Origin of the sequence: Streptomyces albireticuli, assembly GCF_021228125.1 — a bacterium.
GTDB classification, from domain to species: Bacteria; Actinomycetota; Actinomycetes; order Streptomycetales; family Streptomycetaceae; genus Streptomyces; species Streptomyces albireticuli.
The window spans coordinates 115344-227689 of record NZ_JAJQQS010000012.1 but is presented as its reverse complement, the minus strand read 5'-3'; the positions used below and the strand labels follow the sequence as shown (position 1 = coordinate 227689).

At 71.7% G+C, this 112346-nt stretch carries 107 protein-coding genes and 1 tRNA gene (1 of these 108 only partly in view); 67 read left to right on the top strand and 41 right to left on the bottom strand.

Annotated features, from left to right (window positions below; translation table 11 throughout):
* Window positions 1–28 precede the first annotated feature (28 nt).
* The 9 genes from LUZ64_RS22540 (at window position 29) to LUZ64_RS22500 (ending at window position 6378) form a co-directional block, all read left to right on the top strand.
* Window positions 29–391, top strand: coding sequence for a hypothetical protein (locus tag LUZ64_RS22540; RefSeq protein WP_095582035.1), 363 nt, complete (start codon window positions 29–31; stop codon window positions 389–391).
* An 87-nt stretch (window positions 392–478) separates the two neighbouring features.
* Window positions 479–2611: a cell division protein FtsK gene (locus LUZ64_RS22535; protein WP_232389939.1), complete on the top strand. Its 2133-nt coding sequence runs from the start codon at window positions 479–481 to the stop codon at window positions 2609–2611.
* A gap of 161 nt (window positions 2612–2772) precedes the next feature.
* Window positions 2773–3003 carry a hypothetical protein gene (locus LUZ64_RS22530; RefSeq protein WP_232389940.1) on the top strand — a complete coding sequence of 77 codons (231 nt, stop codon included), beginning with the start codon at window positions 2773–2775 and terminating at the stop codon, window positions 3001–3003.
* A 20-nt stretch (window positions 3004–3023) separates the two neighbouring features.
* Window positions 3024–3215 (top strand): hypothetical protein, encoded by a 192-nt coding sequence (locus LUZ64_RS22525; RefSeq protein WP_095582037.1) that lies wholly within the window; start codon window positions 3024–3026, stop codon window positions 3213–3215.
* 23 nt (window positions 3216–3238) lie between these two features.
* Entirely contained in the window at window positions 3239–3490 is a 252-nt protein-coding gene (locus LUZ64_RS22520) for a hypothetical protein (RefSeq protein WP_095582038.1), read from the top strand.
* A gap of 91 nt (window positions 3491–3581) precedes the next feature.
* On the top strand, window positions 3582–4196 hold the full coding sequence (locus LUZ64_RS22515; RefSeq protein WP_095582039.1) for a hypothetical protein: 615 nt from the start codon (window positions 3582–3584) through the stop codon (window positions 4194–4196).
* On the top strand, window positions 4193–4555 hold the full coding sequence (locus tag LUZ64_RS22510) for a hypothetical protein (RefSeq protein WP_107426633.1): 363 nt from the start codon (window positions 4193–4195) through the stop codon (window positions 4553–4555). The genes LUZ64_RS22515 and LUZ64_RS22510 overlap by 4 nt, the downstream gene beginning before the upstream one ends.
* Before the next feature lie 177 nt (window positions 4556–4732).
* The gene (locus tag LUZ64_RS22505; protein ID WP_095582045.1) at window positions 4733–4894 is read left to right on the top strand and encodes a helix-turn-helix transcriptional regulator; all 162 of its coding nucleotides are present in this window, start codon (window positions 4733–4735) and stop codon (window positions 4892–4894) included.
* The gene (locus LUZ64_RS22500; protein ID WP_232389941.1) at window positions 4891–6378 is read left to right on the top strand and encodes a tyrosine-type recombinase/integrase; all 1488 of its coding nucleotides are present in this window, start codon (window positions 4891–4893) and stop codon (window positions 6376–6378) included. Before LUZ64_RS22505 ends, LUZ64_RS22500 begins: the two co-directional genes overlap by 4 nt.
* Before the next feature lie 133 nt (window positions 6379–6511).
* On the opposite strand, the gene LUZ64_RS22495 is transcribed toward LUZ64_RS22500, so the two are convergent.
* Window positions 6512–6583, bottom strand: a tRNA-Arg gene (locus LUZ64_RS22495).
* 174 nt (window positions 6584–6757) lie between these two features.
* Here LUZ64_RS22495 and LUZ64_RS22490 point away from each other — a divergent pair.
* The 25 genes from LUZ64_RS22490 to LUZ64_RS22370 all read left to right on the top strand — a co-directional run bounded on the left by LUZ64_RS22490 (window position 6758) and on the right by LUZ64_RS22370 (window position 33058).
* Complete coding sequence (locus LUZ64_RS22490) at window positions 6758–7312, top strand: response regulator (protein ID WP_095582647.1); 555 nt, start codon at window positions 6758–6760, stop codon at window positions 7310–7312.
* A 30-nt stretch (window positions 7313–7342) separates the two neighbouring features.
* Window positions 7343–8176, top strand: coding sequence for an ArgS-related anticodon-binding protein NrtL (nrtL, locus tag LUZ64_RS22485; protein WP_095582648.1), 834 nt, complete (start codon window positions 7343–7345; stop codon window positions 8174–8176).
* Between the two features lie 21 nt (window positions 8177–8197).
* Complete coding sequence (lysA, locus tag LUZ64_RS22480) at window positions 8198–9589, top strand: diaminopimelate decarboxylase (protein ID WP_095582649.1); 1392 nt, start codon at window positions 8198–8200, stop codon at window positions 9587–9589.
* 96 nt (window positions 9590–9685) lie between these two features.
* Window positions 9686–10978 (top strand): homoserine dehydrogenase, encoded by a 1293-nt coding sequence (locus LUZ64_RS22475; RefSeq protein WP_095582650.1) that lies wholly within the window; start codon window positions 9686–9688, stop codon window positions 10976–10978.
* A gap of 17 nt (window positions 10979–10995) precedes the next feature.
* Entirely contained in the window at window positions 10996–12099 is a 1104-nt protein-coding gene (gene thrC / locus LUZ64_RS22470) for a threonine synthase (RefSeq protein WP_095582651.1), read from the top strand.
* A 386-nt stretch (window positions 12100–12485) separates the two neighbouring features.
* Window positions 12486–13400, top strand: coding sequence for a homoserine kinase (thrB, locus tag LUZ64_RS22465; protein WP_095582652.1), 915 nt, complete (start codon window positions 12486–12488; stop codon window positions 13398–13400).
* A 419-nt stretch (window positions 13401–13819) separates the two neighbouring features.
* Window positions 13820–15886, top strand: coding sequence for a transcription termination factor Rho (gene rho / locus LUZ64_RS22460; RefSeq protein WP_095582653.1), 2067 nt, complete (start codon window positions 13820–13822; stop codon window positions 15884–15886).
* Between the two features lie 366 nt (window positions 15887–16252).
* Entirely contained in the window at window positions 16253–17368 is a 1116-nt protein-coding gene (locus LUZ64_RS22455) for an LCP family protein (protein WP_095582654.1), read from the top strand.
* A gap of 189 nt (window positions 17369–17557) precedes the next feature.
* On the top strand, window positions 17558–17779 hold the full coding sequence (rpmE, locus tag LUZ64_RS22450; RefSeq protein WP_087926259.1) for a 50S ribosomal protein L31: 222 nt from the start codon (window positions 17558–17560) through the stop codon (window positions 17777–17779).
* 103 nt (window positions 17780–17882) lie between these two features.
* The gene (prfA, locus tag LUZ64_RS22445) at window positions 17883–18962 is read left to right on the top strand and encodes a peptide chain release factor 1 (protein WP_087926258.1); all 1080 of its coding nucleotides are present in this window, start codon (window positions 17883–17885) and stop codon (window positions 18960–18962) included.
* A gap of 122 nt (window positions 18963–19084) precedes the next feature.
* Window positions 19085–19930, top strand: a complete 846-nt coding sequence (prmC, locus tag LUZ64_RS22440; protein WP_087926257.1) for a peptide chain release factor N(5)-glutamine methyltransferase — start codon at window positions 19085–19087, stop codon at window positions 19928–19930.
* Window positions 19931–19983: 53 nt separating this feature from the next.
* On the top strand, window positions 19984–20631 hold the full coding sequence (locus LUZ64_RS22435; protein ID WP_095582655.1) for an L-threonylcarbamoyladenylate synthase: 648 nt from the start codon (window positions 19984–19986) through the stop codon (window positions 20629–20631).
* On the top strand, window positions 20628–21287 hold the full coding sequence (locus LUZ64_RS22430) for an arsenate reductase/protein-tyrosine-phosphatase family protein (RefSeq protein WP_095582656.1): 660 nt from the start codon (window positions 20628–20630) through the stop codon (window positions 21285–21287). The genes LUZ64_RS22435 and LUZ64_RS22430 overlap by 4 nt, the downstream gene beginning before the upstream one ends.
* 178 nt (window positions 21288–21465) lie before the next feature.
* The gene (gene glyA, locus LUZ64_RS22425) at window positions 21466–22839 is read left to right on the top strand and encodes a serine hydroxymethyltransferase (protein WP_095582657.1); all 1374 of its coding nucleotides are present in this window, start codon (window positions 21466–21468) and stop codon (window positions 22837–22839) included.
* 112 nt (window positions 22840–22951) lie between these two features.
* Window positions 22952–24334, top strand: coding sequence for an MraY family glycosyltransferase (locus LUZ64_RS22420; protein ID WP_095582658.1), 1383 nt, complete (start codon window positions 22952–22954; stop codon window positions 24332–24334).
* A gap of 294 nt (window positions 24335–24628) precedes the next feature.
* On the top strand, window positions 24629–25066 hold the full coding sequence (locus LUZ64_RS22415) for a Cg1360 family ATP-synthase-associated protein (protein ID WP_087926252.1): 438 nt from the start codon (window positions 24629–24631) through the stop codon (window positions 25064–25066).
* A gap of 261 nt (window positions 25067–25327) precedes the next feature.
* The gene (atpB, locus tag LUZ64_RS22410) at window positions 25328–26137 is read left to right on the top strand and encodes a F0F1 ATP synthase subunit A (RefSeq protein WP_087926251.1); all 810 of its coding nucleotides are present in this window, start codon (window positions 25328–25330) and stop codon (window positions 26135–26137) included.
* 78 nt (window positions 26138–26215) lie between these two features.
* Complete coding sequence (gene atpE, locus LUZ64_RS22405) at window positions 26216–26467, top strand: ATP synthase F0 subunit C (RefSeq protein ID WP_087926250.1); 252 nt, start codon at window positions 26216–26218, stop codon at window positions 26465–26467.
* Between the two features lie 53 nt (window positions 26468–26520).
* Complete coding sequence (locus tag LUZ64_RS22400; protein ID WP_269755678.1) at window positions 26521–27072, top strand: F0F1 ATP synthase subunit B; 552 nt, start codon at window positions 26521–26523, stop codon at window positions 27070–27072.
* On the top strand, window positions 27069–27884 hold the full coding sequence (locus tag LUZ64_RS22395) for a F0F1 ATP synthase subunit delta (RefSeq protein WP_095582660.1): 816 nt from the start codon (window positions 27069–27071) through the stop codon (window positions 27882–27884). The genes LUZ64_RS22400 and LUZ64_RS22395 overlap by 4 nt, the downstream gene beginning before the upstream one ends.
* Before the next feature lie 140 nt (window positions 27885–28024).
* Window positions 28025–29617, top strand: coding sequence for a F0F1 ATP synthase subunit alpha (gene atpA, locus LUZ64_RS22390; protein ID WP_095582661.1), 1593 nt, complete (start codon window positions 28025–28027; stop codon window positions 29615–29617).
* A 23-nt stretch (window positions 29618–29640) separates the two neighbouring features.
* Entirely contained in the window at window positions 29641–30555 is a 915-nt protein-coding gene (locus LUZ64_RS22385) for a F0F1 ATP synthase subunit gamma (protein ID WP_095582662.1), read from the top strand.
* A 5-nt stretch (window positions 30556–30560) separates the two neighbouring features.
* Window positions 30561–32003: a F0F1 ATP synthase subunit beta gene (gene atpD, locus LUZ64_RS22380; RefSeq protein WP_095582663.1), complete on the top strand. Its 1443-nt coding sequence runs from the start codon at window positions 30561–30563 to the stop codon at window positions 32001–32003.
* 112 nt (window positions 32004–32115) lie between these two features.
* A complete protein-coding gene (locus LUZ64_RS22375) occupies window positions 32116–32490 on the top strand; it encodes a F0F1 ATP synthase subunit epsilon (RefSeq protein ID WP_087926244.1) in 375 nt (124 codons plus the stop codon).
* Window positions 32491–32608: 118 nt separating this feature from the next.
* Entirely contained in the window at window positions 32609–33058 is a 450-nt protein-coding gene (locus LUZ64_RS22370) for a DUF2550 domain-containing protein (protein WP_095582664.1), read from the top strand.
* A 63-nt stretch (window positions 33059–33121) separates the two neighbouring features.
* Here the strand turns inward: LUZ64_RS22370 and LUZ64_RS22365 are convergent, their stop codons facing one another.
* The 3 genes from LUZ64_RS22365 to LUZ64_RS22355 form a co-directional block, all read right to left on the bottom strand.
* Entirely contained in the window at window positions 33122–35464 is a 2343-nt protein-coding gene (locus LUZ64_RS22365; protein ID WP_095582665.1) for a glycoside hydrolase family 18 chitinase, read from the bottom strand.
* A 131-nt stretch (window positions 35465–35595) separates the two neighbouring features.
* Entirely contained in the window at window positions 35596–36333 is a 738-nt protein-coding gene (locus tag LUZ64_RS22360) for a response regulator (RefSeq protein ID WP_095582666.1), read from the bottom strand.
* Between the two features lie 38 nt (window positions 36334–36371).
* Window positions 36372–37592, bottom strand: a complete 1221-nt coding sequence (locus LUZ64_RS22355; RefSeq protein WP_095582667.1) for a sensor histidine kinase — start codon at window positions 37590–37592, stop codon at window positions 36372–36374.
* 158 nt (window positions 37593–37750) lie between these two features.
* Between LUZ64_RS22355 and LUZ64_RS22350 the strand changes: the two genes are divergently transcribed.
* Window positions 37751–38356, top strand: a complete 606-nt coding sequence (locus LUZ64_RS22350; protein WP_095582668.1) for a hypothetical protein — start codon at window positions 37751–37753, stop codon at window positions 38354–38356.
* A gap of 184 nt (window positions 38357–38540) precedes the next feature.
* Here the strand turns inward: LUZ64_RS22350 and LUZ64_RS22345 are convergent, their stop codons facing one another.
* Complete coding sequence (locus LUZ64_RS22345; RefSeq protein WP_095582669.1) at window positions 38541–39113, bottom strand: cob(I)yrinic acid a,c-diamide adenosyltransferase; 573 nt, start codon at window positions 39111–39113, stop codon at window positions 38541–38543.
* Between the two features lie 258 nt (window positions 39114–39371).
* On the opposite strand from LUZ64_RS22345, the gene LUZ64_RS22340 reads away from it, so the two are divergent.
* From LUZ64_RS22340 to LUZ64_RS22330, 3 genes are all read left to right on the top strand, one after another.
* Window positions 39372–40220: a 3-hydroxyacyl-CoA dehydrogenase family protein gene (locus tag LUZ64_RS22340; protein WP_095582670.1), complete on the top strand. Its 849-nt coding sequence runs from the start codon at window positions 39372–39374 to the stop codon at window positions 40218–40220.
* 136 nt (window positions 40221–40356) lie between these two features.
* Window positions 40357–40680: an STAS domain-containing protein gene (locus tag LUZ64_RS22335; protein ID WP_087926237.1), complete on the top strand. Its 324-nt coding sequence runs from the start codon at window positions 40357–40359 to the stop codon at window positions 40678–40680.
* Window positions 40681–41133: 453 nt separating this feature from the next.
* Window positions 41134–43833, top strand: a complete 2700-nt coding sequence (locus tag LUZ64_RS22330; protein WP_095582676.1) for an ATP-binding protein — start codon at window positions 41134–41136, stop codon at window positions 43831–43833.
* Window positions 43834–44123: 290 nt separating this feature from the next.
* On the opposite strand, the gene nucS is transcribed toward LUZ64_RS22330, so the two are convergent.
* Complete coding sequence (gene nucS / locus LUZ64_RS22325; RefSeq protein WP_095582671.1) at window positions 44124–44786, bottom strand: endonuclease NucS; 663 nt, start codon at window positions 44784–44786, stop codon at window positions 44124–44126.
* A 207-nt stretch (window positions 44787–44993) separates the two neighbouring features.
* Here nucS and LUZ64_RS22320 point away from each other — a divergent pair, with 207 nt between their 5' ends.
* Entirely contained in the window at window positions 44994–45386 is a 393-nt protein-coding gene (locus LUZ64_RS22320; protein ID WP_095582672.1) for an SCO5389 family protein, read from the top strand.
* A 134-nt stretch (window positions 45387–45520) separates the two neighbouring features.
* On the opposite strand, the gene LUZ64_RS22315 is transcribed toward LUZ64_RS22320, so the two are convergent.
* Entirely contained in the window at window positions 45521–46546 is a 1026-nt protein-coding gene (locus tag LUZ64_RS22315; protein ID WP_095582673.1) for an LLM class flavin-dependent oxidoreductase, read from the bottom strand.
* A 205-nt stretch (window positions 46547–46751) separates the two neighbouring features.
* Here LUZ64_RS22315 and LUZ64_RS22310 point away from each other — a divergent pair, with 205 nt between their 5' ends.
* The gene (locus tag LUZ64_RS22310; protein WP_095582674.1) at window positions 46752–47087 is read left to right on the top strand and encodes an Rv1322 family protein; all 336 of its coding nucleotides are present in this window, start codon (window positions 46752–46754) and stop codon (window positions 47085–47087) included.
* A 36-nt stretch (window positions 47088–47123) separates the two neighbouring features.
* On the opposite strand, the gene LUZ64_RS22305 is transcribed toward LUZ64_RS22310, so the two are convergent.
* The 8 genes from LUZ64_RS22305 to mce all read right to left on the bottom strand — a co-directional run bounded on the left by LUZ64_RS22305 (window position 47124) and on the right by mce (window position 58849).
* Complete coding sequence (locus LUZ64_RS22305) at window positions 47124–48038, bottom strand: ABC transporter permease (protein WP_095582675.1); 915 nt, start codon at window positions 48036–48038, stop codon at window positions 47124–47126.
* Window positions 48035–49273 (bottom strand): ABC transporter ATP-binding protein, encoded by a 1239-nt coding sequence (locus tag LUZ64_RS22300; protein ID WP_232389942.1) that lies wholly within the window; start codon window positions 49271–49273, stop codon window positions 48035–48037. The genes LUZ64_RS22305 and LUZ64_RS22300 overlap by 4 nt, the downstream gene beginning before the upstream one ends.
* A 90-nt stretch (window positions 49274–49363) precedes the next feature.
* Window positions 49364–50284, bottom strand: a complete 921-nt coding sequence (locus LUZ64_RS22295; protein ID WP_095584728.1) for a hypothetical protein — start codon at window positions 50282–50284, stop codon at window positions 49364–49366.
* A gap of 59 nt (window positions 50285–50343) precedes the next feature.
* Complete coding sequence (locus tag LUZ64_RS22290) at window positions 50344–51114, bottom strand: ABC transporter permease (RefSeq protein WP_095584729.1); 771 nt, start codon at window positions 51112–51114, stop codon at window positions 50344–50346.
* A 3-nt stretch (window positions 51115–51117) separates the two neighbouring features.
* The gene (locus LUZ64_RS22285) at window positions 51118–52134 is read right to left on the bottom strand and encodes an ABC transporter ATP-binding protein (RefSeq protein WP_095584730.1); all 1017 of its coding nucleotides are present in this window, start codon (window positions 52132–52134) and stop codon (window positions 51118–51120) included.
* Window positions 52135–52336: 202 nt separating this feature from the next.
* A complete protein-coding gene (locus tag LUZ64_RS22280) occupies window positions 52337–53275 on the bottom strand; it encodes a coiled-coil domain-containing protein (RefSeq protein ID WP_087926230.1) in 939 nt (312 codons plus the stop codon).
* A 114-nt stretch (window positions 53276–53389) separates the two neighbouring features.
* Window positions 53390–58231 (bottom strand): polarized growth protein Scy, encoded by a 4842-nt coding sequence (gene scy / locus LUZ64_RS22275; protein ID WP_095584731.1) that lies wholly within the window; start codon window positions 58229–58231, stop codon window positions 53390–53392.
* Window positions 58232–58408: 177 nt separating this feature from the next.
* Window positions 58409–58849 (bottom strand): methylmalonyl-CoA epimerase, encoded by a 441-nt coding sequence (mce, locus tag LUZ64_RS22270; RefSeq protein ID WP_087926228.1) that lies wholly within the window; start codon window positions 58847–58849, stop codon window positions 58409–58411.
* Between the two features lie 173 nt (window positions 58850–59022).
* On the opposite strand from mce, the gene LUZ64_RS22265 reads away from it, so the two are divergent.
* The 3 genes from LUZ64_RS22265 to LUZ64_RS22255 all read left to right on the top strand — a co-directional run bounded on the left by LUZ64_RS22265 (window position 59023) and on the right by LUZ64_RS22255 (window position 61985).
* On the top strand, window positions 59023–60198 hold the full coding sequence (locus tag LUZ64_RS22265) for an acetyl-CoA C-acetyltransferase (protein ID WP_087930409.1): 1176 nt from the start codon (window positions 59023–59025) through the stop codon (window positions 60196–60198).
* A gap of 66 nt (window positions 60199–60264) precedes the next feature.
* Entirely contained in the window at window positions 60265–61230 is a 966-nt protein-coding gene (gene meaB / locus LUZ64_RS22260; RefSeq protein ID WP_095584732.1) for a methylmalonyl Co-A mutase-associated GTPase MeaB, read from the top strand.
* Window positions 61231–61526: 296 nt separating this feature from the next.
* Window positions 61527–61985 (top strand): hypothetical protein, encoded by a 459-nt coding sequence (locus LUZ64_RS22255; protein WP_232389943.1) that lies wholly within the window; start codon window positions 61527–61529, stop codon window positions 61983–61985.
* Window positions 61986–62146: 161 nt separating this feature from the next.
* Here the strand turns inward: LUZ64_RS22255 and LUZ64_RS22250 are convergent, their stop codons facing one another.
* Entirely contained in the window at window positions 62147–63124 is a 978-nt protein-coding gene (locus tag LUZ64_RS22250; protein WP_232389944.1) for a TNT domain-containing protein, read from the bottom strand.
* A gap of 168 nt (window positions 63125–63292) precedes the next feature.
* Entirely contained in the window at window positions 63293–63952 is a 660-nt protein-coding gene (locus LUZ64_RS22245) for an HNH endonuclease family protein (protein ID WP_095583469.1), read from the bottom strand.
* A 247-nt stretch (window positions 63953–64199) separates the two neighbouring features.
* On the opposite strand from LUZ64_RS22245, the gene LUZ64_RS22240 reads away from it, so the two are divergent.
* On the top strand, window positions 64200–66173 hold the full coding sequence (locus LUZ64_RS22240; protein WP_248288710.1) for a transglycosylase domain-containing protein: 1974 nt from the start codon (window positions 64200–64202) through the stop codon (window positions 66171–66173).
* A 49-nt stretch (window positions 66174–66222) separates the two neighbouring features.
* Here the strand turns inward: LUZ64_RS22240 and LUZ64_RS22235 are convergent, their stop codons facing one another.
* The 4 genes from LUZ64_RS22235 to LUZ64_RS22220 form a co-directional block, all read right to left on the bottom strand.
* Window positions 66223–66699 (bottom strand): MarR family winged helix-turn-helix transcriptional regulator, encoded by a 477-nt coding sequence (locus LUZ64_RS22235; RefSeq protein ID WP_095583467.1) that lies wholly within the window; start codon window positions 66697–66699, stop codon window positions 66223–66225.
* A gap of 98 nt (window positions 66700–66797) precedes the next feature.
* Window positions 66798–67562: an AIM24 family protein gene (locus LUZ64_RS22230; RefSeq protein WP_095583466.1), complete on the bottom strand. Its 765-nt coding sequence runs from the start codon at window positions 67560–67562 to the stop codon at window positions 66798–66800.
* Window positions 67559–68209 carry an AIM24 family protein gene (locus tag LUZ64_RS22225; RefSeq protein WP_095583465.1) on the bottom strand — a complete coding sequence of 217 codons (651 nt, stop codon included), beginning with the start codon at window positions 68207–68209 and terminating at the stop codon, window positions 67559–67561. The genes LUZ64_RS22230 and LUZ64_RS22225 overlap by 4 nt, the downstream gene beginning before the upstream one ends.
* Window positions 68209–68847, bottom strand: a complete 639-nt coding sequence (locus LUZ64_RS22220; RefSeq protein WP_095583464.1) for an AIM24 family protein — start codon at window positions 68845–68847, stop codon at window positions 68209–68211. The genes LUZ64_RS22225 and LUZ64_RS22220 overlap by 1 nt, the downstream gene beginning before the upstream one ends.
* A 212-nt stretch (window positions 68848–69059) precedes the next feature.
* Here LUZ64_RS22220 and LUZ64_RS22215 point away from each other — a divergent pair, with 212 nt between their 5' ends.
* From LUZ64_RS22215 to icmA, 7 genes are all read left to right on the top strand, one after another.
* On the top strand, window positions 69060–69404 hold the full coding sequence (locus tag LUZ64_RS22215) for a DUF3817 domain-containing protein (RefSeq protein ID WP_095583463.1): 345 nt from the start codon (window positions 69060–69062) through the stop codon (window positions 69402–69404).
* Window positions 69401–69697 (top strand): MTH1187 family thiamine-binding protein, encoded by a 297-nt coding sequence (locus tag LUZ64_RS22210; RefSeq protein ID WP_095583462.1) that lies wholly within the window; start codon window positions 69401–69403, stop codon window positions 69695–69697. The genes LUZ64_RS22215 and LUZ64_RS22210 overlap by 4 nt, the downstream gene beginning before the upstream one ends.
* 156 nt (window positions 69698–69853) lie before the next feature.
* A complete protein-coding gene (locus tag LUZ64_RS22205) occupies window positions 69854–71134 on the top strand; it encodes an MFS transporter (protein ID WP_095583461.1) in 1281 nt (426 codons plus the stop codon).
* Window positions 71109–71465, top strand: coding sequence for a hypothetical protein (locus LUZ64_RS22200; RefSeq protein ID WP_232389945.1), 357 nt, complete (start codon window positions 71109–71111; stop codon window positions 71463–71465). The genes LUZ64_RS22205 and LUZ64_RS22200 overlap by 26 nt, the downstream gene beginning before the upstream one ends.
* A gap of 98 nt (window positions 71466–71563) precedes the next feature.
* The gene (locus LUZ64_RS22195) at window positions 71564–72124 is read left to right on the top strand and encodes a MarR family winged helix-turn-helix transcriptional regulator (protein WP_095583460.1); all 561 of its coding nucleotides are present in this window, start codon (window positions 71564–71566) and stop codon (window positions 72122–72124) included.
* Between the two features lie 87 nt (window positions 72125–72211).
* On the top strand, window positions 72212–72544 hold the full coding sequence (locus LUZ64_RS22190) for a DUF3817 domain-containing protein (protein ID WP_087926216.1): 333 nt from the start codon (window positions 72212–72214) through the stop codon (window positions 72542–72544).
* 169 nt (window positions 72545–72713) lie between these two features.
* Entirely contained in the window at window positions 72714–74414 is a 1701-nt protein-coding gene (gene icmA, locus LUZ64_RS22185; protein ID WP_095583459.1) for a coenzyme B12-dependent isobutyryl-CoA mutase large subunit, read from the top strand.
* 215 nt (window positions 74415–74629) lie between these two features.
* On the opposite strand, the gene LUZ64_RS22180 is transcribed toward icmA, so the two are convergent.
* The gene (locus tag LUZ64_RS22180) at window positions 74630–75277 is read right to left on the bottom strand and encodes a TetR/AcrR family transcriptional regulator (RefSeq protein WP_095583458.1); all 648 of its coding nucleotides are present in this window, start codon (window positions 75275–75277) and stop codon (window positions 74630–74632) included.
* Window positions 75278–75499: 222 nt separating this feature from the next.
* Here LUZ64_RS22180 and LUZ64_RS22175 point away from each other — a divergent pair, with 222 nt between their 5' ends.
* The 4 genes from LUZ64_RS22175 (at window position 75500) to LUZ64_RS22160 (ending at window position 79797) form a co-directional block, all read left to right on the top strand.
* Entirely contained in the window at window positions 75500–76477 is a 978-nt protein-coding gene (locus LUZ64_RS22175; RefSeq protein ID WP_095583457.1) for a tetratricopeptide repeat protein, read from the top strand.
* Window positions 76478–77086: 609 nt separating this feature from the next.
* Window positions 77087–77740, top strand: a complete 654-nt coding sequence (locus LUZ64_RS22170) for a DUF6230 family protein (RefSeq protein ID WP_095583456.1) — start codon at window positions 77087–77089, stop codon at window positions 77738–77740.
* A gap of 112 nt (window positions 77741–77852) precedes the next feature.
* Window positions 77853–78359: a DUF6114 domain-containing protein gene (locus LUZ64_RS22165; protein WP_232389946.1), complete on the top strand. Its 507-nt coding sequence runs from the start codon at window positions 77853–77855 to the stop codon at window positions 78357–78359.
* Window positions 78349–79797 (top strand): hypothetical protein, encoded by a 1449-nt coding sequence (locus tag LUZ64_RS22160; RefSeq protein ID WP_232389947.1) that lies wholly within the window; start codon window positions 78349–78351, stop codon window positions 79795–79797. Before LUZ64_RS22165 ends, LUZ64_RS22160 begins: the two co-directional genes overlap by 11 nt.
* 89 nt (window positions 79798–79886) lie before the next feature.
* On the opposite strand, the gene pyk is transcribed toward LUZ64_RS22160, so the two are convergent.
* The 3 genes from pyk to pta form a co-directional block, all read right to left on the bottom strand.
* Window positions 79887–81311 carry a pyruvate kinase gene (pyk, locus tag LUZ64_RS22155; RefSeq protein WP_095585171.1) on the bottom strand — a complete coding sequence of 475 codons (1425 nt, stop codon included), beginning with the start codon at window positions 81309–81311 and terminating at the stop codon, window positions 79887–79889.
* A 72-nt stretch (window positions 81312–81383) separates the two neighbouring features.
* Window positions 81384–82595 (bottom strand): acetate kinase, encoded by a 1212-nt coding sequence (locus tag LUZ64_RS22150; RefSeq protein WP_095585170.1) that lies wholly within the window; start codon window positions 82593–82595, stop codon window positions 81384–81386.
* A gap of 132 nt (window positions 82596–82727) precedes the next feature.
* Window positions 82728–84806: a phosphate acetyltransferase gene (gene pta / locus LUZ64_RS22145; RefSeq protein WP_095585169.1), complete on the bottom strand. Its 2079-nt coding sequence runs from the start codon at window positions 84804–84806 to the stop codon at window positions 82728–82730.
* Between the two features lie 389 nt (window positions 84807–85195).
* On the opposite strand from pta, the gene LUZ64_RS22140 reads away from it, so the two are divergent.
* From LUZ64_RS22140 to LUZ64_RS22130, 3 genes are all read left to right on the top strand, one after another.
* On the top strand, window positions 85196–86221 hold the full coding sequence (locus LUZ64_RS22140; protein ID WP_095585168.1) for an ATP-dependent 6-phosphofructokinase: 1026 nt from the start codon (window positions 85196–85198) through the stop codon (window positions 86219–86221).
* A 464-nt stretch (window positions 86222–86685) separates the two neighbouring features.
* Window positions 86686–87063: an apotyrosinase chaperone MelC1 gene (gene melC1, locus LUZ64_RS22135; RefSeq protein ID WP_095585167.1), complete on the top strand. Its 378-nt coding sequence runs from the start codon at window positions 86686–86688 to the stop codon at window positions 87061–87063.
* Window positions 87064–87105: 42 nt separating this feature from the next.
* Complete coding sequence (locus tag LUZ64_RS22130; RefSeq protein ID WP_095585166.1) at window positions 87106–87963, top strand: tyrosinase family protein; 858 nt, start codon at window positions 87106–87108, stop codon at window positions 87961–87963.
* Between the two features lie 150 nt (window positions 87964–88113).
* On the opposite strand, the gene LUZ64_RS22125 is transcribed toward LUZ64_RS22130, so the two are convergent.
* Window positions 88114–88539, bottom strand: a complete 426-nt coding sequence (locus LUZ64_RS22125) for a MarR family winged helix-turn-helix transcriptional regulator (RefSeq protein ID WP_232389948.1) — start codon at window positions 88537–88539, stop codon at window positions 88114–88116.
* 131 nt (window positions 88540–88670) lie between these two features.
* On the opposite strand from LUZ64_RS22125, the gene LUZ64_RS22120 reads away from it, so the two are divergent.
* Together LUZ64_RS22120 and LUZ64_RS22115 are read left to right on the top strand one after the other, a co-directional pair.
* Window positions 88671–89180: an allene oxide cyclase barrel-like domain-containing protein gene (locus LUZ64_RS22120; protein WP_095585164.1), complete on the top strand. Its 510-nt coding sequence runs from the start codon at window positions 88671–88673 to the stop codon at window positions 89178–89180.
* Between the two features lie 59 nt (window positions 89181–89239).
* On the top strand, window positions 89240–89875 hold the full coding sequence (locus LUZ64_RS22115) for an NAD(P)-dependent oxidoreductase (RefSeq protein ID WP_095585163.1): 636 nt from the start codon (window positions 89240–89242) through the stop codon (window positions 89873–89875).
* A gap of 228 nt (window positions 89876–90103) precedes the next feature.
* Here the strand turns inward: LUZ64_RS22115 and LUZ64_RS22110 are convergent, their stop codons facing one another.
* The 10 genes from LUZ64_RS22110 to LUZ64_RS22065 form a co-directional block, all read right to left on the bottom strand.
* Window positions 90104–90979 carry an NAD(P)-dependent oxidoreductase gene (locus LUZ64_RS22110; protein ID WP_095585162.1) on the bottom strand — a complete coding sequence of 292 codons (876 nt, stop codon included), beginning with the start codon at window positions 90977–90979 and terminating at the stop codon, window positions 90104–90106.
* A gap of 306 nt (window positions 90980–91285) precedes the next feature.
* On the bottom strand, window positions 91286–93814 hold the full coding sequence (locus LUZ64_RS22105; protein ID WP_095584811.1) for an ABC transporter permease: 2529 nt from the start codon (window positions 93812–93814) through the stop codon (window positions 91286–91288).
* A gap of 125 nt (window positions 93815–93939) precedes the next feature.
* The gene (locus tag LUZ64_RS22100; protein WP_095584810.1) at window positions 93940–94722 is read right to left on the bottom strand and encodes an ABC transporter ATP-binding protein; all 783 of its coding nucleotides are present in this window, start codon (window positions 94720–94722) and stop codon (window positions 93940–93942) included.
* A 515-nt stretch (window positions 94723–95237) separates the two neighbouring features.
* Window positions 95238–96236: an AraC family transcriptional regulator gene (locus LUZ64_RS22095; protein WP_232389949.1), complete on the bottom strand. Its 999-nt coding sequence runs from the start codon at window positions 96234–96236 to the stop codon at window positions 95238–95240.
* 302 nt (window positions 96237–96538) lie between these two features.
* Entirely contained in the window at window positions 96539–97411 is an 873-nt protein-coding gene (locus LUZ64_RS22090; RefSeq protein WP_095583193.1) for a carbohydrate ABC transporter permease, read from the bottom strand.
* Between the two features lie 136 nt (window positions 97412–97547).
* On the bottom strand, window positions 97548–98069 hold the full coding sequence (locus LUZ64_RS22085; RefSeq protein ID WP_095583192.1) for an RICIN domain-containing protein: 522 nt from the start codon (window positions 98067–98069) through the stop codon (window positions 97548–97550).
* A 254-nt stretch (window positions 98070–98323) separates the two neighbouring features.
* Complete coding sequence (locus LUZ64_RS22080; RefSeq protein WP_095583191.1) at window positions 98324–98950, bottom strand: dihydrofolate reductase family protein; 627 nt, start codon at window positions 98948–98950, stop codon at window positions 98324–98326.
* Between the two features lie 183 nt (window positions 98951–99133).
* Window positions 99134–99316, bottom strand: a complete 183-nt coding sequence (locus tag LUZ64_RS22075; RefSeq protein WP_232389950.1) for a DUF397 domain-containing protein — start codon at window positions 99314–99316, stop codon at window positions 99134–99136.
* Window positions 99317–99393: 77 nt separating this feature from the next.
* Window positions 99394–99609: a DUF397 domain-containing protein gene (locus tag LUZ64_RS22070; RefSeq protein ID WP_095583189.1), complete on the bottom strand. Its 216-nt coding sequence runs from the start codon at window positions 99607–99609 to the stop codon at window positions 99394–99396.
* A gap of 11 nt (window positions 99610–99620) precedes the next feature.
* Window positions 99621–100466 carry a helix-turn-helix domain-containing protein gene (locus tag LUZ64_RS22065; RefSeq protein WP_095583188.1) on the bottom strand — a complete coding sequence of 282 codons (846 nt, stop codon included), beginning with the start codon at window positions 100464–100466 and terminating at the stop codon, window positions 99621–99623.
* Window positions 100467–100715: 249 nt separating this feature from the next.
* On the opposite strand from LUZ64_RS22065, the gene LUZ64_RS22060 reads away from it, so the two are divergent.
* Window positions 100716–101093, top strand: coding sequence for an ATP-binding protein (locus tag LUZ64_RS22060; protein ID WP_232389952.1), 378 nt, complete (start codon window positions 100716–100718; stop codon window positions 101091–101093).
* A gap of 141 nt (window positions 101094–101234) precedes the next feature.
* Here LUZ64_RS22060 and LUZ64_RS22055 read toward each other — a convergent pair whose 3' ends face one another.
* Window positions 101235–102614 (bottom strand): cation:dicarboxylate symporter family transporter, encoded by a 1380-nt coding sequence (locus LUZ64_RS22055; protein WP_372471978.1) that lies wholly within the window; start codon window positions 102612–102614, stop codon window positions 101235–101237.
* Between the two features lie 151 nt (window positions 102615–102765).
* On the opposite strand from LUZ64_RS22055, the gene LUZ64_RS22050 reads away from it, so the two are divergent.
* From LUZ64_RS22050 to LUZ64_RS22035, 4 genes are all read left to right on the top strand, one after another.
* Window positions 102766–104487, top strand: a complete 1722-nt coding sequence (locus LUZ64_RS22050; RefSeq protein WP_095583800.1) for a sensor histidine kinase — start codon at window positions 102766–102768, stop codon at window positions 104485–104487.
* Window positions 104484–105182, top strand: a complete 699-nt coding sequence (locus LUZ64_RS22045) for a response regulator (RefSeq protein ID WP_095583799.1) — start codon at window positions 104484–104486, stop codon at window positions 105180–105182. Before LUZ64_RS22050 ends, LUZ64_RS22045 begins: the two co-directional genes overlap by 4 nt.
* Window positions 105183–105272: 90 nt before the next feature.
* A complete protein-coding gene (locus LUZ64_RS22040; RefSeq protein ID WP_095583798.1) occupies window positions 105273–106640 on the top strand; it encodes an extracellular solute-binding protein in 1368 nt (455 codons plus the stop codon).
* 97 nt (window positions 106641–106737) lie between these two features.
* Window positions 106738–107571 carry a carbohydrate ABC transporter permease gene (locus LUZ64_RS22035; protein ID WP_232389981.1) on the top strand — a complete coding sequence of 278 codons (834 nt, stop codon included), beginning with the start codon at window positions 106738–106740 and terminating at the stop codon, window positions 107569–107571.
* Between the two features lie 40 nt (window positions 107572–107611).
* Here the strand turns inward: LUZ64_RS22035 and LUZ64_RS22030 are convergent, their stop codons facing one another.
* Window positions 107612–108391 carry a hypothetical protein gene (locus tag LUZ64_RS22030; protein WP_095583796.1) on the bottom strand — a complete coding sequence of 260 codons (780 nt, stop codon included), beginning with the start codon at window positions 108389–108391 and terminating at the stop codon, window positions 107612–107614.
* 110 nt (window positions 108392–108501) lie between these two features.
* Here LUZ64_RS22030 and LUZ64_RS22025 point away from each other — a divergent pair, with 110 nt between their 5' ends.
* Entirely contained in the window at window positions 108502–108954 is a 453-nt protein-coding gene (locus LUZ64_RS22025) for an RICIN domain-containing protein (protein ID WP_232389954.1), read from the top strand.
* Here LUZ64_RS22025 and LUZ64_RS22020 read toward each other — a convergent pair.
* On the bottom strand, window positions 108947–109372 hold the full coding sequence (locus tag LUZ64_RS22020) for an MmpS family transport accessory protein (protein ID WP_095583794.1): 426 nt from the start codon (window positions 109370–109372) through the stop codon (window positions 108947–108949). The genes LUZ64_RS22025 and LUZ64_RS22020 overlap by 8 nt on opposite strands.
* Window positions 109373–109472: 100 nt before the next feature.
* The gene (locus LUZ64_RS22015; protein ID WP_095583793.1) at window positions 109473–110081 is read right to left on the bottom strand and encodes a TetR/AcrR family transcriptional regulator; all 609 of its coding nucleotides are present in this window, start codon (window positions 110079–110081) and stop codon (window positions 109473–109475) included.
* A gap of 171 nt (window positions 110082–110252) precedes the next feature.
* Here LUZ64_RS22015 and LUZ64_RS22010 point away from each other — a divergent pair, with 171 nt between their 5' ends.
* A complete protein-coding gene (locus tag LUZ64_RS22010; protein WP_095583792.1) occupies window positions 110253–111956 on the top strand; it encodes an MFS transporter in 1704 nt (567 codons plus the stop codon).
* Between the two features lie 60 nt (window positions 111957–112016).
* Here LUZ64_RS22010 and LUZ64_RS22005 read toward each other — a convergent pair whose 3' ends face one another.
* Window positions 112017–112346, bottom strand: the end of a protein-coding gene (locus tag LUZ64_RS22005; RefSeq protein ID WP_095583791.1) for an AfsR/SARP family transcriptional regulator. Its footprint extends 579 nt past the window's final position; 330 of the gene's 909 nt are visible here — the last part of the coding sequence; its start codon lies beyond the right edge, outside the window; its stop codon occupies window positions 112017–112019.

The following is a 112346-nucleotide window of genomic DNA, read 5'->3' as shown; positions in this document are numbered from 1 at the left end:
CCCTGCATCTGCTCCCGAAGGGGGACCAATGAAGTTAGCCATCGGCGATGTCGTCCAGGGCCATCACGAGGTGGCCCTCGGCACCGTGGCCGGGATCACCGACCACGGCGACGGCAAGCTCGTCGTGGTGCGGGTGCCCGGTGGAGGACTCCGCCTCCTCGAACCGAACGCCTTGACCCTGATCGCCCGCCGCACGATGCCGGTCACGCGCGGCCGCAGCGTCGCGACCCTGATCGCCCTGATCGCTGCCTTCATCGGCTGCCGGTCCGCCGACGACCTCGGCGCCGACTGGTTGCTGACCGTCCTCGCCGGCCTCGGAAGCTTCAAGGCCGTGGTGATCGCGTACCAGTGCTGGCTCCACCTCACCGGCCCCCGCCGGTTCCGCGTCTGACCGCGTTCCGGCCAGGGGCGGCGGCTGACGGACCGAGCCGGCCAGCTGCCTCTGGCTCTCCCATGCCGCTCAGGATCTGGAGAGGCCATGCGTACGTACGTCGTCCACCGGCCTGGTGCCGAGGCTCAACCGACCGATGCGCCTGAGCCGGGCCCCGACCACTCCGCAGATCCGACTACCCCCGGTCGGCAGGAGCCCGTTGTCGTCGACCGCCCCTACGAGCCTTCCGGCCCCGGCCTGGCCGAACGGGCCCAAGGCGCGAAACGCCGCCCGGTCATACCCGCGTGGGTGAAGTCGCGTCGGGAGTTCCACGCCGCCGGTAAGGGCGTCGCCGCCTACGCCTGGCACGTTTCCGCGTACCACGCGGTGCGTACGCCCTGGTACACGGTTCGCTTGGTCCTGCAAGCTCCCCGCGGCGCCGCCCGGTTCGTCGGCGGCTCGCTGCGGTGGGTCGCGGACGCCGAGGGCGAGCCGTTCCGGCAGTCGGCGGCGGCTAACGAAGACATCAACAAGTACCTTCAGCTCTCGCGCCAGAGGGACCGTCGCGTGCGCTGGCGGGCGACGGTCGCCGTCGCGGCCTCGATCGCCGGGCTCAGCCTGGCGCTGGCGCTGTACGTCATGGCCCCGTCGTGGCTGCTGGCCCTCTGCGGCTTCGCCATGACGATGGCGGCGGGCAGGCTGGGCCAGTCGGCTGACGCCCCCGTCATCCACCGCGCCGTGGAGATCCCGAGGGCGACCAGGCTCACCAGCGACATCGTGCTCCGAGCCCTCGGGTCCCTGGGCATTCCGGCGATCAATCAGGCGCAGTCCAAGGGAGGGGACGGGTTCGGCTTCACCGCCCCCATCACCCGTGACGGCCCCGGCTGGCTGGCCGAGGGCGACCTCCCGTACGGCGTCACGGTCACCGACATCATCGAGCGCCGGGAGAAACTGGCCTCCGGCCTCCGCCGACCGTTGGGAACGGTGTGGCCCGAGTCCGTTCCCGACGAGCACACCGGGCGGCTGAGGCTGTGGGTCGGCGATCAGGACATGTCCCGGACCAAGCAGCCGGCCTGGCCCCTCGCCAAGTCCGGCACGGTGGATCTCTTCAAGCCCGTCGCGTGGGGTACCGACCAGCGCGGGCGCGAGGTGGAGATCACCCTCATGTACCTCGCGGGCGTGATCGGCGCGATCCCGCGGATGGGCAAGACCTTCCTTCTCCGTCTCCTGCTGCTCATCGCCGCGCTCGACCCGCGCGCCGAGGTGCACAGCTACGACCTGAAGGGGACCGGCGACCTCGATCCCGTCGGCAGCGCGGTCAGCTACCGGCACCGGGCGGGCGATGACGACGAGGACGTCCTCTACGCCGTGACCGCCATGCGGGAGCTGCAAGCCGAGCTGCGGCGGCGCACGAAGGTGATCCGCACGCTTCCCCGGGACATCTGTCCCGAGTCGAAGGTGACCACGGAACTCGCGTCCAAGCGGTCTCTCCGGCTGCACCCGATCGTGGTCGGCGTGGACGAGTGCCAGAAGTGGTTCGAGCATCCGAAGCACGGCAAGGAACTCGAAGAGATCTGCACGGACCTCGTCAAGCGCGGTCCGGCGACGGGCATCGTGCTGCTCCTCGCCACCCAGCGGCCGGACGACGACAGCTTGCCGAAGGGCATCTCCGCGAACGCGTCGGCCCGTTGGTGCCTGAAGGTCATGAGCCACGTCGAGAACGACATGGTGCTCGGCACCGGCGCGTACAAGCGGGGCGTGCGCGCGACGATGTTCGCCTGGGGTGACAAGGGCATCTGCTACTTCCTCGGCGAGGGTGCGGACGCCCGGATCGTCCGGGCGGTCGAGATCGACGCCCTGGCGGCGGAGGGCATCGCCCAGCGGGGCCGGAAGATGCGCGAACGCCTCGGCACGCTCGCCGGATACGCGCTGGGGGAGCAGCCGGAGGCCGAGCCCGGCCCTTCGTACGACCTGCTCGCGGATCTGCTCACAGCCTTTCCGGACGGCAGGCCGAGGCTCTGGAACGAGTCGATCGTCGCCGGTCTCGCGGAGCTCCGGCCGGCCGTGTACGGGACCTGGACGCCGGAGCAGCTCACCGCGGCCTTGAAGTCGTACGGCATCCGCACCGTCCAGGTGTGGGGCACCACCGACGACGGCAAGGGCGCGAACCGGCGCGGGATCAAGCGCGCCGACGTCCTCGCGGTGATCGCCGAACGTGACGACCACGACGCCGCGGCATAGCCGCCGTCGCCGCTAGGTCTAGCGGGCCACCCCGCTAGACCTAGCACCCCTGCTAGCAGCCAAAGGCGCATCTGACCTGTGCGCTAGCGCCTAGCGGCGCTCATCGGGCGCTTGCCGAATCCCACCTGGAGAGGGTTCTGATGGGTTCCTTCCTCAACGCTATGCCCGGCCTCATATTCATCACTCTCTGCTACGCCGTTCTCTGTGCGGCCAGCCCCTTCGGTACCTGCCGGAAGTGCCAGGGCTGGGGCGCCGTGATCCGGCAGACCCGCAACGGGCGGCTCAAGCGCGGCCGCGATTGCCGGCGCTGCGAGGGCTACGGACGCCGTATGCGCGTCGGCCGCCGCCTCTACAACGCCACCGTCCGGCTCCACCGCGACGGCCTTCGCTGATCCTCCCAAGGAGCCTCTCCATGTCCTTCTCGATCTCCGCGCTCCTGTTGTTCGGCCTGCTCCTGGCCATGCTCATCCGCTCGAAGGCCGTCGGCATCGGCGGCGCCCTGGTGGCCATCCTCTTCGGCTACTACCTGAGCCGCACCGGCCTCTCCGCGCCCATCGACCAGGTCATGGGCGCCATCGGCAACGCCATCCCCGACCTCGACTAGCTGGTCAACGGAGGAATCCACCCATGAAAGACATGAAAGAGCGGAACAGCTCCTCGCCGTACCGGATCTCCCTCATGGCCTCGGGGGAGCTGCGCGACGCGCTGACCGCCCTCGAAGAGGGCAAAGGGCCCGCGGCCGTCGCCGCGCTCATGGCCATCGACGCCGCCTCCTGGCAGGCGATCGAGCACCGCCTCGCGGCGGTCATCGGCACCGACCTGCGCACGCTCTTACTCCGTGCCGCAGAAGCGGACGTGGAGGCTCCGGCCATCGGCTGACGGCTCCCCGTGCGGGTCCGGCTCCACCGGGGCTGGACTCGTGCGGAGGGCCGGACAGCCCGGCCCGTGCTCCACGAGTTGGAGGACGCCCATGTCCCACACCACCATCGCGTGGTTCGACAGCCTGACCGCGAGCGTGTTCGCCTTAGGGGCGGCGGCTCGCGAGACGCGGCTCGCCCGCCAGGCCGCGGAAGTCGCCACCTGGCACATCGACCCGGCACGCCTGCGGGCGACGATCGGCGACGTGAACATCTGCGGGGAGTACCGGATCAGCCCCCAGGACGTCGCCCTCAACCAGATCCGCGGCCTGTGCAGGGCCTACCAGAGCGTGACCACCGACCTGTACGAGAACCTCTCGCTCGCCTACGCGTACGGCACGGCCGGCGCCCTGCTCGCGGTCGTCAAGGGCTACCGCCCCCGGTACGTCGAACTCCGCCGCGACCAGACCGAGCACTACGACCTCCCCGACGAACCGCTCCCGGACTTCCGCGGCGACCTCGGCAACTGGTCCGGCCAGCGGCGCCTGGCCCTGCTGCGTTCCCACGTCGGCGCCCGCCGGACGGCCCGGTACACCGGGCAGGGCGAAGGCGGCCTCGCCGGCCTGGCCGACTGCGCGTACGCCTACGGAGAGCAGGCCGAGACGGCCCTCCACCACCAGCTGCTCACCGCACGCCCGGCGGACGGTACTCCGGAGGTGGAGCAGTGACGACCGGAGCCCACGCCGCCGAACCCACGCACGCGTACGCGAACGCCCCCGGGATCACGTCGGAGATCGTCTGGGTCATCCGGCACAGCATCCCGCGCCTGTCGGACGACGAGCGGGAGTTCTGGCTCCGTAAGGCCGCTGTCTTCGACCGCATGGCGCTCGCCGAGGCGGCCAGGTTCGCCCCGGAGGTCGCCGCGCCGGCCGCCGAAGCCGCGGTTCAGACCGCGCGCCAGCTGATCGAGTACGACATCGCGCACAACGGCCTGAGCCTCAAGGCCGCCGAGATCGTGACCGCCGAAGACTGCCTCGCGTACGTGCGCGACGAGTACGCCCAGTGGATCCAGAACCAGCTCCACTGACTTCGCCCGGGGCAGCGGCCATCCGCCAAAGAAGCCCGCTGCCCCGGCCTCCCGTCCACACAGGAAGCAGGAGGTGCGATCAGCATGCACCACAAGGACACGCGTCCGCAGCCCGGCCCCGTTCTTCGAAGCGAGGGCTGCGGCACCGCGGCCCGGACGAGGGACGAGAAGTTCACCATCCAGGAAGTCATCGTCGACCTCAAGGTCGCCCCGTCGACCTTCTACCGGTGGCGCCGGCTCGGCAAAGCCCCCCGCTCGATCAAGCTGCCCAACGGGGACGTCCGAATCCGACGGTCCGAATACGACCGGTGGCTCGCGGAGCGAGAGGACGTCGCGTGAGCCAGGAAGGTGAAAGCCCGGCCGCCGCTCCCCGAGGGTCGGCCCGGTCGGGCTACACGTTCGACGTCAAGCTCTGGAAGATCACCAAGACCGGACGCAAGTCCCGCCCCTATCGACTGCGTTGGTTGGTCGCCGGTGAAGTGAAGGGTGCCACCTTCGCCACCTTTCCGCTCGCGGAAAGCCGGAGGGCGGAGCTGTGGGACGCGATGAATCGGCGCGGCGAGGCATTCGAGATCGAATCGGGGCTGCCCGAGTCGGAAGTGCGGGCCGCGGAGGAGAAGGCGCGGCTTGACGCGGCCGTCGAAGCCGCCCTCGTCAGTGATCCGTCCTGGTGGGACTTTTCCCGTGAGTTCATGAAGCGTCGTTGGCGCACAGCGGCGGCGAAGACCCGCGAGGGTTTCGCCGACAGTCTCGCCGCGGCGGCTCTCGGCATGATGGGGGAAGGCGGTGACGTCCCCGAACTCACTGTCGTGCGCAGGGCGATCCGGTGGAACATCGTGCCCGCGCATGCCGATGAGGAGCCCCCGGCCGGCCTGGAGGAAGCGTGTGCCTGGCTCGCCGGGCACTCTCTTCCTCTCTCCGCGTTGAAGAGCTCCAACGTGGCCGAGGACGTGCACTATCGGTTCGCTTACAGGCTCGACGGGAAGCTTGCCGGCAAGGAAACGTACAAGCGGCGGCGACGCAACTTCAACGCGGCCATGGCGTACGCGATTCAGAAGGGCTACCTGGAAGCGAACCCGGTTGCCGAATTGGAGCGCCCCGCCACCGCCCAACGTGGGTCGATCGATCCGCGGATTCTGATGAACCCCGTACAGGCGCGGGAATTCCTCGTAGCCGTCTCCTACGTCGGATCGGTCAAACGGAACCGGGGTAGGCGACTGGTCGCGTTCTTCGGCTGCATCCTGTACGCCGCCATGCGGCCGGCGGAAGTCGTGGCCCTGCGAAAGAAAGACTGCCACCTTCCTGAATCGGGTTGGGGCGTCCTGACCCTTCGGGAGACGCGTCCCGTCGCGGGGAAGAAGTGGACCGACACGGGGGAGAGGCACGACAAGCGCGGGCTGAAGATGCGCGATCCCGAGGCGGACCGGCCCGTCCCCATTCCGCCGGAGCTGGTGGCCATGCTGCGGGCCCACCTGAAGGAGTTCGGGTCCGCGCCGGACGGCCGGGTCTTCCACAACGAGCGCGGCGGCCTGGTCGGCTCCACGTCCTACTACCGGGTCTGGATGGAAGCGCGGCTGTTCGCCCTTCCACCCCACAAGGTGGACTCGCCCCTCGCGGAGAAGCCGTACGCGGGGCGGGCGTTCTGCATCACACAGTGGCTGAAGGCGGGCCTGGCCGTCGCTGAGGTCGCCCGTCGCGCCGGCACCTCCCCGGAGGTCATCGACCGGCACTACTCGGGGCTCGTCGACAACAGCGAGGAGGAGGACAACCAGAAGATCGAGAAAGCCATGGGGTGGGTGGCCCAGGAGCCCGACACGGCCTAGCGAGTGTGTCGGAGGTGTGTCGGGAACACTGGGAGACAACAAGAGAGGGCGGGAGTCAGTGAGACTGACTCCCGCCCTCTTCTTTCGGCATCCGCCCTGTTCAGAGTGTTCTCAGAACCTCATGAACGGCGAGTGCCCCCGGCAGGATTCGAACCTGCGCACACGGCTCCGGAGGCCGTTGCTCTATCCCCTGAGCTACGGGGGCTTGCTTGTCGCTCGCTTGTCGCGGTGACGGGTAGAACACTACCAGCTCCGGAAGGGTGCGCCGCAACGTGGTTCGAGGGGCGGTCCGGGAGGAGCTGAGAGGGGTTCGGGAAGGACCCGGGGAGACGGGGAGGCGGAGGGAGAGGGGCCTCAGGGTGGCGTGGCGGGGTAGCTCATGGGGTGGGGGCTCGGGTGGTGCTCGGGGAAAGCTCGCCCGCACGGGGTGGAAGTGGGGAAAACCCGGACGCAGCGTGGCGGGCGCGCTTACTCTCGGGGTGTGCCTGGCTTGTCCGGCCGGGTCCTTGTCGTCGACGACAACAAGGTCATCCGGCAGCTGATCAGGGTCAACCTCGAACTTGAAGGCTTCGAGGTCGTGACCGCGGCCGATGGTGCCGAATGCCTGGAGATCGTGCACCGCGTCCGGCCCGATGTGGTGACTCTGGACGTCGTCATGCCCCGGCTCGACGGGCTGCACACGGCCGCGCGGCTGCGGGCCGACGCGCGGACCCGTGACATACCGATCGCGATCATCAGCGCGTGCACCCAGCTGGAGGTCGACAGCGGCCGCTCGGCCGGGGTCGACGCGTTCCTGGCCAAGCCCTTCGAGCCGACCGAGATGGTCCGGCTCGTCCGGCGGCTGATGCGGCGCCGTAAGGGAGGGGGCGATGACCCGTTGCCGGGGGCCCCGGCCCCCGGAGACCGTCCCACCCACCGAAACCTGCTGGCCTAGCCTCCCCCTCTCTCCCCTAGGCTTGGGGCTGTGACCCCCGCCGATCTCACCCGCACCGTGTTGCACACCGTGCGCAGCGCCGTCGAGGCGGACGAGCTGCCCGCCGTCGTGCCGGACCGGGTCACCGTGCGGGTCCCCTCCCGGCCGGGCTGCGGGGACTACGCCACCAACGTCGCCCTGCGCGTCGCCCAGGGCACCGGACGGCCCGCCACCGAGGTCGCCGAGGTGCTCCGCCGGAGGCTGGCCGCCGAGCCGGGCATCGCCCGCGTCGACATCGCCGGGCCCGGCTTCCTCAATGTCACGCTCGTCGGGGATCCCTCCCTACGGATCGTCCGCGACATCCTTCGCGACCGGCCTGAAGGGGCCGCCGCCCCCCTTTCCCTCCCCGCCGCCGATCCCGCCCTCCTGCGCCGCCTCGGGCCCGACGCCGCCCGCTGGAGCCGGGTCAGCCCGCCCGGACTCGACCGCGCCGGGCTCCTCGTCCAGCGTGAGAGCAACCCCCTCTTCCGCGTCCGCTACGCCCACGCGCGCAGCCGGGCGCTCCTCCGCAACGCCCACGATCTGGGGTTCGCCCCCGAGCCGGGAGAGCTCGGCGAGGCCACGGAGCACGTCCCCGCGCTGCTCGCCCTGCTCACCGACCACCCCCGGGTCACCGCCGCCCGTAGCCCCGAGCGTCTCGCCCGGCACCTGGAGCGGCTCGCCGACGCCTTTCTGAGATGGCAGACGGAGTGCCCCGTCCTGCCCCGCGGTGACGAGAAACCCTTGGCCGTCCACCGTGCCCGCCTGGCCCTCGCCCAGGCCGCGGGCACCGTGCTGGCCGACGGCCTCCACCAGCTCGGCATCACCGCACCCGCCCATCTCTGAAGATCCGAGGAGATCAGAGCCATGAGCCGCTCCGCCCACCCCGCCGGGCCCCGCTACGCCGACGTCCTGCCCGAGGGGCACTACACCGCTCCGCCGGCCGACCTCAACGCCCTCGACCCCCGCGTATGGTCCCGCACGGTCGGCCGCCGCGAGGACGGCGTCGTCACCGTCGGCGGGATCGACGTCACCCGGCTCGCCGAGGAGTTCGGGACCCCCGCCTACTTCCTCGACGAGGACGACTTCCGGGCCCGCTGCCGCGCCTGGCGCGACGCCTTCGGCACCGAGGCCGACGTCTTCTACGCCGGCAAGGCCTTCCTCTCCCGCGCCGTCGTGCGCTGGCTGCACGAGGAGGGCCTCAACCTCGACGTCTGCTCGGCCGGCGAGCTCGCCACCGCGCTCGACGCCGGCATGCCCGCCGAGCGCATCGCCCTGCACGGCAACAACAAGTCCGCCGACGAGATCACCCGCGCCGTCGAGGCGGGCGTCGGGCGGATCGTCCTCGACTCCTTCCAGGAGATCGTCCGCGTCGCGCACATCGCCGAGCGGCTCGGCAAGCGCCAGCGCGTCCAGATCCGGGTCACCGTCGGCGTCGAGGCGCACACCCACGAGTTCATCGCCACCGCGCACGAGGACCAGAAGTTCGGCCTCGCGCTCGCCGGCGGCCAGGCCGCCGAGGCCGTCCGCCGGGCCCTGAAGCTCGACGGCCTGGAGCTCATCGGCATCCACTCCCACATCGGCTCGCAGATCTTCGACACCTCCGGCTTCGAGGTCGCCGCCCACCGCGTCGTCGGCCTGCTCAAGGAGATCCGCGACGAGCACGGCGTCGAGCTCCCCGAGATCGACCTCGGCGGCGGCCTCGGCATCGCCTACACCTCCGACGACGACCCCCGCGAGCCCCACGAGATCGCCCGCGCCCTGAACGACATCGTCACCCGCGAGTGCGCGGCCGCCGGCCTCGCCGTGCCCCGGCTCTCCGTCGAGCCCGGCCGCGCCATCGTCGGCCCGACCGCCTTCACCCTCTACGAGGTGGGCACCATCAAGGAACTGCCGGGCCTGCGGACGTATGTGAGCGTCGACGGCGGCATGTCCGACAACATCCGCACCGCCCTGTACGACGCGGAGTACAGCGTCGCGCTGGTCTCCCGGACCTCCACCGCCGAGCCGATGCTCTCGCGCGTCGTCGGCAAGCACTGCGAATCGGGTGACATCGTCGTACGCGACGCCTTCCTGCCCGCCGACGTGGCCCCCGGCGACCTGCTCGCCGTGCCCGCGACCGGCGCGTACTGCCGCTCCATGGCCAGCAACTACAACCACGCCCTGCGCCCGCCCGTGGTGGCGGTCAAGGACGGCGCGGCACGAGTGATCGTCCGGCGCGAGACCGAAGAAGATCTTTTTCGCCTCGATGTCGGCTGACGGTAATAAAGATCTCGGATACTGGACGGGTTGGGAAACCTCCGTCCGGTGAGTGAGACTGGTGCACTAGCCAAGATGTATGAGAAACGAGGTCGGATGATGCGTACGCGTCCGCTGAAGGTGGCGCTGCTGGGCTGTGGAGTGGTCGGCTCAGAGGTGGCGCGCATCATGACGACGCACGCCGACGACCTCGCGGCGCGCATCGGGGCGCCGGTCGAGCTCGCGGGCATCGCCGTGCGCCGCCCCGGCCGGGTGCGCGCCGGCGTGCCCGAGGAACTGATCACCACCGATGCCACCGCCCTCGTCAAACGGGGCGACATCGACGTGGTCGTCGAGGTCATCGGTGGCATCGAGCCTGCCCGCACCCTGATCACGGCCGCCTTCGAGCAGGGCGCCAGCGTCGTCTCGGCCAACAAGGCGCTGCTCGCCGGTGACGGCGCGGCCCTGCACGCCGCCGCCGAGCAGCACGGCGCCGACCTCTACTACGAGGCCGCCGTCGCCGGTGCCATCCCGCTCGTCCGGCCGCTGCGCGAGTCCCTCGCCGGCGACAAGGTGAACCGGGTGCTCGGCATCGTCAACGGCACCACCAACTTCATCCTCGACAAGATGGACTCCAGCGGCGCGGGCTACTCCGAGGCGCTCGACGAGGCCACCGCCCTGGGGTACGCCGAGGCCGACCCGACCGCCGACGTCGAGGGCTTCGACGCCGCCGCGAAGGCCGCGATCCTCGCCGGCATCGCCTTCCACACCCGCGTGCGCCTCGACGACGTCTATCGCGAGGGCATGACGGAGGTCACCGCCTCGGACTTCGCGTCGGCGAAGCAGATGGGCTGCACCATCAAGCTCCTCGCGATCTGCGAGCGGGCCGCGGACGGGCAGTCGGTCACCGCCCGCGTGCACCCGGCGATGATCCCGCTCAGCCACCCGCTGGCCTCCGTCCGCGAGGCCTACAACGCCGTCTTCGTCGAGGCCGAGGCGGCCGGCCAGCTGATGTTCTACGGGCCGGGCGCCGGCGGCTCGCCGACCGCCTCCGCGGTCCTCGGCGACCTCGTCGCCGTCTGCCGCAACAAGCTCGCCGAGTCCACCGGACCCGGCGAATCGGCCTACACACGCCTGCCGGTGAGTCCGATGGGCGAGGTGGTCACGCGCTACCACATCAGCCTCGACGTCGCCGACAAGCCGGGTGTCCTCGCCCAGGTCGCCACCGTCTTCGCCGCCCACGGCGTGTCCATCGACACGGTCCGCCAGACGGGCAAGGACGGCGAGGCGTCCCTCGTCGTGGTCACCCACCGTGCCGCCGACGCCGCCCTGTCGGCGACCGTCGAGGCGCTGCGCAAGCTCGACACGGTCCGCGGTGTCGCGAGCATCATGCGCGTCGAAGGCGAATAAGGGGAGTTACGAAAGCAATGTCTGCCATCAACAGCCGTCAGGCATCCGGCGCCGGGTCCGGCACCACGCACCAGTGGCGCGGCATCATCGAGGAGTACCGCGACCGGCTGCCGGTCACGGCCGACACGCCCGTGGTCACCCTCCGCGAGGGTGGTACGCCGCTGGTCCCCGCCCAGGTGCTCTCCGAGCGCACCGGCTGCGAGGTCCACCTCAAGGTCGAGGGCGCCAACCCCACCGGGTCCTTCAAGGACCGCGGCATGACCATGGCCATCACGCGGGCCAAGGAGGAGGGCGCCAAGGCCGTCATCTGCGCCTCCACCGGCAACACCTCCGCCTCCGCCGCGGCCTACGCCGTACGCGCCGGAATGGTCTGCGCCGTCCTGGTGCCCCAGGGCAAGATCGCGCTCGGCAAGATGGGCCAGGCGCTGGTCCACGGCGCGCGCATCCTCCAGGTCGACGGCAACTTCGACGACTGCCTGACCCTGGCCCGCGGCCTCTCCGAGAAGTACCCGGTCGCCCTGGTCAACTCCGTCAACCCGGTGCGCATCGAGGGCCAGAAGACCGCCGCCTTCGAGATCGTCGACGCGCTCGGCGACGCGCCCGACATCCATGTGCTCCCGGTCGGCAACGCCGGCAACATCACCGCCTACTGGCGGGGCTACCGCGAGTACGCCGCGGACGCCCTCGCCACCCGCACTCCCCGGATGTGGGGCTTCCAGGCGGCCGGCTCGGCGCCCATCGTGCGCGGCGCGCCGGTCCTCGACCCGCACACCATCGCCACCGCGATCCGCATCGGCAACCCCGCCTCCTGGAAGTTCGCCGAGGAGGCGCGGGACGAGTCCGGCGGCCTCATCGACGAGGTGACCGACCGACAGATCCTGGCCGCCTACCGCCTGTTGGCCTCCCAGGAGGGCGTCTTCGTCGAGCCCGCCTCGGCCGCGAGCGTCGCCGGCCTGCTCAAGGCCGCCGAGGCGGGCCTGGTCGACCCCGGCCAGCGCATCGTCTGTACGGTCACGGGCAACGGCCTGAAGGACCCCGACTGGGCCGTCGCGGGCGCCCCGCAGCCGATCACCGTGCCGGTGGACGCCGCCGTGGCCGCGGAGCGGCTGGGTCTGGCCTGACCTTTCCCCGGTCTTCCCCCGGTCTTCCTCCGGTCTTCCAGGGGTTCCCCGCGATTCCCGCTTTTCCCAGGGGCCCCCGGTCCCTGAACCCCGGTCCTCGTGCGCCGGACGGACCGCAGAAACGGTCCGTCCGGCGTCACGGGGCCCGTCCGGGCCCGTCAGGGCCCGGAAAACCCGTCCACGGCGCCGCCGAAACGGGCGCGCCGCAGGCGACACGCATCGTGCGCCTCCTGTGCGCCCTATGTCGCCGCAGAACCTTCCTTCGATAGGCTGTACTCACTCCGCCCCGTCGCTGACCCCTGCCGCCCCCACGCGGCATCGCCGTCGCGGCCCCTTGCGGACGTTGCACGCCCCACCGAGGCCACACCAAGGAGAGTCATCGAGCGATGGCCGGTCCCGCCTTCCGCGCCGCCGCTGTCCGCGTGCGCACCCCCGCCACCAGCGCGAACCTCGGCCCGGGCTTCGACGCCTTCGGCCTGTCCCTGGGCCTCTACGACGACATCGTGGTCCGGGTGGCCGAATCCGGCCTGCACATCGACATCGCGGGCGAGGGCGCCGAGACCCTCCCGCGCGACGAGAGCCACCTGCTCGTACGGTCCCTGCGCACCGCCTTCGACCTGCTCGGCGGCCAGCCGCGCGGCCTGGAGGTCGTCTGCGCCAACCGCATTCCGCACGGCCGGGGCCTCGGTTCCTCGTCCGCCGCGATCTGCGCGGGGATAGTCGCCGCCCGCGCCGTGACCATAGGCGGGGCCGAGAAGCTCGACGACGCGGCGCTGCTGGAGCTCGCCACGGAGATCGAGGGGCACCCGGACAACGTCGCGGCCTGTCTGCTCGGCGGCTTCACCCTGTCGTGGATGGAGTCCGGAGTGGCGCGGGCCATTCGGATGAACCCCGCGGATTCCATCGTTCCGGTGGTCTTCGTACCTGCCAACGCGGTCCTGACCGAGACCGCCCGGGGGCTGCTGCCGCGCAGCGTCCCCCATGTGGACGCGGCGGCCAACGCCGGCCGCGCGGCACTGCTCGTGGAGGCCATGACCAGGCGCCCCGAGCTGCTGCTGCCGGCCACCGAGGACCGCCTCCACCAGGACTACCGGGCCCCGGCGATGCCGGAGAGCGGTGCCCTGGTCAACCGACTGCGCGCGGACGGCGTCCCCGCGGTCATCTCCGGTGCGGGCCCCACGGTCCTCGCACTGGTCGAGAACGGTGCGGCCGACAAGGTCGCACAGCTGGCGGGAGAGGGGTGGGCGGCCAACCGGCTGGCCCTCGACGCCGGGGGGACGAGCGTGCTGCCGCTCGCCTGAAACACCGCGGAACCCGGGGCGACCCGGGACCCGCGAAAAATAGCGGTTGCCGGTCTTGGAGAGGGGGAATGTTTGTGGGATCCGGTAGTGTTAACCTCAAGTCTGCACTCGAAGCCACATCGGCTCGGTGCTCTGTGTCCCGATCAGGGACCGCTTTTCTTCCGGGAGCCTCCCAAACTGCCTGAGCAGCCTGCCTGAGCAGATTCGAGCACGCTCCGGAATCGGCGTGGGTGACATGAGTGAAGTTCTTGCGTCATGTCTTCACCTCATTTCTTCACGCCGGAACCAATGAACTGATTCTTCCGCCGTACCGGCGGACCACCGCCCCGGCCCGGTCCGCACAGCCAGACCGCAGCCGGACAGCACAACCGGTCGCCGAGCCAGACAGGCCGACGCCCGCTCCAGGGAAGGACCCCTTCGTGAGCGACACCACCGATCTGATGGGCGTGACCGCCTCCGGCACTGCCAGCAGTGCCAAGGGCAATGCCTCCGCGCCCGCCACGGACGCTCCCGCCGCGCCTGCCACCGGTGCTGCCACCGCCCCCAAGCGGCGACGCTCGGGCACGGGCCTCGACGCCATGGTCCTGGCCGAGCTCCAGCAGCTCGCCTCCAGCCTCGGCATCAAGGGCACCGCGCGGATGCGTAAAGGCCAGCTGATCGAGGTCATCAAGGAACGGCAGGCCGGAGGCTCCGCCGCGCCCGCCAAGGCCGACGAGCAGGCCGCCGAGACCAAGCCGAAGCGCCGCGCCACCTCCAAGGCCCGTACGGGTGAGGCGGCCGCCGAGAAGGCCGACAAGCCCGCCGAGAAGGCCGCTGCCCAGCAGCAGATCGAGATCCCGGGCCAGCCGAGCAGCGACGAGCAGCCGGCCGGCGAGCGCCGCCGCCGCCGGGCCACCGCGCCCTCCGGCAGCCCCGAGCCCGCCGCCGAGGCCAAGGCCGAGGCGCGGACCGAGGACCGCGTGGCCGACAAGGCCGAGGCGGCCCTGGACAGCGCCGAGGGCAAGGGCGCCAAGGGCGCCGACCGCCAGGACCGCGCCGAGCGCGGCCAGAAGGGCGACCGCCGCGACCGCCAGGACCGTGGTGAGCGCGGCGAGCGTGGGGAGCGCGGCCAGCGCGGCGACCGTGACCGCGACCGCCGTGGCAACCGCGGCGAGGAGGCGGGCCAGGGCGCCGGCCGCCAGCAGCGTGACAACCGTGGCGCGCCGCAGGGCGGTCAGGGCCAGGCCGGCCCGCAGGACGACGACGACTTCGAGGGCGGCCGTCGCGGCCGTCGCGGCCGCTACCGCGACCGCCGTGGCCGCCGTGGCCGCGACGAGGGCTTCGGCAACGAGCCGCAGGTCTCCGACGACGACGTCCTGATCCCCGTCGCGGGCATCCTGGACATCCTCGACAACTACGCCTTCATCCGGACGTCCGGCTACCTCCCGGGTCCGAACGACGTCTACGTCTCCCTCGCCCAGGTCCGTAAGAACGGCCTGCGCAAGGGCGACCACGTCACCGGCGCGGTCCGGCAGCCGAAGGACGGCGAGCGGCGCGAGAAGTTCAACGCCCTTGTCCGCCTTGACTCGGCCAACGGCATGTCGGCCGAATCCGGCCGTGGCCGCCCGGAGTTCAACAAGCTCACCCCGCTCTACCCGCAGGACCGCCTGCGGTTGGAGACGGACCCCGGTGTGCTGACGACCCGGATCATCGACCTGGTCGCGCCGATCGGCAAGGGCCAGCGCGGTCTGATCGTGGCCCCGCCGAAGACCGGCAAGACCATGATCATGCAGGCGATCGCCAACGCGATCACCACCAACAACCCCGAGTGCCATCTGATGGTCGTCCTGGTCGACGAGCGTCCGGAAGAGGTCACCGACATGCAGCGGTCGGTCAAGGGCGAGGTCATCTCCTCGACCTTCGACCGCCCGGCCGAGGACCACACCACCGTCGCCGAGCTGGCCATCGAGCGCGCCAAGCGCCTCGTGGAGCTGGGTCACGACGTGGTCGTCCTGCTGGACTCGATCACCCGTCTGGGCCGCGCCTACAACCTGGCCGCCCCGGCCTCGGGCCGCATCCTGTCCGGTGGTGTCGACTCGACCGCGCTCTACCCGCCGAAGAAGTTCTTCGGCGCCGCGCGCAACATCGAGGACGGCGGCTCGCTGACCATCCTGGCCACCGCGCTGGTCGAGACCGGCTCGCGCATGGACGAGGTGATCTTCGAGGAGTTCAAGGGCACCGGCAACATGGAGCTCAAGCTCGACCGGAAGCTCGCCGACAAGCGCATCTTCCCGGCGGTCGACGTCGACCCGTCCGGCACCCGCAAGGAGGAGATCCTCCTGGGCGCCGACGAGCTGGCGATCGTCTGGAAGCTGCGGCGAGTGCTGCACGCGCTGGACTCGCAGCAGGCGATCGAGCTGCTTCTCGACAAGATGAAGCAGACGAAGTCGAACGCGGAGTTCTTGATGCAGATCGCGAAGACGACGCCGTCCAACGGCAACGACTGAGCGCGGCTGTAGCGCACTACCGGGGCCTCCCCGCCACACCCGTGGCGGGGAGGCCCCGCGCGTATCCCCGACGGGGAAAACCCCGCCGTGACCTCACCGTGACCTTTTGAGAGATGCACCACAGGCCCGGCCCCCGCGAATGGCCGGAACCGATATCCCCGCATTGGCCGAAAGCGCAGGTCGCAATGGGGGTGAAAGATCCATTCGCCCCCCCGCGGCCACCGGATTTCTAAGAAGGTCCTCAGAAAACGCTGTGCAACCCTGACGCAGGCTTCCCCGTCATGAGAGATGACGGCGGACCCCGGCCGCCCAGCGCGGCCGGATCGGCGGGGGTAGCCGGGAACCAGCGGAGAACAGAGGACGACGATGGCTGACGACAGCAAGAGCACGAGGGCGGGAGCGCACCGCCGCCGTGCCCGCGGGTCCGGTGGCCGGCGTCGCAAGGCGCGTACGCGCCGCAAGGGGCGAATAGCCCTCTGGACGGCCGGCGGGCTCGTCCTCGTGGCCGGCGCGGGCGCCGGCGTCCTGTACTTCAAGTTCAACGGCAATCTGCACAGCGTCGACATCAACGCGGCCCTCGGCAAGAACCGCCCCGAGAACGTCGACAACGGCTCCCAGGACATCCTCGTCCTCGGCTCCGACTCCCGGGCCGGCGCCAACAGCGCCTACGGCAAGGACGAGGGCAGCTCCCGCTCCGACACGGCGATGATCGTCCACGTCTACGCGGGTCACAAGAAGGCCAGCGTCGTCAGCATCCCCCGGGACACCATCGTGCCCCGCCCCGAGTGCCGGACGCCCGACGGCAAGAAGACCCCGGCCGTCAAGCGCGCCCAGTTCAACGAGGCGTACTCGGTGGGCGGCGCGAGCTGCGCGGTCGCCACCGTCGAGGCGATGACCAACATCCGGATGGACCACTACCTGGAGGTCGACTTCGCCGGCTTCCAGAAGCTGATCGACAAGCTCGGCGGCGTCGAGGTCACCACCACCAAGCCGATCAAGGACAGGTGGAGCCACCTCGATCTGGAGGCGGGCACCCACACCCTCAACGGCGAGCAGTCCCTCGGCCTCGTCCGCACCCGGCACGGCGTCGGCGACGGCGGCGACCTCGGCCGGATCAAGCTCCAGCAGGCGTTCATCAAGGCGCTGCTGGACCAGATCAAGCACGTCGGCCTGTTCACCAGCCCCACCAAGCTCTACGGGATCGCCGACACCGCCACCAAGGCGCTCACCACCGACCGCGAGCTCGCCTCCGTCGACAAGCTGTACTCGTTCGCCAACGGCCTCAAGGGCATCGGCTCCGACGACATGCAGATGGTGACCCTGCCGGTCGCGGACGACCCCCTGGACCACAACCGCGTGATCCCGGTGGCCGAGGCCACCGAGCCGCTCTGGACGGCCCTCCGGGCCGACCGGGAGATCCCGGAGTCCGTCCTCAAGGACGCCGCGGGCGCGAAGACCGGCGCCGAGGGCGTCGTCAAATAGCCCGTCGGCCGGCCCCCCGGCCGGCCCACCGTCCCCCGGGGCACCAGGGAAAACGGCCGGTGGAATAACCGGCCGCCACCTCTCGTTTTGGGGGATACGGCCAGTCCTGGCAAACTGGTACGTCGGCCCCGGTTCACGTAAGGCAATCCCGCCCTGCGACCCGGAGCCCTCCCGAACCTAGGAGATCCCTTGAAGCGCGACATCCACCCGGATTACGTCGAGACCCAGGTCAGCTGCACCTGTGGCGCGTCGTTCACCACCCGTAGCACCGTCGCCGACGGCACCATCCGCGCCGACGTCTGCTCCGAGTGCCACCCGTTCTACACGGGCAAGCAGAAGATCCTCGACACCGGTGGCCGCGTGGCCCGCTTCGAGGCCCGCTTCGGCAAGGCCGCCGCTGCCAAGAAGTAGCGACCCGCAGGCGCCGGTTCCCGGTCGCCCTTCGCGCGCGAGGGGTGACCGGACCGGCGCTTTGTCGTCCAGCAGGCCCGTCACTTCCAGCTAGGGAAACTTGATGTTCGAGGCAGTCGAGGAACTGATCGGTGAGCACGCCGACCTCGAGAAGCGGCTCGCCGACCCCGCCGTACACGCGGACCAGGCCAACGCCCGCAAGCTCAACAAGCGCTACGCCGAGCTGACGCCGATCGTCGCGACCTACCGCTCCTGGAAGCAGGCCGGCGACGACATCGAGACCGCGCGCGAGCTGGCCCAGGTCGACCCCGACTTCGCCGCCGAGGTCAAGGAGCTGGACAAGCAGCGCGAGGCCCTCACCGAGAAGCTGCGCCTGCTGCTGGTGCCCCGCGACCCCAGCGACGACAAGGACGTCATCCTCGAGGTCAAGGCCGGCGCCGGCGGCGACGAGTCGGCGCTCTTCGCCGGCGACCTGCTGCGCATGTACCTGCGCTACGCCGAGCGCGTCGGCTGGAAGACCGAGATCATCGACTCCACCGAGTCCGAGCTCGGCGGATACAAGGACGTCCAGGTCGCGGTGAAGACCAAGGGCGGCAACGGCGCCACCGAGCCCGGCCAGGGAGTCTGGGCCCGGCTGAAGTACGAGGGCGGCGTCCACCGCGTCCAGCGCGTGCCGGCCACCGAGTCCCAGGGCCGCATCCACACCTCCGCCGCCGGCGTGCTCGTCACGCCCGAGGCCGAGGAGGTCGACGTCGAGATCAACATGAACGATCTGCGCATCGACGTCTACCGCTCCTCCGGCCCCGGCGGCCAGTCCGTCAACACCACGGACTCCGCGGTCCGCATCACCCACCTGCCGACCGGCGTCGTCGCCTCCTGCCAGAACGAGAAGAGCCAGCTCCAGAACAAGGAGCAGGCCCTGCGCATCCTGCGCTCGCGACTGCTGGCCGCCGCCCAGGAGAAGGCCGAGGCCGAGGCCGCCGACGCGCGCCGCAGCCAGGTCCGCACCGTCGACCGCTCCGAGAAGATCCGGACGTACAACTTCCCGGAAAACCGCATCTCGGACCACCGGGTCGGCTTCAAGGCGTACAACTTGGACCAGGTGCTCGACGGCGACCTGGACGCGGTGATCCAGGCCTGCGTCGACGCCGACTCCGCCGCGAAGCTGGCCGCCGCCGGCTGACCGGCCACGTCAGGCCCGTCCCGCCCGCCGGGCGGGCCCGACGCCCCGGCCCCGCCGGGGACCCCGCCCGGCGCGAGCCGGGGAAGACCGACGACACCGTACGAACGCGCGAGAGGACCACCGTGAACCTGCTGCTCGCCGAGGTGGCGCAAGCCACCCAGCGGCTGGCCGACGCCGGCGTACCTTCGCCGCGCTTCGACGCGGAGGAGCTCGCCGCCTTCGTGCACGGCGTCAAGCGGGGTGAGCTGCACAACGTCGCGGACGCCGACTTCGACGCCCGCTACTGGGAGGCCGTCGCCCGCCGCGAGGCCCGTGAGCCCCTCCAGCACATCACCGGCCGCGCCTTCTTCCGCTATCTGGAGCTCCAGGTCGGCCCCGGCGTCTTCGTGCCCCGCCCCGAGACCGAGTCGGTCGTCGGCTGGGCCATAGACGCCGTGCGCGCCATGGACGTCGTCGAGCCCCTGATCGTCGACCTGTGCACCGGCTCCGGCGCCATCGCGCTCGCCTTGGCACAGGAGGTGCCCCGCTCCCGGGTGCACGCCGTCGAGCTGGACGAGACGGCGCTCGGCTGGGCCCGTAAGAACGTCGAGGGCTCCCGGGTCACCCTCCACCACGGCAACGCCCTCACGGCGCTGCCCGAGCTCGACGGCCAGGTCGACCTGGTCGTCAGCAACCCCCCGTACATCCCGCTCACCGAGTGGGAGTACGTCGCCCCCGAGGCCCGCGACCACGACCCCGAGCTGGCGCTCTTCTCCGGCGAGGACGGCCTCGACACCATCCGCGGCATCGAGCGCACCGCCCACCGGCTGCTGCGCCCCGGCGGCGTCGTCGTGATCGAGCACGCCGACACGCAGGGCGGCCAGGTGCCGTGGATCTTCGCGGAGGAGTCGGGCTGGGCGGACGCCGCCGATCACCCCGACCTCAACAACCGCCCGCGCTTCGCGACCGCGCGGAAGGCGATGCCGTGACCGCGGCTTCCCAGACTCCTGCCCTGTCCGCCCCGTACGAGGAGGTCCGTTAAATGGCACGGCGATACGACTGCAGCGACGCGACCGACCGCAAGACCGGTCTGCGTGAGGCGGTCGCCGCGGTCCGCCGCGGTGAGCTGGTCGTGCTGCCCACCGACACCGTGTACGGGATCGGCGCGGACGCCTTCAGCCGGGACGCCGTGGGCGGCCTCCTGGAGGCCAAGGGGCGCGGCCGGGGCATGCCCTCGCCCGTCCTGGTCGGCTCCCCGAACACCCTGCACGGCCTCGTCACGGACTTCTCCGAGCAGGCGTGGGAGCTCGTCGACGCCTTCTGGCCCGGCGCGCTGACCCTCGTCGCCAACCACCAGCCGTCGCTGACCTGGGACCTCGGGGAGACCCGTGGCACGGTGGCCGTACGGATGCCGCTGCACCCCGTCGCCATCGAGCTGCTGACCGAGTTCGGTCCGATGGCCGTCTCCAGCGCCAACCTCACCGGCCACCCGGCGCCGCAGGACTGCGACGCCGCCCAGGAGATGCTCGGCGACTCCGTCTCCGTCTACCTCGACGGCGGCCCCACCCCCGCCGACGTGCCGTCCTCCATCGTGGACGTCACCGGCAAGGTCCCCGTCCTGCTGCGCGCCGGTGCCATCAGCGCCGAGCAGCTGCGCGAGGTAGTACCCGACCTCGAGGTGGCGAATTGATCGCCCCGCAGGGGCGTGGCATAGCGGGACCGGGCACGGACAGCACCACCGACACCTTCCGCATCCTCCACGTCAGCACCGGCAACGTCTGCCGCTCGCCCATCACCGAGCGGCTGTCCCGGCATGCCCTCGCCGACCGCCTCGGGGATCCCTTCGCCGGCGGTCTGGTGGTGGAGAGCGCGGGCACCTGGGGCCACGAGGGCGCCCCGATGGAGGCGCACGCCGCCACCGTCCTGGCCGACCTCGGCGCCGACCCGCACGGCTTCATCGGCCGTGAGCTGCTCGACGAGCATGTGATCCGCGCGGACCTGGTGCTCACCGCCACCCGCGACCACCGGGCCCAGGTCATCTCCATGGGCCACTCGGCGGGCCTGCGCACCTTCACGCTCAAGGAGTTCACCCGGCTGGTGCGGGCCATAGACCCCGCGACCCTCCCCGACCCGGCCCGGGCCGGCGGGGTGGTCGACCGCGCCCGCGCCCTGGTCCAGGCCGCCGCCGCGCTGCGCGGCTGGCTGCTGGCCCCGAACGCGGAGGCGGACGAGGTCCACGACCCGTACGGCGCTCCCATCACCTTCTTCCGCTCCATCGGCGACGAGATCAACCAGGCTCTCGACCCGGTCCTCACCGCGCTCACCGGGGTCGCCGGCCGGTCCTGAGTACCCGTCCGCCGGGCCGGGACGGCCGGTGACCACCGACGGGCAGGGCCACCGCTCCCGGCCGGGAGCGGACAGAACAGCACATATCCGGTATTCACCGGGCAGCTGCCGGGCATATGCCCCGGCGTGGGCCTACATTGGTGCCAAGACCATCGCGCCGCACAGGCCGGAGGCAGCGATGCCCGCCACCCGAGCTTCCACCCGTGACCCCGGCGCGCCCGCAGCCGCCGAGGCCGCCACCGAGGCCACCGCCGAGGCTGCCGGCCGGCCGCGCCCCGTGTGGGAGGGCGGCTTCGAGGCGCTGCTGCGGCAGGACCCCGAGCTCGCCGGGATCCTGGCCGGCGAGGCCCGCCGCCAGGCGGACGGCCTCCAGCTCAGCGCCGCCGAGAACTTCACCTCGCCCGCCGTCCTCGCCGCCCTCGGCTCCCCGCTGGCCAACAAGTACGCGGAGGGCTATCCGGGCGCCCGCCACCACGGCGGCTGCGAGCTGGTCGACCTCGCCGAGCGGATCGCCGTCGACCGGGCCAAGGCGCTCTTCGGCGCCGAGCACGCCAACGTCCAGCCGCACTCCGGCTCGTCCGCCGTCCTCGCCGCCTACGCCGCGCTGCTGTGCCCCGGGGACACCGTGCTCGCCATGGCTCTGCCGCAGGGCGGCCACCTCACCCACGGCTCCCCGGCGAACTTCTCCGGCCGGTGGTTCGACTTCGTCGGCTACGGCGTCCGCCGCGACACCGGCCTCATCGACTACGACCAGGTGCGCGCCCTCGCCCGCGCGCACCGGCCCAAGGCCGTCGTCTGCGGCTCGGTCTCCTACCCCCGCCACCCCGACTACGCCGCCTTCCGCGACATCGCCGACGAGGTGGGCGCCTACCTCGTCGCGGACGCCGCCCACCCGATCGGGCTGATCGCCGGGGGAGCGGCGCCCAGCCCCGTGCCGTACGCGGACGTGGTCTGCGCCACCACCCACAAGGTGCTGCGCGGCCCGCGCGGCGGGCTGCTGCTGTGCCGGGCCGGCCTCGCGAGCCGGATCGACCGGGCGGTCTTCCCGTTCACCCAGGGCGGCGGCCAGATGCACACCGTCGCGGCCAAGGCCGTCGCCTTCGGCGAGGCCGCCGGGCCCGCCTTCACCGCGTACGCCCATCAGGTCGTGGCCAACGCCCGCACGCTTGCCGCCGCCCTGGCCGCTGAGGGCCTCACGGTGACCACGGGCGGCACCGACACGCACATGATGACCGTCGACGTCTCCGGGCTCGTCCTGGACGCCCTCACGGCCCGCGGCAGGCTCGCGGCCTGCGGCGTCGTCCTGGACACCTGCGGACTGCCGCACGGGGCCGCCCCCGGTCTGCGGCTGGGCGCCGCCGCCGTCACCACCCAGGGCATGCGCGAGCCCGAGATGGCCCGGATCGCGGTGCTCATGGGGGCCGCGCTGCGCGGCGAGGGCCCCGGGGGCGCCGGTGCGGGGGAGACCAGGGGCACCCGGGGGACCCGAGCGGCGGTCGCCGAACTGGTCGCCGCCTTCCCGCCCTACCCTCCTTACCCGGATCACATCTGACAACTGCAACCATCGCGGGACGGCCGTTCGTCTGGAGCTGTATTCACGGATCGGGGGCGGACGCGAATATGGTGTGGGGCTGTGATGTCCAGCGAGATCTCTGGGGCAGCCCGTGCGTGAATACCTGCTGACGTTGTGCGTCACCGCCGCGGTCACCTATCTGCTGACGGGGCCGGTGCGGAAGTTCGCGATCGTGGCCGGGGCCATGCCGGAGATCCGCGCGCGCGACGTGCACCGCGAACCGACGCCACGCCTCGGCGGCATCGCCATGTTCGGCGGGCTGTGCGCGGGGCTGCTGGTCGCCGCCCACCTGTCGAACCTCGGCAAGGTCTTCGAGCTCGGCAGCGAACCCCGGGCGCTGCTCTCCGGCGCCGGTCTGATCTGGATCCTGGGCGTCCTGGACGACAAGTGGGGCGTCGACGCCCTGGTGAAGCTCGGCGGCCAGATGATCGCCGCCGGTGTGATGGTGCTCCAGGGCCTGACCATCCTGTGGATCCCGGTGCCCGGCGTCGGCACGGTCTCCCTCACCTCGATGCAGGGCACGCTGCTCACCGTCGCGCTGGTCGTGATCACCATCAACGCGGTCAATTTCGTCGACGGCCTGGACGGCCTGGCCTCGGGCATGGTCTGCATCGCCGCCGCGGCGTTCTTCCTCTACGCGTACCGGCTGTGGTTCGGCCACAACGTGGAGGCGGCCGCCCCCGCGACGCTGTTCGCCGCCGTCCTGATGGGCATGTGCCTGGGCTTCCTGCCGCACAACATGCACCCCGCGCGCATCTTCATGGGCGACTCCGGCTCGATGCTCATCGGGCTGGTGCTGGCCGCGGGCGCCATCTCCATCACCGGCCAGGTCGACCCCGACCTGCTCTACCAGCAGGTCGGCGGCGAGCGGAACGCCGTGCAGACGATGGTGCCGGTCTACATCCCGCTGCTGCTCCCGCTCACGGTCATCGCGGTGCCGGTCGCGGACCTGCTGCTGGCGATCGTCCGGCGGACCTGGAACGGCCAGTCGCCGTTCGCCGCGGACCGCGGCCACCTGCACCACCGCCTGCTGGAGCTCGGTCACTCGCACAGCCGAGCCGTCCTGATCATGTACTTCTGGTCGGCGCTCATCGGCTTCGGCACGGTGGCCTACTCCGTGCACTCGGCGAGTGTCTGGATCGTGCTGCTGATCGTGGCCCTGAGCGCGGTGGGCCTGGTGTTGCTGCTGCTGCCGCGCTTCAAGCCGCGCGCGCCGCGCTGGGCCGAGTCGTTCGTACCGCCGCGCTACCGCCGCCGGGCCGTGGCCGCTCCCGCCGCCCTGAGCCCGGCCGAGGCCGCCGCCGCCGCGGACGCGGCGGGCCTGCACGGGGCCACCGCCGTGGGCGCCCGGGCCGACGCGGACGCCGTGGCCGCCGGGGAGCGGGAGCCCGTCCCGGCCGGACTGCACGGCGCGACGGCCATCGGCGACCGCTCGCGCTTCGGCCACGCACGGAAGATCAGCAGCCCTCGCTGAGCGGAGCAGGGGGGTCACGGAGAGGTCACGGGAGGCCAAACGGAGGACGGTCCTCTAGCAGAGGAATCAGGGTCTCGTCAGCGCTACGACCAGCCACTTCACCCCTGCGTGTGATGTCGAGCACACGATGTAGGTAAAGACCTCATCAAATAGTTTGTGATACCGTTCACGAAACCCGGTGCTGAAGCCGAAGGACCGTAGTGCGGCGGCCCTTCGTCGCGAGTCCATGTCTCACTCCCGGGGATACGCTCGTTCACGACGAATCGTTGCTTCCGATCGCCGGAGAAACCCTTCATGCAGTCCAACGACGCCCGAACACTCCTTCAGTGCGCCGTCCCGACCGCCGCCGCCGGTGTTGTCGCAGTCGCCGTCAGCGGAGCGCTGGCCGGGGGCAAGGGCGCGATCGGCGGTGCCGTCGGCACGTTGGTCGCGGGCGGCGTCATGGCCATGGGGCTCTACGTTCTCCAGCGCACGGCCAAGTCCTTCCCGCACTTGTTCCAGGCCATGGGCCTGGTTCTCTATGTGACGCAGTTCCTGATCGCGGCCGTCGTGCTCGCGGTCTTCCGGGACACGTCGCTCTTCAACACCCGGGCCTTCGCGTTCTCCCTGCTCGCCGCGGTCCTCGTGTGGACCGCCGCCCAGACGCGGGCGTATCTGAAGGCCAAGATCCTTTATGTGGATCCGGAATCCGCCGAGGCGAAGAACACCACGCCCGCCGGGTCTCCGACGTGACCGGTAGGGCCGGAATAAAGGTGCCGGCGCTCACCTGCTATCGTCCGGTGCCATCTGAGGCACAGTGGGCGCAGGCGGCTGAACTCCCGAGTTTCCCGGGACGGAATCGGCGGTCCATGCAGCTGATGCCGAATACCCCGACCGGCCCCGCGCCGATCACGCCCCCCATCCGCATGACCAGTCCAGTGCCGTTCCGCGGCTGCGCGCCGTGCCGACACAACGAGGTTGCCGTACCTATGCGCCACGCTGAAGGAGCTCGCGGTGAGTGCTGACCAGATGCTCGCCTTCGAGACCGATTGCCACATCTTCGATGGGTGCGGCTTCCCGGCCCCAGGGCTTCACTCGTTCCTGTTCGAACCGATCTTCAGCATTGGCGGCTTCGACTTCAACAAGCCGATGCTGCTGGCCGTCCTGAGCACGGTCGTGATCATCGGTTTCTTCTGGGCGGCGTTCGGCCGGGCCAAGGTGGTCCCCGGCAAGTTGCAGATGGTCGGTGAGGCGGGCTACGACTTCGTGCGCCGCGGCATCGTCTATGAGGCGCTCGGCAAGAAGGAGGGCGAGAAGTACGTCCCCCTGATGGTCTCGCTGTTCTTCTTTGTCTGGATCATGAACCTCTGGTCGATCATTCCGGTCGCCCAGTTCCCCGTGACCTCGATCATCGCCTTCCCGGCGGCGCTCGCCCTGATCGTCTACGTCCTCTGGATGTACCTGACGTTCAAGAAGCACGGCTTCATCGGCGGCCTGAAGAACATCACGGGCTACGACAAGGCGCTGGGTCCGATCCTGCCGCTGGCAGTGGTCCTCGAGTTCTTCTCGAACGTGATCATCCGCCCGTTCACCCACGCGGTCCGACTCTTCGCCAACATGTTCGCCGGCCACCTGCTGATCCTGATGTTCACGGTCGCCAGCTGGTACCTGCTGAACGGCATCGGGATCGCCTACGCCGGTGTGTCCTTCGTGATGACCATCGTGATGACCGCCTTCGAGCTCTTCATCCAGGCCGTCCAGGCGTACGTCTTCGTGCTGCTGGCCACCAACTACGTCCAGGGCGCTCTCGCCGAGCATCACTGAGCCCCACCCGGACCCCCGTCCACGCAATCGTCCGGTGGCCAACCCCCACCGGTCCGTGAAAGAGAAGGAAGAACGAGCATGTCTGCTGCTCTCCAGACCATCGCCGCTGGTGTCGAGATCAAGGGCAACCTGGGCTCGATCGGCTACGGCCTCGCCGCGATCGGCCCCGGCGTCGGCGTCGGCATCGTCTTCGGTAACGGCACCCAGGCGCTGGCCCGTCAGCCCGAGGCCGCCGGCCTGATCCGCGCCAACCAGATCCTCGGCTTCGCCTTCTGTGAGGCGCTCGCCCTGATCGGTCTGGTCATGCCGTTCGTCTACCCGTCTGCCTGATCGCAGCCTGACGACCACTGTTTTCGACGGAAGGCATTGATGTGAACGCCCTGATGTTGGCGTCGGAGGGGGAAATGGAACCCCCCCTCCTCCCGCCGCTCCCAGAGCTCGTCATCGGCCTGATCGCCTTCGCCATCGTCTTCTTCTTCCTCGCCAAGAAGCTCCTCCCGACGATCAACAAGTCTCTGGACGAGCGTCGCGAGGCCATCGAAGGCGGCATGGAGAAGGCCGAGGCCGCCCAGGCCGAGGCTCAGCAGGTGCTCGAGGACTACCGGGCACAGCTCGCGGATGCCCGCCACGAGGCCTCCCGGCTGCGCCAGGAAGCCCAGGAACAGGGTGTCGCGCTGATCGCCGACATGCGGTCCGAGGGCCAGCGCCAGCGCGAGGAGATCATCGCTGCCGGTCACGCCCAGATCGAGGCCGACCGCAAGGCCGCCGCGGCCTCGCTCCGCCAGGACGTGGGCAAGCTCGCCGGCGACCTGGCCGGCCGGATCGTCGGCGAGTCCCTCACGGACGCGACCCGGCAGAGCCGCACCGTCGACCGCTTCCTCGATGACCTCGAGGCCAAGGCGGCCGACCAGAAGAAGGCCGAGGCCACCCGATGAGCGGAGCGAGCCGGGAGGCACTGGCCTCCGCACGCGAGAGCCTCGACGCACTCGCGGACAACACGTCCGTGGACGCGGCGAAGCTCGCCGACGAGCTCGCGGCGGTCACCGGGCTGCTGGACCGCGAGGTCTCGCTGCGCCGGGTCCTGACCGACCCGGCGCAGAGCGGCGAGGCCAAGGCCGAGCTGGCCAAGCGCCTGATCGGCGGACAGGTCGGCGGCGAGACCGCCGACCTGCTGGTCGGCATGGTCCGCTCCCGCTGGTCGCGCTCGCGTGACCTGGTGGACGCGGCCGAGGAGCTCGCCTCCGGCGCCGACCTCGTCGCCGCCGAGCGCGCGGGTGTCCTGGACGACGTCGAGGACGAGCTGTTCCGCTTCGGCCGGATCGTGAGCTCCAGCAGCGAGCTCCGTTCCGCGCTGACGGACAAGGTCGCCGACCGCACGGCCAAGGCCGGTCTGGTCCGTGAGCTCCTGGGCGGCCGGGCCAACCCGGTCACCGAGCGGCTCGTGGTCCGACTGGTGACCGCGCCGCGTGGTCGTAGCCTGGAGTCGGGGCTGAACGCCCTCTCCAAGCAGGCCGCCGACCGCCGGGACCGGATGGTCGCGGAGGTCACCTCCGCGGTGCCGATGAGCGATGCCCAGAAGCAGCGCCTCGGTGACGTCCTGGCCAAGCTGTACGGCCGTCGTGTCCACCTCAACCTGGACGTGGACCCCGAGATCCTCGGCGGTGTCCAGGTGCGGATCGGCGACGAGGTCATCAACGGCAGCATCGCGGACCGTCTCGCCGAGGCGGACCGACGGATGGCCGGCTGACCAGCCACCAATTCAAGAGCATGACTGACGGCCCGGGTTGGGCCGACGGTGTCCTCCGGGGGCCCGCAGCGCGACCGCTGTGGGCACCACACCCCGGAGAAGAAATACTTCGGGCCCAACAAGGAGAGCAGGGAACCCAGATGGCGGAGCTCACGATCCGGCCGGAGGAGATCCGGGACGCGCTGGAGAACTTTGTCCAGGCGTACAAGCCGGACGCGGCCTCGCGCGAGGAGGTCGGTACGGTCAGCGTTGCCGGCGACGGCATCGCGAAGGTCGAGGGTCTTCCCTCGGCCATGGCGAACGAGCTGCTGCGGTTCGAGGACGGAACCCTCGGTCTCGCCCTCAACCTCGAGGAGCGCGAGATCGGTGCGGTCGTCCTCGGCGAGTTCAGCGGCATCGAGGAGGGCCAGCCGGTGCAGCGCACCGGTGAGGTGCTCTCCGTCGCGGTGGGCGAGGGCTACCTCGGCCGCGTCGTCGACCCGCTGGGCAACCCGATCGACGGCCTCGGCGAGATCGCGACCGAAGGACGCCGCGCCCTGGAGCTGCAGGCTCCCGGCGTCATGGTCCGTAAGTCGGTCCACGAGCCGATGCAGACCGGTCTCAAGGCCGTCGACGCCATGGTGCCGATCGGCCGTGGCCAGCGTCAGCTGATCATCGGTGACCGTCAGACCGGCAAGACCGCGCTGGCCGTCGACACGATCATCAACCAGCGCGACAACTGGCGCTCGGGCGACCCGAAGAAGCAGGTCCGCTGCATCTACGTCGCCATCGGCCAGAAGGGCTCCACCATCGCGTCCGTGCGCGGCGCGCTGGAGGAGGCCGGCGCCCTGGAGTACACGACGATCGTCGCCGCTCCCGCGTCCGACCCGGCCGGCTTCAAGTACCTCGCCCCGTACACCGGCTCGGCCATCGGCCAGCACTGGATGTACCAGGGCAAGCACGTCCTGATCGTCTTCGACGACCTCTCGAAGCAGGCCGACGCCTACCGCGCCGTGTCCCTGCTGCTGCGCCGCCCGCCGGGCCGTGAGGCCTACCCGGGTGACGTCTTCTACCTGCACTCGCGTCTGCTGGAGCGCTGCGCCAAGCTCTCCGACGACATGGGCGCCGGTTCGATGACCGGTCTGCCGATCGTCGAGACCAAGGCCAACGACGTCTCGGCGTTCATCCCGACCAACGTCATCTCCATCACCGACGGCCAGTGCTTCCTGGAGTCCGACCTGTTCAACGCGGGCCAGCGCCCGGCGCTGAACGTCGGTATCTCGGTCTCCCGCGTCGGTGGCTCCGCCCAGCACAAGGCCATGAAGCAGGTCTCCGGCCGACTCCGTGTCGACCTCGCCCAGTACCGCGAGCTGGAGGCGTTCGCCGCCTTCGGTTCCGACCTGGACGCGGCCTCGAAGTCGCAGCTGGAGCGCGGCAAGCGCATGGTCGAGCTGCTGAAGCAGGGCCAGTACGCCCCGTACTCCGTCGAGGACCAGGTCGTCTCCGTCTGGGCCGGCACCACCGGCAAGATGGACGACGTGCCGGTCGAGGACATCCAGCGCTTCGAGCGCGAGATGCTCGACTACCTGGGCCGTGAGCACAAGGGCCTGATGACCAGCATCGTCGAGGGCGGCAAGATGTCCGACGACACCCTCCAGGCGCTCGCCGACGCCATCGCCACCTTCAAGAAGCAGTTCGAGACCTCGGACGGCAAGCTTCTCGGTGACGACGCCACGGCCGGCTCCGCGAAGTGACCACGACGGAAGGGACCTGATCCATGGGAGCCCAGCTCCGGGTCTACAAGCGTCGCATCCGCTCCGTCACCGCGACCAAGAAGATCACCAAGGCGATGGAGATGATCGCCGCCTCGCGCATCGTCAAGGCGCAGCGCCAGGTGGCGGCATCGACGCCGTACGCGAGTGAGCTCACTCGCGCGGTGACGGCAGTGGCGACCGGCTCGAACACCAAGCACGCCCTGACCACCGAGGTCGAGAGCCCGGTCCGGGCCGCGGTGCTGCTCGTCACGAGCGACCGCGGTCTGGCCGGCGGCTACTCCTCCAACGCCATCAAGGCCGCGGACCGCCTCACCGAGCGCCTGCGCTCGGAGGGCAAGGACGTCGTCACGTACATCATCGGCCGCAAGGGCGTGGCGTACTACGGCTTCCGGGAGCGCCCGGTCGTGGAGTCGTGGACCGGCTTCACCGACAGCCCGACCTACGCGGACGCCAAGAAGGTCGCGGGCCCGCTGATCGAGGCCGTCCAGCTGGACACGGCCGAGGGCGGCGTGGACGAGCTGCACATCGTCTTCACCGAGTTCGTCTCGATGATGACGCAGTCGCCGGTGGAGAAGCGGCTGCTGCCGCTGACCCTCGACAAGGCGGAGGAGGACGAGGAGGCGAAGGGCAAGATCCTTCCGCTCTTCGACTTCGAGCCCTCGGCCGAGGACGTCCTCGACGCGCTGCTGCCGCGGTACGTCGAGAGCCGGATCTACAACGCCCTGCTGCAGTCGGCCGCCTCCGAGCACGCCGCCCGCCGCCGTGCGATGAAGTCGGCGACCGACAACGCCGGCGAACTCATCAAGTCGCTGTCGCGGCTTGCGAACGCGGCCCGCCAGGCCGAAATCACCCAGGAAATCAGCGAGATCGTCGGTGGCTCCAGTGCCCTGGCCGACGCTAACGCGGGGAGTGACTGACCACTATGACCACGACTGTTGAAACCGCCACGGCCACCGGCCGCGTCGCGCGGGTCATCGGCCCGGTCGTCGACGTGGAGTTCCCCGTCGACGCGATGCCGGAGATCTACAACGCGCTGCACGTCCAGGTCGCCGACCCGGCCGAGGACGGCAAGCTCAAGACGCTGACCCTTGAGGTCGCGCAGCACCTGGGCGAGGGCCTGGTCCGCGCCATCTCGATGCAGCCCACCGACGGCCTGGTCCGCCAGGCCGCCGTCACCGACACGGGCACGGGCATCACCGTCCCCGTCGGCGACGTCACCAAGGGCAAGGTGTTCAACACCCTCGGTGAGATCCTGAACAAGCCGGAGGCCGAGTCCGAGGTCACCGAGCGCTGGGCGATCCACCGCAAGGCCCCCAGCTTCGACCAGCTCGAGTCCAAGACCGAGATGTTCGAGACCGGCGTCAAGGTCATCGACCTTCTCACCCCGTACGTCAAGGGTGGAAAGATCGGTCTGTTCGGTGGTGCCGGTGTCGGCAAGACCGTTCTGATCCAGGAAATGATCTACCGCGTGGCCAACAACCACGACGGTGTGTCGGTGTTCGCCGGTGTCGGTGAGCGCACCCGTGAGGGCAACGACCTCATCGAGGAAATGACCGACTCGGGCGTCATCGACAAGACGGCGCTCGTCTTCGGCCAGATGGACGAGCCCCCGGGCACCCGTCTGCGCGTCGCCCTGGCCGGTCTGACCATGGCGGAGTACTTCCGCGATGTGCAGAAGCAGGACGTGCTCTTCTTCATCGACAACATCTTCCGTTACACCCAGGCCGGCTCCGAGGTGTCCACCCTGCTCGGCCGTATGCCGTCCGCGGTGGGTTACCAGCCGAACCTGGCGGACGAGATGGGTCTGCTGCAGGAGCGCATCACCTCGACGCGTGGTCACTCGATCACCTCGATGCAGGCGATCTACGTCCCCGCGGACGACCTGACCGACCCGGCCCCGGCCACGACCTTCGCGCACCTCGACGCGACGACCGTGCTGTCGCGTCCGATCTCGGAGAAGGGCATCTACCCGGCGGTCGACCCGCTGGACTCGACGTCCCGCATCCTGGACCCGCGCTACATCGCGCAGGACCACTACGAGTGCGCCTCGCGCGTCAAGACGGTCCTGCAGAAGTACAAGGACCTTCAGGACATCATCGCGATCCTCGGTATCGACGAGCTGGGCGAAGAGGACAAGCTGGTCGTCCACCGCGCCCGTCGCGTCGAGCGCTTCCTGTCGCAGAACACCCACGTGGCGAAGCAGTTCACCGGCGTGGACGGTTCGGACGTGCCGCTCGACGAGTCGATCGCCGCGTTCAACGCGATCTGCGACGGTGAGTACGACCACTTCCCCGAGCAGGCGTTCTTCATGTGCGGTGGCATCGAGGACCTCAAGGCCAACGCCAAGGAGCTGGGCGTCTCCTAAGGCCCCGTGCCTTTCGACCGGGGGCGGGGCGCTCCCGCCCCCGGTCGTCACGTCCCCTATTCTTTGACCCAACACCCGCCGCACCCGGCGGGTGGAGACCCGAGGAGCCACGTTGGCTGCTGAGCTGCACGTCGAGCTGGTCGCGGCGGACCGAAGCGTCTGGTCCGGCGAGGCCACTCTGGTCATCGCGCGTACCACATCGGGTGACATCGGCGTCATGCCCGGCCACCAGCCGCTGCTCGGTGTGCTGGAGTCCGGCCCGGTGACCATCAAGACCGCCGACGGCAATGTCGTCGCCGCGGTGCACGGCGGGTTCATCTCGTTCGCGGACGACAAGCTGTCGCTCGTCGCCGAGGTCGCCGAGCTCGCCGACGAGATCGATGTCCAGCGCGCCGAGCGCGCGCTGGAGCGTGCGAAGTCGGAGGCCGACGCGGCCGCCGAGCGTCGCGCGGATGTCCGGCTGCGTGCGGTCACGGGCGTTCACTAGCCCGCGACCCACAGAGATCGTCCCTCAGCCGCGGACCGCACTGGAACATTCCAGGGCGGTTCGCGGCTGAGGCAATACAGGTGCGGTTGCTCTAGATGATGCGAGGAGGTCGGTGGAGATGGTCCTCGCTCTGCTCGTGAGCGGCATCGTCGTCTTGCTGGTGCTGTTGGGGCTGTTCGTCTTCGGGCTGCGCAGACGGCTGATCCAGCGGTCCGGCGGCACCTTCGACTGCAGCCTGCGGTGGAACGTGCCCGAGACGGATCCCACCCCTGACGGCAAGGGGTGGGTGTACGGCGTCGCCCGCTACAACAGTGACCGGATCGAGTGGTTCCGGGTCTTCTCGTACGCGTACCGGCCCCGTCGGCTGCTGGAGCGCGCGTCGATCGAGGTGCTGGAGCGGCGTCCCCCGCTGGGCGACGAGGAGCTGGCCCTGCTGTCCGACGCGGTCGTGCTGATCTGCGCGCACCGGGGCACGCGCCTGGAGCTGGCGATGAGCGAGGACGCCCTGACGGGCTTCCTGGCGTGGCTGGAGGCGGCGCCGCCCGGTCAGCGCGTGAACGTGGCTTAGGTCTCCGCGGTGGTGAATCGCCGGCCGGGTCGGACATGCGTCCGACCCGGCCGGCGATTCCCGTTATCGGAGGCCGTTGTCGACCGCGGTCATCAGCGTGCCGCTGTCACCCGACATCTCCCAGATCATCACGCCGCCCAGCCCCTTCGTCTTCAGCCAGGCCGTCTTCTTGTTGATCGACCAGACGTCGTCGAAGGTCCACCACTGGCCGTTATTGCCGGTGTAGCCGTACGTGGCGACCGACTGTTCGTCGTGGTGGACGGTGAGGCCCGCGACGGACGCGATCAGGTTGTCGTAGCCGCGTGTCCCCGACTCCTCCGGGAACTGGCCGGGGGCCGCCCCGTTCGCCGTCTGCCAGACGCCGCGCTCGCCGCCGTCGGCGACCTGCTGCCAGCCGCGTCCGTAGAAGGCCAGCCCGAGCACGACCTTCTTCGGGTCGACCCCGGCGTCGAGGTAGGCCCGGACGGTCTTCTCGGCGCTGAACTTCGTCGTGTACGGGTCCTTGGCGTCCTCGTAGAGGTTGCCCTGGTGGCCGGTCCGGTTGGGTTCCCAGCTGTTGTCGCTGCCCGAGCCGTGGAAGTCGTAGCCCTGGACGTTGGCGAAGTCCATGTAGTCGAAGACGCTGGGCGTGCCGTCCTTGGTGGTGATGTCCCAGCCCGCCTCGATCTTGCCCGGGTCGGCCGGGGTGAAGGCTGTGAGCAGGTACTTCTTGCCCGTGGTGCCGCTCAGGGCGTCGAGCTGGCGGCGGAACTCCGCGAAGAGCAGGGTGTTGTTGGCCTTGTCGTCCTTGGAGACGTGGTTGCCGGCGTGGCCCTCGGCGCCGGGCCACTCCCAGTCGAGGTCGAAGCCGTCGAAGATCCCGGCCGCTACCCCGGCGCCGCCCCGGCCGCCCGCGGCCGGCAGGTCACCCTTGATGTACATGTCGATGCAGGACTTCACGAACTTCTGCCGGGAGGCGTCGGTCTTGGCGACGTCCGAGAAGTACTTGCTGTAGGTCCAGCCGCCGATGGACATGTTGATCTTGAGGTTGGGGTGCTTGGCCTTGAGCTTCTTCAGCTGGTTGAAGTTGCCGGCCAGCTTCTGGTCCCAGGTGTCGCCCACGCCGTCGACCGACTCCCCGGCGGAGAAGCCCTTCTCGTAGTCGGCCCAGGAGTCGCCCGCGCCGTCGCCCTGGTTGGGGTCCTGGGGGTTGGGTGTGGTGGCCTTGGTGACGCCATTGAGGCAGGTGAGGTTCGTGGGGTGGATATTGGAGAAGGAATAGTTGATGTGGGTCAGCTTGGCCGCGGCGCCGGTGGTCTCCAGGGACTTCACCGTGTAGCCGCGCCCGTAGATGCCCCACTGGACGAAGTAGCCCACCTTGGCGCGGTCGACCGGCGGCTGGGTGCCGCCCCCGGTGGTCCGTACGGTCAGCGGGGCGCTGGCCTTGCCGGTCTGGTCGGCGCTGTCGCGGGCCACGACGGTGTAGGTGTAGTCGGTGCCCGCGGTGAGGCCGGTGTCCTTGTGGGTCAGCTTGCCCACCGTGGCGACCTTCGAGGTGCCCCGGTAGACGTCGTAGTTCTTGACGCCCTTGTCGTCGGTGGCGGCGGGCCACTTCAGGGTGACGGTCGTGTCGGTGACCGCCGTCGCGGCCGGGGTGCCGGGTGCGGAGGGCGGCTTGTCGGTGCCGCCGCCGGAGCCGGTGCGCAGGGTGGCGGAGGGGCTCGCGGGGCCGGTCTGGCCCGCGGTGTCCCGGGCGACGACCTTGTAGGTGTAGTCGGTGTCGGCGGTGAGGCCGGTGTCGGTGAACGCCGTGGTGGAGACCGTGCCGACGACGGTCTCACCGCGGTAGACGTCGTAGTTCTTGACGCCCTTGTCGTCCGTGGCCGCGGCCCAGGTCAGGGCGATGCTGCTGGCGGTGACCCCGGTGGAGGAGGGCTGTCCCGGGGCGCTGGGCGGGGTGTCGGCGGGGGAGCCCTCACAGGGGCCGCCGTCGAGCTTGCAGCCGGTGGGGTCGCCGTTGCCCGCGGCGACGAAGCCGAAGGTGACGCTCGCGCCGGGGGCGATGGTGCCGTTGTACTCCCGGTTCTTGGCGGTGTGGTGGGTGCCCGAACTGGTGATCAGCGCGTCCCAGTAGGCGCCGACGGTGGTCCCTGAGGGGAAGTCCCACTCGACGGTCCAGGAATTGATGGTCGTGGTGCCGGTGTTCCGGACCGTCCACTCGGCCTGATAGCCGGTGCCCCAGTCGGAGGTCTTGGCGAAGGTGGCGGTGGCTCCTGCTGCCTGGGGTGCCGCCCGGGGCGCCTGGGACGCCGCTTGCGAGGCCGTGGAGAGGCCGACGAGAGCGGCGGCCGGAAGCAGGAGCGCGGAGAACAGCGCCACCGCTCTGGATAAGGGACGTCTGCTGCGTCGTGAGATGCCTGTGCTCAAGGGTGCTCCTCGAGAGTGGGCCGGCTGGTGGGGGGCCGTTCTGCTGGCCGGTGCGCCGTCGGGTGAGTGTGCGCTATCCGGTCGTCCTCACCACGACTGTGAAGGGAGGGTAGAAAGGTCCGTACTAACGGTCAAGAGGTCTGGACCATCCCCAACTCCTGTGCCAGCACCGCCGCTTGCACCCGACTGCGCAGCTCCAGCTTGGCCAGCAACCGGCTGACGTGCGTCTTCACCGTCGCCTCCGCCATGCGCAGCCGCGCCGCGACCTCCGCGTTCGACAGCCCCTCGCCCAAACAGGCCAGCACCTCGCGCTCCCGGCGAGTGAGGGCGTCCAGCACCGAGGGGTCCGGCGCCCCCGGCGGGCGTACGGGCGCGGGGCGCGCGAACTCCGCGATCAGCCGGCGGGTCACCGCCGGGGAGATCAGGCCCTCGCCACGCGCCACCGTCCGCACCGCCGCGACCAGATCGGCGGCCTCGCTGTCCTTCAGCAGGAACCCCGAAGCCCCCGCGCGCAGCGCCCCGAACACATACTCGTCCAGGTCGAAGGTGGTGAGCACCAGGACGTCGGCCAGCCCCTCGCCGGTCACCAGCCGGGTGGCCGACACCCCGTCCATGCGCGGCATCTGCACATCCATCAGCACCAGATCGGGCCGCAGCTCACGGGCCAGCCGGACGGCCTCCTCACCGTCCGCCGCCTCCCCGACGACCTCGATGCCGGGCGCCGAACGCAGGATGAGGACCAGCCCGGAGCGCACGGCCGCCTGGTCCTCGGCCACCACGACCCGGATCCGCTCCCCGGCCCCTCCACCGCCTCGGGCGTCCCCGGCCGGGCCCGCCGCCTCCGGTGTCCCGCCACGTCGCTCCGTCATCGGATCCCCTTCTCCGCCTTCTCCGGCCTCTCGGAACCTCACCGGTTCTCCGGCTTCTCCGGCACTGCCTCACCTGACAGCGGCAGCAGCGCCCGCACCCGCCACACCTTGCCCGCGGGGCCCTGCGCCGGGCCCGCCTCGAACGTCCCGTCGAGCAGCGCCACCCGCTCGCCCATCCCGACCAGCCCCGCACCCGAACCCGGCGCCCGGGGCACCGGCGCGGCCCCGAACGGGCTGGTCACCTCCGTCAGCAGCGACCCGCCTTCCCCCGCCAGCCGCACGGCGACCTCACCCGGCGCCGCGTGCTTCACCGCGTTCGTCAGCGACTCCTGCACGATGCGGTACGCCGCCAGCTCCACCGGCGCCGGCAGCGGGCCGGGCCCCCGCTCGTCCCGCAGCACGAACGTGAACCCGTCGTCCACCACGGCCTTGCGGGCGTGGTCCAGCAGCGCGTCGACCCCGTCCAGCCGGGGCGTGGCCGCGGGCTCGCTCTCGGCTCCGGCCTGGCGCAGCAGCCCGATGAGCCGGCGCATCTCGGCCAGCCCCTGCACACTGTTCTCCCGGATGACCCCGAGCGCCTCACGGGACGTGCCCGGCTCGTTTATCGACAGTGCCGCCGAGGAGTGGATCGCGATCGCCGACAGGTGGTTCGCCACCATGTCGTGCAGCTCCCGCGCCATCCGGGCGCGCTCCGCGCCCACCGCCTGCCGACGGTCCAGCTCGGCCAGCAGTGCCGTCCGCTCGGCCTCCAGCCGGGCCGCCCGCGCCGCGTCCCGGTGCCGGCGGATGCCCACCCCGGTCCAGGCGGGCGCCACCAGGATCACCCCGACACCGAACCCGATCAGCAGCGCCTCCGGCTCCCGCATCAGGCCCACCGCCAGCAGCGTGGCCAGCAGCGTGAGGACCTCGCAGACCCGGGGGATCCGCCAGGCGACCGACGGCCGCCCGTAGAGCACCGCCGCGTAGACGACGTCCGTGTACATGGCGATGGTCGCGACGAGCGAGCCCGAGCAGATGTCGACCGCGAGCGTGAGCGTGCCGATCACCAGCCCCGTCAGCGGGGCGCTGCGCCGCAGCAGTTCCACGCCGCACATCACGACCAGGGCCGCCAGGCTCAGCCACTTCGGCAGCCCGAACAGCGCCGGGTTGTTGCGCAGGCCGAGGAACCACAGGAGGAGGCCGCCGAGCAGCCCGACGACCGCGATGATCACATCGTCGCGCTCGGGGCGGCGGGGGAGACGGAGGACGCTGGCCGGCATGCGTCCATCACAGCACGTGGGAGCGGGTGCGGTCGTCCTCTGCCGGGCGCTTCGCCCCGGCGCGCGCTACATCGAACGATGCAGTCCGGGATCCTCACGCGCGACGAGGAAAAGGGCGTCCCGCGCCGGGAGGCTGGAGGCGAGGGAAGGAGAGATCCGTGATCGTCACGTTGATCATCGCGTGCGAGGTGGGCTTCTGGGTCCTGCTGGCCGGCGGGCTGAGCCTGCGCTACCTGGCCCGGATGCCGCGCACCGGGGCCGCGGTGCTGCTGCTGGAGCCCGTACTGGAGCTCGTCCTGCTGATCGCCACGGCGGTCGACCTGAAGAACGGCGCGCAGGCCGATTTCAAGCACGGTCTGGCCGCCGTCTACATCGGCTTCTCGGTGGGCCTCGGGCACTCCACGATCAAGTGGGTCGACGTCCGCTTCGCCCACCGCTTCGCGGGCGGCCCGCCGCCGGTGAAGCCACCGAAGTACGGCACGGCCCGCGCCGTCCACGAGTGGAAGACGGCCGCGCGCTGGATCCTGGCGGCCGTCGTCGCCATCGGCCTGCTCCAGGCCGCGACCTGGTACGTGGGCGACTCGGGTGACACCAGCACGCTGCGCGGCTGGCAGACCAGGATGCTCTTCGTGGTCGGCATCAACCTCGTCATCGCGCTGAGCTACACCCTCTGGCCCAAGCGGCCGAAGCCCGGGGCCGCCACCGAGTCGGTGACCGCCGACGAGGCCGGGGCCGAGCGCCCCCGGGTCTACGGGAAGCGCTGACTCACCGCTCCCCGCCCGGCACCCACAGCACGTCCCCCACCTCCCTGTTGGCCGTCCGCGCCAGAATGCCGCGTCTTCCGGGGGCAACCCCCGAACCCCCGGCCGGGCCAGGAGCGGCGTTCGGCCGACGTCTTCGGGGCGCTTTCCGGGTCGTCGGGCAGGGCGTGGGCCCGGGCCTCGTTCCTCACCGCTCCCCGCCCGGCACCCACAGCACGTCACCCACCTCCCTGTTGGCCGTCCGCGCCAGAATGAACAGCAGGTCCGACAGCCGGTTGAGGTAGGTGGCCGTGAGCGGGTTCATGATGTCGGCGTGCAGTTCCAGGGCCGCCCACGTGGAGCGCTCCGCCCGTCGGACCACCGTGCAGGCCTGGTGGAGCAGGGCCGCGCCGGGGGTGCCGCCGGGCAGGATGAAGCTGCGGAGCTTCTCCAGGTCCTCCAGGAAGCGGTCGCAGTCCGCCTCCAGCTTGTCGATGTACGGCTGTTCGACCCGCAGCGGCGGGTACTTGGGGTTCTCGGCGACCGGCGTCGCCAGGTCGGCGCCCACGTCGAAGAGATCGTTCTGGATGCGTACGAGCACCTTCACGACCTCCTCGGGCAGCTGCCCGAGCGCGATGGCCACCCCGATGGCGGCGTTGGCCTCGTTGGCGTCGGCGTAGGCGGCGATGCGGGTGTCCGTCTTCACGGTGCGGCTCATGTCGCCGAGGGCGGTCGTGCCGCTGTCACCGGTGCGGGTGTAGATGCGCGTCAGATTGACCATGGGACGAGCGTAGCCACGCACCGGCCCGGCGGGAGGGGTGCCCGGGCGGCCGTGTCCCCGGCTCGCGGCCTGTGACCCCTGGGGCTGGAGTGGCTCAACTGAGGCGTGGGGCCAGGCTGGTGGCCGTCTCGATGTGATGTCCGTCATGTGGGACGTGACGCGCATCTCTTACCGCCCAACCGCGCCTCTGTGACCGCTAATGTCCGCCGGGAGAGTGCGTTCGGAACAGCTATGTGCACAGGGAGTAAGGGGACAGCCGTGGCCAAGAAGCTCGCCGTGATCGGGGCCGGACTGATGGGCTCGGGGATCGCCCAGGTCTCCGCCCAGGCCGGGTGGGACGTCGTCCTGCGGGACGTCACCGACGCGGCGCTGAAGCGCGGCACGGACGGCATCAAGGCCTCGTACGACAAGTTCGTCTCCAAGGGGAAGCTGGAGGCCGCCGCCGCCGAGGAGGCGCTCGGCCGGATCACCACCACCACCGACCTCGACGCCGCCGCCGACGCGGACATCGTCGTCGAGGCCGTCTTCGAGGACATCGACACCAAGCGGGACATCTTCCGCACCCTGGACGGCCTGGTGAAGGACGAGACGGTCCTCGCCTCCAACACCTCCGCCATCCCGATCACCAAGATCGCGGCGGCCACCCGGCGCCCGGAGCGCGTCGTCGGCGCCCATTTCTTCTCGCCGGTCCCGATGATGCAGCTCTGCGAGCTGGTCCGCGGGCACAAGACCAGCGACGAAACGCTGGCCAAGGCCCGTGAGTTCGCCGAGGGCGTCGGCAAGACCTGCATCGTCGTCAACCGCGACGTCGCCGGCTTCGTCACCACCCGCCTGATCTCGGCGCTCGTCGTCGAGGCCGCCAAGCTCTACGAGTCCGGGGTGGCCACCGCCGAGGACATCGACATCGCCTGCAAGCTGGGCTTCGGGCACGCGATGGGCCCGCTGGCCACCGCCGACCTGACGGGTGTCGACATCCTGCTGCACGCCACCGGCAACATCTACACGGAGTGCCAGGACGAGAAGTTCGCGCCGCCGGAGATCATGCGCCGCATGGTCGACGCCGGGGACCTCGGCCGCAAGAGTGGACAGGGCTTTTACCAGCACTGACGACAAGGCCGCCAGCTGATTCACCCTCTGGGGTGAATTAGGCATTGGTTCGCCGGTCGGCGGCAACTTTGTCGTGTGAGAGGCAGTCAGTTCTTTAGAACCTCACCCATACCAGGCACCACTCCCGGGAGCGCATATGCACATCAGGGGCGACCACGCCGAACTGGTCGTCGGGGGGCGCCTCGACGTCCGCAGCGCGGCGGACGCCCGTACGGTGCTGCACTCCGCCCTCGACTCCGGCCGCGGTGACCTGGTGCTCGACCTCACCGAGCTCGATTCCTGGGACGCCACGGGGCTCGGCGTCATCATGGGCGCGCACCGCCGCGCGGGGCGCACCGGCCGCCGGCTGGTCCTGCGCGGCGTGCCCGACCGGATGCAGCGGCTGCTGGTCGCGACCCGGCTGCACCGCATCCTCGCCATCGAGGGCGGCATCGCGGCGGAGTGCCTGCCGAGGGTCTGAGGGCCGGGCCGGACCCGGGGTGCCGGCCGACCCGCGTGGTCCGATCCGGGCCCGAACCATCCCGAACCGGCCTGATTCCGATCTCGTACAGGTCCGATCCGGGCCCGAATCCGCTTCGATTCCGGTCCGGTCCGGGCTTGCCGCCCGGTGCGCGACCCCCCGCGCCGATTGCCGGTACGGTGTGCCGGGAGGGGCCGGTGGGGTGCCGGTGCCACCCGTCGACCCATCCTGACGAGACTGTGACGTCCCCCGGGCGGCAGAGCCCCCTCGCATTCATGGATACTGTGCGAAGGTCTGAGGTTCGGTTTTCCCGCCGCATAAGGCCGCATCAGCACGCCCACGGCGGGCACCGGACGCGAAGCGCCGGCCGGGTACACCCCGGCCGAGGGTTGAGGGAGTGCGGACAGGCCGGGAGGGCACGACGGCACGCCACGCATCTGGGGGGCTTTGACCATGGACCCGACGAACCGATCCGACGAGTTCGACGACCGCGGCCCGGAGCCCGCCGACAGCGGCTCCGAGCGCCCGGCGGCGGGCCACGACACCCCGGGCGCGGGCGCCGGACCGGTGCGCGTCGTCCAGCTCGTCGCCGCCGAGTACGTCCTCACCGTCAACCCCGTCGACGGCAGCGAGATCGAGCCCTGCCTGCCCGGCCGGCGGCCCGACCGCCCCGGCCGGCGCGGCGCCGCCGACCGCGCCGAGCTCGACCGGGCCTCCGTCCCGCCGGCCCCCGCCCGCCAGGTAGGCCCCGAGCTGCCCCTGCTGGACCGCCAGGAGGAGCGGGAGCGGCTGTCCCGGCTGCTCTCCCGCGGCCGCTCCGTGCGCCTCACCGGTCCCTCCGGCTCCGGCCGCACCAAACTCCTGGAGGCCGTCGCCGAGGACTGCGCGGACCTCGCGCCCGACGGCGTCGTCCGCCTCAGCGGCCACCACCGCACCACCACCGACCTCCTGTACGAGCTGTACGCCGCCGTCCACGACGCGCCGCGCTACCGCCCGGACAGAGCCGAGCTGCTCTCCGCCGTCCACGAGATCGGCGCGGTCGTCGTCCTCGACGACCTGGAGTTCGGCGGCGCGGCCCTCGACGAGCTGCTCGACGCCACCCCCGAGTGCGCCTTCCTCCTCGCGGCCACGCCCGAGATCGCCGCGCCGTCCGCGGACTCCCACCTCGAAGAGGTGTTCCTCGGCGGGCTCGACCGCACCGGCTGCCTGGAGCTGCTGGAGCACGCCGTGGACCGGCCCCTCACGGACGAGGAGGCCGACCGGGCGGCGGACCTGTGGTTCGCCTCCGAGGGGCTCCCGCTGCGGTTCGTCCAGGCCGGCGCCCTGCTCCGGCAGCGGGACGAGATGGCCGCCGACCCCGCCGTCGACGAGTTCGGCGTCTTCGCCGAGCGGCCCTACGTGGCCGCCGAGGCCGAGGCCGCGCCGGGCTCCGAGGGCGTGCCGCTGCCCGCCCTCGCCGAGATCACGGCGCCGGTGCCGCTGCTCGCCTCCCGGCTCGGCGACGCCGCCCGCACCACCTTGGAGTTCGCCGTCGCGCTCGGCGGCGAGGTCCCGCACCAGGCCCACCTGCCCGCCCTCGTCGGCGACACTCACGCGGACGCCGCCGTCGGCGAGCTGCTCGCCTCCGGGCTGATCACCGCCACCGGGTCGCACTACCGGCTGGCCGCCGGCGTCGCCGAGGCGCTGCTGGCCGAGGGCTACGGCGCCGAGGCCGCCGACCGCGCGCACTCCGCCGCCCAGCACTACGCGTGGTGGTCCGGCCACCCGTCGGTGGCCCCCGAGCGCGCCGCGGCCGAGGCCGACGCGATCCTCGCCACGATGGGCGTGCTGGCCGCCGACGGCACGGCCGGCCACCCGGCCGCCGCCGTGCTGCTGGCCCGCACGGCGGCGCCCGCCTTCGCCGCGGCGCTGCACTGGAGCGCCTGGGAACGCTGCCTCCGGCACGGCCAGGAAGCCGCCAGGCGCTCGGGCGAGGTCGGTGAAGAAGCGTATTTCCACCACGAGTTGGGCGTCCTGGCGCTGTGCACCGGGAACCTCGACCGGGCCCGCGCCGAGCTGGAGGCGTCCGTCGGGATGCGCGGCGTCCTCGCGGACAAGCGCGGCGCCATAGCGGGCCGCCGGGCGCTCGCGCTGGTCGCGGACCGCTCCGGCCTGTCGATGGGCGCCGCCGCGGTGCCCATGGCCGTGCCCCGGAACGAGCCGGGCCGGCCGGGCTCCGTGCCGCCCTCCCTCTCCAAGCCCCCCGCCGGCCCGCCCGTACCGCCGCGGGAGCCGGTCCCCGGCCGTACGCCCGCGGGCGAGGAGGTGCCGGCCGCGCGCAGCGAGGAGTCGGCCACCCCGCCCTCGGCGCTGGTCCCGCCGGGCCGGGACGCCTCCTCGACGACGGTCGTGAACCGGGTGGTGGGCGGCGGCGCGGCGCCCTTCGCGGGCCAGGGGGGTGCCATGGGCCAGGGCGGCGCCTTCGGCCGGAGCGGTGCCCCGGGCCAGGGTGCCGGCGCCGCACCGGCCGGTGCGGCCGGCCGGGCCCCGCGGCAGCCATGGGCGCGGAAGCTGATGGTGGCCGGCGCCCGCCGCAACCTCGCCGCGGCCGGCGCGGGCACCTTGCTCGCGGCCGTGCTCGGCACCGTCGTGACGCTGGGGATCACCTCCGGCGGCCAGGACGGCGACTCCTCGGACGGCGGTGTGAAGCCCGACCGCTCCGCGTCCCAGCAGGACGGCGACAACCCCATGAACGCCGACCAGCCGGCCCACGGCGGCCCCGGTCACGCCCAGGTGCCGGGCAAGCCCGGTAAGCCCGGCCAGTCGGCCGGCCCGGGAGCCTCGGGCAGCCCGTCGCCGGGCGCCTCCGGCAGCGCGTCGCCGAGCGGCTCCCCGAGCGCCAGTGGCGAGCCGTCGCCGTCGTCCTCGTCCTCCTCGGGCGGGGCCTCCCGCAGTCCCTCGCAGTCGCCGGGCGGCGGGTCCTCGAAGCCGTCGGACAAGCCCTCGCCCAGCAACAGCGGCGGCGGGCAGTCACCGTCCCAGTCCCCGGCGCCCGAGTCCAGCAGCCCGTCCCAGCCGGCGTCGGGCGGCGGCTCGTCGGCGGCCAGCCAGTCGGCGGCGGGGCAGCCCGCGGGGGGTCGGCCGGCGGAGGGGGAGTCGGCACCGGTGGTGTGACGGGGGCCGTGGGGCCCGAGGGGGCCTGAGCGGCCCTGGAGCATGCGCGGAGGCCCGTACGGCCTGTGTCTTCGACGACGCGGGCGGTACGGGCCTCTGGTGTACGGGCCGGGTGGGCCGCTGCGCGGGGCTTTGTCCCCTACCCGCCCCTTCCCGAACCGGGGGCGAGCCCCCGGGCCCCCTTTTCCGCGCTTCGCGCGGTGTCCTCAAACGCCGGACGGGCTGGATTTTCCAGCCCGTCCGGCGTTTGAGGACATTGGGAAGGGGCGCGGTGGGGAAGCCCCCTCCGGTCAGAACAGCCGCAGCTTGTCGTCCTCGATGCCGCGCATCGCGTCGTAGTCCAGGACCACGCACCCGATCCCCCGGTCCGTCGCCAGCACCCGCGCCTGCGGCTTGATCTCCTGCGCGGCGAAGACGCCGCGGACCGGTGCCAGGTGCGGGTCGCGGTTGAGGAGCTCGAGGTAGCGGGTGAGCTGCTCGACGCCGTCGATGTCACCGCGGCGCTTGAGCTCCACGGCCACGGTCGCGCCGTCGGCGTCGCGGCAGAGGATGTCGACCGGGCCGATGGCCGTCTGGTACTCGCGGCGGATCAGGGTGTAGCCCTCGCCGAGGATCTCGATGCGGTCCGCGAGGAGCTCCTGAAGGTGTGCTTCCACGCCGTCCTTGATGAGGCCGGGGTCGACCCCGAGCTCGTGCGACGAGTCGTGCAGCACCTCCTCCATAGTGATGATCAACTTCTCGCCCGCCTTGTTGACAACCGTCCAGACCGATCCGTCGCCCTCCTTCAGGGTGCAGGGCGGGGACATCCAGTTGAGGGGTTTGTAGGCCCGGTCGTCCGCGTGGATCGAGACGCTGCCGTCCGCCTTGACGAGGATCAGTCGCGGGGCGGAGGGGAGGTGGGCGGTGAGCCGGCCCGCGTAGTCCACGGAGCAACGGGCAATGACGAGACGCATGGTGAGTCACGCTACTCGACACCTGCCCCTCGACGCGATTCGCCTCTTTTCGTGCGCCCGCCGTGGCCGGTTGTTGGTGCGTTCTCCTGGTGCCCCCGCAGTGGCCGAATTACCGTTGATGCGGGCGGTCGTCGTACGGGCACAGGGCGTCGTCGTCCGCTCGCCCATCCCTGAGACCCCGCGCGCGGGGTCGCGAGAGGAGAACTCATGTCGCTCGACGTCTCACCGGCCCTCCTTGAACAGGCCGAGCGAGGCGAGGTCGACGAAGCGGAATTCGTCGACTGCGTCCGGACCTCCCTGCCGTACGCGTGGGAAATGATCAGCTCCTTGGTGGCCCGGCTCAGGATCGACGGTGGCGAGTTCGCCGACAACCAGACGCCTCCGCCGGATGAGCGGGCCCGTGGGCAGCTGCTGCGCGCCCTGGCGAGTGACGCGATCCGCGGTGCGCTGGAGCGGCACTTCGGTGTGCGGCTGGCGTTCCAGAACTGCCACCGCGTGGCGGTCTTCCCGCTCGACGCCTCCGCCGACGACCGCCTGGCCCGCTTCACCTCGATCCGGGGCCAGCTGCTGAACCAGTCCCCGGAACTCAGGGACTGCTGAGGCGGGTGTGCTGCCGTTCCGCACGTGTACGACGTGAGCGGTGCGGGCGGCAGCTCCGGGGCACCCCGGGGCGTCGCGTGAGCGGGCGCGCGGGCGCGTGCCGGTGGCCGGCGGAGGGGCGCGGGCGGGCCGCGTCAGGTGAGCAGGGGCAGGACCTCGCCGCCCAGCCGCCGGAGGTTGTCCTCGGTGGCGGCGAGATCGCCGGAGCCCTCGGCCAGCAGGGCGAAGCGGGTGATGCCCGTTCGCTCGGCGGTGGCCGCGAGCCGGTCGGCGCAGAGCCGGGGCGGACCCACCGGGTGCAGCTCGCAGAGGAGTTGGGTGTACTCCAGCGGATCGCGCATCCGCCGCAGCCTGCCGTCGACGGTCACATGGGCCGAGAGGCCCTGGTGCAGCCAGCCCGGCATGGCCTTGGTGAGCGTCTCCGCGGCCTCCTGCCGGCGGTCGGCGATCTGGACGACCCCGGCCGACACATGCCCGGCCGCCGCGATCTCCTCGGGCGAACGCCCCGCCTCCCGCGCGCACTTGCGCCAGAGGGCGACCATCTCGGCCTTCTCCTCGTCCCCGCTGTGCATGCCGAGCAGCATCGGCAGCCCCTGCCCGGCCGCGAGCCGGACGCTCGCGGGCGAGGTGCAGGCCACGATCACGGGCGGGCCGGAACGATCCTCCAGCTCGTCCGGGCGCGGTACGACCGGCACGGCGCGGAACCGGAAGCGCGGTCCGGCGGCGCTCACCCGGGGTTCACGCAGCCAGCGCATCAGCAGATCGAGCGATTCGGGGAACCCCTCCTCGTAGGCGTCCAGACCGGAGCCGAAGACCTCCAGATCCACCCAGGGGCCGCCGCGGCCCACCCCGAGGGTGAACCTTCCTTCGGAGACCAGGTGCAGCAGCGCCGTCTGCTCACCCAGCGCGACGGGGTGCACGGTCGGCAGCACGCTGACCGCCGTGCCCACGTGGATCCGGCGGGTGCGGCCCAGCAGCAGGGCGGCCAGCGTCACGGCGGACGGGCAGACGCCGTACGGCACGAAGTGGTGCTCGGCGAGCCAGACCGCGTCGAGCCCGGCCTCCTCGGCGACCGCCGTGGACCGCACGGCGCGGTGCAGCGCTTCCCCGTGCCCCTGCCCGGGGAACTGCGCTGCCAGGACGAATGCTCCAACGCGCATCGCTCTTACTCCTCCTAGCGACCGACGCGGCATCCCCCCACCCGAAATAACGCCTGACACGTGCCATGGGCACGGCCCGGCGTTAAGTTTTCATGATGATCGGAGAGCGGTCCCGGGCGGTGGCGCGAGGACGCCCGCCCGTGGCGGTGACCGTCACGCGTAACCTGGTCACGGCCCGTAGCTCCCCAGACCTCCGAGGTGCCCCGTGTCCCCGCGCCGAAACCGCCCGCGAGGCGGTCCAGAAAGAGCAGCCGACGTCCCCCGCGAGGCCGGCGGCGGCGATCGCTACGGACTGGAGCGGGCGGAGAGCTGGCAGGGGGAGGAGTGGGCCGTGCGCACCGTCAGCGGCGGCTCGGCGGCGAAGCACTACCGCTGCCCCGGGTGCGACCAGGAGATCCCGCCCGGCGTCCCGCACCTGGTGGCCTGGCCGCAGTACGGCGGCGGGGTCGAGGACCGGCGCCACTGGCACAAGGCGTGCTGGAACGCGAAGGACCGCCGGAGCGCGCGGCTCCAGCGGTCCCGTAACGCGCCGAGGTACTGAGCGGGGCGCGGCGCGCGCCCCTTCGTCAGGGGTCCGTCAGGCGTCGCGCTTGACGAGCGACGTGTACGCGCCGCCCAGGGCGAGGGCCGCCACGACGAGGACGATCCACAGCGGCTCCCAGCCGGTGGGGCCGGAGGCCGCCTCGGAGGCGTCGGTCCCGTAGAAGACCGCGAGCTGGTTGGGGATCGAGTACTCGAAGAGGGCCTTGCGGACCTTCTCCAGGCTCTCCCCGAACATGAACATCGCGACGACCAGCGGCAGCAGGACGACGCCCAGCATGACCGTGATCGCCCCGGCGGAGTGGCGCAGCAGCGCGCCCACGGCCAGGGCGACCAGACCCAGGGTGGCGATGAACAGGCTCACGCCGACCGTCGCCTTGAAGTACGCGGCGCCGGTGAACTCGCCGTCCCACTGGTCGGCGAGCATCGCGGAGTCGAACATGGCCACCAGCGTGGTGGCGACGAGAGTGAGCACGAACGTCAGCAGGAAGAAGACGATCGCCTTGGCCGTCAGCACCCGGGCGCGGTCGGGGCAGGCCGTCAGGGTCGTCCGGATGAGTCCCGTGCCGAACTCCGAGGAGATCGTCAGCACCCCGAGCGTCATCACGCAGATGGTGCTCAGGAGCACCCCGAAGAAGCCGAGGCCGAGCGGCGAGGCGTCGCTGTCGAGCTCGGTGTCGGTGCCGCTCACCACGCCGGCGGCGAGCAGGCCGATGCCGAGGATGAGGACGAGCATCACGCCGAGCGTCCACAGCGTGGAGCGGACGGACCTGATCTTGGTCCACTCGGACCTGAGGGCGTCGCCCAGGTTCGCCTTGCGCACCGGGATCGGCGAGACGTAGACGTAGGGCGCGGCCGGGCCGGTCCACTGCTGCTGCGGGGGCATGCCCGGCTGACCGGGCTGCGGGGCCTGCGCGAAGGCCGGCTGCTGCGGGGGCTGGGGGGCGGTCATCGGGCGTCCTCGCTGTCACGCTTGGTCAGGTCGGCGGGGCCGGAGGGGGCGGCACCAGGGGGAGGCGTCGAAGGGGCGGCGGGGGCCGCCGGCGGCACGGGCGGGGCCGGGGGCGCCTGGGGTATGCCCTGGGGCGCCGGAGCGCCCAGCGGCTGCTGGGGCGCGGCCTGCGGCGGCATCGCCTGTGCGTACGGGTTGGGCTGCTCGCCCGCGAGCGCCGGGTAGGGGTTGCCGGCCGGGGCGGCCCAGCCCTGCGGGGCGGGGGCGCCGGGCCCGTAGCCGTACGGGTCGGCGTGCTGGAGATGCGCCCGCTGGTCGGCGGTCGAGCGGTAGTCGACCGCGCCCTGTGTCATCCGCATGTACGCCTCCTCCAGAGAGGCCTGGTGCGGGGAGAGCTCCCAGAGGCGGACGTCGGCGCCGTGGGCGAGATCGCTGATCCGGGGCAGCGGCACCCCCGTGACGCGCAGGGCGCCGTCCGGCTCGGACAGCACCTGGCCGCCCGCCTCGACCAGCGCGGCCGTGAGCTTCTCGCGGCCCTCCGGCTCGGTGTCGGGCGTCCGGACGCGCGCGAAGTCGGCCGAGTTCGCGGAGATGAAGTCCTGCACGCTCATATCGGCGAGCAGCTGGCCGCGCCCGATGACGACCAGGTGGTCGGCGGTCAGCGCCATCTCGCTCATCAGGTGCGAGGAGACGAAGACCGTGCGGCCCTCGGCGGCGAGCTGCTTCATCAGATTGCGGACCCAGAGGATGCCCTCGGGGTCGAGGCCGTTGACCGGCTCGTCGAAGAGCAGCACCTGGGGGTCGCCCAGCAGGGCCGCGGCGATGCCCAGACGCTGGCCCATGCCGAGCGAGAAGCCCTTGGAGCGCCGCTTCGCGACGTCCTGGAGGCCGACGACGCCGAGCACCTCGTCCACCCGGCGGGCCGGGATGCCGGCGAGCTGGGCGAGCGAGAGCAGGTGCATACGGGCGCTGCGTCCGCCGTGCACGGCCTTGGCGTCCAGGAGGGCGCCGACCTGGCGGGGGGCGTTGGGGAGCTTGCGGAAGGGGTGGCCGCCGATGGTGACATGGCCGGACGTGGGCATGTCCAGGCCAAGGATCATGCGCATCGTCGTGGACTTGCCGGACCCGTTGGGGCCCAGGAAGCCGGTCACCGCACCAGGCCGTACCTGGAACGACAGATTGTGCACGGCCGTCTTGGCGCCGTAGCGCTTCGTCAGACCGACTGCCTCGATCATTCTCCGCCCCTCGCGAGCTTTCGTCGGGGCGCGTGCCCCCGTAAGGCTTAGGAGGATAACGAGAAGCTGACGGTTCCCGTTTTGTGAGAGTTAAGCGCGCGGTAGGTGAGACGGCGCGGTCCGTGGCCGGAGCGGGGGAGCCGGGGGCAGCTCGTCGTAGCGGCGCGGGGCGGCGCCGGCCTCCTCGGGCGCGGGCAGGCCGCTCGCCACCGGCAGCGGGCACCGGCCGCGGAGGAGCCGGCGGCCCTCCGCCCGGACCGCCTCGTCGGCCCGCGCCCGGGCGACCCAGCTGGCCGGGTCCGGGCCGAGCAGGGCGCGCAGCTCCGCCGAGGCGGCGAGCAGCCCGCTGAGCAGGGCGTGCTGATCGCCGCCGCCCGGGAGCGGCGCCCCGGTGGCCGGGTCGGTGAGGACGCCGTGCACGCTGACGTAGAGATACGCGCCACCGAGCCGCTCGCCGGACGGCATGGACATGGGGAAGTCGGCCCCGGGGAGCAGGGTCCGCCGGTAGTTGAGCTCGGTGGCGTCGACGGCCGTGAGCTGCTCGGCGTCCAGCCAGCTGATCACCAGCAGGCGGTCCGCGGCCGGCTCGGCGTACGGGGCCGCCGCCACATAGCCGTGCCGCCCGATGTGGCCCGAGCAGCCCACCCCGACGCCGCGCACCCGCACCGGCACCATCGGCACGGTCGTGGACAGGCCGTGCCGGGTGAGCTTGTGGTGGAGCTGGGCGGGGGAGGCGTTGGAACCGACGGCGATCACGGGGTGGCGCCCGCCCGCCGGGGGCCGGCCGAGCGCGCCCAGGGCGGTGTCGAGCCGGGGGCCCGCCTCCGGCGGCCCGGCCTCGTCGGTGACCACCCGCCAGTCGCCGAGCCGCAGCCCCTCGCCCGCGCACAGCGGCAGCAGCTGGTCGCCGGTGAGCAGCGCGGGCTCGGTGACCGGGCGGCCGGGGTAGGTCAGGGGCAGCTCGGCGGGCGCGCCGTCGAGTCCGAGGGCTGCCAGGCTGCGGTCCGTCACCGGCGCCCGTCCTTCCCGGGCGTACGCGCCCGTCCCCCCGCTCCGGTCCCTCCGGGCGGCTACGCGTCGCGCTTCTTGAGCAGGGCGTACGCCCCGATCAGTGCCGCGACCACCCACAGCACCATGATCGTGAAGCCGCCCCAGGGGCCGTACGGGGTGTCGTCGTCGACGGTCACGACCTGCATGACCTTGTGGCCCGCCTGGTCGGGGAGGTACTGGCCGACCTTCTTGGTGGCGCTGACGTTCCCCAGGATGCTGGAGACCAGGAAGAAGAACGGCATCAGGATGCCCAGCGACAGCATGGGGCTGCGCAGCATCGTGGCGACGCCCATCGAGAAGACCGTGATCAGGGTCATATAGAGCCCGCCGCCGATGACGGCGCGCAGGACGCCGGGATCACCGAGGGACGCCTTGTGTTCGCCGAGCATCGCCTGGCCGACGAAGAACGCGACGAAACTCGTGATCATTCCGACGGCCAGCGCGAGCAGCGTGGCGACGGTGATCTTGCTGAACAGGAAAGTCCCCCGTTGGGGAACGGCGGCCAGCGAAGTCCTGATCATTCCCGTGCTGTATTCGTTCGAAACCACCAGCACACCAAAAACAATCATCGCGAGCTGTCCGAGCCCCGTGCCCGCGAAACTCGTGAACGTCGGATCGAAATCGATCCGGTCCTCCGCCGACAGTTTTTCGAACTCATTCTTGGACAACGCGCTGATCAGCGCGCCGAGAGCGACCGTCACCACGACCGCGAGACCGAGCGTCCACACCGTGGAGCGCACGGATTTGATCTTTGTCCATTCCGACCGGAGTACCTGGGCCGCCACCGCCATCGTTCACGATCCCTTCTTGCGCCGGTCGGCGCCCCAGCCGGCACCCGGCGGAGGATCACCCGGCCCCTGGCCGGCGGCCGGGACCGGCCGCCCCGGTGCCGGGTCAGGGCCCGGCGAGCTGTGCGCGTGGTACTCCACGGATCCGGCGGTGAGCTGCATGAACGCCTCCTCCAGGGAGGCCTGCTGCGGGCTCAGCTCGTGCAGCACGATCTGATGCCGCGCCGCGAGCTCGCCCAGCCGCGCGGCGTCCGTGCCGTCGACCTCCAGGGTGCCGTCCACGGTGGTCACCGGGGTGACCCCGGCGCCGGCCAGCACATCCAGCAGCCGCTCGTGTTCCGGCGAGCGCAGCCGGACGTACGAGCGGGAGTTCCGCGCGATGAAGTCGGCCATCGAGGTGTCGGCGAGCAGCCGGCCCTGGCCGATGACCACGAGGTGGTCGGCGGTCAGCGCCATCTCGCTCATCAGGTGCGAGGAGACGAAGACCGTGCGCCCCTGGGCGGCCAGGTTCTTCATCAGATTGCGGATCCAGTGGATGCCCTCGGGATCCAGGCCGTTGACCGGCTCGTCGAACATCAGGATGCGAGGGTCGCCCAGCAGGGCGCCCGCGATGCCCAGGCGCTGGCCCATACCGAGCGAGAAGCCCTTGGAGCGCTTCCTGGCCACCGAGGTCAGGCCGACCGTGTCCAAAACTTCCCGCACCCTGGAGTCGGGGATTCCGTTGCTCTGCGCCAGACACAGCAGGTGGTTGTAGGCGCTCCGGCCGCCGTGCATCGCCTTCGCGTCCAGCAGGGCGCCCACGGCCCGCAGCGGATCCCGCAGCTGGCGGTAGTGCTTGCCGTCGATCAGGACCGTGCCGGCCGTGGGATTGTCCAGATCGAGCATCATCCGCATGGTCGTGGACTTGCCCGCGCCGTTGGGACCCAGGAAGCCGGTGACGATCCCGGGCCGCACCGTGCAGGTGAGGCCGTCCACGGCGAGCTTGTCGCCGTAGCGCTTGGTCAGACCCTGGAGCTCGATCATTCAGCCACGGTAAGGGCCCTCCCGGCCGCCCGCCACCGGTGGCGGGCCATCCGGATGGCGTCCCGCGACCGGCCCTTCCCGGCGCGCCCCCGGCGTGCGCTCCGGCACGCACCGATGCCCCGGGCGCCGCCGTCGGGCGGCACACGGGGCATCGGTGTACGGGGGTGGGTGCTGCTCTCCGCTCGTCCTCGCGGGCGCGGGGTCAGCGGCTCTGCTGGGCCGGGACGCCGCGGGAGATCGGCTCGTCGTCACCGGGGACACCGGCCGCGGCCACGGCCGCGCCGGTCAGCGTGGCCAGCATCTCGCGGACGTTGGTCAGCTGGGCGTTGATGGAGTCGCGGCGGTTGGTCAGCGCCGCCAGCTCGCGCTCGGACTCGCTGCGGATGCGGTCCGCCTTGGCGTTGGCGTCGGCCACGATGTCCTCGGCCTGGCGCTGCGCGGTCTCCACCGTCTGGCGGGCCCGGCGCTCGGCGTCCGTCCGGAGCTTCTCCGCCTCCAGGCGCAGCTGCTCGGCGCGGTGCTCGATCTCCGCCAGCCGCTTCTCGGCCTTCGCCTGACGGGACGCCAGGTCGCGCTCGGACTGCTCACGGCGCTTGGCCAGGTTGGTCTCGAAGTCCGCGGCGGCCTGGGCGGCCTTGGCCCGGGTCTCCTCGAAGAGGGCGTCCGCCTCCTCGCGCTTGGACTGCGCGTCCTTCTGCGCCTCGGCACGCAGGGTCGCGGCGTCGCCCTTCGCCTTCTCGACGATCCGGGCGCCCTCGTCCTCCGCCTTGGCCTTGCGGTCGGCGGCGAACGACTCGGCGTCGTTGCGCACCTGCTGGGCGGCCGACTCGGCCAGCTCGCGGTGCTGCTCGGCCGCGCGGCGGGCCTCCTCACGCAGATCCTTGGCCTCTTCCTCGGCCAGCCGCAGGATCTTCTCGACCCGGGCCCCCAGCCCCGCGTAGGACGGTTCCGCGTCGTTGACCTGGGCCTGAGCATTCTGCGTTTCGAGGTGGAGCTCCTCGATGCGCTTTTCCAGAGAGGTGATTCGGGCCAGTGCGCTGTCACGGTCGGCGACGAGCTTGGTAATGCGGTCGTCCACCTGGCCGCGGTCGTATCCACGCCGCACGAGCTCGAAGCCGAAGGGGGAGGAAGTGTCACTCATGGGGTTCCTGTCATAAGAGACCGGTGAGGTGATAGAGGGAATCCTAGGGGTGCGAGCGGCGTGGCATCGAGTGGAAGGTCGGCAAACCTGGAGAATGTCCCCTCGTTTGAGTGGCTACTTCTGGGACTGCTTACCACCCGATCGAGTTGCACCCGCACCCGCTGCCGCCTTCACCCCGCCCTCTTTGGCGCTTCCCGTCCCCGGGGCCTCAAAAGATTCCAACGCTTCCAACACGTCCTGGACACGGGAAATCTCGGCATTGATGTCCTCGCGGCGGCGCACCAGCACCTCCAACTCCCGCTTCCCCTCGTCCACCAGACGCTTGGCCTCCTCCGCACCCTCGGTGCGCAGGCGCTCCGCCTCGCGTACGGCGGCCGCCTTCTTGTCCTGGGCCTCCTTCAGCAGCGCCTGGGACTCCCGCACCACGGCGGCCTTCTTCTGCTCCGCCTCCTTGAGCAGACCCTCCGCCTTGCGCACGGCGGCGAGCCGGACCTTGCTCGCCTCGTTGCTGGCGTCCGAGACGAGCGTCTTCGCCTTCTCCTCGGCCTCCGCGAGCTGCTCGGTCGCCGCGGCCACCAGCTTGTCGACGCGCTCGCCCGCCGACTGCATGGCCTCGGCGGCCTCCCGGCGCGCCCGGTCGTGCAGCTTCTCGACCTCGCTGTCCACCCGGGTGCGCAGCTCGTCCGCGCGCTCCCTTATGGCCGTCGCGTCCCCGCGCGCCTCGGCGAGCAGGGTGTTGGCGTCCGTACGGGCCTGCTCCACCAGGGTGTTGCCCTCGCCGGTCGCCTCCGTGACGATCCGCTCGGCCTCCCGGCGGGCGGCGCCCACCATGGTGTCCGCCTGCTCCTCGGCCGCGGCGGCGGCCCGCAGGGCCTCCTCCTGGGCCTTCGCGACGAGCGCGTCCGCCTTCTCGGCGGCCTCGGCCAGCCGCTGGGCCGCGGCCTCCCGCGCCTCGTCCGCCGTACGGTCGCCCTCGGCCCGCGCCTCGGCGACCAGCCGCTCCGCCTCCAGGACGGCGTCGGCCTTGATCTTCGCGGAGTCCGCGCGCGTGCTGTTGGCGTTCTCCTGCGCGGAGCTCAGCGCCGCCGCGGCCTCGGCGGCCATCCGCTCCGCCTCGGCAGTGGCCTCCGCGACGAGCTTGTCCGCCTGCTCCGCCGCCTCCGCGCGACGGGCGTTCGACGCCTCCCGGGCCTCGTCCACCATCCGCTCGGCCTCGCGCTGCGCGCGCTCCAGGGCCTCGGCCCCGTCCGCCCGCAGCCGGTCCGCCTGCGCGGTCGCCTCGGCCCGGGTCCGCTCGGCCTGCTCGGCGGCCTCCGCGCGGCGCGCCTCGGCGGCCTCCCGGGCCTTCTCCAGCCCGGCCGCGGCCTCGGCCGCCATCCGCTCCGCCTCGGCCGTGGCCTCGGCGATCAGGGCGTCCGCCTGCTCGGCCGCCTCGGTGCGGTGGGCGTTCGCCGCCTCCCGCGCCTCGTCGACGATCTTGTCCGCGTCGTCCTGCGCGGACGAGGTCAGCTCGGCCGCGGCGTTGACGATCCGCTCCGCCTCGGCGTGCCCCTCCGTCCGCATCTTGTTCGCGTCCTCGCGGGCCTCGGCCCGCGCCCGCGCCGCGTCCTGCTCGGCGGAGGCCAGCGCGTCGGACGCGTCCGTACGCATCTGCTGGGCCTTCGCGGAGGCGTCGGACACCATCCGCTCCGCCTCGGCCGTCGCCTTGGCGATCAGCGCGTCGGCGTGCTCCGCCGCCTCCGTGCGGTGGGCGTTCGCGGTCTCCCGCGCCTCGTCCACCGTCCGCTCGGCCACGGACACCAGACGCTCGGCCTCCGCCGTCGCCTCCGACGTGAGGGTGCCGGCGGCCTCGCGGGCCTCCTCCAGCGTCCGCGCGGCCTCCGCCCGCACCCGGTCCGCCTCCTCGGCGGCCTCCGCACGGTGCGCCTCGGCGGCCGCGCGGGCCTCGTCGACGGTGCGGGCGGCCTCGGCGACCAGCCGCTCCGCCTCCGTCGTCGCTTCGGCGATCAGGGCGTCCGCCTGCTCGGCGGCCTTCGCCCGGCGGGCGTCGGCGGCCTCGCGGGCCTCGTCGACGGTGCGGGCGGCCTCGGCGACCAGCCGCTCCGCCTCCGTCGTGGCCTCGGCCACCAGGGCGTCCGCCTGCTCGGCCGCCTCCGCGCGACGGGCGTCCGCCGCGGCGCGCGCCTCGTCGGCCGTACGCGCCGCGTCCCGCCGTGCCTCCTCCACCGCGGCCTCGGCGTCGGTGATCAGCCGCTCGGCCTCGGACATCGCCTCGGCCAGCAGCTCGTCGGCCTGCTCGGCCGCCTCCGTACGACGGGCACCGGCGGCCTCGCGGGCCTCGTCCAGCGTGCGGGCGGCCTCCGCCTCCAGCCGCCGGCCCTCGGCGATCGCCTCCGCGACCGTGCGCTCCGCGAGCGACTTGGCCGCCTCGGACGCCTGCTGCGCCTCCGCCCGCGTACGGGCCGCGTCCTCGCCGGCCCGCTCCCGCTCGGCGTAGGCGTCCGCACGGACCCGGTCCGCCTCCACCTGCGCGTCGGTGACCGTGCGCTCCGCGTTGTGCTCGGCGGCCGAGCGCAGCCCGGCGATCTCCTCCTCGGCCTGCTCGTGCAGCCCGGCGACGGAGTCCCGCACCTGCTGAGCCGTCTGCTCCGCGGCGGACACCAGCTCGGCCGCGCGCGCCTCGGCCTCCTCGACCAGGCGCCGCGCCTCCTCCTGCGCCTCCGTGACCCGCTTGCGCGCCGACGCGAGGAGCTCCTCGCTCTGCTCGCGCGCCGCCTCCCGCTCCGCCTGCGCCTCGGTCCGGGCGTCGCCCAGCAGCTCCTCGGCCTCCCGGCGGCGCCGGGCGGCCTCCTCCTGGGCGGCGGCCAGCGCCTCGGCCGCCTCGGCGGCCGTACGCTCCGCGGCGGCGTTCGCCTCGGCCCGCACCCGGTCGGCCTTCTCCCGCGCCTCCGAGCGCAGCCGCTCCGCCTCGGCGTTCGCCTCGGCCCGCAGCCGCGCGGCCACCGACTCGCCCTCGGTACGGGCGGCGGCCGCCTCCTCGGCGGCCTCGGTCCGCAGCTCCTCGGCCTCCGCCTCGGCCTGCTCGCGCAGCGCGCGCACCCGCTCCGCGGCCTCCGCGCGCTGCCGCTCGGTCTCCTCGCCGGCCTCCCGGCGCAGCCGCTCCGCCTCCGCGCGGGCGTCGCGCAGCGCCTCCTCGGCGGCCTCCACCCGCTGCTCGGCCTCGGTGTGCAGCCGGGTCAGCTCGGCGTCGGCCTCCTCGCGCCGCGTCTCCGCGGCCCGCTCGGCCTCCTCCCGCAGCCGCTTGGCGGCCTCCGCGGCCTCCGTACGGGTGCGCTCGGCGTGGTCCTCGGCCTCCTCGGCCATCTCCTCGGCCTCGGCGCGGGCCCGCTCCAGAGCCTCCTCGGCCTGCTTGCGCAGGGTCGCGGCCCGCTCGGCCGCCTCCCCGCGCACCCGCTCGCTCTCGGCGCCCGCGCCGGACCGGGTCTCCTCGGCGTCGGCCTTGGCCTTGGCCAGCAGCTCCTCGGCGGTGCTGGCCGCCTCCTCGATCTGCTGGAGCGCCTCCCGGCGGGCCTCGCTCCGCAGCCGCTCGCCCTCGGCGACGGCGTCGGCCCGCAGCTGCTCGGCCTCGCCGCGCAGCCGCCGCGCCTCCTCCTGGAGCTCGACGGTCCTTGCGCGGTACTCCTTGGTGTCGTCCTTCGCCTCGCCCTTGAGCTGCTCGGCGGTGTCCGCGGCCTGCTCCCGCAGCCGCTCGGCCTCCGCCTCGGCCTCACCGCGGATCCGCTCCGCCTCCGCGGCGGCGGCCTTCGTGGTGGCCTGGGCGTCCTCCGAAGCCTTGGTCAGCACCTCCTCGGCGGTCCGGGCGGCCTTGGCGAGCTGCGCCGCCGAGTCCTCCGCGGCGGCGCTGCGCGCCTTCTCGGCGGCCTCGGCCAGCAGCCGCTCCGCCTCCGCCCGCGCGTCGTCGCGCAGCTGCTCCGCCTCGGCCCGCAGGGCCTCCGCGTCCTTGGTGGCCTCGCCGACCACCCGGGCGATCTCCGCCTTGGCCGTGCGGGAGCGCTGCTCGTTCTCCGACTCGGCCGAGGACAGCCGGTGCTCCGCCGACTCCTTGGCCTCCGCGAGGAGCTTCTCGGCCTCCGCCCGCGCCTCGCGCAGGGTGGTGTCCGCCTCCTGGACGCGGGCCTCGGCCGTACGCGTCAGCTCCGCCGAGGCCGCGCGGGCCTGGTCGGACTCCGCGCTGGTCACCGTGCGCAACTGCTCGGCGTGGTCGGTGGCCTCCTGCGCCTGCGCGGAGGCGGCCGTCAGCAGCCGCTCCGCGTCGGAGCGGGCACGCCGCAGCAGCGCCTCGGCCTCGGCGCGGGCCTCCTCGGCGGCGGCGCTCAGCCGGCCGCGGGCCTGCTCGGTCAGCCGCTGGGCCTCCGCGCGGGCCGTGGCGAGGGCCTGCTCGGACTCCGCGCGGGACTCCTCCAGCAGCCGTCTCGCCTGCGACTCCGTACGGGCCCTGAGCTGCTCGGCCCAGGCCACGTTCTCGTTGACGTGCGACTCGACGGTCTGGCGGCGCTCGTTGAGCTCCTCGTCCAGACGCTGGCGGCGGGCGACGGCCTCCGCGTGGAGCTCCGCCTCCATCCGCGCCTGACGCTCCGCCTGCTCCTGGAGCAGGCGCTGCGTCTGGGCGCGCGCCTCCCGCAGCTCGCGCTCGGCGTCGGTGCGCAGCTGTTCGGCCTGAATCTGGGCATTACGGAGCAACTGCTCCGCCTGGTACCCGATGTCGGCGGTGTCGTACGCCGGACGGTGGGCGAGGTTGCGGCGCGCCTCGTGGAGCTTGGCGCGCAACACCTCGACCTGATATCCGAGGTCGTCGGCGTGCTGGACCGCCTTCTCCCGCTCCTTCTTCAGCCGCTCCATCTCGGCTTCGAATTGCGAGAGGTGGTCGTCAGCCTCGTAGCGGTCGTTGCCCCGCACTGCGCGGTCCCATCCGTCCCCTGGTCGCGTTGGCGGCCGGCCCCGTCCCGCGTAACCGGTGGAACCCGGAGCCCGCCCTTCCGAAGAAATGGTGTCAGATCATCGGTACAGCCTGGGCCGGGCCCCCACCCCTGACCCCGGCCGGACCTGCACTCTACCGGCCGGGGGAGGTGCGGGTCAGTGCTCCGGGTCGGCGGGGGGTGCCGAGGTGACCAGTTCGGTCAGTACGCCGTGGCAGTCCTTGGGGTGCAGAAAGGTGATGCGGGACCCCATGGATCCCTTACGGGGCTCGTCGTAGAGGACGCGTACGTCCTTCTTACGGATCGCGTCCGCGTCGGCGTCCACATCCGGCGTACCGAACGCGATGTGGTGAACGCCCTCCCCGTTCTTGGCGAGCCACTTCCCGACCGCCGAGTCCTCCCGGATCGGCTCCAGGAGCTGGAGGTAGGAGGCGCCGCCGTCCGAGGTCTCATTGATCTTGAGCATGGCCTCGCGCACGCCCTGCTCCTCGTTGACCTCGGAATGGAACACCTCGAAGCCGTAGGTGGCACGGTAGAACTCGACAGTCCGGTCGAGGTCGAAACAGGCGATCCCGATGTGGTCGATGCGCGTCAGCATGGAACCAGTGCACCCCTCGCGCGAGCGGTTACGCAACGTGCGCGCGATCACACCCGCCGCCCGGTGACCGGGCGCGTACCGCTCAGTACATTGACGGAAACCATCGTTAACCTCTCCGCTCGAAGGGGCCGCGCCTCATGTCTGGTACGAACGGTTCGACCGGCAACACCTCCGTGATCGTCGCGGGCGCCCGCACACCCATGGGCAAGCTGCTCGGGTCCCTGCGGACCTTCTCCGCGGCCGACCTCGGAGGCATCGCCATCAAGGCGGCCCTGGACCGGGCCGGCATCGGCGGCGACCAGGTGCAGTACGTGATCATGGGGCAGGTGCTCCAGGCGGGCGCCGGCCAGATCCCGGCCCGTCAGGCGGCCGTCAAGGGCGGCGTCCCCATGAGCGTCCCGGCCCTGACCATCAACAAGGTCTGCCTCTCCGGCCTCGACGCCATCGCCCTCGCCGATCAGCTCATCCGCGCGGGTGAGTTCGACGTCGTCGTCGCCGGCGGCATGGAGTCGATGACCAACGCCCCGCACCTGCTCCCCAAGTCCCGCGAGGGTTACAAGTACGGCGCGATCGAGATGCTCGACTCGATGGACCACGACGGCCTCACCGACTCTTTCGAGTCCATCGCCATGGGCGCGTCGACGGAGAACCACAACACCCGCCTCGGCATCGGCCGCGCCGCCCAGGACGAGATCGGCGCCCGCTCCCACCAGCGCGCCGCCGCCGCCCAGAAGAACGGCGTCTTCGAGGCCGAGATCACCCCCGTGGAGATCCCGCAGCGCAAGGGCGAGCCGGTCGTCTTCAGCAAGGACGAGGGCGTCCGCCCCGACACCACCGTCGAGGTCCTCGGCAAGCTGCGCCCCTCCTTCCACAAGGACGGCACGATCACCGCCGGCACCTCCTCGCAGATCTCCGACGGCGCCGCCGCCGTGGTCGTGATGAGCAAGGCCAAGGCCGAGGAGCTGGGCCTCGAGTGGATCGCCGAGATCGGCGCCCACGGCAATGTCGCGGGCCCCGACAACTCCCTGCACTCCCAGCCGTCCAACGCGATCAAGCACGCGCTGGACCGCGCGGGCCTGACCGTCGACGACCTCGACCTCATCGAGATCAACGAGGCGTTCGCCGCCGTCCTGGTGCAGTCAATCAAGGATCTGGGCGTCTCACCGGAAAAGGTGAACGTCAACGGCGGTGCCATCGCGCTCGGCCACCCCATCGGCATGTCCGGCGCCCGTACGGTGCTGCACCTCGCCCTGGAGCTGAAGCGGCGCGGCGGCGGCACGGGCGCGGCGGCCCTGTGCGGCGGCGGCGGTCAGGGCGACGCCCTGATCATCCACGTGCCGGGGAAGTGAACCGGGGGCCCGGCACGGGCCCCGGAGAGCGCCCCTGAGTCACGCACGTTCGGAACGGAGCAGGTCATGGTGGACGTCCCCGCACTGGTCGAGCAGGCACGGGAGGGCCGGCCGCGCGCCGTGGCCCGGCTGATCTCCCTGGTGGAGGGGGCGTCCCCGCAACTGCGCGAGGTCATGGCCGCGCTGGCCCCGCTGACGGGCAACGCCTACGTCGTCGGCCTCACGGGGTCGCCGGGCGTCGGCAAGTCGACGTCCACCTCGGCCCTGGTCAGCGCGTACCGCCGGATGGGCAAACGGGTCGGCGTGCTGGCCGTCGACCCGTCCTCGCCGTTCTCCGGGGGCGCGCTGCTGGGCGACCGGGTCCGGATGTCCGACCACGCCTCCGACCCCGGTGTGTACATCCGCTCCATGGCCACCCGCGGCCACCTCGGCGGCCTGGCCTGGGCCGCCCCGCAGGCCATCCGCGTCCTCGACGGCGCGGGCTGCGAAGTGATCCTGGTCGAGACGGTCGGCGTCGGCCAGTCGGAGGTCGAGATCGCCTCCCAGGCCGACACATCCGTGGTGCTGCTGGCCCCGGGCATGGGCGACGGCATCCAGGCCGCGAAGGCCGGGATCCTGGAGATCGGCGACGTCTATGTCGTCAACAAGGCCGACCGCGACGGCGCCGACGCCACGGCCCGCGAGCTCAACCACATGCTGGGCCTCGGCGAGGCCCGCGGCCCCGGCGACTGGCGCCCGCCCATCGTCAAGACGGTGGCCGCCCGGGGCGAGGGCACCGACGAGGTCGTCGAGGCCCTGGAGAAGCACCGGGCCTGGATGGAGGAGCGGGGCGTCCTCGCCGAGCGCCGGGCCGCGCGCGCGGCCCGCGAAGTCGAGACCATCGCGGTCACGGCGCTGCGCGAGCGGATCGGCGACCTGCACGGGGACCGCCGCCTGGGCGCCCTGGCGGAGCGCATCGTGGCCGGGACGCTGGACCCCTACCGGGCGGCGGACGAGCTGGTGGCGGGGATCACGGAGGGGCCGGGCGCGTAGGCGTCCCGGACGGATGTAACCGGACGTAACGGGCCGGAAGCGGCATCGCCGGTGCGCGAAGACTGCCGGGTTCCGGCAGTGCGGGCGGGCGGTCGCCGAGATGATCATGTGGGGGCGCGAAGAGGCCTGCCGGGGCCCGGCAAGGGCGGCCCGGCGGCCGGCCGGCGCCGGTGCGGCCCCTGGCGGCCGGTGACGGTGTCCGCAGGCGGGCCGGTGCCGCCGCCCCGGTGACGGGCGGCCGGCCGCCGCCCCGGCCGTCCGCGCGGTACGACCCACGCGACCGTTGGAGCGAACTCGTGAACACCCCTGCCCCCGGCTCCCCGTACGCCCACCCGCCGATGCCGACCCCGTACCCGCCGGCGCCCATGGAGATGCCCGGCGGCGTCAGGACCGCGCGCGTGTGCCTGTGGGTGCTCGGCGGTCTCAGCACCCTCGGCGGTCTGATCTTCTCCGCCGTGGCCGCCTTCGCGGAGCGCGGCGACTCGGAGTTCTCCATGGCCGAGATGACCGGGATCGCCGTCCTGTCCCTCATCCTGGGCGTCGCCTCGCTGATCCTCGCGGCGAAGTTCCGCACGGGCGGGAACGGGGTCCGGGTGGGGGCGCTGGTGGTGTCGGGGGTGGTGCTGCTCAACGTGCTGATCAGCCTGGCGTCGGGGGCGGTGGCGGGTGGCCCGGGGATCGCGTTGGGGGCGCTGGTGATGGTGAACTGCCTGAAGAGGGACGGGGTGAGCTGGTTCAAGCGGGTGCGGGTCTGATCCGCCGGGGGCTTTTCCCCTACCCGCCCCTTCCCGAATGTCCTCAATCCCCGGACGGGCTGAAATCAGCCCGTCCGGCGCTTGAGGACACCGCGCGTCAGCGCGGAAAGGGGGCCGGGGGCGAGGGGCGGGCCGGGGGCGAGGCCCCGCGCGGCGGCCGCCTACCCCAGTGCCTCCACCAGCTCCCGGTACAGCCGCCGTGCCGCCTCGTCCTCGGACGAGAAGGTGTCCAGGACCCGGCTCCGGCCCCGCTCCGTCAGGCTCACCTCCCACACCCCCGCCCGCTCCCGCAGCGCGTAGAACTCGGTCGCCGTGACCTCCGGCTCGTGGACGTCACCGATGCGGTAGTACTCGTCCGGAACCCCGGCCCGTCGCAGTTCCGCGCGTACGCTGTCGCTGTCCACGGCACGGCTCCCGGTGTCGGCCCGCCGCGCGAGCCCCGTGGCGCGGGCGGTGCGGGTGGAGGACTCCTCCTCCAGGTACTTGTTCTCCAGCAGCCACTTGACGTTCACGCCCTTCGGGAGGGCGGGGTCGGCCTTCTGGTCGAGCATGATCTGCTGGCCCTTGCCCGGCTGGCCGAACCAGGGGGCTATGGCGCCCTTCTGCACGCCGAACGGCTTGAGCACCTTGTAGACGTGGTAGTTGCAGACCGCGCTGCCCGGGCCCGGGTAGGTGCGCAGGTTCGACGGCGGGATGGCGCGGCCCCCGTAGGAGACGTCGGTGGGCGCCAGGAACGTGCCGGTCGGCAGGCCGAAGCGGTCGAGCTTGGTCCCCTTCGTCAGCTTGACGACCTTCCGGTCCTTCTCGAAGCCGTCGTTACCGGGCCAGTTCCAGTCCGTGTTGTCCTTCTTGCGCCACTCCTTGAGGAAGACGTCCGGGGCGGGGCTTCCCTTGCCGGTGCGCTCCCAGCCCTTGAGCAGCGGCCCCAGGGGGTTGGTGGTGGGCAGGTCCGAGGCGCCGAGCAGCCAGTCGCCCTGGAACGCCTTGGAGCAGAAGGGGTCCGCGGTCGTCGTGGGTGCGGACGCGGCGGGGGCGGCCCCCTGGGCCCGCGCCGTGCCGGCGAGCGTGCCGCCGGACAGGGCCGCGGCCGTGCAGAGGGCCACCGATATGCCTGTGCGGGTGCGTGCCTTGTGCCTCATCGTGGCTTCCTTACATCGTTCCGTCGGGGGTGACTCAGGGGAGTCCAGTGGCTACTGGCCACGACAGAACAGTGCAGGGAGGAGAGAGGCGGGCAGAAGGAGGTAACAGGCCGTTCGATCTTGACCGGAGTCGACCGGATCGGTGCGGTCGCGGTCGCTGACCTGCCGTCAGTCGCAGGTGTTGAGCATCGTGACCAGCTGGTCCGCCTCCGGCTGTGTCACCGAAAGGTCGTACAGGTGCTTCACGTCCACCCAGGCGCGGGAGTACGTGCACCAGTACGCGCGGTCCGGCGGGCTCCACTGGTCGGGGGACTGGTCGCCCTTGCTGCGGTTGGAGGCCGCGGAGACGGCGATGAGCTGCGAGTGCGCCAGGTCGTTGGCGAACTGCTTGCGCCGGGGCGTCTCCCAGCGGTCGGCCCCGGAACGCCATGCGTTGGCCAGTGGCACCATGTGGTCGATGTCGACCTGCGACGCCGAGGCGAGGGTCTTGCCGTCGTACAGGCTGTGCCAGCTGCCGCCCGTGGCCCGGCACTTGTCGTCCTGGGCGACGTTCCGCCCGTCCCGCTCCAGGACGACCTCGCGGGTGTCGCAGCCGTCGCCCTGCTGGATCCAGTGCGGGAACTTCGCCCGTGAGTAGCCGGCCATCGAGTGCGGTGCCGCGACGTTCAGGTCCGCGAGCTCGGTCCGGGCGGTGTCGGCCGGGGACGGCTCGGGCATCTGGGCGGGCGTGGCGACGGCCGTCGTGGTGGCGGTGGCGGACCCGAGGACCGCGGCCGCGGCGAGCGCGAGGGTGGCGGCGGCGGAACGCCGGGCGCGTGAGGTGAGCATGCGTCAGAAATAGCAGCGGGCTTCCGGCCGGGAGGGGCATCGCGGAAAGTCGGCGTGTCCTGGAACACACCGAAAGTTCCGCTGCGGGGACCTGCATTCATCGCCTCTCCTGTCACGGGAACCCCACATGTCACAGAACTCTCATACAAACACTCGAACCGGCGCCCCGTCCGAGACCGTCTCACTCGTCAACGCAGAGTTCCGCAGGAATCCGTACGGAGACGCCTCGTCCAGGAGTGACCGGCCCTTGAGCAAACACCGTGACATCTCGCGCCCCCGCCGCAACGGAAGGAAGAAGGACGGGAACAAGGAGGGGAGGGCGGGGGCGCGGTCCGGCAGGAGATTCATCGACTACCCGCGCCGCGGCCGGCGCGGCGTGCGGCGCTGGCTCCCGTCCTGGCGGCTGCTCCTGGGCGTCCTCACGGTGTGCGTGGGCGCTCTGGCCGGGCTCTTCGCCTGGGTCTACGTGAGCGTGGACATCCCCGACGAGAACGCGGCGGCCGTCCAGGAGGCCAATACGTACTACTGGTCGGACGGCAGTCAGATGGTGAGCCTCGGGCAGGTCAACCGGAACATCGTCCGCCTGTCGGAGGTGCCGGAGTCCACCCGGAGCGCCGTGATCGCCGCGGAGAACGAGAGCTTCTACAGCGACCGCGGCGTCTCCTTCAAGGGCATCCTCCGGGCGTTCGCCAGCACCGCCCAGGGCGGGGAGACCCAGGGCGGGTCCACGATCACCCAGCAGTACGTGAAGAACACCTACCTCTCGCAGGAGCAGACCGTCACGCGGAAGGTCAAGGAGTTCGTCATCTCGCTCAAGGTGGACCGGACGAAGAGCAAGGACGAAGTCCTCCAGGGTTATCTGAACACCAGCTGGTTCGGCCGTGGCGCCTATGGGATCGAGGCCGCGGCCCAGGCGTACTACGGAATCCCCGCGAAGAAGCTGAATCCGAGTCAGAGCGCGATGCTGGCGTCCCTGTTGAAGGGCGCCGAGCTCTACGACCCCTCGACCAGCGCGGCCAACCACGCGCGCGCGGCCGACCGTTGGAAGTGGATCCTCGACCGGCAGGTCAAGGCGGGGCTGCTGGACGAGGAGGAGCGCGAGAAGTACCGCACCTTCCCGGAGCCGCTCAAGCAGTCCATGTCCACGAGCCTGGGCGGCCAGACCGGCTACCTCGTCGACGTCGCCAACAAATACATCAAGCAGCGCACGATGCTCACCGACCAGGACCTCGCGCACGGCGGCTACAAGATCTACACCACCTTCGACAAGAACCGCCTGCGGCAGCTGACGAAGGCCGTGGAAGGCGTGCTCGCCCGGGACATCGACCCGAAGAAGCGCCCGGCCGACGAGGGCGTCCAGGTCGGCGCCGCCTCGGTGCGGCCCTCGGACGGCGCCGTCCTCGCCCTCTACGGCGGCCCCGACGCCACCAAGCACTTCGCCAACAACGCGGACACCTTCGGCGTCCCCGTGGGCTCCGCGTTCAAGCCGTTCGTCCTCGCCGCCGCCCTCAAGCGCGGGGACGCCCCCGACGGCTACTACGGCAAGGACGGCACCCTGCTCTCCGCCTCGGACGACGGGCCCGGCCCGGACGACGCGCACCCCACCCTGAGCCAGGCCCTCGTGACCGGCGGCAACGCCACCTACACACAGCTCGGCCGGGACGTGGGGCTGGAGCGGGTGCGGGACACCGCCGTGGGCGCCGGCCTGCTCAAGGGCAGCATGGCCCAGCTGGAGCAGACCTTCCCCATCGGGACGTCGACGCCCAGCGCCATCCGGATGGCAGGGGCGTACGGCACGTTCGCCAACGGCGGCATGCAGAACGACCCGTACTCGGTGACGAAGCTGCTCAAGGACGGGGTGTCCGTCGGCGGCTTCGAGGACCGGGCCAAGGCCCGGCGGGCCATGGACAAGGGCGTGGCCGACGACGTCACGGAGGTGCTCCGGGAGGCGGGGGCGAAGGGCATGGAGGAGAACGGGGTGCGAGGGACCGAGGAGCTCGGCCCCTTCGCGGCGGGCCGGACCGGCGACCAGGACCGGCTGAGGTCGGCGTGGTTCGTGGGCTACACGAAGGAACTGTCCACGGCCGTGACCATGTTCCGTACGAAGCCGGGGGAGCCGCAACTGCTGCCCATGGCGGAGGTCGGCGGCGAGGACTCGCGGCGCGGCAACGTCTTCCCGGCCCGTGTCTGGGCCGACTACACGCGCGCCGCACGGTCCTGAAGGGTGCCGGGGCGCCTCACGCGCGCGCCCCGGCCGGCGGGACCGGGGCTCAGACCCGGCCGCGCGTCGTGCGCAGGTGCTGGGCGACCGGCGCGAGCGAGGCGTGCAGCGCCTTGAGGTCGGCCTCGCCCAGCAGGTCGATGAAGTGCTCGCGGACGGAGGCGACATGGTGCGGGGCGACCTCCCGCATCATCTCCCAGCCCTGCTCGGTGAGGACGGCGTAGAGGCCGCGCCGGTCGGACTCGCAGTTCTCGCGGCGGACGAGACCGGCGTTCTCCATGCGGGTGATCTGGTGGGAGAGCCGGCTCTTGGACTGGAGGGTGGCGGTGGCGAGGTCGCTCATCCGCATCCGGTGGTCCTCGGACTCCGAGAGATTGACGAGGATCTCGTAGTCGTTGTTGGTGAGGCCGAACGGCTGGAGGTCCCGTTCGAGCTGGTGCATCAGCAGACGGCTGACGTCCAGATGGGCGCGCCAGGCGCGCTGTTCCTCTTCGCTGAGCCAGCGGGTGCCGTTCTCGGTGTCCATAGACATAGAGGAATTCTACCTAAGAAAGTTGAAAAATAAACCAGTGTGGGTGAGGTGGCGAGGTCACGCGTTCGACGTCACCCTCCGCAGGGTACCGCTCACAGCCCGAAGCGGCGCTGGAGGTCTCCCAGCTGGCCCGGCATGCGGGGCATAGATGGCTGATTAGGCGGGGTTGCGCTCGGGACGCCGGCCTGCTGCGGCACACCGCCCGTCGCGATCTCCGCCATCAGCTGCTCCGTGGACTGAAGCAGTACGGTACCGGCACCGACGAACTCGAACTGGTGCTCCTCGCCCGAGGTGCCGCCGATCCCGGTGAACGCCCGGACCCCGCCGAGGACACCGGTCAGGTACTGGTGGTCGTAGTGGTGGCACGGCGAGGGACAGTCCGCCCAGCCGACCAGGGCCTGCGGGTCGACCCGGATCGGCGGCTCGACGAAGACGACGGGGCCGTTGGAGGCCGCGACGAACTTGCCGGTGCCGATCAGGGTGAGGAAGCCGGGGACGATCGACTGCTTGAGGGACAGGGACGGCTGGAAGGCCAGCAGGTTCCCCGAGCGCACCGTGAGGTTGCCGTCCTCCAGGTCGAAGGAGTTGACGTCGAAGGAGCGGTCGGCGAGCAGCATCTTGCCCCGGCCCTCGGCCACCACCCAGTCCGCGGCGTGCAGCGGGGAGTGGAAGCTGTGGGCGATGAGGCGGTCGAGGCGGCCGTGGCCGATGCCGTGGAAGTCGATCTGCCCGTAATAGGCGATCATCTTCCCCTTCTGGAGGAACCACTGACCGTCGAGGTCCACGCTGAAGGCGTACGGATTGACGTTGTCGTCGACCGGCAGCGTGTGCGCGTCATGGATCACCGGGCCGTTCACAGCTTCTCCTCCGAGGCCTGTACATACACCGTGCCGTTGCCGGACAGCTCCAGCTGGAACGCCTCGCCCGAGCCGCGGCCGACCATCTCGCGCCAGCCGAGCGCGGCCGAGAGCTTGTTGCGGACCTCGCCGCGGTGCGCGACGTACGCCTGCGGGTCGACGTGGACGGGCCGCCCCGGGACTATCGGCAGCTCGATGAAGCCGCCGTGCGCCATCACCGCGACGGCTCCGTGGCCCTTGAGCGTCGTGGTGAACAGGCCCTGGCCCGTGACCTGGCCGCGGACCATGCCCATGACGCCGCCCTGCGAGCCCATGAACATCGTGCCCTGCTGGAGGGAGCCGTCGAAGGCGAGGAGCCGGTCGGCCTCCACGTAGAGCGTCTCGCCGGACAGCTCGATCACATGGACGTGGTGCCCGCCGTGGCCGAACATCACCGTGCCGGCGCCCTCGACGGTCATCAGGGGCGTCGCCTCGTTCGCCACCCGGCGGCCGATCATGCCCATGACGCCGCCCTGGCCGCCCGTGACGCTGGGCGTGAAGGAGACGTCGCCCTTGTAGGCGAGCATGGCGCCGCGCTGGCTGAAGAGGCGCTGGCCGGGGACGAGCTTCGCCTCGACCATGCGGGAGTTCAGGAGCCGGAAGGGCATCAGACGTCACCGCCGATCGTGTTGCGCTCGCTGGGCTGTACGTACACCAGGCCCTCGCCCTCGAAGCGGATCTGGAAGGCCTCGCCGGAGCCCTCGCCGATGAAGGTCCGGAAGTTCACCCCGGACTGGAAGTGCTGCTTCAGTCTGCCGGTGTGCGCGATGTACGCGCCCGGGTCGACCTGTAGCGGCGTCGACGGCGTGACCCGCAGGACGACCGCCTGGCCGTCCGACATGATCGCCGCCTGGCCGGAGCCCTCGACGGTCGTGGTGAACAGCCCGGTGCCCTGGGAGGCGCCGCGCAGGCCGGTGAAGGAGGTGCCGGTGCGCAGGGCGGCGTCGGTGCACAGCAGATTGCTGGACTCGACGTAGAGCGTCTCGCCGCGCAGCGTCACCAGGTTTATCTCGGTGGCGCGGTCGGCGAAGTAGCAGGTGCCGCGTCCCTTCACCTCCATCACTTCCATCTGTTCGCCGGTGAGCCGGCGGGTGACCATGCCGCGGAGGCCGTCGCCGCCGCCGGTCATCTTCTTGAACGACATCTCGCCCTCGTACGCGACCATCGCGCCGTTCTTGGCCTTGACCGCGTCTCCGGAGAGGTCGACGGCGAGAACTTTGCTCCCTTGGAGCCGAAACTGAGCCACGGGACGACGCTAGCGGCAGGACATACCGCTCGAACAGGCCCTGTTCGCCGATGCGGCCCCGGAAGCGGCCCGGAACCGTCCCGGACCGGACCCCCATCCCGTGATCGTCCACCGGGCTGAGACAATGGACCGGCTTGTGAATACCCTCACAAGCGGTAGTCGTCCCGCCACGCGGCCGACCGGCCCGCCACTCACACCCCGAAGGTGCCCCCGTGGACATCAAGACCGCCTCCGCCCTGCGCCGGCTCCGCCTGGTCTCCGCACCGGAGGCCGTTTCCTTCCTGCTGCTGCTGGTCTGCTCGGCGCTCAAGCGCATGACCGACTTCAACGCCGTACCGGTGATGGGCGCCGTCCACGGCATCCTCTTCGTCATCTACGTCCTGTTCTGGCTGGACGCCTGGAACAAGACCAAGTGGCCGCTCAAGACGGCCGCCCTCTACTTCATCCTCTCCGTCCTCCCCACCGGCGGCTTCTTCGCCGAGCGGATGCTGCGCCGTGAGGCCGAGGCGAGCGTCATCGCCGCCCGCGCCCGCAAGGAAGGCGTGGTCAACGCATGATCGTCGCCTTCTCGGTGTCGCCCCTGGGCGTCGGCGAGGACGTCGGCGAGTACGTGGCCGACGCCGTCCGCGTGGTCCGCGAGTCGGGCCTGCCCAACCGCACGGACGCGATGTTCACCTCGGTCGAGGGCGAGTGGGACGAGGTCATGGACGTCGTCAAGCGCGCCGTCGCCGCGGTCGAGGCCCGCTGCGGCCGCGTCTCCCTCGTCCTGAAGGCGGACATCCGCCCCGGCGTCACGAACGGCCTGACGTCGAAGGTCGAAACGGTCGAGCGCTACCTGTCGCAGGACTGACCCGAACCGACCCACGCGCCCCGAGCGGCCGCCCGGAGTGGACCCCCACGGTCCACTCCGGGCGGCCTCGGACCGCCACGCGCGGCACCGTCGCGTGTCCGACGGGCCGGAGCGAAACACTGGCCACGGCCCCGCCCCCTTCGGCACGCTCCGCACATGTCCGCGATACGCCCGGCCGGCTACCCGGCCGTCTTCGCCGTGCGCGAGTTCCGTGCCGTGTTCGGCGCCCATCTGCTCTCCCTGCTCGGCATCGTCGTCGGGGAGATCGCCCTGTCCGTCCTCGTCTACCGTCTCACCGGATCCCCGGCCATGAGCGCGCTCGCCTTCGCGCTCGGCTTCCTGCCCTACGTGGCCGGCGGCACCCTGCTGTCCGGCGTCGCCGACCGCTACCCCGCCCGGCGCGTCCTCGTCGTCTGCGACCTGCTCTGTGCCGCGAGCGCCGCCGCCATGGCCCTGCCCGGCACGCCCGTCGCCGCCCTGCTCGCGCTGCGCTGCGTCAACGCCGCGATCGGGCCCGTCTTCGCCGGGACGCGGGCGACCACGCTGGGCGAGATCCTCGGCGAGGGCGACCTGTTCGTCCTCGGCCGCTCGCTGATCCGGCTCGTCTCCCAGGGCGCCCAGCTCGCCGGCTTCGCCGCGGGCGGGCTGCTGCTCACCGCCGTGTCGCCGCGCGGCGCCCTCCTCGCGACCGTCGCCGGGTTCCTCGCCTCCGCGCTGCTGCTCCGCTTCGGGACGCGCGCCAGGCCGGCCCGTACCGCGACCGGCGCGGCGGGCACTCCACGCGGTGGGCTGCTGACGTCCTCCCTCGCCGGCGTCGGCCGACTGCTCGCCCGGCCCCGAACCCGGGCCCTGCTCCTGCTGTCCTGGCTGCCGCCCTTCTTCCTGGTCGTCCCCGAGGCCCTGGCGGCCCCCTACGCGGACGACCTCGGCGTCGGCCCGGCCGGCCTGGGGCTCCTGATGTGCGCGATGCCCGTCGGCGCGATCGCCGGCGAGGTGCTCGCCGGATCCCTGCTGGGCCCGCGCGCCCGCGAGCGGATCACGCTGCCCGTGGCGGCCGGATGCCTGCTCCCCCTCCTCGGCTACGCGGCGCACCCCTCCCTCGGCTGGGCCCTGCTCGCCGTGGGCACGGCCGGCCTCGGCATGGCCCACACGCTCGGCCTGGACCAGTGGTTCATCGCGGCGGTCCCGGAGGAACTGCGCGGCAGGGCCATGACCGTCCAGACGGCCGGCCAGATGACGATCCAGGGGCTCGGCATGGCGCTCGCGGGCGTGGCGGCCGAATGCGCGCCCGTACACGCCGTGGTGGCCGGAAGCGGCGTGCTCGGCACGCTGGTGGTGGGGTTCGTGGCGCGGAGTGTCGTACGCTCTGCGGCGTCAAGATCGACAGCAGGTCCGACAGGGGGAGCCAGCCGTGTTCAAGCTGCTCAAGAACGGTAACGGCGACGAGAAGTCCGTGCCCGGCCTCGGCGCCGTCGTCGTGCTCCGCGACTCGGCCGCCGTGGCCGACGCCGTCGCCGAGGCGCTGGCCACCGCGAGCGACGCGGAGCGGCCCGGGCTGGAGCGCGCCGCCGCGCTGATCGCCGAGCGGGCCGCGCGCCCGGAGCACGAGGTGCGGGCCGAGTGGGTGCGCGGCGTCTGCGCCGACGCCGGCGTCGACCCCGTCGCCCAGGAGCTCCACGCCATCCGGGCCGTCCGCAAGGCGGCCCCGGCGCTGCGCCTCGTGGATGCCGTGCAGCTGGTGCGCGAGGCGCGGGAGACCGCCGCGTAGGGACGCGCGAAGGAGGGGCGCGGGCCGGGTTCTCCCGTGCGACGTCCGGAATTTGAGATACCGGCGGTCACGATATGGCCGAGCGGTAGGCTCGTCCCGTGCCGAAGCCGCTCAGCCTCCCCTTCGATCCCATCGCCCGCGCAGACGAGCTCTGGAAGCAGCGCTGGGGGTCCGTGCCGTCCATGGCCGCGATCACTTCGATCATGCGGGCCCACCAGATCCTGCTGGGCCAGGTCGACGCGGTCGTCAAGCCGTACGGACTGACCTTCGCCCGCTACGAGGCGCTGGTGCTGCTGACGTTCAGCAAGGCCGGCGAGCTGCCGATGTCCAAGATCGGCGAGCGGCTGATGGTGCACCCCACCTCCGTCACCAACACGGTGGACCGGCTGGTCACCTCGGGTCTGGTCGCCAAGCGCCCCAACCCCAACGACGGCCGGGGCACGCTGGCCTCGATCACCGACAAGGGCCGCGAGGTCGTCGACGCGGCCACCCACGACCTGATGGCCATGGACTTCGGCCTGGGGGTGTACGACGCGGAGGGCTGCTCGGAGATCTTCTCGCTGCTGCGGCCCCTGCGGGTGGCGGCGGAGGACTTCGAGGACGAGGAGCCCGGGAGCGCCGGGGAAGGCGCGGACTTCGAGGGCGCGCGGGGCGCGTAGGGCGGGCGCCCGCCGCCGCGAGGACACGCGCCCGGCGGGGAAGGGGCGGCGAAGATCGCCCCGGAACGTGCGGTTACGCTCGTAGGCATGAAAAGAAGCGTGCTGACCCGCTACCGCGTCCTCGCGTACGTCACGGGCGTGCTGCTGGTCCTGCTGGTGATCGGGATGATCGCCAAGTACCTGCTCGACATGGATGTCTCGGGCGCCGTCCGGCTGATCGCCATCGCCCACGGCTGGCTCTTCATCCTGTACCTGGTCTTCGCCTTCGACATGGGCTCCAAGGCCAAGTGGTCGTTCGGCAGGCTGGCCTGGGTCCTGGTGGCCGGCACCATCCCGACGGCGGCGTTCTTCGTGGAGCGCAAGGCGGTCAAGGAGCTGGAGCCCCTGATCGTCGACGACGCCTCCCGCGCCACCGCCTGAGCCCCGAGGCTCGCGACACACGCCCCGGACACCCCTTGTGTTCGGGGCGTTCTTGCGCGACGATTTACTAGGACGTCCTAGTAAATCGTCCCCGGGAGGGGACCGCGCGCGGCGCCGGCCGCCGCTCACTACCACTCGCGCGGGGGCGCGGAGAGGCGGACAACAGATCATGGACGCAAGCGCGATCGAGGCGGGGCGCAGCCGCTGGCAGGCGCGGTACGACGCGGCGCGCAAGCGCGAGGCGGATTTCACCACCCTGTCCGGTGACGAGGTCGCCCCCGTCTACGGCCCCCGCCCCGGCGACGCCTACGAGGGCTTCGAGCGGATCGGCTGGCCCGGTGAGTACCCCTTCACCCGGGGCCTCCACGCGACCGGCTACCGGGGCCGCACCTGGACCATCCGCCAGTTCGCCGGCTTCGGCAACGCCGAGCAGACCAACGAGCGGTACAAGATGATCCTCGCCGCCGGCGGCGGCGGCCTCTCGGTCGCCTTCGACATGCCGACCCTGATGGGCCGCGACTCCGACGACGCGCGCTCCCTCGGCGAGGTGGGCCACTGCGGCGTGGCCATCGACTCCGCCGCCGATATGGAGATCCTCTTCAAGGACATCCCGCTCGGCGACGTCACGACGTCCATGACGATCAGCGGGCCCGCCGTCCCCGTCTTCTGCATGTACCTGGTCGCCGCCGAGCGCCAGGGCGTCGACCCGGCCGTGCTGAACGGCACGCTCCAGACGGATATCTTCAAGGAGTACATCGCCCAGAAGGAGTGGCTCTTCCCGCCGGAGCCCCATCTGCGCCTGATAGGCGATCTGATGGAGCACTGCACCCGGGGCATCCCGGCCTACAAGCCGCTCTCCGTATCCGGCTACCACATCCGCGAGGCCGGGGCGACGGCCGCGCAGGAGCTCGCCTACACCCTGGCCGACGGCTTCGGCTATGTGGAGCTGGGCCTCAGCCGGGGGCTGGACGTCGACACCTTCGCGCCCGGCCTCTCCTTCTTCTTCGACGCCCACCTCGACTTCTTCGAGGAGATCGCCAAGTTCCGCGCCGCCCGGCGGATCTGGGCCCGCTGGATGAAGGAGGTCTACGGCGCGAAGACCGACAAGGCCCAGTGGCTGCGCTTCCACACCCAGACGGCCGGCGTCTCCCTCACCGCCCAGCAGCCGTACAACAACGTGGTGCGTACGGCCGTGGAGGCCCTCTCGGCCGTCCTCGGCGGTACGAACTCCCTGCACACCAACGCCCTGGACGAGACGCTGGCCCTGCCCAGCGAGCAGGCCGCCGAGATCGCCCTGCGCACCCAGCAGGTGCTGATGGAGGAGACCGGCGTCGCCAATGTGGCGGACCCGCTGGGCGGTTCCTGGTACGTCGAGCAGCTCACCGACCGCATCGAGGCCGACGCGGAGAAGATCTTCGAGCAGATCAGGGAGCGGGGCACCCGGGCCGTGCCGGACGGCCGGCACCCCATCGGGCCCATCACCTCCGGCATCCTGCGCGGCATCGAGGACGGCTGGTTCACGGGTGAGATCGCCGAGAGCGCGTTCCGCTACCAGCAGTCCCTGGAGAAGGGCGACAAGCGGGTCGTCGGCGTCAACTGCCACCACGGCTCGGTCACGGGCGACCTGGAGATCCTCCGGGTCAGCCACGAGGTCGAGCGGGAGCAGGTCCGGGTCCTGGGCGGCCGCAAGGCGGCCCGTGACGACGCGAAGGTCTCCGGCGCGCTGGCCGCGATGCTGGCCGCCGCCCGCGACGGCTCGAACATGATCGAGCCGATGCTGGAGGCGGTGCGCGCGGAGGCGACGCTGGGCGAGATCTGCGACGTCCTGCGCGAGGAGTGGGGGACGTACACGGAGCCGGTGGGCTTCTGAGCGGCCCCCGGACCAGGGTGACCAGGGTGTGGTGAGGGCCTCCGGCAGCCGCCGGGGGTCGTCGCCGCGACGGGGACGGGGCCGGCGGGCCGCCTCGCTCCCCGGTGACGCGGTGCGGTTCCGGAACCGCACCGGTGCGTGGCGCCCGTCAAACCGGCGGCTCCGTAAGACGGCCGCCCCGTAAAACCGTCCGCCCCGTCGGGCCGGACGTTCCGTCAGACCGGCCGCCCCGCCAGCCCGCCGACCAGCAGGTCCGTGAAGGAGCGCGTCCACTCCTCGTCGACCGGCTCGGCGCTCACCAGGGCGCGGTGGACGACCGCTCCCGCGATCACGTCGAAGATCAGGTCCGCGTGGCGGGCCGCGGCCGCCGGGCTCTCCCCGCGCGGGAGTTCACCGCGCTCCTGTGCCCGCTCCCGGCCGATCAGCACCAGCTGCTTCTGCCGGTCCACGATCGCGGAGCGGATCCGCGCCCGCAGCGCGTCGTCGCGGGTGGACTCGGCGACCACGGCCATCAGCGCCGTCTTCGTCTCCGGGCGCTCCAGCAGCGCCGCGAAGCGGAGGACGACGCCTTGGATGTCGGCCTGGAGGCTGCCCAGGTCGGGCAGGTCGAGGTGCTCGTCGAAAAGGGCCGCGACCGCGTCCACGACCAGTTCGTTCTTGCCCGCCCAGCGCCGGTAGAGCGTGGTCTTCGCGACTCCCGCGCGGGCCGCGACATCGCTCAGCGTCAGCTTCCCCCAGCCCAGCTCGACCAGGGCCTCGCGCGTGGCGCCGAGGATCGCGCGGTCGGCCTCGGGGCTGCGCGGCCGGCCCGTACGCCCCTGGCCGCGCTGCCCGGGGCGCCCTGGGGGAGGGGCGTGAGTCATGCCGCGACCTTACCGCCGGGTAGCTCCTGGCATATGAGCCAGATCACGGAAAAGCTTGGCGGGGAGCTCCCGGAGGCGCGGGGGTTGCAGTTACGCTACGAGGCGTAGCGTAAGAGCGACAACCACAGGTGCCGGGTGGGGACCCGGTGCCGGACTCCTTGCTACGGGCGCCTTCGACGGCGCGCTTTTCCGATCGCCGCGCGGAGGGGGGAGGATAGGGCCATGCAGCCACGGAACATGTCCATGAGTGGAGTGGTCGACCTCGCCGCGGTGAAGGCGGCCGGGGAAGCCAAGCAGAAGGCGGAGCAGGCGCGGGCCGACGCGGCCCGCCGGGGCGACACGCCGCCCGCGGGCGCGCAGCGCCTCGTCTTCGACGTCGACGAGGCCGGCTTCGAGGCGGAGGTCCTCCAGCGCTCCGCCGAGGTGCCCGTCGTCATCGACTTCTGGGCCGACTGGTGCGAGCCGTGCAAGCAGCTCGGCCCGCTGCTGGAGCGGCTCGCGGCGGAGTACGCCGGCCGCTTCGTCCTCGCGAAGGTCGACGTCGAAGCCAATCAGATGCTCTTCCAGCAGTTCGGCGTGCAGTCCATCCCGGCGGTCTTCGCCGTGGTGGCCGGGCAGGCCCTGCCGCTGTTCCAGGGCGCCGCGCCGGAGGCGCAGATCCGCGAGGTGCTGGACCAGCTCGTCGCGGTCGCCGAGCAGCGGTTCGGCATCGTGGGCGCGCCCGTCGACCCGGCCGCGGCCGGTGCCGAGGCGCCCGCCGCTCCGCAGCCCGCCCCGGTCAGCCCGCACGACGCCGCGCTGGGCCTGGCCCACGACGCGCTGGACGCCGGTGACCTGGGCGGTGCCGTCCGGGCGTACCGGAACGTCCTGTCCGACGACCCGGGCAACGCCGAGGCGAAGCTGGGTCTGGCCCAGGCCGAACTGCTCCAGCGCGTCCAGGACATGGACCCGCAGCAGGTCCGCAAGGCCGCCGCGGAGAACCCCAAGGACGTCCCGGCGCAGATCGCCGCGGCCGATCTGGACCTGGTCGGCGGGCATGTCGAGGACGCCTTCGGCCGTCTGCTCGACGCCGTCCGGCGGACCGCGGGCGAGGACCGCGACGCCGCGCGGGTCCGGCTCCTGGAGCTCTTCGAGGTGATCGGGGGCGACGACCCGCGGGTGACCGCGGCGCGTACGGCTCTGTCCCGCGCGCTGTTCTGACGGGCCGGGGGCCGAGCGGAACGGCTCCCGCCCACTGGTGCCACAGACGGCACCCTGAGCGGCACCAGCACCGCGCTTTACCAAAACTTGGTAATCGTGGGGGCTGTTACCGTGCGTAAGAAGGGCCCGGGCATTCGCCCGGGTTTTTCTTTTATCTCCAGTTCTCTCCGGACACGTTGCGGCGATGCCGCGCGGTCGGCCGATGCGTACCCATCACCCCTTGGTTATCGCCTCGTTACTCGCTAGTAATGAACCTCTTGTGCCCCGGCCGCGAATGGACCACGATCGGCCAAGCTCGGTCCATTCCCCCGTCGCGGCAGCCGGTCGGTGTCAGGGGCATGGGTCCCCACCGGGTGGGCCGGCCCCCTTCGGCCGGTCCAGGGACAGGGGGGTCTCCGCCCCAACGGCGGTGCCTGTCCCCGTGGTTGCGCGCACGCGCGGCCTGTGGTTGTCGCTCGGGGGTGATCGCCGGTGCGGTCGGGGCGTTCCGCGCCACCGGGTGCGGCGGCGCTCTTCCTCCGAGGACGTAGCACGTCTCCCATCCCCGGGTCCGGGGTCCGCTCCCGCGGCTCCCGCACCGGAGATGCACGTCCGAGAAGGAGGCAAGTCATGGAGTCCCAGACTCGTGGTGGGACCAGATGGCGGCGGTTCGCCGTCGTCATGGTGCCCAGCGTCGCGGCGACGGCCGCGATCGGGGTGGCCGTCGCGCAGGGCGCGCTGGCGGCGTCGTTCAGCGTGTCGGGCCAGCAGTTCAAGGTCCAGGCGGGCGAGATGGTCGGTTACGACTTCGTCCAGTACGGCGCCCTCGACAAGAACTCGAAGGGTCCGCACCCGGTCGCGGTGGTCGGGCTGAACAGGGCGACCATCAGCAATCTCTGCCAGTCCGTGGTCATTCCGATTCCGGGGATGGACAAGGACGTCTCGATGGTGCTCCGGGCGGGCCAGGGCGAGGACAAGGTCGAGGCGTCGAAGCTGTACATCGACGCGGACGTCCTCAAGGCCGACGCGGAGTTCGAGCAGGTCGACATCGGTGTGTCCGTCAACGACACCACCAAGGGCTCGGGCGGCGGCAAGGGCCCCGGCCCGGCGCCCGGCGACGCGATCGTGCCCGGCTCGTTCGCCCAGCAGGCGCAGAAGGTCACGTTCAAGAACGCCAAGCAGCGTGCCTGGGCCACCTCCGCCGGCACCTTCAACCTCAAGGGTCTGAAGATGGGCGTCAGCTTCGGCAAGAACGAGTGCTTCAAGGACTCGGAGCTGGAGTGAGGACACGGGCGCGGGTGCGTGCTAGCCGTCCCCGCGCCCGCACGTCCCGCCATCGCACCGCGCTCGCGCACCGCGTACCACCGAAATCGCCAGTTCCGAGGAGCTGTACGACATGAGCGTCGACACGCGACCCCAGCAGACCAGTTCATTCGGCCGCGCACGCCGTTCGTTCCGGGCATGGCGGGGGCGGCGCCCGTTCTGGGGCGGGCTGTGGACCCTGCTGGCAGGCATCCCGATCATGTACATCCCGTACCAGACCATGACCCTGGGCGATCTGCACATCCGGATGGCGACCACGGCCGGTGCCGGTTCGCTGATCATCGGCGTGCTGCTGATCGTCCTCGGCCTGACGCTCTGGTTCCAGCGGCAGTCACGGATCTTCGCCGGGGTCGCGGCGATCCTCCTCGCCCTGGTCTCCCTGGTCGTCTCCAACTTCGGGGCCTTCCTGATCGGCTTCCTGCTCGCGCTCATCGGCGGCGCGCTGGGCGTGTCGTGGATGCCGGGCAAGCCGCTCGCCGCCTCGCCCGCGGGCGGGGGCCCGGGCATCGACGGCCCCGAGGACGACCGGCCCCGGCTGTCCCTGACGAAGGAGACGAACGGGAGGCACCGTGCCGACTGACGAGGAGCGCGAGGACGTACGGGCGAGAACGGGCCCCCGGCACGCCGCGCCCCGCAAGCACCTGCTGGCCAGGCTGCACATGCCGGCGGGCAAGGCGGTGGCCCTCGCGGCGATGCCGTCCGCGGTGCTGATGGGCATGGGCCTCACGCCCACGCTGGCGCGGGCCGAACCGACGCCGGTGAACCCCTTCGAGGGCGCGTGCGCGACGGTGCCGGACCAGTCGCCGGAGCCGGACGCCGGGAAGGACGGGGCGGGGCGCGAGGACGAGGGCGCGAAGGACGGGAGTGCGAAGGACGAGACCCGGGACGGCGACGCCCGCCACGACGGGACGTCCGCCGAGGAAGCGGCCCGCGCGGCCGGGAAGGCCGGAACCACCGGAACCACCGGAACCACCGGGACCACCGGTAAGACCGGGACGACCGGGGAGTCGGACAAGGCCGGTAGGGACACAGCCGGTACGGGCGACAAGGCCGGTACGAGCACCGGGACCGGTACGGGCGACAAGGCCGGCACGGGTGACGGGACCGGTGACGGTACGGGCAAGGGCGGCCGGCTGCCCGTGCCGCCGCCCGCCGCGCCGTCCTCACCCTCGCCGTCGCCCTCTCCCTCGTCCTCCAAGTCGGTCAACCCCCTCGACCCCCTGGGGATCGGCGACGCGCTCAAGGACGTCCTCACCGGGGGCGGCGAATCCGGTGCGAAGTCGCCGTCCCCCGGCGCCTCGCCGGCCCCTTCCGCCCCGCGCCCCTCCGCCCCGGCCACCGGTGACGGCAAGAGCGAGGGCGGGGAGGGCGGCAAGGCCGGCCGCCCGGCGGCCCGGCCCTCGGGTTCCGGCGGGCCTTCCGCCGGGCGTTCCCCGTCGGCGTCCCCTTCCGGATCCCCGTCCGGGAAGGCGTCCGCCCCGCCCTCCGGCTCCCCGTCCCCCTCGTCCTCGGCGAAGGACGGCGGTCCGCCGCCCTGTCCGGCACCCAAGGTCGTGGACGAGAACGAGAAGCACGCGTTCCCCGTGAACCCCTGGTTCCTGGAGTCCGACAAGCTCACCCTCGGCGGTCTGACCTACGAGGGGATCAAGAAGATCACGACGGTGGACGGGAAGGAGAAGTCCGTCCTGAAGTTCACCGCGGACTCGGTGTCCATCGGGGACCTGCACCAGATCGTCAACAGCCGGGACAAACAGCACCACGTGGCCGGGCGGGGCACCACGTCCACGATCCGGGGCGGCCAGGTGACCATGTACACCGAGTCGCTGAAGGGCAAGCTCCTCGGGCTGCTGCCGGCGGACTACAGCGCTACCAGCCCGCCGCCCATGATCCCGGGCGTGAAGCTGCCCGTCCCGATCTTCTTCACCGGGGTGAAGATCCGTCAGGGCGGCCAGTTCGGCGGGACGCTGCACATCCCCAATCTGCACCTGTACATCACTGAGGGAACGTATCCGCAGTAGCGGTAGCGGCCGCAACGGGAGACGGCCGTGGCCGCCACCCCCGCGAGGGGGCGGCGGCCACGGCCGTCGTACGTACCGGAGCGCGGGGACTAGCGGCCCTCGCCCAGGTGGTGCACCCGCACCATGTTGGTGGTGCCGGGGACACCGGGCGGGGAACCCGCCGTGATGATCATGGTGTCGCCCTCGCTGTAGCGCTTGAGCTTCAGCAGCTCGGCGTCGACCAGGTCGACCATGGCGTCCGTGTTGTCCACGTGCGGCACGACGTAGGTCTCGACGCCCCAGCTCAGCGCGAGCTGGTTGCGGGTCGAGGCGTCCGTGGTGAAGGCCAGGATCGGCTGGGCCGTGCGGTAGCGGGACAGACGGCGGGCGGTGTCACCGGACTTGGTGAAGGCGACCAGCGCCTTGCCGCCCAGGAAGTCCGCGATCTCGCAGGCCGCGCGGGCGACGGAGCCGCCCTGCGTGCGCGGCTTCTTGCCCGGGACCAGCGGCTGGAGACCCTTGGAGAGCAGCTCCTCCTCGGCGGCCTCGACGATGCGGGACATCGTCTTGACCGTCTCGATCGGGTACGCGCCCACGCTGGACTCGGCGGAGAGCATGACCGCGTCGGCGCCGTCGAGGATGGCGTTGGCGACGTCGGACGCCTCGGCGCGGGTCGGCCGCGAGTTGGTGATCATCGACTCCATCATCTGGGTCGCGACGATCACCGGCTTGGCGTTGCGGCGGCAGAGCTCGATGAGGCGCTTCTGCACCATCGGGACCTTCTCCAGCGGGTACTCCACCGCGAGGTCGCCACGGGCCACCATCACACCGTCGAACGCCATGACGACGTCCTGCATGTTGGCGACGGCCTGGGGCTTCTCGACCTTGGCGATGACCGGCACCCGGCGGCCGACCTCGTCCATGACGCGGTGGACGTCGAGGACGTCCTTGGCGTCGCGGACGAAGGACAGCGCGACCATGTCGCAGCCCATCGCCAGGGCGAACTTCAGGTCCTCGATGTCCTTCTCGGACAGCGCCGGGACGTTCACCGCCGCGCCGGGCAGGTTGATGCCCTTGTGGTCGGAGATGACACCGCCCTCGATGACGATGGTGCGCACCCGCGGACCCTCGACCTCGGTGACCCGGAGCTCGACGTTGCCGTCGTTGATCAGGATCTGGTCGCCCTTGGAGACGTCGCCCGGCAGGCCCTTGTAGGTGGTGCCGCAGATCGTCTTGTCGCCCGGGACGTCCTCGGTGGTGATGGTGAACTCGTCACCGCGCACCAGCTCCACCGGGCCGTCCGCGAAGGTCTCCAGGCGGATCTTCGGGCCCTGGAGGTCGGCGAGGACACCGACGGCACGGCCGGTCTCGTCGACCGCCTTGCGGAGACGGTCGTACCGCTCCTCGTGCTCCTTGTGGGTCCCGTGGCTCATGTTGAAGCGGGCCACGTTCATACCGGCCTCGATCAGCGTCTTCAGCTGCTCGAAGGAGTCGACGGCGGGGCCCAGGGTGCAGACGATTTTGGAACGGCGCATGGGGCAGATCCTATCGGTTTGTTTCGGAGCGGAATATTCGAGCTGTGGGAAAGACCGAGAGTCGGCCGGTGATCAAGCGCTGACCAGGGCGTAAGCCTGGGTGGCGATCTCCAGCTCCTCATCGGTGGGCACCACGGCGACGGCGACCCGGGCGTACTCGGGCGAGATCAGCCGCGGCTCGTCGGCCCGTACGGCGTTGAGACCGGCGTCCACGGCCAGGCCCAGCTCCTCCAGGCCCGCGACGGCGGCCTCGCGCACCGGGGCGGCGTTCTCGCCCACACCGGCCGTGAAGGCCACGGCGTCGACCTTGCCGAGGACCGCGTAGTACGCGCCGATGTACTTCTTCAGCCGGTGCACGTAGACGTCGAAGGCCAGCGCCGCGCGCTCGTCGCCCTCGTCGATGCGCCGGCGGATCTCGCGCATGTCGTTGTCGCCGCACAGACCGATCAGACCGCTCTTCTTGTTCAGGAGCGAGTCGATCTCGTCGACGGACATCCCGCCGTTGCGGGCCAGGTGGAAGATGACCGCCGGGTCGATGTCACCCGAGCGGGTGCCCATGACCAGGCCCTCCAGCGGGGTGAGGCCCATGGAGGTGTCCACGCAGCGGCCGCCGCGCACGGCCGAGGCCGAGGCGCCGTTGCCCAGGTGCAGGACGATCACGTTGACCTCGGAGGGGTCCTTGCCCAGCAGCTTGGCGGTCTCGCGGGAGACATAGGCGTGCGAGGTGCCGTGGAAGCCGTAACGGCGGATGCGGTGGGCGTCCGCGGTCTCGACGTCGATCGCGTAGCGGGCGGCCGACTCCGGCATCGTCGTGTGGAAGGCGGTGTCGAAGACCGCGATCTGCGGGAGGTCGGGGCGGAGCGCCTGGGCGGTGCGGATGCCCGTGATGTTGGCGGGGTTGTGCAGCGGCGCCACCGGGATCAGCCGCTCGATCTCCGCGACGACCTCGTCCGTGATCACGGTCGGGGCGGTGAACTTCTGGCCGCCGTGCACCACCCGGTGCCCGATCGCCGCGAGCTCCGGCGAGTCCAGGCCCAGCCCGTCCGCGGCCAGCTCCTGGGCGACGGCCTTCAGCGCGGCCTCGTGGTCGGCGATGGGCGCCTCCTTCTCGCGCTTGTCACCGCCCGTGGCGAGCGGGGTGTGCGCGAGGCGGGAGGTCTCCTCACCGATGCGCTCCACCAGGCCGACGGCCAGCCGGGCGCCGTCGGCCATGTCGAGCAGCTGGTACTTGACGGACGAGGAACCGGAGTTGAGGACGAGGACGCGGGTGGGGTTGGCAGTCATGAAGGGCTTTCCGGGTCGGTTGTGGGGGATGTGATGCGTGGGGGCGGTGCCGTCCCCGGGGCCGCGGCGGTCACCGCGGCCCCGGGGACGCCCGTACGGGGGCCGGGCGACCCCCGTACGACCGTACGGGTGTCAGGCGCGCTGCTCACCCTGCGCCTGGATGGCCGTGATGGCCACGGTGTTCACGATGTCCTGGACCAAGGCGCCGCGCGACAGGTCGTTCACCGGCTTGCGCAGACCCTGGAGGACCGGGCCGACCGCGACGGCGCCGGCCGAGCGCTGCACGGCCTTGTAGGTGTTGTTCCCGGTGTTGAGGTCCGGGAAGACCAGCACCGTGGCCTTTCCGGCGACCTCGGAACCCGGCAGCTTGGTCGCCGCGACGGCCGCGTCGACGGCGGCGTCGTACTGGATCGGGCCCTCGACCAGCAGGTCGGGACGGCGCTCCCGGACGATCTCGGTGGCCCGGCGGACCTTGTCGACGTCCGCGCCGGATCCGGAGGTGCCGGTGGAGTACGACAGCATCGCGATCCGCGGCTCCACCCCGAACTGGGCGGCGGTCGCGGCCGACTGGATGGCGATGTCCGCGAGCTGCTCGGCGTTCGGGTCCGGGTTGACGGCGCAGTCGCCGTAGACGAGGACCCGGTCGGCCAGGCACATGAAGAAGACCGAGGAGACGATCTGCGCGCCCGGCGCGGTCTTGATGACCTCGAAGGCCGGGCGGATGGTCGCCGCGGTGGAGTGCACCGCGCCGGAGACCATGCCGTCGGCCAGGCCCTCCTGGACCATCAGCGTGCCGAAGTACGAGACGTCGGCGACGACGTCGTGCGCCAGCTCGACGGTCATGCCCTTGTGGGCGCGCGCCTTCGCGTAGAGCTCGGCGAAGCGCTCGCGCAGCGGCGAGGTGTGCGGGTCGATCAGCTGCGCCTCGGCCAGGTCGATGCCCAGCTCCCCGGCGCGCTTGCGGATCGCCTCCTCGTCGCCCAGCAGGGTGAGGTCGCAGACGTCACGGCGCAGCAGCACGTCGGCGGCGCGCAGCACGCGCTCCTCGGTGCCCTCGGGCAGCACCACGCGGCGGCGGGCGGAGCGGGAGCGCTCGATCAGCTCGTGCTCGAACATCATCGGGGTGACGCGGCTGGAGCGGGCCACGGAGATGCGGTTCGTCAGCTCCGCCGTGTCCACGTGCCGCTCGAAGAGGCCGAGGGCCGTCTCCGCCTTGCGCGGCGAGGCGGCGTTGAGCTTGCCCTCGACCGCGAAGAGCTCGGTGGCGGTCGGGAAGGACTTGCCCGGCACGGAGATCACCGGCGTGCCGGGGGCGAGCCGGCCCGCCAGCGCCAGGATGTCGGCCGTCGGCCGCTCGTCCAGGGTGAGCAGTACACCGGCTATCGGCGGCGCGCCCGCGCTGTGCGCGGCCAGCGCGCCGATGATCAGGTCGGTGCGGTCGCCGGGGGTCACGACCAGGCAGCCGTCGGTCAGGGCCGGCAGGAAGACCGGGAGCATCGCGCCGCCGAAGACGAAGTCCTTCACGTCGCGGGCGAGCCCGGCGTCGTCGCCGAGCAGCACCTCGGCGCCCAGCTTGCGGACGATCTGACCCACGGTCGGCGCGGAGAGCGAGGCGTCCTCGGGCAGCGCGTAGCAGGGCACGGGCAGACCGGCCGCGATCTCGGCGACGGCCGCGCGGTCGGCCGGGGCCACCCGGTTGACGACGAGCGCGACGACGTCGCAGCCCAGCGCCTCGTAGGCGCGGTACGCGTTGCGGGCCTCGGCGCGGACGGCCTCGGCCTCCTGGTCCTGGCCGCCCACCACGGTGATCACCGAGGCACCGAACTCGTTGGCCAGCCGCGCGTTGAGCGCCAGCTCGTCCGGGACGCTGGTGTCCGCGTAGTCGGTGCCCAGCACCAGCACGTACTCGTACTCCCGGGCCACCGCCAGGAAGCGCTCCACGAGGGCCGAGACCAGCTCGTCCGTGCCCCGCTCGGCCTGGAGCGCGGACGCCTCGCCGTAGCTCAGGCCGTACACGGTCTCCGGCGACTGGCTCAGCCGGTAGCGGGACCGCAGCAGGTCGAAAAGCCGGTCCGGGCCGTCGCCGTGGACGAGCGGGCGGAAGACGCCCACCCGGTCCACATGGCGGGTGAGGAGCTCCATGACTCCCAGCTCGATGACCTGGCGGCCGTCACCCCGGTCGGTCCCGGTCACGTACACGCTGCGCGTCACGCGTGCTCTCCTTGCTCCATCGCCGTGTTCATGCGGTTCAAAAATTACCCGTTATGGTGGGCTTGCCCTCTTGACAATACCTGCGCCGCTGGTTAAGGCGCGCGTCAGTGCCCTCGACGGGGTGCCCCGGATCCTCCGGAGCGGCTCCGTGCCTGGTCAGGGACTTTCTCTGACGGAAACGGCGGCCGGTTCGGTTCCGTGCCGGTCGTGGGTCGGTCACCGGCCGGTTCCGTGCCGGCCGTGTGCCGGGCCCGGTCCGGCCCACGGCGCGGGGCCGGGCCGGGCTCCGGCCTGAGGCAGGATTACCGGGGGTTGCGCCACTACCCCCCGGCCCGTGAAACAATCGGTTCGGCTCACATGTACCAGTAGCGAGCAGGAGACACAGCCAGATGCGCATCGGAGTTCTCACCGCAGGCGGCGACTGCCCCGGCCTGAACGCTGTCATCCGCTCGGTCGTGCACCGTGCGGTCGTCGGCCACGGTGACGAGGTCATCGGCTTCGAGGACGGCTTCAAGGGCCTGCTCGACGGCCGGCACCGCAAGCTGGACCTGGAGGCCGTCAGCGGCATCCTGGCCCGCGGCGGCACCATCCTCGGCTCCTCCCGCCTGGAGCGCGCCCGCCTCCGCGAGGCGTGCGAGAGCTCCAAGGAGCTCGCCCGCGACCTGGGCATCGACGTGCTGATCCCGATCGGCGGCGAGGGCACGCTCACCGCGTCCAAGATGCTCTCCGACGCGGGCCTGCCGGTGGTCGGCGTCCCGAAGACCATCGACAACGACATCTCCTCCACGGACCGCACCTTCGGTTTCGACACCGCCGTCGGTGTCGCCACCGAGGCCATCGACCGTCTCAAGACCACCGCCGAGTCGCACCAGCGCGTCATGGTCGTCGAGGTCATGGGCCGCCACGCCGGCTGGATCGCGCTGGAGTCCGGCATGGCCGGCGGCGCCCACGGCATCTGCCTGCCCGAGCGCGCCTTCGACCCCGCCGACCTGGTCAAGATGGTGGAGGAGCGCTTCTCCCGCGGCAAGAAGTTCGCCGTCATCTGCGTCGCCGAGGGCGCCCACCCGGCCGAGGGCTCCATGGACTACGCCAAGGGCGCCATAGACCAGTTCGGTCACGAGCGCTTCGCCGGCATCGGCACCAAGCTCGCCACCGAGCTGGAGCGCCGCCTGGGCAAGGAGGCCCGCCCGGTCATCCTCGGCCACGTCCAGCGTGGCGGCACCCCCACCGCGTACGACCGCGTGCTCGCCACCCGCTTCGGCTGGCACGCCGTCGAGGCCGCCCACCGGGGCGACTTCGGCAAGATGACGGCGCTGAAGGGCACCGACATCAAGATGGTGCCGCTCGCGGACGCCGTCACCGAGCTCAAGCGGGTCCCGGAGAACCGGATGGACGAGGCCGAGTCGGTCTTCTAGTCCCCGCCCGGACGCCCGCGCACGCGCTGGAGGGCGTCCTCCCGCAGGTCTTCAGAGGCCCCCGCCGACCAGGTCGGCGGGGGCCTCGTCATTTCGTGAGGCATACCACGTTTCGGCGATATGGCGATAAATGCTGTTGCTGTCGCGGTATTTGAAGGGAAATTCTCCGCCTGACCTCCCGGCTTACCGCAGGTTATTTATGCAGGGTCTTTTTGTTTAATACACACTCATATTGGCTTTATCTCGGCACATGTCCGGCTCTTTCCGATGATCTGTTACGTTCTTGATCATCTGCGGCGCGCCCACCGGGCCCGCCGCACACGCCGGTCGGGGGGATCGGGGGATCGGCGGCCACGGCCCTGCGCCCACGCGTGCCGCGCACGCCTCGCGAACCTCTCCGCCCGGCCGGAAGAAACGTTTCTTCTGAGGGGGGTCCTCAGAGCGTGAACACAAGGGGGAACCGGGTGTCCGACCTCACCCGCCGCCGCATGCTGGGCCGTACGGCCGCGGTGGCCGCAGGAATCGCACTGGCCGCACCGGCCGCGCAGGCCATGGCCGCGGACGGCGCCACGTCCGCCGCCGGGCACGAGCACGGCCACCACACCGGCGGTCACCAGCCGTTCGACGAGGTCTACGAGGGGCGTCGCATCGAGGGCCGGCTCACGGCCGGCGGGGGCCACCACGACTTCGGCATCGCCGTCTTCGTCGACGGGCGCCCGCTGCACATCATGCCGCGCGGCAACGGCTGGATCAGCGTCATGAACCACTACGAGGTCTTCGACTCGCCGTACGAGGTGACGCGCGCCGCCGTCCGCGCGCTGCGTGGCGTCAACCTCGTCTGAGCTCGTCCCTTCGTTCGTGACACGGTAAAGGTCTGAATTTTTATGGCAGTTCGCAAGAACCAGGCAAAGCTGAGCAAGGCCGAGCGGCGCGACTTCGTCGAGGCCCTGCTGGAGCTCAAGCGCCGCGGCGGTTACGACAAGTACGTCGAGATCCACGACCGCTTCGTGATGAGCGACCTGGACGACCAGGAGCGCACGGGCCATGTCTCCCCGTCGTTCCTCCCCTGGCACCGTCAGTTCCTGCTCGACTTCGAGCGGGACCTCCAGTCCGTCAACCCGGCGGTCACGCTGCCGTACTGGGACTTCACGGTCAACCGCTCGATGTCCGACCCGATCTTCGCCCCCGATTTCCTGGGCGGCACCGGCCGGGAGCGGGACGCCCAGGTCATGGACGGTCCGTTCGCCTACAGCGGCGGCCGCTGGCCGATCTACTTCAAGGCCGACGAGCGCCCCTTCCTGATGCGCGAGATGGGCAAGAACAAGGGGACGCCGCAGCTGCCCACGGCCGCCACGGTCGAGGCCGCGCTGGCCGCCCCGTACTACGACGAGGCGCCCTGGAACTCCACCTCCAAGGGCGGGTTCCGCAACCTCGTCGAGGGCTGGGCCAACGGCAACACCGGCCCGCACAACGCCGTCCACCGCTGGATCGGCGGCCACATGAACACGGGGATGTCGCCCAACGACCCCGTCTTCTGGCTGCTGCACTGCTTCATCGACAAGCTGTGGTCGGACTGGCAGAAGCGCCACCCGAAGGTGCCCGCCTACCTGCCGGTGGAGCCGGTCAAGGACATCGTCGCCCTGAACCAGCCCATGAAGCCGTGGATCGAGCAGGGGAAGCGGGTCGTTCCCGCGGACCTCATCGACCACAAGAAGTTCTACAAGTACGACACCGACGCGTAAGCCGGGGTCGGGCCCGAGGGGGGCTTCGAGGTGCGCCGTACCGCAGCAGCGGTGCGGCGCACCGCCGTTTTCCCGCGTGCGTTTCCGTGTACGTGCCGCCGCTGTACGTGCCCCACGTGCGTGCCCGCGCGCACGTCTGCCCGTGCGCGTCTACGCGTCACCGTCCCGCAGTACCCGCAGCACCCGTTCGAACGCCCGCCGGTCCTCCTCCGTGAGCCGGTCGCTCATGTGGGTGCGCAAGTGCGCGAGGTGCCGGGACAGCGCCCGGTCCAGCGCCTTCTCGCCCTCCGGGGTCAGCGCCGCCAGTGCGGCCCGCCGGTCGTCCGGGTCGGGTTCGCGGCGGATCAGGCCCGCCTCCTCCATGCGGTCCGCGAGCCGGGTGAAGCCGCCCGAGCTGAAGGCGACCGCGGCCGCCAGGTCGCTCATCCGCAAGGCGTGGCCGGGGGTGCGTCCCAGCCGCAGCAGCACCTCGAACCAGGTGTCCGGCACCCCGAGATCCTCGTGGACCAGCGGTTTCAGTCGGCTGAAGGCCTCCACGAACAGGCCGTACAGCGTCACGTCGTCGTCATTCAGCATGCGCTCCTTCACCCCACCAGGGTCGCAGAAAGCCACCCGTCGGCAGAACCTTCTCTTGCAGTATCTGCTTCGGCAGACATATTGTCTGCCGAAGCAGATATTTTTTTCCGCAACAGGTTTGGAGTCCGATCATGCGTAAGCGCGCGCTGCCCGCCCTGGGTCTCACCGTCGCCGCCGCCGGGATCGCCGGTGCCGCCCTCGCCATGAGCCCGACCACCGCGGGTGCCGCGAGCCCGGCGCAGACCGGCCCGCGCACGGTCACGATCGAGGCCGTCGAGCGCGGCACCTCGATCAACATGGTCGACGTCGCCCCGGCCGACTCCGCCCTCGGCGACCAGCTGATCGGCACCGGCGACCTCGTGGGCACCGACGGCCGCACCCTCGGGACCAGCAGCTTCCAGGGCATCTCCACCGATGCCGAGCCGCGTACGTCGGAGATGCTGACCTTCGTCTACGACCTGGGCAACGGCAACAAGATCACCACGTCGGGCACCGCGAAGCTGAACGCCAAGGGCCCGGTCTTCGACGAGCAGTTCGCCATCACCGGCGGCACCGGCAAGTACAAGAACGCCCGCGGCCAGGTGCGTGTGCTCCAGGAGACCGTGGAGCAGGCGAAGGTCACCTTCGACATCCAGCTCTGACCCCGGCCCGGCCGCCGGCCGTGACCACTCCCGACCCGTACGACTTGGAGAAACCCCGCATGACTACCTCCGTCAAGCTCACGGTCCTCGGCGCCACCGGCATGGCGGGCAGCCGCATCGTGGCCGAGGCGCTCACCCGCGGCCACGCCGTGACTGCGGTCGCCCGCGGCCACGACGCGCAGGCCCCGGCCCGGGACGGCCTGCGGCGGGTGTCCGCCGACATCGCGGCCGACACCGCCGCCGGAACGGCCCCGGCGCTGCTCGACGGCGCGGACGTCGTCGTCAGCGCGCTGCCGGCCCGGACCGTGCTGCCGCTGCTGCCCGAGCTGGTCGCCGCGGCGGGCGGCGCCCGCCTGGTCTTCGTCGGCGGCGCCGGCAGCCTGCGCCTCCCGAACGGCGAGCGCGTCATCGACCAGCCGGACTTCCGCGACGAGTGGAAGCCCGAGGCGTCCGCGCACGTCGAGTTGCTGGACGCGCTGCGCGCCCTCCCCGAGGGCGTGGAGTGGACCTTCCTCAGCCCGTCGGCGCTGTTCCTGCCCGGCGAGCGCACGGGCACGTTCCGGCTCGGCGGCGACGACCTGCTGACCGATGCCGAGGGCGCGTCGCGCGTCTCCGGCGAGGACTACGCCGTCGCGCTGCTGGACGAGGTGGAGACGCCCGCGCACCGGCGCACGCGCTTCACCGTCGGGTACTGACCGGGGGACCGGTCGAAGGGTTCCGGGGGGCGAGGCCGCGGGAGGGGGCGGCCTCGCCCCCCGGACGTGTGTCCGGGGGACGAGCGGTTCCGCTCCGTACGGGGGGCTTTGTACGGAGCGGGCCTTCGTACGGAGCGGGCTTTCGTACGGCGGGACCGAACGGGTCTCCGTACGGCCACGTACGGGCTTCTTCGCCCGGATGGAGCGCGATGAGGCCGTGCGACGGGGTCACGCGGGCTTCTTCAGGAGCTCCACGATCCCCGTCACGTCACCCGCCCCGCCGCCCTCCGCCACCAGCCGGTCCAGCAGCGGCCGCAGCGGTGCGATCAGCTCCCCGCTGATCCCCTGGTCGTCCGCCGTCCGCAGGAGGTTGCCGAAGGCGGCCGCCTGCATCGCCGCGTTGGAGACGACGCCGTCCGTGTAGTCGCCCGATGCCACCTGCGCGGCCATGTGCGGGATCCCGGCCGCCATCGCCCCGATCCAGCTCGTCAGCATGGGCGCGAACTCCGTCGCCGGCACCTTCTCCGTACCGACCAGGGCCAGGGCGTGGAAGACGCCCGCGAACATCCCGTACATCCCGCTCAGCAGCGCGATGTCGTGGAGCGCGGCCAGCCCCGCGTCCGCGCCGACGAAGTGCGCCGCGCCGAGCCGTTCCAGCGTCGGGCGGTGGGCGGCGAAGGCCTCCTCGGCGCCGCTGTAGAGGACGAACGCCTGGTCGGTGCCGATACCCGGCGGTACGGCCATGATCCCGCCGTCGACGTAGGCGATGCCGTGCGCGGCCGCCCACGCGGCCGTCTCGCGGGCCTGCGCCGGGGTGCCGTTGGTGAGGTTGACGAGGGTGCGGCCGGCGAGCTCCGCCGCGACCGGGGCCAGCGTCGCGTGGACGGAGGCGTGGTCCAGGAGGCAGACGACCACCAGCTCGCCCGCGGTCACGGCCGCCGCGACGTCGTCGGCGCGGGTGGCGCCGAGGGCGACGAGCGGGACGGCCTTGCCGGGCGTGCGGTTCCACACGGTCGTCGGGTGCCCGCCGGTCAGGAAGGCGGTGGCCAGGGCCGTGCCCATGGCGCCGAGGCCCAGGACGGCGACGGGGGAGTTGCTGCTCATGTACGTGCTCCTGAAGTGCGGTGACGGTGATCGTCGGAGGGGTTCGGCGCGCCCTCATCAGACTGCTCGACGCCGCGCACCGCGCCAAGTACGCACAAAAAAGTGGGTGCTTACCCAGAGGTGGGTGCGGGGGGTGGGGGACGGGGAACGGCGGTGGACCGGGGGACGGGAAGGGCCGGGGACGGGGAAGGGCCGCAGGACGGGGAACGGCGGTGGGCCGGACCCCTCGCGCAAGGGATCCGGCCCACCGCCGCTTCTCGTACGGTCCTGACGGGGCCGCCGCCGTTCGTCGTACGGCCCTCCGGGCTACTGCGCCCCGATCGACTCCAGCATGTTGAGCCTGGCCGCCCGGCGGGCCGGCCAGACCGCGGCCAGCACGCCCACCGCGAGCGCGATCAGCAGGAACACGGCGATCCGCGCCCACGGCACGACCATCTCGTACTGCGGGAACGACGACCGCACCAGGTGCCCGCCGGACCAGGCCAGGAAGATGCCGACCCCGACGCCCAGCACCGCGCCGAACATCGCGATCATCACCGACTCCAGCCGCACCATCTGCTTGACGCCCGTGCGGGCCAGGCCGATCGCGCGCAGCATCCCTATCTCACGGGTCCGCTCGAAGACCGACATGGCGAGGGTGTTGACGACGCCGACGACCGCGATCACGACGGCCATGCCCAGCAGCCCGTACATCAGGTAGAGGATGTCGTCGATGCTCCCGGCCTCGGAGCGGCGCAGGTCCTCCTGGCTCTGCACCTTGATGAGCGGGTTGCCGCCGAGGGTCTCCTTGATCTTGGCGCGGAGCTCGCCGGCCTTGCCGGGGGCCGCCTTCACCAGCACCTCGTCGTCACGCACCTTCTCCAGGTGCGGGTCCAGGAGGGAGGGGGTGGCGAGGACGGCGGAGACGACGTCGTTCTTCGCGTAGACCGCGGCGACCTTCGGGGTGGCCTTCTCGCCGTCGTAGAAGTCCATCGGCAGGGGAGATCCGACCTTCAGGCCGTGGTCCTTGGCGTACTGGTCGGACACGGCGACGGTGCCCTTGCGCACGTCGGCGGGGGAGCCGCTGACGAACCGCAGGTCCGCCACCTCGCCGAGCGACGGGATGTCCGCGGCGTAGGCGAGCGCGGGCTGGTTCGAGGACTGGAAGCCGACCGAGCGCAGCGGGACCGCGGCGGTGACGCCGGGCTCCTTGGCGAGGGTCTTGGCGATGTCCGGGGAGAGACCGCCGAAGTTCGCCGACGTCACCTTGTAGTCGGCCGTCAGGTCCTGCTGCCCCATCTTCGCGACGCCCTGGTCGGCGGAGACGGCGACCACGGTCAGACCGGTGATCAGGGAGAGGCCGATCATCAGGGCGGAGGCGGTCGCGGCGGTGCGGCGCGGGTTGCGCAGCGCGTTCTCCTTGGCGAGCTTGCCGCTGATGCCGGTCAGCCGGCCCGTCGCCTTCGCGAAGAGGTGGACGAACGGGCGGGAGAGCAGCGGTGCCAGGACGATGACGCCGGCCATGGTCAGGGCCGAGCCGGCCATGGCGATCTCCAGACCGCCGCTGTCCTTGAGCGTGGTGATGTACAGCATGATCGCGACACCGGCGGCGGTCAGCACGGCCCCGAGGGCGTTGCGCAGCAGCAGGCCGCGGGGGGCCGGCGGCTGCTCCGCGGCGGCCAGCGCCTCCACGGGAGCGATCTTCGCGGCCTTGCGGGAGGGCAGCCAGGCGGCCAGGACCGTCACCACGACGCCGACGCCGAGGGCGGTGAGCACGGACATCGGCTCGATGACCAGCGGCCCGTCGGGCAGGCTCGCCCCGGCCGAGTTCAGCACCGCGCGCAGGCCGGTGGCGACGCCGAGGCCCAGGACGAAGCCGGCGGCGGAGGCGACGAGGCCCAGCAGCCCGGCCTCGATCAGCACCGAGCGCACCACCTGGCGGCGGGACGCGCCCACCGCGCGGAGCAGGGCGATCTCCCGGCTGCGCTGGGCGATGAGCATGGTGAAGGTGTTGGCGATGATGAAGACGCCGACGAACAGGGCGATGCCCGCGAACGCCAGGAAGGTGTTGCGGATCGAGCTGGTCTCCTTGTCGATCGCCTTGGACTCCTCGGCCGCCAGCTCCTTTCCGCTCTGCGTCCGGAAGGCGTCCTTCGGCAGCGTCTCGCGGACCTTGGCGGTCAGCTTCTGCTGGTCGGTGCCGGGGGTCGCGGTGACGATGAGCTCACTGAACTGCCCGGGGGTGCCCAGGAGTTTCTGCGCGGTCGCGGTGTCGAACAGGGCGAGGCTGCCGCCCGCGCTCACCTTCGGATCGTCGGTCTCGGCGATCCCGACGAGCTTCTTGGTCATGACGGGCCCGTCGACGGCCAGCCGGACGGTGTCGCCCACCTCGGCGCCCGTCTTCGCGGCGGTCTTCGCGTCGAGGACGATCTCGCCCTCGGCGGTGGGGCCCCGGCCCTTGACGATCGGGTAGCGGCTGTCCTTGCCGTTCGCGCCGGGCACGAAGTTGGCGCCGGAGCTGCCCCACTCGCTGCCGGCGGGGTTGTTCTGCTTGTCGGCGACCATGACGGTGCCGCTCACGGACGGGCGTACGGAGGCCACGCCGGGCAGGGCGCGTACGGACTCGACCACGCGGGAGTCGAGGGCGTCCTTCTCCTTGAGGGCGGACCGGCCGGCGGTGACGGACACGGCGACGTCGTCGAGGCTCTTGGCCATCTTGTTGCGGTAGGCGCTGCCGACGGAGTCGCTGAAGACGAGGGTGCCGGAGACGAAGGCCGTGCCGAGGAGGACCGCGAGCGCGGTCATCATCAGCCGGGTCTTGTGCGCGAGGAGGTTGCGCAAGGCGGTTCGGAACATGGGTGTGGTCTTGTCCAGGGTTCGTGGGGCGAGCCGGGCGGGGGCGGGACGGCGGCGGGGCCGTGCGCGGGGGCTGTGCGCGAGGGCTGTGCGGGGCTGCCGCGTGCGGGCCGTGCGCGGGTGCCTCAGCTCGTACGGCCCTTGGCGTCGAAGCGCTTCATCCGGTCCAGCACCGCGTCCGCGGTGGGTTCGCGCATCTCGTCCACGATCCGGCCGTCGGCGAGGAAGATCACGCGGTCGGCGTAGGACGCGGCGACGGGGTCGTGGGTGACCATGACGATCGTCTGCCGGAGGGCCCGTACCGACTCGTGCAGGAAGCCCAGGAGTTCCGCGCCGGAGCGGGAGTCGAGGTTGCCGGTCGGCTCGTCCGCGAAGATGATCTCGGGCCGGGCGGCGAGCGCGCGGGCGACGGCGACGCGCTGCTGCTGGCCGCCGGAGAGCTGGCTGGGCCGGTGCGCGAGACGTCCGGAGAGGCCGACGGTGTCGACGACCATGTCGAGCCACTGCTTGTCGGGCTTCCGGCCGGCGATGTCCATCGGCAGGGTGATGTTCTCCAGGGCGGTCAGGGTCGGCAGCAGGTTGAACGCCTGGAAGACGAAGCCGATCCGGTCCCGGCGGAGCCGGGTCAGCTGCCGGTCGCCGAGCGAGGCCAGCTCGACGTCACCGATCCGGGCGGACCCGGAGGAGACGGAGTCCAGCCCGGCCAGGCAGTGCATCAGCGTCGACTTGCCGGAACCGGACGGCCCCATGATCGCCGTGAACTCCCCCCGGCGGAACTCGACGGAGACCGAGTCCAGGGCGGTGACCCGGGTCTCGCCCTGCCCGTAGACCTTGCTCAGATCGGTGGCGCGGGCGGCGACGGCGCCCGTGGGGGCCTGGGCGAGAGGGAAAGCGGCCGCGTGGGACACGGGTCTCCTCCGGAGGGGTGGGGGATGGGACGGTCGGTGTGACAGACGCGTCCGGCGGGGGCCCGGGGACGGGCGCAATGGCCGGAATCGACTCCTCCAATTCTCTTGGGGCGGGGTGGGGCGGGCCTCAGCCGTACGGCCTGAATCGGGGGGTCGGCCGTAGGTCCGAGAGGGGGGTGTGCGGGTAGTACTTGAGGGGGACGGGGTCGTTCTCGGGTCGGGTGGGTGTGGGTGTGGGTGCGGGGGGTGGGGGTGCCGCTGCGCGGGGCTTTGTCCCCGACCCGCCCCTTCCCGGAACCGGGGGCTTCGCCCCCGGACCCCCTTGCCGCGCTGCCGCGCGGTGTCCTCAAACGCCGGACGGGCTGGATTTTCCAGCCCGTCCGGCGTTTGAGGACCGGGGTCCGGGGCGGAGCCCCGGTTCCGGGAAGGGGCGGGTCGGGGGAAAGATCTCCCGGCTCGGGCCGCCCCGTAGCGCCGCCCGCCGTCGCTACCGCCCGCGCACCCGCCGCCCCGCCTCAGCCCCGCAACGTCCGCGACGGCGCGTGCCCGTACTTCCGCCGGTACTCCCCCGCGAACCGTCCCAGATTGCCGAACCCCCACCGGTACGCCACCTCCGCCACGGTCACGTCCGCCCGGCCGCGCGCGGCGAGCAGCTCCTCGTGGGCCCGGCCCAGGCGGACCTCGCGGAGATAGCCGAGCGGTGTCGTGCCCAGGTGCCGGCGGAACGCCTCCTGGAGGGCGCGCGGGCTGACTCGGCCCGCCGCGGCCAGGTCGGACAGGGTCAGCGGCTGGTCGGCCCGTTCCTCGGCCGCCGCCATCGCCCGGCGTACGGCGGGGTGCGCGACCACGCCGGGCCGCTGCGCGTCCACCCCGTCGGTGACGAGCTGGTGGGTCTCCATCAGCATCGCGGCCGTCGTCTGCGTCAGCTGCGTGGCCACGAGCGGGCTGCTCCGGGCGACGCCCTCGCCGAGCACCTCGCGGTGGACGGCGGCGGAGATGCCGGCCCAGCTGCGCGCGGCGCTCGGCGAGATCGTCCCGCTGAGGGTGAACCGGGCCCGTAACGGACCCTCGACGCCGAGCACGTCGGCCGCCGCCTGCTCGATCGTCTCGCGGGCCAGCCGGACGGTGGTCATCCGGGCGCCGGGGGCCCAGTGCACCTGGAAGCGGCGGTACGGGTCGAGGACGTATGTCTCGCCGGGCCCCACGACGCGTTCCTCCCGCCCGGGGGAGACGACCTTCACCCGGCCGCGCACCAGCTGGCACACCAGGAGGTACGAGTCCAGGGGCTGCGGTGCCACCAGCGTCTCGGCCCCGTACTGGAGTCCGGAGACCGTCACCCCGGGGAAGCTGCCCTCCGCGTACCAGGCGGAGAACTCCTTGGGGTCGCCGAGCACGCTGAGCCGGTACGGGCTGTAGGCGGTACTGATGATCTCGCGCGTCTCGTCGAGGTCGTTGCTGAGGACGAGCGTGCGCATGTTGCCGGGGGCGTTGGGCCCCACGCCGGGTTCAGTCATGAGGCTTTCCTCGGGTGCCCGCGTTCTCCGGCCAGGAGCCGCGTTTGGCGAGTAGCCGACAGATGGCCCCGTTAGTACCGTTCTGCTTGGCCGCAGTCAAGGCAGGGGTTCTCCCCACATCGCTTTCGGGACAGCCCCGGCCGTCGCGGTCACGGCCCTGGATCCACGGGGGACATCCAGGGCCGGTCAACGGAGGGGTGCCCCGCCGTCCGCGGACAGACGGCGGGGTTTCTTCGTGCCCGATTCGTGCCCGAGTGGCATGAGCGGCCCGAGCGTCCCGGGTGGTGCGAGCGGCGCGCGCGTCAGCCCTTGACCGCGCCGCCCAGGGTGAAGCCGCCGCCGAGCCGCCGCGAGATCAGCGTGTAGAGCAGGACCACGGGCGTGGAGTACAGGATCGAGAAGGCGGCCAACTGCCCGTACGCCACCTGCCCGTAGTCGCCGAAGAAGGTGAAGACGGTGACGGCGGCGGGCAGTTTCTCGGGGGAGAGCAGGAGCAGGAAGGGCACGAAGAAGTTGCCCCACATCAGCACGAAGCAGTAGATCGAGACGACGGCGACGCCGGGCCCCATCAGGGGCAGGACCACGCGGGTGAGCGTCTGGAGCCATCCCGCGCCGTCGGTCCAGGCGGCTTCCTCCAGGGTCTTCGGCACCCCGTCCATGAAGTTCTTCATCAGCCAGATAGCGAAGGGGAGTTGGGCGGTGGCCATGAACAGGGCCGTCCCGTACATGGTGTCGATCAGGTCGATCCGTACGAAGAGGCCGTAGACCGGGACCATGACGGCGGTGATCGGCAGGCAGGTGGAGAAGAGGACGGTCAGGAGGTACGGGCGGTTGAACCGTGACCGGTAGCGCGACAGGGGGTAGGCGGCGAGGGCGGCGCAGCCGACGGTGAGCGCGGTGGCACCGCCGCACAGCAGGAGGCTGTTGAGCATCGGGGTGAAGGCGATCTCGTCCGTCAGCACCGCCGAGAAGTTCTCGGACGTCACCCCGGAGGGCGCCTTCACCCGCAGCCCCGCCTCGGCGTCGACCGACGCCAGCAGCAGCCAGAGCAGCGGCAGCGCGAAGGAGGCGGCGACGGCGAGGAGGGCGGCGTCGGCGGCGAGCCGGCGTCGGGTGCGGCGGGAGGGCCTGAAGGGTCTGTGGGGCTCGACGTGGTGTGTGAGGGGCGTGGGCATGGCACCTCCGTACACGGCGGGGCGGGGCGCGGGGAGTTCGTGCTCGCTGCCGGATACGTACCCACGTGGCGGGGCGGGTGCCCGATCGTGCCTTGTCCGTCGGCGGGAGCCCGTCAGCGGGAGTCCGTCCGCGGGCTCACCCGGCGTGCCACTGCTGATGCCCGGCGCCGGCGACGCAGTCCCGGAGGGTGACGGAGGCCCCCGCCCACCAGTTCGCGTCGGTGATGGTCAGGCACCGGTGGTTGAGGTCGGTGTGCAGCTCGGTGCCGTTCCAGTGCCAGCCCTGACGCTTCAGCCCGGAGCAGCTGAAGACCTGTACGGCGGCGCCGTTGTCCCCGTTGTCGAGCGCGGGTTCCAGGCACTTGCCGCTGAGATCGCTGCGGAACTCGTTGCCGTTCGGCGTCCAGCGCCGGCTGGGAGAGCCGTCGCAGTCGTACATCTGCACGGACACGCCGTCCCCGGTGTTCAGGTGGGCGACGTTGAGGCATCTGTTGTTGTAGTTGGACACGATCTGCACACCGGCCGCCTTCGCGCCGGACTTCGTCTGCTCCTGCTCCTGCCGTGCGGTGTCGGCGGACGCCGACGAGGTGACGAGAACGCCGCTGACCACGAACGCGGCGGCCGCCAGGACCCGCACCGAGCGGTACGTCAGTTCCATGTGATTCCCCTCGGGGACGTGTGCACGGATGTCACGCAGGCATGAGGATGCCGTGGGCCGGGCGGGGTGGGAAGTGCTCGGTCTGCGGGGTGGGCCTGGCGGGGGCGTTGTGACCGGGAACGGTCTGTGGGCGGCGGGATCGGGGCCGGCGGCCGGAAGCCGGGGCGGGCGTACCTCACGGTGGCCGTCCGGCTGCCGGGCCCCGGTCCCGGAGGTCCACGCGCCGGAACCCGGAACCCCGGCCCGGCCGGTCGTCACGTGCTCGGGGTCTGCGCGGCCGTTTCGTACCGCGGGCGGCCGGTGGGCCGGTAGACCTGGATCGTCACCCCCTTCGGGGTGGACCGCGAACGGACCAGGTCGAGCGCCGCGTCCGGGCCGGTGCCGGGGAACAGCCGCGTGCCCTGGCCGACGATCACCGGGACGGTGAGCAGGGTCATCTCGTCGACGAGCTGGTCGACGAGCAGTCGGCGGATCAGCTCGCCGCTGCCGTGCACCTGCAGTTCCCCCGCCGGACCGGCCTTCAGCTCGCGGACGGCCGCCGCGACGTCCCCGGAGAGGACGGTCGTGTTCGCCCAGCGCGGTGCCGTGAGCGTGGTCGACGCGACGTACTTGGGCCGCGCGTTCAAAGGGCCCGCGATGGGGTCGCGCTCCGGATCCGGCATCACTCCCCAGTAACCGGCGAAGATCTCGTAGGTCCGACGGCCGAACAGGAACGCGTCGGCGCGCTGGTAGACCCGGTGGAGAAACGCCGCGGCCTCGTCGTCGACGTGCGCCGCGACCCATCCGCCGCGCTCGAACCCGCCGCGGCGGTCCTCGTCCGGCGCGCCGAGTCCCTGCATCACGCCGTCGACGGTGAGCCATGTGGTGGTGGTGAGCTTCATGGTGGTGCCCCTCTCCTCGGCTGCGCCCAGGGTCCCGCCGCGTTCCGCGTGCGGGCGCCCGGCGCGCCCGGCCGGTCCCCGGTCAGCGCCCGCGTGGGCGAGGTGAAGTCGGCGGGGTGGTTGACCGGGGGCGAGGTGGGCGGCCTTCCGAGGCGCCGGGGGCGCGTCGGACAGCTTGGGCGGTCAGGCCCCCTTGCGGAACCGGTCCGCCTTGATCCCGAGGGTGAGCGCGCGCAGCTCTCCGCTGTCCATGGCGATGACAGCCTCCGAGGCGTCACTTTCGCGCAGGAGGACGTGCTCTGGCGTGCGGGTGAGTTCGACGCAATCGTTGCCGTCCGTGGAGAACGACGATTTCTGCCACCGCATGGCTGTTCCTCCATGGTCTACGAGAGGTGCGCTGGACATCCGTGCGTGCAGTCAGCCGTGGGCTGGAGGGAGGACCTTCAGTCGGTGGTGCCGCAGAGCGCGGGCTGACGGTCGAACGCCTCCGTCTTGATGCCACGCAGAAATGCCTTCAACTCCGCGCGGCTGATGGCGAGGGCCACGTCCGGCTCGTCGCTCTCCCGGAAGTACGCCCCGCCCGAGTGGCGAGTCACTTCAACGCACTCGGCTCCACTGCTCGAAAAGGACGACTTCTGCCAGTCAAGTGCTATGCCCATGTCGGCTGGTCTCACATTTCCCGCGCCACGCGGCGGACCATGTCTCTCGACTCCTTCGTGTCGAGTGCCACGTCTTCGAGCGCGTCGATAAGGCCGTTGTACTTCTTGAGCTGGGGCTCGGTGTCCACGAAGCCACCTCCGAAAGGCGTGTCGATCTGCACCGTGTCCAACCTGGGGACCGCGCCGGCCGCGTAGAGCATGGACTGCGCGTGACCGGACATCTCCTCCACGGCGAAAGGGATGACGCGCACATCGACGGACGGTTTCTCGGAGGCTTCCAGAAGGCGTTCCAGCTGAGCCCTCGCCACCTGCCGCCCTCCGTAGCGCATTCGCAGTGCCGCCTCGTGGATGATCACCTCGTACGGTGGCGGGTTTTGTCTGTCGAGGACGGCGGCCCGGCTCGTCCGCAGTTCGACCCGGGCTTCGAGCTCTGTCGCGGGAGTCCCACTGCCGAAGATGGCCCGTGCGTAGTCGGGTGTCTGGAAGATGCCCGGGACCAGAAGCATCTGCACCGAGCGGAGGCGCGTCGCGTGGTGTTCCAGCTCGGCCACGTCGAGGTGTGAGGGCGGAAGGGCTCCACGGTAGGCGTCCCACCAGAACTGTCCACGGTGTTCATGCGTGATGCCGCACAGCGCGTCGACGAGAGCGGCGTCCTCGCATGCGTAGAAGGCGGCGAGGCGGCGGACGCGTTCCTCGCTGACGCCGCGACGGCCCGCCTCCATCATGCTGATCTTCGCTTGGTCCGTCCCGAGCAGCGCGCCCGCCTCACGCGCTGTCCTGCCCGCGCGTTCGCGCATTCTGCGGAGCTCGGAACCGAGGCGTGCCTGGCGAGCGGTCGGGGCGTCCCTGGGTGGCATGTCACCTTCCTTCGTGTGCACCAGAGTCTGCCGCGCCGTCGTCGTCGCGGTCCACTCATCGGGTGAAAGGGGTGGGGAACCTTGCCCCGGGGAATGTGTACCCCTACTGTCGTCGCATCACTGCGATCCACGTCACATCGAGATTCGAAGTGCAGCCGTCCGCATGCCTGTTGGGGCATCGGCCTCGGCCGACGCCACGGCTGACGGCGAAGACGTGGACGGTCCCCACCTTCACAGGGAGACGACGCCATGAGCACCGCAGCACCCACGACCCCTCTCACCTCACCCGCTCCGGAAGACATCCGCACCTACCACCTCACCGCCCCCGCCGACCCCGCGACCGCCCGTCTCGCCCGGCAGTTCGTCACGACCGCGTTGCGTTCGACCGGTCACCCCGGACTCGTCGAGAGCGCCTGTGTCTGTGTGTCCGACCTCGTGGCGAACGTCGTCGGACACGCGCGCGTACCGGACCTCGGCGTGGAGGTGAGTGTGTGCCGGGAACGCGCCGTGGTGGGGGTGCGGGACGGGGACCCGGGGCGGCTGCCCTGGTCGCGGCGGCCGGGGGCGACGAGGAGGGCGGGCGGGGGCTGGTGCTCGTGCGGGGGCTTTCGCACGCGTCCGGGGTGACCTGGGTCTGGGACGGGCTCGACCTCGTCGGCAAGGAGGTCTGGTTCGAGTTGTGGGAGGACCGGTGAGATGAACGGCGGGCTCTGGACCATGGCCTCCCCTCGCGAGGGGAGGCCATGGTCCAGAGCCCGGCCCCGCCCCCTACGCCGCCTTCACCGGCTCCGGCTCCGTAGGCTCCGGTGCCGCCTCGTGGCCGTGTCCGTCGCCCGACAGTGTCGTCTCGTCGAACGGCAGCCGGCCGCTCAGGACCTCCGCCACGCGCGGCTTGTCGATCTCCTTCGTCCAGGTGCCGACCAGGACCGTCGCCACCGCGTTGCCCGCGAAGTTGGTCAGGGCCCGTGCCTCGCTCATGAAGCGGTCGATGCCGACGATCAGGCCGACGCCGTCGACCAGTTCGGGGCGGTGCGACTGGAGGCCGCCCGCGAGGGTCGCGAGGCCCGCGCCGGTGACGCCCGCCGCGCCCTTCGAGGCGATGATCATGAAGAGCAGGAGGGAGATCTGCTGGCTCAGCGACAGCGGGTCGCCCATCGCCTCCGCGACGAAGAGCGAGGACATCGTCAGATAGATGGCCGTGCCGTCGAGGTTGAAGGAGTAGCCGGTCGGGACGGTGATGCCGACCACCGGGCGGCTCACGCCCAGGTGCTCCATCTTCGCGATCAGGCGCGGCAGCGCCGACTCCGACGAGGACGTGGACAGGATCAGCAGGAACTCCCGGCCCAGGTACTTCAGCAGCGCGAAGACGTTCACGCCCGCCACCAGTCTCAGCAGCGTGCCCAGCACCACGATCACGAAGAGCAGGCAGGTGACATAGAAGCCGATCATGATGACGGCGAGGGACTTGAGGGCGTCCACGCCCGTCGCGCCGACCACCGCGGCCATCGCGCCGAACGCGCCCACCGGCGCCGCCCACATGATCATGGACAGGATGCGGAAGACGAGCCGCTGGATGTGCCCGACCCCGCGCAGCACCGGCTCGCCGGCGGATCCCATGGCCTGCAGTGCGAAGCCCGCGAGCAGCGCCACCAGCAGGGTCTGGAGGACCTCGCCGCCGGTGAAGGCGGAGACCATCGTGGTGGGGATGATGCCGAGGACGAAGTCGGCCGTCGACTCGTGCGCGCCCTTGGCCTGGGCCTCGCCCGCGTGCCGCAGCGACTCGGTCAGGTGCAGGCCGCTGCCGGGCTCCAGCAGGTTGCCGACCACCAGGCCGATGGCCAGGGCCACCGTCGACATCACCATGAAGTAGCCGAGGGCCAGCCCGCCGACCGCGCCGACCTTGGCGGCCTTGCGGACGGAACCCACGCCCAGCACGATCGTGCAGAAGATGATCGGCGAGATCATCATCTTGATCAGGTTCACGAACCCGGTGCCCAGCGGCTTGAGCTCGACGGCCACGCCGGGCGCGGCGAAGCCCACCACGACGCCGGCCACCACCGCGGCGATCACCGAGAGGTAGAGGTAGTGCGTACGGTCCCGGCGGGCGCGGGGCTGCCCGCCCTCGCCCGGTGGTGACGGCGCTGTCACGGATGTCACGGAGGTCTCCTCGTCGACGCGGCTCCTGCACGGCCCCGCTCTCCCGACGAGAGGGGCTCCGGTGACTATGCACGGGTCTGTGACCGTGGTCACCCTTGCGTGCATTACGTTCACCACGGCACCCCGGTGCAGACTGTCCGCCATGCGCAGACCCCGCGTACCCCGCCCCCGCAGCCTGGCCGGCCAGCTCTTCGCGATGCAGACCGTGCTGGTCGCCGCCGTGGTGGCCGGCTGCGCGGCCTTCGCTTACGTCTCGGACCGGGGTCAGGCCGAGGACTCGGCGCGCCGCCAGGTCACCGCCGCCGCGGCCGCCGTCGCCGCCGCGCCGGTCGTACGGCGGGCGGTCCACGACGTTGATCCCGCCGCCACCCTCCAGCCGTACGCGGAGCGGGTCCGCCACGACACCGGCGTCGACTTTGTGACGATCATGAACCCGTCCGGGATCCGCTGGACCCACCCCGACCCGGCCCGCATCGGCGAGCCCTTCCTCGGCCACACCGGCCCCGCCCTGCGCGGCCGCACCTTCTCCGAGACGTACACCGGCACGCTCGGGCCCTCGGTGCGGGCCGTCGCGCCCGTCATGGACGGGGACCGCACCGTCGCGCTCGTCAGCGCGGGCATCACCGTCGAAGCGATCAGCGCCGAGGTCCGGCGGCAGCTCATCGGCCTGCTCGGGGTGGCCCTGGGCGCGCTCGCCCTCGGCGGGGTCGGCACGTACCTCCTCAACGCCCGGCTGCGCCGCCACACGCACGGCATGAACGCCGCCGAGCTCAGCCGGATGCACGACTACCACCAGGCCACCCTGCACGCGGTGCGCGAGGGTCTGCTGATGCTCGACGGACAGCGGCGGATCGCGCTCATCAACGACGGCGGGCGGGAACTCCTCGGCCTGGACGAGGCGTCGATCGGCCGGCCCGTCGCGGAACTCGGCCTGCCGCGCGCCCTCACCCGGGCGCTGCTGGCCACCGGGCCACGGGTGGACGAGGTGCACCTGACCGCCGACCGGATCGTCGTCGTCAACACCTCCCCGGTCTCGGGCGGCGAGCGCTGCGGCACCGTCGTCACCCTTCGCGACCACACCGAACTCCAGGCGCTCTCCGGCGAGCTGGACTCCGTGCGCGGCCTGGCGGAGGCGCTGCGCTCGCAGGCGCACGAGGCGGCGAACCGGCTGCACGCCGTCGTCTCCCTGATCGAGCTGGGCCGCGCCGACGAGGCCGTCGAGTTCGTCACCTCCGAGCTCGAACTCGCCCAGGCCCTCACCGACCAGGTCGTCGCCGCCGTCGCCGAACCCGTCCTCGCCGCCCTCCTGCTCGGCAAGGCCGCCCAGGCGAACGAGCACGGCGTGGAGCTCCTCCTGGCCCCCGACACCCGGGTCGACGACGGGCTGCTGCCGCCCGGCCTCCCGGCCCGCGACCTGGTGACGATCCTGGGCAACCTGATCGACAACGGCGTCGACGCCGCCGCCGAGGAGGCGAACCGGGCGCCGCGCACCGGCGCTCGCCGCGCCCACGTCACGGTCACCGTACGGGCCGACGGAACGGCCGGGGGAACGACCGGCGGGCGGGCGGACGGGCCGGAGGGCGGGGACGGACACGGCACGCTGCTCCTGCGCGTCGCCGACAACGGCGCCGGCGTCGCCCCCGAGGTCATGGACGAGGTCTTCCGGCGCGGCTGGTCCACCAAGTCGCCCGGCACCGCGCCGCACGGCCGGGGCCTCGGGCTCGCGCTCGTACGGCAGGCCGCGCGGCGCAACGGCGGTACGGTCACCGTCGCCGAGGCGCCGGGCGGCGGCGCGGAGTTCACCGTCCGGCTGCCGCTGCGGGCACCGGCCGGGGAGCGCTCCCCGGCGGGGGCGCCGTCATGACCGTGCCCCAGGCGCTCCCGAGCCCGATCCGCGTGCTCGTCGTCGAGGACGACCCGCTCGCCGCCGCCGCGCACGCCCTCTACGTACGGCGGGTGCCCGGGTTCGCCGTGGCCGGGGTGGTGCACACCCGGGGCGACGCCTCGCAGTTCCTCAAGCGGACCCCCGTCGACCTGCTGCTGCTCGACCTGTTCCTGCCGGACGGGCACGGCCTCCAGCTCCTGCGCTCCCTGCGCTCGGCCGGGCACACGGCCGACGTCATCGCCGTGACGTCCGCGCGTGACCTGGCGGTCGTCCGCGAGGGCGTCTCGCTCGGCGTCGTCCAGTACGTGCTCAAGCCCTTCACCTTCACCACGCTCCGCGACCGCCTCACCCGTTACGCGGAGTTCCGCGCGGTCGCCGGGGAGGCCAGCGGCCAGGAGGAGGTGGACGCGGCCTTCGCCGCGCTGCGCGCGCCCCGGCCCGCCGCGCTGCCCAAGGGCCTCAGCCTCGACACCCTCCGGACGATCACGGCGGCGCTGCGCGAGGCGGGCCCCGACGGCATCTCCTCGGCCACGGCGGCCGGTTGCCTCGGCATCTCACGGATCACGGCCCGCCGCTATCTGGAGCACCTGGTCACCACGGGCCGGGCCACCCGCGCCCCGCGCTACGGGCAGGTGGGCCGGCCGGAGCTGCGCTACCGCTGGCTGAGCCCCTGACCTGGGAGGGCGACGGCGGACGCGTGGGGCGGGGCCAAGGAGGGAACGTCACTCCTCACGAAGGGCCGACGCTCGTAGGAGGTCGTAGCCGTGCGTTCCACCACCTCTCTGCTCCTCACCGCCGCCACGCTCGCCGCGGCGGTCCCGCTCAGCGCCTGCGGAGGCGGTTCGGGCGGTGACCCGGACACCGTGAAGATCGCCTACCAGCGCAGCACCGACAACAAGGTCCGGATCATGGACGACCATCTGGCCGGGATCAAGAAGCAGTTCGAGCGCGCGCACAAGGGCAAGAAGCTCCAGCTGGTCCCGGTGCAGGCGTCGCAGGCGGACTACTACGCCAAGGTGCAGCAGATGATGCGGTCGCCGAAGACCGCCCCGGACGTCGTCCGCGAGGACACCTTCCTCATCAACTCCGACATCAAGGCCGGATATCTCAGACCCCTGGACGACAAGCTGGCCGGCTGGCGGGACTGGGAGCGCTTCGCCCCCACGGCGAAGGCCGCGGCGCGGGGGGAGGACGGGAAGACGTACGGGGTGCCGGACGGCACCGACACCCGGGGCCTGTGGTTCAACAAGGAGCTGTTCGCCAAGGCCGGGCTGCCCGCCGACTGGCACCCGCGGACCTGGCGGGACGTCCTGGCGGCCGCCCGCGCGGTCAAGGAGAAGGTCCCCGGCGTCACCCCGCTCAATGTGTACACCGGCAAGGGGCCGGGCGAGGCCGCCACCATGCAGGGCTTCGCGATGCTCCTGTACGGCACGGGGAAGGACCCGCTCTACGACCCGGCGGCGAAGAAGTGGATCGCGGGCGGAAAGGGGTTCCGGGACGCCCTGGAGTTCGTCCGCACCGTCTACGCCGAGAAGCTCGGCCCGGACCCCTCCGACGCCCTGGACCCGCACGTCGACGCCCGGGTCGCCACCGACTGGCTCCCCTCGGGCAAGCTCGCCATCGCCCTGGACGGCAACTGGCTCGGCAAGAACTGGCAGCCGTCCGGCGACAAACCGTGGCCGAGGTGGACGAAGGTGCTGGGGCAGGCGCCGTTCCCGACCCAGGACGGCGCGGCACCCGGCGCGGTCAGCCTGTCGGGCGGCTGGACCTGGGCGATCGGCGCCAAGTCCCGCAAGGCCGACCTCGCCTGGCAGGTGATCGAGACGCTCCAGACGAAGGAGAACGCGACGGACTGGACCGTCCGGGACGCCCAGATCGCCGTGCGGGACGACGTGGCGGCCGCGCCGGAGTACCTGTCGTCGATGCCCGGCATCCGGTTCTTCACGGGCCTGGTGGAGTACACCCACTACCGGCCCGCGCTGCCGGTCTACCCGAGGGTGTCGAGCGCGATCCAGGAGGCGATGGAGTCGGTGACGACGGGCGACGCGTCGGTGGCGCGGGCCGCCCGGCGCTACGACGACGAGCTGAGGTCGATCGCGGGCGGCGACGGCGTGACCGTAAGGGAGCGGTGAGGTGCCCGGCGCCGGGGCGCTCGCCCCGCCCGGCACGGGCCGGCGGGCCGTCACCGGACCGGCCGGCCGCGGCGCGGCGCGGCGGGCGGCCCGGTGGCTGCCGCTCGCCCCGGCGACGCTCCTGCTGCTCGTCTTCCTCGCCGGCCCCATCGCGTACTGCGTCTACCTGGCCTTCACCGACACCCAGCTGACCGGGCAGGAGTCCGCGTCCTTCGTCGGCCTGGCCAACTTCCGCCGGGCCTTCGCCGACGAGGACTTCCGCAACGCGGTGGTGCTGACGCTGCTCTTCACGGTCGTGTCGTCGATCGTCGGCCAGAACACGCTGGGCTTCGCCCTGGCCGCCCTGATGCGGCGGGCGTCACGGCCCGTGCGGGCGCTGACGGGGGCGGTCGTGATCGCGGCGTGGGTGGTGCCCGAGATCGTGGCGGGCTTCCTGCTCTACACCTTCTTCAACCGGCGCGGGACCCTGAACGCCGTCCTGGAGCAGCTCCATCTGCCCGCCCAGAACTGGCTGTTCACGCTGCCGATCCTGGCGGTCTCCTTCGCCAACGTCTGGCGGGGCACGGCCTTCTCGATGCTCGTCTACTCCGCCGCGCTCTCCGGGATCCCGCGCGAGGTGACCGAGGCCGCGGAGGTCGACGGGGCGAGCGGGCCGCGCCGCTTCTGGCACATCACCCTGCCCATGATCCGCCGCTCGATCGCCACCAACCTGATGCTCAACACCCTCCAGACGCTGTCGGTCTTCGGCCTCATCTGGGCCATGACCCGCGGCGGGCCGGGCAATCGCAGCCAGACGCTGCCGGTGTTCATGTACGACCGGGCGTTCCTGAAGTCGCTGATCGGGTACGGGACGGCGGTGGCGCTGCTTCTGCTGCTGGTGGGGGCGGTGTTCTCGGTGGTCTATCTACGGCTGATGCGGGAGGAGGTCTGAGCGTCCGAGGTGCTCGCGCCTCCTCCCGCGCCGGCTCGGCTCAGCCGAGCTTCTTCACCTGGGCGTCGACGACGGCCTTCGGCTGCTCGGCCTGGCCGGTGAGGCTCAGGGCGTAGAACGTGGCCACCGTGCTGCCCTTGCGGACCGCGACCAGGTGCGTGGGGGCGGTCTGGCCCTCCACGTCCAGGCCGAGGGTGAACGCGACGGCCTCGTCGCCCGCGGTGTAGTCGGCGGGCGCCACCTTCGTCATCTTGGTCTTGTCGCCGTCGGCGGTCACGGTGAAGCCGCCGGCGCAGGCCGCGCCGGCCTTCTTCAGCCCGGCGAGGGCCTCGCCGGCCGCCTTCTCGTCGCTGTGCGCGCCCAGCGTGTCCGCCGTGATCGTGGCGCCGAGGGCGCCGAGGGCGGCCTTCGCCTTGTCCTCGGGCGAGGCGTCCGGGGCCGTGGACGGCGACTTCGGCAGCGCCATGACCTTGCGGGTCACGGTCGCGGTCGGCGCGCCGGCGCCGTGCAGGTTCATCGCCTCGACCAGCGGCTTGCACTCGGCCTTGTCGCTGGACACGGCCTTGGCCGTGGCGAGGTCCGCCGCGGTCGCCTCGGTGACCTTGTGGCCCGGGACGTCGGCCTCGGTCACCATGAGCTTCTCCAGCTCGGCCTTCGAGAGGGCCTTCCCGCCGCCGGCGGCCGGGGCGCTCTGCGACGCCTTGCCCTTGGGCTCGTCCTTGGCCTCGGACTTGTTGTCCGAGCCGCAGGCGCTCACGAGCAGGGCCAGCGAGACCGCGGAGGCGGTGACAGCGGTACGACGGACAATGGTGCGGCGCATGAAACGTTTTCCTCTGCTGGATCGGTGAGAGGCCAACTTATAGTCATGTGCAGGTAAAGAGATCAATATGTTTTCGTCGTGCCTGAATCGTGATGAGAGGTGCTGAGCTCATGGAGGGCACGTACCGCGTGCGCAACGTCGGCAGCGGGCTGCTGCTGGAGGTCGAGGGCGGCCGCAAGGGCAGCGGCGCCGACGTTCGGCAGAACGTGGAGGACGGCGGCGCCGCGCAGCTGTGGCACGTGAAGCCCGTGCACGAGGGCGGCGGGCTGCACCATCTGGTGAACGTCGCGAGCGGAAAGCGGCTGGACGTCGCGGGGGCCTCCACCGAGAACGGCGCCAACGTCCAGCAGTGGAAGGCCAACAACTACGGCGCCCAGGAGTGGCTCATCGAGCGGCACCTGGACGCGCCGGGCACCGTCACGCTGGTCGCCCACATCAGCGGGCTGCTGCTGGAGGTCGAGGACGCGTCGGCGGAGCCGGGGGCGAACGTACGGCAGTGGGAGGACACGGACAGCCCCGGCCAGTGGTGGCGCCTGGAGGAGGCGCCGGTGCCCGCTACTTGACGATCGGGGACATGGCGACGCAGGAGGCCGCCGCCGCCGCGCCCTTGGCGGAGTTCTCCTTGATGACCTTCCCCTTGTGCGTGATCTTGCAGCTGACCTCGCCGTCGACGATCACGGCCTGGACGGTCGGCGCGGCGATCCCCTTGAGCGTGACCGTCTTCGTCCAGGGCAGCTCGGCCTCCGCGAGGGTCTCCAGCTCGGGCGCGGTGGCGGTGCCCTTGCCGCCGTTGAAGTCGACGGAGGCGGTACCCGAGCCGGTGATCTCGTAGGTCACCTCGTACGTCTCGTTGGTGGCCTGGTCGACCTTCTCGGTCACCTTCTCCTCCGCCTTCTCCTTCACCGCGCCGCAGCCGACGGCCGCCAGGGCGAGTCCGGTGAGGGCGAGAGCGGACAGAGTGTGACGGAGGGGACGCTTCATGGGACTTCCTTCATGGTGGGAGAGAAGCCCATGAAAACGTCAAAGGAAAGTAAAATCAAGGCCCGCGCGGCGGACGGGCGGCGTCCGCCCGCGAGGGTCGTCAGTCCGTTCCCGCACCCGGCAGCCGGGCCACCAGTTCCGCCGCCTCCGCCGCCGGCACGCCCGCCGCGGTGAGGGTCGTCACCGCGGCCGAGCGGCCCGCCTCCGCGGGGTCCAGGACGCCCTCGTTGACCGCCTGGATCAGGCCGAAGAGGACCTGCTCGCGGACGTAGGCGAGGGCGATCGCCGGGAGCGGGGAGGCGAAGCGGCCCTCGTCCAGGCCCCGCTGGAGCATCGCCGCGCACTCGCGGCGCACCGGCTCCAGCCGGCGGTGGATGCCCTCGACCGTGACGCTGCGCTGGGCGAGGGAGATCAGCAGGCGGTAGCCGTCGGCGATGTCCCAGGCGGCGAGCATCGAGCGGGCCAGCGCCTCGGCGGGGTCGTCCACCTCGTGCAGGGCTTCGGCCTGGGCGATCTCCACCGCGCTCGCCGCGTCGTCGACGAGGGCGCCCATCAGCGCGTCCCGGCTGGGGAAGTGGCCGTAGACCGTACGCCGGACGACGCCGGCGGCGCGGGCGATCTGATCCATGCTCGCGTCCGGGTCGCGCAGCAGCTCGGCGAGCGCGACGTCCATGATGCGGCGCCGGTTGGCGTCCGCTCTGCCGGCCATGGGGGCTCTTCTCGGTCGGGTCGATCGGGGAGGTGGTGCTGCGGACGCGGCCGTTGGCCGACATCGTGCCCCTCATTTTGCACGCGACCGCGTGGTCCCGTAACTTGCACACTGCTGTGTAATTGCACAGCAGTGTGCAAGTTGTGTGCAAGCTACGGAAGGGGTGGCCCGATGGGCCTCGCGATGTCGACCCCGGTCGACGAGATGGACGGTCCGTACAAGAGGCGCTGGCCGGCACTGGCGGTCCTCTGCCTCAGCCTGCTGATCATCGTCATGGCGAACACGTCCCTGACGGTGGCGGCCCCCGACATGGTCAAGGACCTCGGCCTCGGCAGCTCGGACCTCCAGTGGGTCATCGACGGCTACACCGTCCCGTACGCCGCGCTGATGCTGATCCTCGGTGCCGTCGGCGACAAGTACAGCCGCCGCGGCGCGCTCGTCCTCGGCCTCTTCGTCTTCGGCGCGGCCTCCGTCGCCGGCTCGCTCGTCGACAGCTCGGCCGGCGTCATCGCCTCCCGCGCCGTCATGGGCGTCGGCGCGGCCATGATCATGCCCGCCACCCTGTCGCTGCTCGCGGCGACCTTCCCGCGCGAGGAGCGCGCGAAGGCCATCACCATCTGGACCGCGACGGCCGGCCTCGCCATCGCCGTCGGCCCGCTGGTCGCCGGCGCGCTGCTGGAGGACCACGGCTGGGCCTCCACCTTCCTCATCAACGTGCCGATCGCCGCGCTCGGCATCGTCGGCGCCCTGCTGCTCGTCCCGCCGTCCAAGGCGTCCGGCGTCGAGAGGATCGACTACATCGGCGGCGCGCTGTCCGTCGTCTGGGTCGGCTCCCTGATCTTCATGATCATCGAGGGCCCGCACTTCGGCTGGGGCGCCAAGGCGATCACCGCGGCCGTGCTGGCCGGCGTCGGCCTCGTCCTCTTCGTCCTCTGGGAACTGCGCCACCCGCGGCCCGTCCTGGACGTCCGCCGCTTCGCGAAGCGCGCCTTCGCCGGCTCCACGCTGGCCGTCGCGCTGTTCTTCCTCGCCGTGTTCGGCGCCTTCTACTACCTCACCCAGCACCTCCAGTTCGTGCTCGGCTACTCGCCGCTCGACACCGGTGTGCGGATGCTGCCGCTGGCCGGGGCCGTCTTCGTCGGCGGCGCGCTGACGGCCTTCCTCACGCCGAAGTTCGGCATGAAGGTCACCGTCGCCCTGGGCATGACCGTCGGCACGGTCGCCATCGCGCTGCTCACCCGCGTCGACGCGGGCTCCACGTACGACGACTTCCTCGTACCGCTGATGATCCTGGGCCTGGCCATCGGCCTGTCCCTGTCGCCCTGCACCAACGCCATCATGGGCTCCTTCCCGGAGACCCAGCTCGGTGTCGGCGGCGCGGTCAACAGCACCTCGATCGAGCTCGGCGGCTCGCTCGGCATCGCCATCCTGGGGACGGTGCTCGCCAAGACCTACTCCTCCAACCTCGCCGACGCGGCCGCGAAGGTCGCCGCGGGCGGCGGCCCGAAGCTGCCGGCGAAGGCGCTCGACGCCGCGCAGGACTCCGTCGGCGCCGGGCTGTACGTCGCCGAGGAGGTCGGCAAGCAGGTCGCGGCAGGCGCCGCGCCCAAGGTCGGCGCCGAGAAGGCCGCACAGCTGGGCGCCCAGCAGGCGCAGACCGTGGTCGAGGCCGTGCACAAGGCGTTCGCCGACTCCGTCGCCCACACCAGCGTGGTCGGCGCCGTCGTACTCGGCGTGGGCACGGTCGTGGTGGCGCTCCTCCTGCCGCGCCGCGGCGCGCAGGCCGCGGGGGCCTCGGCCGTGGCGGCGAAGAGCGACGGCGGGAAGGGACCGGCGGCCGAGCCGTCGGCGGAGAAGGCCGATTCCCGCGCCTGAACCGTCCGCCGGTGACCGTGCCCCGCAACCCTTCGAGGGGAGCGGGGCACGGCCGTACGGTCAGGGGGTGCGGGGAGCGGTCGTACGGACGCGGGCGGGGAACGCGGCCGTGGGGACGGCCGGTTCCGGGCCCCGGGACGCCGCCGTACGGCCGAGGGCGCGGCCCGCGAGCAGTTCGCTGGTCGCCCGGGAGGGCCCCACGCCCAGCTCGCGCCGGAGGATCTCGACGCACGCCTGGTACGCGCGCACGGCCTCGCCGACGTTGCCCTCGGCGAGATGGGCGCGCACCAGGGCGCGGTGCGCGCTCTCCCGAAGGACGTCGGCGCGCAGCACCCGTAGCGCGATCTCGATGGCGAGCCCGAACCGGCCGCCCTCGCAGAGGCTCTCGAC

Excerpts from the sequence above, each read along its gene's own strand:
- LUZ64_RS22540 (WP_095582035.1), top strand. The coding sequence starts at position 29 with ATGAAGTTAGCCATCGGCGATGTCGTCCAGGGCCATCACGAGGTGGCC.
- LUZ64_RS22535 (WP_232389939.1), top strand. The coding sequence starts at position 479 with ATGCGTACGTACGTCGTCCACCGGCCTGGTGCCGAGGCTCAACCGACC.
- LUZ64_RS22530 (WP_232389940.1), top strand. The coding sequence starts at position 2,773 with ATGCCCGGCCTCATATTCATCACTCTCTGCTACGCCGTTCTCTGTGCG.
- LUZ64_RS22525 (WP_095582037.1), top strand. The coding sequence starts at position 3,024 with ATGTCCTTCTCGATCTCCGCGCTCCTGTTGTTCGGCCTGCTCCTGGCC.
- LUZ64_RS22520 (WP_095582038.1), top strand. The coding sequence starts at position 3,239 with ATGAAAGACATGAAAGAGCGGAACAGCTCCTCGCCGTACCGGATCTCC.
- LUZ64_RS22515 (WP_095582039.1), top strand. The coding sequence starts at position 3,582 with ATGTCCCACACCACCATCGCGTGGTTCGACAGCCTGACCGCGAGCGTG.
- LUZ64_RS22490 (WP_095582647.1), top strand. The coding sequence starts at position 6,758 with ATGGGGTGGGGGCTCGGGTGGTGCTCGGGGAAAGCTCGCCCGCACGGG.
- lysA (WP_095582649.1), top strand. The coding sequence starts at position 8,198 with ATGAGCCGCTCCGCCCACCCCGCCGGGCCCCGCTACGCCGACGTCCTG.
- LUZ64_RS22475 (WP_095582650.1), top strand. The coding sequence starts at position 9,686 with ATGATGCGTACGCGTCCGCTGAAGGTGGCGCTGCTGGGCTGTGGAGTG.
- thrC (WP_095582651.1), top strand. The coding sequence starts at position 10,996 with ATGTCTGCCATCAACAGCCGTCAGGCATCCGGCGCCGGGTCCGGCACC.
- thrB (WP_095582652.1), top strand. The coding sequence starts at position 12,486 with ATGGCCGGTCCCGCCTTCCGCGCCGCCGCTGTCCGCGTGCGCACCCCC.
- LUZ64_RS22455 (WP_095582654.1), top strand. The coding sequence starts at position 16,253 with ATGGCTGACGACAGCAAGAGCACGAGGGCGGGAGCGCACCGCCGCCGT.
- prfA (WP_087926258.1), top strand. The coding sequence starts at position 17,883 with ATGTTCGAGGCAGTCGAGGAACTGATCGGTGAGCACGCCGACCTCGAG.
- LUZ64_RS22435 (WP_095582655.1), top strand. The coding sequence starts at position 19,984 with ATGGCACGGCGATACGACTGCAGCGACGCGACCGACCGCAAGACCGGT.
- glyA (WP_095582657.1), top strand. The coding sequence starts at position 21,466 with ATGCCCGCCACCCGAGCTTCCACCCGTGACCCCGGCGCGCCCGCAGCC.
- LUZ64_RS22415 (WP_087926252.1), top strand. The coding sequence starts at position 24,629 with ATGCAGTCCAACGACGCCCGAACACTCCTTCAGTGCGCCGTCCCGACC.
- atpE (WP_087926250.1), top strand. The coding sequence starts at position 26,216 with ATGTCTGCTGCTCTCCAGACCATCGCCGCTGGTGTCGAGATCAAGGGC.
- LUZ64_RS22400 (WP_269755678.1), top strand. The coding sequence starts at position 26,521 with ATGTTGGCGTCGGAGGGGGAAATGGAACCCCCCCTCCTCCCGCCGCTC.
- LUZ64_RS22395 (WP_095582660.1), top strand. The coding sequence starts at position 27,069 with ATGAGCGGAGCGAGCCGGGAGGCACTGGCCTCCGCACGCGAGAGCCTC.
- atpA (WP_095582661.1), top strand. The coding sequence starts at position 28,025 with ATGGCGGAGCTCACGATCCGGCCGGAGGAGATCCGGGACGCGCTGGAG.
- LUZ64_RS22385 (WP_095582662.1), top strand. The coding sequence starts at position 29,641 with ATGGGAGCCCAGCTCCGGGTCTACAAGCGTCGCATCCGCTCCGTCACC.
- atpD (WP_095582663.1), top strand. The coding sequence starts at position 30,561 with ATGACCACGACTGTTGAAACCGCCACGGCCACCGGCCGCGTCGCGCGG.
- LUZ64_RS22370 (WP_095582664.1), top strand. The coding sequence starts at position 32,609 with ATGGTCCTCGCTCTGCTCGTGAGCGGCATCGTCGTCTTGCTGGTGCTG.
- LUZ64_RS22360 (WP_095582666.1), bottom strand. The coding sequence starts at position 36,333 with ATGACGGAGCGACGTGGCGGGACACCGGAGGCGGCGGGCCCGGCCGGG.
- LUZ64_RS22355 (WP_095582667.1), bottom strand. The coding sequence starts at position 37,592 with ATGCCGGCCAGCGTCCTCCGTCTCCCCCGCCGCCCCGAGCGCGACGAT.
- LUZ64_RS22345 (WP_095582669.1), bottom strand. The coding sequence starts at position 39,113 with ATGGTCAATCTGACGCGCATCTACACCCGCACCGGTGACAGCGGCACG.
- LUZ64_RS22335 (WP_087926237.1), top strand. The coding sequence starts at position 40,357 with ATGCACATCAGGGGCGACCACGCCGAACTGGTCGTCGGGGGGCGCCTC.
- LUZ64_RS22330 (WP_095582676.1), top strand. The coding sequence starts at position 41,134 with ATGGACCCGACGAACCGATCCGACGAGTTCGACGACCGCGGCCCGGAG.
- nucS (WP_095582671.1), bottom strand. The coding sequence starts at position 44,786 with ATGCGTCTCGTCATTGCCCGTTGCTCCGTGGACTACGCGGGCCGGCTC.
- LUZ64_RS22320 (WP_095582672.1), top strand. The coding sequence starts at position 44,994 with ATGTCGCTCGACGTCTCACCGGCCCTCCTTGAACAGGCCGAGCGAGGC.
- LUZ64_RS22315 (WP_095582673.1), bottom strand. The coding sequence starts at position 46,546 with ATGCGCGTTGGAGCATTCGTCCTGGCAGCGCAGTTCCCCGGGCAGGGG.
- LUZ64_RS22305 (WP_095582675.1), bottom strand. The coding sequence starts at position 48,038 with ATGACCGCCCCCCAGCCCCCGCAGCAGCCGGCCTTCGCGCAGGCCCCG.
- LUZ64_RS22300 (WP_232389942.1), bottom strand. The coding sequence starts at position 49,273 with ATGATCGAGGCAGTCGGTCTGACGAAGCGCTACGGCGCCAAGACGGCC.
- LUZ64_RS22290 (WP_095584729.1), bottom strand. The coding sequence starts at position 51,114 with ATGGCGGTGGCGGCCCAGGTACTCCGGTCGGAATGGACAAAGATCAAA.
- LUZ64_RS22285 (WP_095584730.1), bottom strand. The coding sequence starts at position 52,134 with ATGATCGAGCTCCAGGGTCTGACCAAGCGCTACGGCGACAAGCTCGCC.
- LUZ64_RS22280 (WP_087926230.1), bottom strand. The coding sequence starts at position 53,275 with ATGAGTGACACTTCCTCCCCCTTCGGCTTCGAGCTCGTGCGGCGTGGA.
- mce (WP_087926228.1), bottom strand. The coding sequence starts at position 58,849 with ATGCTGACGCGCATCGACCACATCGGGATCGCCTGTTTCGACCTCGAC.
- meaB (WP_095584732.1), top strand. The coding sequence starts at position 60,265 with ATGGTGGACGTCCCCGCACTGGTCGAGCAGGCACGGGAGGGCCGGCCG.
- LUZ64_RS22250 (WP_232389944.1), bottom strand. The coding sequence starts at position 63,124 with ATGAGGCACAAGGCACGCACCCGCACAGGCATATCGGTGGCCCTCTGC.
- LUZ64_RS22245 (WP_095583469.1), bottom strand. The coding sequence starts at position 63,952 with ATGCTCACCTCACGCGCCCGGCGTTCCGCCGCCGCCACCCTCGCGCTC.
- LUZ64_RS22235 (WP_095583467.1), bottom strand. The coding sequence starts at position 66,699 with ATGGACACCGAGAACGGCACCCGCTGGCTCAGCGAAGAGGAACAGCGC.
- LUZ64_RS22225 (WP_095583465.1), bottom strand. The coding sequence starts at position 68,209 with ATGCCCTTCCGGCTCCTGAACTCCCGCATGGTCGAGGCGAAGCTCGTC.
- LUZ64_RS22210 (WP_095583462.1), top strand. The coding sequence starts at position 69,401 with ATGATCGTCGCCTTCTCGGTGTCGCCCCTGGGCGTCGGCGAGGACGTC.
- LUZ64_RS22205 (WP_095583461.1), top strand. The coding sequence starts at position 69,854 with ATGTCCGCGATACGCCCGGCCGGCTACCCGGCCGTCTTCGCCGTGCGC.
- LUZ64_RS22190 (WP_087926216.1), top strand. The coding sequence starts at position 72,212 with ATGAAAAGAAGCGTGCTGACCCGCTACCGCGTCCTCGCGTACGTCACG.
- icmA (WP_095583459.1), top strand. The coding sequence starts at position 72,714 with ATGGACGCAAGCGCGATCGAGGCGGGGCGCAGCCGCTGGCAGGCGCGG.
- LUZ64_RS22180 (WP_095583458.1), bottom strand. The coding sequence starts at position 75,277 with ATGACTCACGCCCCTCCCCCAGGGCGCCCCGGGCAGCGCGGCCAGGGG.
- LUZ64_RS22175 (WP_095583457.1), top strand. The coding sequence starts at position 75,500 with ATGCAGCCACGGAACATGTCCATGAGTGGAGTGGTCGACCTCGCCGCG.
- LUZ64_RS22170 (WP_095583456.1), top strand. The coding sequence starts at position 77,087 with ATGGAGTCCCAGACTCGTGGTGGGACCAGATGGCGGCGGTTCGCCGTC.
- LUZ64_RS22165 (WP_232389946.1), top strand. The coding sequence starts at position 77,853 with ATGAGCGTCGACACGCGACCCCAGCAGACCAGTTCATTCGGCCGCGCA.
- pyk (WP_095585171.1), bottom strand. The coding sequence starts at position 81,311 with ATGCGCCGTTCCAAAATCGTCTGCACCCTGGGCCCCGCCGTCGACTCC.
- LUZ64_RS22150 (WP_095585170.1), bottom strand. The coding sequence starts at position 82,595 with ATGACTGCCAACCCCACCCGCGTCCTCGTCCTCAACTCCGGTTCCTCG.
- LUZ64_RS22140 (WP_095585168.1), top strand. The coding sequence starts at position 85,196 with ATGCGCATCGGAGTTCTCACCGCAGGCGGCGACTGCCCCGGCCTGAAC.
- LUZ64_RS22130 (WP_095585166.1), top strand. The coding sequence starts at position 87,106 with ATGGCAGTTCGCAAGAACCAGGCAAAGCTGAGCAAGGCCGAGCGGCGC.
- LUZ64_RS22125 (WP_232389948.1), bottom strand. The coding sequence starts at position 88,539 with ATGCTGAATGACGACGACGTGACGCTGTACGGCCTGTTCGTGGAGGCC.
- LUZ64_RS22120 (WP_095585164.1), top strand. The coding sequence starts at position 88,671 with ATGCGTAAGCGCGCGCTGCCCGCCCTGGGTCTCACCGTCGCCGCCGCC.
- LUZ64_RS22115 (WP_095585163.1), top strand. The coding sequence starts at position 89,240 with ATGACTACCTCCGTCAAGCTCACGGTCCTCGGCGCCACCGGCATGGCG.
- LUZ64_RS22110 (WP_095585162.1), bottom strand. The coding sequence starts at position 90,979 with ATGAGCAGCAACTCCCCCGTCGCCGTCCTGGGCCTCGGCGCCATGGGC.
- LUZ64_RS22105 (WP_095584811.1), bottom strand. The coding sequence starts at position 93,814 with ATGTTCCGAACCGCCTTGCGCAACCTCCTCGCGCACAAGACCCGGCTG.
- LUZ64_RS22095 (WP_232389949.1), bottom strand. The coding sequence starts at position 96,236 with ATGACTGAACCCGGCGTGGGGCCCAACGCCCCCGGCAACATGCGCACG.
- LUZ64_RS22090 (WP_095583193.1), bottom strand. The coding sequence starts at position 97,411 with ATGCCCACGCCCCTCACACACCACGTCGAGCCCCACAGACCCTTCAGG.
- LUZ64_RS22085 (WP_095583192.1), bottom strand. The coding sequence starts at position 98,069 with ATGGAACTGACGTACCGCTCGGTGCGGGTCCTGGCGGCCGCCGCGTTC.
- LUZ64_RS22080 (WP_095583191.1), bottom strand. The coding sequence starts at position 98,950 with ATGAAGCTCACCACCACCACATGGCTCACCGTCGACGGCGTGATGCAG.
- LUZ64_RS22075 (WP_232389950.1), bottom strand. The coding sequence starts at position 99,316 with ATGCGGTGGCAGAAATCGTCGTTCTCCACGGACGGCAACGATTGCGTC.
- LUZ64_RS22070 (WP_095583189.1), bottom strand. The coding sequence starts at position 99,609 with ATGGGCATAGCACTTGACTGGCAGAAGTCGTCCTTTTCGAGCAGTGGA.
- LUZ64_RS22065 (WP_095583188.1), bottom strand. The coding sequence starts at position 100,466 with ATGCCACCCAGGGACGCCCCGACCGCTCGCCAGGCACGCCTCGGTTCC.
- LUZ64_RS22060 (WP_232389952.1), top strand. The coding sequence starts at position 100,716 with ATGAGCACCGCAGCACCCACGACCCCTCTCACCTCACCCGCTCCGGAA.
- LUZ64_RS22050 (WP_095583800.1), top strand. The coding sequence starts at position 102,766 with ATGCGCAGACCCCGCGTACCCCGCCCCCGCAGCCTGGCCGGCCAGCTC.
- LUZ64_RS22045 (WP_095583799.1), top strand. The coding sequence starts at position 104,484 with ATGACCGTGCCCCAGGCGCTCCCGAGCCCGATCCGCGTGCTCGTCGTC.
- LUZ64_RS22030 (WP_095583796.1), bottom strand. The coding sequence starts at position 108,391 with ATGCGCCGCACCATTGTCCGTCGTACCGCTGTCACCGCCTCCGCGGTC.
- LUZ64_RS22025 (WP_232389954.1), top strand. The coding sequence starts at position 108,502 with ATGGAGGGCACGTACCGCGTGCGCAACGTCGGCAGCGGGCTGCTGCTG.
- LUZ64_RS22020 (WP_095583794.1), bottom strand. The coding sequence starts at position 109,372 with ATGAAGCGTCCCCTCCGTCACACTCTGTCCGCTCTCGCCCTCACCGGA.
- LUZ64_RS22015 (WP_095583793.1), bottom strand. The coding sequence starts at position 110,081 with ATGGCCGGCAGAGCGGACGCCAACCGGCGCCGCATCATGGACGTCGCG.
- LUZ64_RS22010 (WP_095583792.1), top strand. The coding sequence starts at position 110,253 with ATGGGCCTCGCGATGTCGACCCCGGTCGACGAGATGGACGGTCCGTAC.